The sequence below is a fragment of the Alphaproteobacteria bacterium LSUCC0684 genome (genome assembly GCA_041228335.1).
Lineage (GTDB): Bacteria > Pseudomonadota > Alphaproteobacteria > Puniceispirillales > UBA1172.
This window is the reverse complement of the sequence record CP166130.1, coordinates 1,435,406-1,550,748: the sequence shown is the minus strand read 5'-3', so window position 1 is coordinate 1,550,748 and position 115,343 is coordinate 1,435,406. Positions and strand designations below refer to the sequence as shown.

Sequence of the window (115,343 nt, the reverse complement as noted above, 5' to 3'; positions counted from 1 at the left end):
AATTCCTCATGAAGGACGCCTATTCCTTTGCCCTTGATGCCGAAACCGCCCGGGCAGAATACAACAAGATGTTCATCTCCTATCTGTTGACCTTCCAGCGTCTCGGGCTGACGGCCATCCCCATGGAAGCCGATACCGGGCCGATCGGCGGCGACATGAGCCATGAATTCATCATCCTTGCCGAAACAGGGGAAAGCGAGGTCTTCTGCCATCGGGACTGGATCGGCCGCAGCCTTGATGCCGGTGATGTCGATTACGAGGCGGATCTCCAGCCCCTTGTCGACGGGTTTACCAATCTCTATGCCGCGACCGATGAAAAGCACGATGCCGCCACGTCAGGTGTTGCCGCCGAAGATCTCATCACCACCCGCGGGATCGAAGTCGGCCATATCTTTTATTTCGGCACCAAATATTCCGCGCCGATGGGGGCCTCGGTGGCCGATGAAACCGGTGCCATGCGTGATGTTCATATGGGATCTTACGGGATTGGCGTCTCGCGTCTCGTTGGCGCGATCATCGAAGCCTGCCATGACGACGCCGGCATCATCTGGCCTGAGAGCGTGGCCCCGTTCGATATTGCCATCGTCAACCTGAAGCCCGGCGATGCGAGCTGCGATGCCATGGCCGGTGATCTCTACGACAAACTGATGGCCGCGGGCCGGGATGTGCTTCTTGATGATACCGCCGATCGTCCCGGCGCCAAAATGGCCAGCATGGATCTCATCGGTATTCCCCATCAGGTGATAATTGGCCCGCGAATTGCAGCCGAAGGTCAGGTGGAATGGAAGCAGCGCCGTTCCGGTGAGACCCGGAAGGTCACCCCGGAAGAGGCGCTAAATGCTCTTCTGGCCATGTAATTAATGCCCTTATGCTGAGGTAGACGGCGTGTTCGGATTATTCACCCAAGTTGAGCGGCTTCTGGCAATGCGCTACATGCGCTCGCGCCGGTCGGAAGGGTTCATTTCCGTCATTGCCTGGTTCTCGCTTCTCGGCATCGCCCTCGGGGTTGCTACGCTGATCATCGTCATGTCCGTGATGAACGGGTTCAGGGCTGAGCTGATCGGCCGGATTCTCGGGCTCAACGGGCATCTTGCGGTCTACTCGACCGATGGCCGCGGGATCAGGGATTATGATGCGCTTTCGGTCCGCATCGCCGGCATCCCCGGTATCATCGCCGTGACCCCGCAGATCGAGGGTCAGGTCATGGTGGCAAGCCAGGGGCAGACGTCCGGTGCGGTGGTGCGCGGGGTCAGGTGGGCGGATCTTGCCGCCCGCAGGCCGTTATGGGATTCCCTTGATGAGAAGACAATCGAGCGGTTCCGCGAAGGTGAGCAGCTTCTTCTCGGTCATCGTCTTGCGCGCAGCCTTGGCGTCAAGCAGGGGGACAGCATCACGCTGGTGGGCGCCCGGGGCAGGTCGACGCCGTTTGGCACCCTGCCGCAGCGCCGCACCTTCAAGATCGCCGGGGTGTTCGATGTCGGGATGTTTGAATACGACAAGGGGTTTGTCTTCATGCCGCTGGCCTCCGCCCAGGCGTTTTTCGGCAGTGACCAGCGGGTCACGGGGCTTGAGATCTACGCCGCCGATCTGGCCCGCACCGATGGCATAAGAATAAATCTTGAACAGACCACGCCCAAGGAGCTTCAGGTGAACGACTGGCGGGATCGCAACCGGAGTTTCATCAATGCGCTGGTGGTGGAACGCAACGTGATGTTCCTGATCCTGACGCTGATCATTCTGGTGGCGGCGTTCAATATCATCTCGTCCATGATCATGCTGGTCCGTTCCAAGAACAGCGATATTGCGGTTCTGCGGGCAATGGGGGCAACCGGAGGCGGGATCATGCGGGTGTTTTTCATGACCGGGGCGAGTATCGGGGTTGTCGGCACCACGGCAGGAACCGTGCTCGGGCTTGGTTTCTGCTGGAATATAGAGCGGATTCGCGCCCTTCTTGAAAGCCTGACCGGCACCGAGCTTTTCGCCGCCGAGATTTATTTTCTCTCAACCCTGCCCGCCAAGGTGGACCCGAATGAGGTGCTGATGATCGTGCTGATGGCGCTTGGTCTTTCCTTTCTTGCCAGCGTCTATCCGGCCTGGCGGGCGTCGCGGATCGCCCCGGCGGAGGCCTTGAGATATGAATAAAGCCGTGACCGACAATGCGCGCAGCAGCGCGCTGGTGCTGAACGGGATCGAAAAATCCTTTGCCCAGGGTGCGCAAGGCGGGTCTATGGGGAAAAACCGGCTGCATGTGCTCAATGGGGCCAGTCTGGCGATTCAGCCGGGTGAGATGGTTGCTCTGGTCGGCCCCAGCGGTTCCGGCAAATCGACGCTTCTCAATATTGCCGGCCTTCTTGAAAATCCCGACAGCGGCACGGTGATGGTGGACGGCAAGGCCACCGCGCGCCTCAGGGAAAGGGAGCGCGCCGCCCTGAGGCGACAGAAGATCGGTTTCGTCTTTCAGTTTCACCGCCTTCTGCCGGAATTCTCGGCCTTTGAAAACATCCTCATCCCGCAGATGCTGGCCGGGTTGTCGCGACGGGAGGCCTCGATGAGGGCAGAGCAGCTTCTCGCGCTGGTCGGGCTTGCGGAGCGGCGTGACCATCGCCCGGGCCAGCTTTCCGGCGGGGAGCAGCAGCGTGTCGCCATCGCAAGAGCGGTGTCGAATGCGCCGAGCGTTCTGCTTGCTGATGAGCCCACCGGCAATCTTGACCCGGAAACCGCCCGGGAAGTGTTCCGGCATCTGGCCGCCATCATCCGGCAGACGAAAACCGCGGCACTCATCGTCACCCATAATACCGAACTTGCCGCCAGCATGGACAGGGTGCTGATGATTCGTGGCGGCGCCCTTTCCGAGCATCGCTGATCGGGACAGGATTTCCGGCGCAAGGCCAGCATAATCAACAGGATTTCAAGCGTCAGGCAACGCGGTCTTGCCAGCATGCACCGGTGATGGCCATTATGGGGCATGTCCGAGTCACCACTCTTTATCCATCTTCGCACCCATTCCGCCTATTCGCTGGCCGAAGGCATGTTTCAGGTCGGTGATCTGGTCAAGGCTGTCCGCAACCTGGGTCAGCCTGCCGTTGCCATCACCGATACGTTCAACACTTTCGGGGCGCTGGAGTTTTCGGATCTCGCCGCCGATGCCGGGATCCAGCCGATTATAGGCGCCCAGGTCAATCTCGCCGATGACACCGGCGAGGGGGAGGTGGTGGTGCTGGTTCAGCATGACACCGGCTGGGCCAATCTCAGCTATCTTGTCTCCCGGGCCCTGATGGAGGACCCGAACGAGCCCCGAATTGATCTCGGCACGTTGACGGGGCGAAGCGACGGGCTGATCCTGCTCACCGGCGGGGCCCAGCGTGGTTTTGTTGCGGGCGCGCTCGCCGATGGCCAGCTGCCGCTCGCCCGGGCACGTCTCGATGCGCTTGCCCGTCTTTTCCCGAACCGTCTCTATATTGAGCTTCAGCGCCACGGCACGTCGCGTGAAACCGCGGCCGAGCCTCGTCTTCTCGATCTTGCCTATGAGCTTGATCTGCCGCTTGTGGCCACCAATGACTGTTATTTCGCCACCGCCGGTGCTGCCGCCGCCCATGAAGTGCTCCTCTGCATCTCCCAGAGCACGACGCTTGCCGATGACAGCCGCCGCCGCGAAACCGACATGCATTATCTCAAGAGCGCAGGTGAAATGGCGCTGGCTTTTGCGGATCTGCCCGAGGCCATTGCCAATACGGCGGTGATTGCAAGGCGATGTGCGTTTCGGGTCCCGAAGATGGCGCCGATCCTGCCGGCCTTTCCGGTGCCCGAAGGCATGAGTGAAGAAGATTTCCTGCGGGAGCAGGCCCGTTCGGGGCTGGAGCAGCGGTTTGACCTGCCTGCCTTTGCCGATATCCGGGATGACGCCGGGCAGAAAAAGATCTACGCCGACCGGCTGGAAATGGAGCTTGATATCATCATCCAGATGGGTTTTGCCGGATATTTTCTCATCGTTGCCGATTTTATCGGCTGGGCCAAGGAGCAGGGGATTCCCGTCGGCCCGGGGCGGGGTTCCGGCGCCGGCTCGCTGGTGGCCTATGCTCTCCTGATCACCGATCTCGACCCGATACGATGGGGATTGCTCTTTGAGCGGTTTCTCAACCCCGAGCGTGTTTCCATGCCGGATTTCGACGTTGATTTCTGCCAGGATCGCCGCGATGAAGTCATCAACTATGTGCAGCAGAAATACGGCACCGACCGGGTGGCGCAGATCATCACCTTCGGATCTCTTCAGGCCCGCGCCGCCTTGCGGGATGTGGGGCGGACAATGGGCATGCCCTATGGCCAGGTGGACCGGATCGCCAAACTCGTCCCCAGCAATCCGGCTGATCCGGTGACCCTCGACAAGGCGCTCGAAACCGAGGAAGATCTGCGCCGTGAACGTGACAATGATGAGCAGGTGGCCGAACTGATCCGGGTTTCCTGCCAGCTTGAAGGTCTTTATCGCCATGCCTCGACCCATGCCGCCGGGCTGGTGATCGGGGATCGCCCGCTCTCGGAACTGGTGCCGCTTTATCGTGATCCGCGATCGGATATGCCGGTGACCCAGTTCAACATGAAATGGGTGGAAAAGGCCGGGCTGGTGAAATTTGACTTCCTCGGCCTGAAGACGCTGACCGTCCTGCAGCAGACGCTGAACCTGCTGGCCCGGCGCGGAATTGCCATGACCCTTGATGATATTCCGCTTGAGGATCAGGCGACGTTTGAGATGCTTTCAAGAGGGGATACCGTCGGCGTGTTCCAGCTGGAATCAAGCGGTATGCGGGATGTCTTGCGCGGGCTCAAGCCGGACCGTTTTGAAGATATCATCGCCGTGGTGGCGCTCTATCGCCCGGGGCCGATGGAAAATATCCCCAAATACGTGGCGCGCAAACACGGCCGTGAGGAGGTGCAGTACATGCATCCGGGGCTTGAGCCCATTCTCGGCGAAACCTACGGTATCATGATCTATCAGGAACAGGTGCAGCAGGCGGCCCAGCACCTTGCCGGCTATACGCTTGGCGGCGCCGATATTCTCCGCCGCGCCATGGGGAAGAAAATCAAGGCGGAAATGGATGCCCAGCGCGACACATTTGTCGCCGGTGCGGCGAAAAACGACATCGACGCCCGGCTTTCCGGTGAGATTTTTGACCAGATCAGCGCCTTTGCCGGCTACGGGTTCAACAAATCCCATGCCGCCGCCTATGCGCTGATTGCCTGGCAGACGGCCTGGTTCAAGGCGCATTACCCGGCCGAGTTTCTGGCCGCGTCAATGACGCTGGATGCGGGCAATACCGACAAGCTTTCGGTTTTCCGGCAGGATTGCCAGACAAGGGGAATCACGATCCTGCCGCCGGATGTCAATGCCTCCGAAGCCCGGTTCCTCGTTGAGGAGCATGAGGGCGGGCTTGGCATCCGCTACGCGCTTGGCGCCATAAGAAACGTCGGCATGGAAGCGATGAGGCAGCTGGTTGCGCTCCGCCATGAAGACGGCCCCTTTACCAGTCTCGATGATTTCGCCGCCCGTCTTGCCGGTATCATGGGCAGCCGGGCGCTTGAAAATCTCATCAAGGCGGGAGCGCTTGACCGCCTGGCCGGCAACAGGGCGCAGCTCCTGGCCGGGTTGCCGGCGATCCTCGCCCATGGCTCGGCGATCCGGCGGGAAAGGGAATCGGCGCAGGAAAACCTTTTTGGTGGCACCGTCGATGCCCGGCTCAGCATCGCCCTGCCGAAGGTGCCGGAGGCAGGCAGCAAGATCAGGCTTGAAAATGAATTTGCCGCCCTTGGGCTTTATATCTCGGCCCATCCCCTTGATGATTACGCTGAGCGTCTCGCCGCCATGGATATCACCCCGTCCGCCCTGCTTGAGGAGGTGGTGCAGCAACGCGGCAGCGGTTGCCGGGTGCGGCTGGCCGGGGTGATCACCGGCAAGCAGATACGCACCTCCTCCCGTGGCAATCGATTTGCCTTCCTGCAGCTCACCGATCAGTCCGGTGTCTTCGAGGTCACGGTTTTTTCCGATCTTCTGGCCCTGATCCGTGATCATCTGGACAGCGAGGTGCCGATGCTGGTCAAGGCGGATGCCCGTCTTGAGGAAGGCGGCGTCCGCCTCATCGGCCAGCAGATCACGCCGCTTGATGATATCGCCTTCATTGAGAGCGCAGGTCTTGAGGTCCGCGTCGCCAACGCCGCCGCGCTGGAAGGGATCAGGGATGGGTTGAAACGCGACGGCACCGGGACGGCACAGCTCAAACTGGCCATCCTTGCAGATCAAAGCGATGTCGTGATTAATCTTCCCGGAAGATTTCGCCTCTCCAGCGAGTTCAGGCAGATGCTGAAGATCTTGCCCGGTATCACGTCGGTTCGGGAATTGTCCTGACCGGCCGGGGCAGGTGCCGTCTAGGCCGTCTTTTTTCCCGGAAAACTCAAGATAAGGGCTTGCTTTCCGGAGATGCGGCAGGTAAAAGACCGCATACCCGGGAGGTTCCCGGGAATTCACACATGAAGGACGGTGCTGTCGGCAAATTCCGATAGGCGAGTAGCAAGGCACCTTCCGGTGGAGCGAAACGCTCCCATCCCTTCATGGAGGCTCAACCGGAGAAAAGGAGTATCCTCATGCCTCTTCCAAGTTTTACCATGCGCCAGCTGCTTGAAGCAGGTGTTCATTTCGGTCACCATACCCGTCGCTGGAATCCGAAAATGGAGCCGTATATTTTCGGCACAAGGAACAACATTCACATTCTCGATCTTCAGCAGACCGTCCCGATGCTCTATCAGGCGCTGGATATTGTCAGCCAGACCGCCGCGCGCGGTGGCCGGATTCTTTTTGTCGGCACCAAGCCTGCGGCGTCGGAAACAATCGCCCAGGCGGCGCGTTCCTGCGGTCAGTATTTCGTTAATCACCGCTGGCTTGGCGGGATGATGACGAACTGGAACACGGTGTCCCAGTCCATTCGCCGCCTGCGTGATCTCGAACACCGCCTTGGCAGCGATGAAGTCCATGCCCTGACCAAGAAAGAAGCTCTCCAGCTGTCCCGTGAACAGGAAAAACTGGAAAAGACTCTTGGCGGGATCAAGGAAATGGGTGGTCTTCCCGATCTGCTCTTCATCATCGATACCAACAAGGAAGCGATTGCCGTTGCCGAAGCCAACACCCTTGGCATTCCGGTCGTCGCCATCGTTGACAGCAACGCCAATCCCGACGGCGTTGATTTCCTGGTGCCGGGCAATGACGATGCCTTGCGGGCCATCTCGCTCTATTGCGATCTTGTTGCCGGCGCCGTTCTTGACGGCCTCAAGGCAGAAATGATCCGCGAAGGCGTGGACATCGGCGCCGAGGAAGCACCAGTCGAAGACGCTGTTGCCGCTGATTCCGCCGAAGCACCTGCCGAAGAGCCGGTGGAAGCAGCGCCAGCCGCCGAAGCACCTGCCGCGGAAGCCCCGGCCGAAGACGCCCAGCCGCAGGCCTGATCTTCAATTCCCGGCCCCGGCCGGGAATTGGTTTCCTGACTGAAAAAGAAGAAAACTACCAACCCTTAAGGATAGAGTTATGACAATTACCGCATCACTGGTGAAAGACCTGAGAACTGCGACAGGCGCGGGGATGATGGATTGCAAGAAGGCCCTGACGGAGACAAATGGCGATCTGGATGCCGCCATTGACTGGCTGCGCAAGAAGGGTCTTTCGGCCGCGGCCAAGAAAGCCAGCCGTGTTGCCAGCGAAGGCCTGGTCGGGGTATCGAGCACCGGCACGGTCGGCACCTTGATCGAGGTCAATTCCGAAACCGACTTCGTTGCCCGCAACGAGGATTTCCAGGGTTTTGTGAAAACCCTTGCCGGGCTTGCCGCCTCGGCCAATGATATTGATGAACTTGCGGCCATGGATTACCCCTCGACGGGGCGCAATGTCGGCGACGAGCTCACCGACAAGATCGCGACGATCGGGGAGAATATGGCCCTCCGACGGATGGTCAAGCTTAGCGTGGGTGAAGGTGCGGTCGTGACCTATGTGCATAACGCCGTCACCGATGGTCTTGGCAAGATCGGGGTTCTTGTTGCGCTTGAATCCTCGGCTTCTGCTGATGCGCTGAGCGCCCTTGGCAAGCAGCTGGCCATGCATGTTGCCGCCGCCGCTCCCGCCAGCCTCAGCGCCGATGATCTTGATCCGGAAATGGTGGCGCGTGAACGCCAGATCCTCGTTGACCAGGCGATCCAGTCCGGCAAGCCTGCCGATATCGCCGAGAAGATGGTCGAAGGCCGCATGAAGAAATTCATGAAAGAGGTAGTGCTGCTGGAACAGACCTTCGTCATCGACGGGGAAACCGAAGTCAGCAAGGTGATCGAAAATGCCGCAAAGGAAGCTGGCGCACCGATTACCATGACCGGTTTTGCCCGCTTCAACCTCGGTGAGGGGATCGAAAAGGAAGAAAGTGATTTTGCCGCTGAAGTTGCCGCGCAGCTTGGCAACTAGCCTCGATCACTGAAAATTTTTCAGCATACACGGGAATCTTCGTGTATGCTGGCAGCAATTGAACAAGCTGGAGTGCCGATCATGGGAACAGAAGGATCTGAAACCGTAGCATCGCGTAAATCTGCTTCCAGTGATTTCCATTATCAACGTGTCTTGCTCAAGATTTCCGGTGAATCCCTGATGGGAAAACTGCCCTACGGGATTGATCCGGAAATGGTTGCCCGCATCGCAGGTGAAGTCAAAAGCGTGACCGAGCAGGGGATCGAAGTCTGCCTGGTGATTGGCGGCGGGAATATTTTCCGTGGTATTTCCGGTGCCGCTTCCGGCATGGAACGTGCCACCGGCGATTACATGGGCATGCTGGCAACGGTGATGAACGCGCTGGCCATGCAGAATGCCCTTGAAGATATCGATGTCTATACTCGTGTTCTCTCGGCCCTGCCGATCTCGGCTGTATGCGAGCCCTATATCCGCCGCCGGGCAAAGCGCCATATGGAAAAGGGGCGGGTGGTGATTTTTGCCGCCGGGACAGGCAATCCCTTCTTCACCACCGACACCGCCGCGGCGCTCAGGGCAACGGAAATGAATTGCGACGCAATCCTGAAGGGAACCCGTGTTGACGGGGTATATTCCGCTGATCCGGAAAAGGATCCTGCGGCCGAACGCTACGATCGCCTGACTTTTCTTGACGTCTTGTCGCGCGACCTTGCGGTGATGGATGCGTCGGCGATTTCGCTGGCCCGGGAAAACGATATCCCTATCCTCGTTTTTTCCATCGAAACCCATGGCGGGTTTGAAAACGTGTTGAAGCACCAGGGCAGGTTCACGGTGATTACGAATGAGACCGCATAAAGCATAAAGGAGACCCACATGACCTTTGATCTTTCTGATACAGGCCGGCGCATGGATGGTGCTGTTGCGGCATTGGAACATGATTTTCAGGGCCTGCGCACCGGTCGTGCCTCGATTGCGATGCTTGATCCGGTCAATGTCGATGCCTATGGCTCGAAAATGCCGATCAACCAGTTGGGGAACATCTCTGCCCCCGAGCCCCGGATGCTCACCGTGCAGGTATGGGATCAGGGCATGGTTTCGGCGGTGGAAAAAGCCATCCGGGAAAGTGATCTCGGGCTTAACCCGCAGACCGAAGGCAACCTTATTCGCCTGCCTATTCCCGACCTTTCGGCCGAACGCCGGGTGGAACTTGCCAAAGTTGCGGGCAAATACGCCGAACAGGCACGGATCGCCATCCGAAATGTTCGCCGCGATGCGATTGAGGATGTGCGCAAACTCGAAAAGGATGGCGAGTTCGGCGAAGATGAGCGCCACGGGCTTGAAGGCAAGATCCAGAAACTGACCGATGATGCCGTCGCCCGGGTTGACAACATGCTTGCCAGCAAGGAAAAAGACATCAAGACTGTGTGAGGATTAGGGTATTGCACGAAGGTTCAGGCATCCCGCAGCATATCGCTGTTATCATGGACGGAAACCGCCGCTGGGCGCGGATGCGCTCCATGCCGGCGGCGTTTGGACATGACAATGGCTCCTCGGTGATTGAGGGCATTGCCCGCCATGCCTACGATGCAGGCGTTGAATGGCTTACCCTTTTTGCCTTTTCAACGGAAAACTGGCGCCGCTCACCCATTGAGGTCCGGGGCATCATGTCGGTTCTGGAAAGGTATCTTAAAACAAAAATTCACACCCTGATGCAGAACAATATCCGCCTTCGGGTTATCGGCGATTTGAGCCTGTTTCCGGTGAGCATCACGCAAATGCTTGAAAATGCGGTTCTTGAGACCGGCGGCAATGACGGACTTAATCTCACCGTGGCCCTTGGATATGGCGGTCATGCCGATATCACCATGGCGGCCCGGCGGCTGGCTGAACTGGCCCGGGATGGTAAGATTGATCCCGCGATGATCGACGCGGATATGCTGAAGGGGCATCTCGATACAAAGGATCTGCCGCCGGTGGATCTCCTTATCCGGACGGGGCATGAACAGCGGGTGTCCAATTTCCTGCTCTGGGATCTCGCTTACGCGGAATTTGCCTTCACCGATACGCTATGGCCTGATTTCACCCCGGATCATCTTTCCGCGATCCTTGCGGATTATGCCCGCCGCTGCCGCCGATTCGGTGGTGATGATGCCGATGAGACGCCGCCGCCGGCAAAGGCCATGTCGAGTTAGACTGATGGCAGATGAAAGCCCCGGGCGTGCGGCAAAATCCGATCTTGGACGTCGATTTGTAACCGCGGTTTTTCTGCTTCCCGTCATTGCCGTCATCTATCATGGCGGCGCGATTGCCCTTGCGCTTGTCATCGGATTTGGCCTGATCATGGCCGCCGAAGCCGTGCAGGTAACAGGAAGAGGGCTGGCGACACTATCTGGCCTTGTTCAGATTATCCTCTGCCTTGCGCCTGCCGCTGCCTTCATCTGGTCGGGCAGTCACGCCTCCGCGCTTCTGTTTCTTGCCGGGGCGGGCCTTTTCAGTCTCGCCACCAGCCGGTCTCTTCCGTTCATGCTGGTTGCAGGCGGGATCGCGGCGTCTATCTTCGCGCTGACGGGTATTATCCGTCATCCTCTCGGGGGTGACTGGCTTTTGCTGATGATTGCCGTGGTCGTTGCGGCCGACAGCGCTGCCTATTTCATCGGCCGGGCAGTTGGCGGGCCGAAACTTGCCCCGGTTATCAGTCCGTCCAAAACCTGGAGCGGGGCGATCGCCGGTCTTGCGGGGGGGGGATTGGCAGGCGTCGGGATGGGGATGCTGCTGGGGTTTCCGCCGTTGAGCGCAGGGTTGATGGGGCTTGTGATGGCAGATCTTTCAATAGGCGGAGATCTGCTCGAATCCTGGTTCAAGCGTCGCTACAAGGTCAAGGATTCAGGCCGTATCCTTCCCGGCCATGGCGGGCTGCTCGACCGTTTTGACGGCTACCTTCTGGCGGCACCGTTTCTCTATATTGTCCTGGCCGCAGGAGGCCTCAATGGCTGAAGAAAGGCGAACTCTGGCCCTTTTGGGCGCCACCGGATCAATTGGCACAAGCACCCTGAAACTTGTTGATCAGTTTCCTGAACGCTTCCGGATTACCGTGCTCACCGCTGGCAGCGATGTGGCGAAACTCTGCGGCCTTGCCCGGCGATATTTACCGCAACATGTGGCGATAGCCGATCAAGAGGGCTATGCACCTCTTGCCGAAGCGCTTGCCGGCACAGGCATTGAGGTTCATGCCGGCCCGGATGCGGTGGCTGATCTTGCCGCACGTCCTGCGGATGTGACGGTTTCCGCCATTATGGGGCTGGCCGGTCTTGCGCCGACGCTGGCAGCGGTCCGGCGTTCTGGCATTGTTGCTATCGCCAACAAGGAATCGCTGGTAACGGCAGGGTCTCTCCTTTTGGCCGAGGCAGCGCGTTCCGGCGCCACGATCCTGCCTGTCGATTCCGAACATAACGCCGTCTATCAGGCCTGGGTTGATCCTTCGGCCGCCCATGTGGAAAGCATCACCCTGACGGCCTCCGGCGGGCCGTTCTGGGAAAGTGACCTTGATACCATGCGCTCCGCCACCCCGTTTGAGGCCGTGGCCCATCCCAACTGGTCGATGGGGGCGAAGATTTCGGTCGATTCGGCAACCATGATGAACAAGGGGCTTGAGGTGCTGGAAGCCGCCGTGCTTTTCGGCCTGCCCGAAGACCGCGTTCGGGTCTATATCCACCGACATTCGATCATCCACGGCATGGTGACCTATCGCGACGGCTCGCATCTCGCCCAGTTTGGCCCGGCGGATATGCGGGTGCCGATTTCCTATGCCCTGGCCTGGCCGGAACGTCTTGACTGGAACAGCACGCCATTTGATCTTGCAGGCCTGCCCCCGCTTGAATTTGAACATCCCGATAATGATCGTTTTCCCTGTCTTGAAATGGCGCGGGAGGCGTCCCGCCGGGGCGGTCTTTCTCCGGCCGTACTGAATGCCGCCAATGAAGAGGCGGTGTCTTTTTTTCTCAACGGGCAGATCGGTTTTCTTGATATCGCCGAGCTGAATGGTCACATGATGGACACAGTAAACGCCAGGGGCGAGCCTACCATGCAATCAATCCTTGAAATTGACCGGCTAACACGTCAGGCTTCTAGGGATTGGCTGGAACGCCACGGACACAACTAGGATCGGAAAAACGAAAAATGGGTATAGGCTACAGTTTCCTGACCTTCCTCATCGTTCTGACGCCGGTAGTATTTTTTCATGAACTGGGTCATTTCTGGGCGGCACGGCGATCCGGCGTGGTTGTCGAGGTATTTTCTGTGGGCTTCGGGCCCGAAATTTTTGGCTTCACGGACCGGCACGGCACAAGGTGGAAATTTGCAGCCCTTCCCCTTGGTGGATATGTCCGCATGGCAGGGGATATGGATGCCTCGAGCACGCCGTCGCCGGATGCCGACAATATCGAAGGCAGTTTCCAGTCTGCCAGCCTCGGGGCAAAAGCCTTCATTGTCGCCATGGGGCCGATTGCCAATTTCATCCTCGGGATAGTGATCATTGCGATGATGTATATCAGTATCGGCAAGGTGACCATCCCCAATGTGATCGGTGAAATTCAGCCCGGCGGGGCCGCCGAACAGGCTGGCCTGATGACCGGTGATGTGGTTACCGAAGTCAACGGCTACAGGGTCAGGGATTTCAAGGAATTGAGAGCTTTTGTCTTTGAAAGTCCCGGCAAGCCGATAGAGATGCTGGTGGAACGCCGGGGCACGAAAATGCTCCTCACGGTTATTCCTGAGATTGTGGAAGATCGCTGCCTGATGACCGATTACGGCCGGCTCGGCGTTGTATCCTCGGGGGGTGAGCTCAAGATATACGGGCCGGGCGAAGCGCTGGTTCTGGCGACATATGACAGTTTCAATATGGCCTTTACCATGCTTCGGGGTATAGGCCGGCTTGTCAGCGGCAACGCCAACAAGGGGGAATTGGGCGGGCCGGTCAAGATTGCGGAGATTTCAGGTCACGCGGCGAGCAGGGGCTTTGCCAGTCTTGCCCTGTTCACGGCGGTGATTTCGATCAATCTCGGTCTGGTCAATCTCTTGCCGGTACCGGCGCTGGATGGTGGCCATCTCATGTTCTTCGGTATCCAGAAACTCATGGGCAGGCCGATGGATCAGCGCATGCAGGAGATGATCATGCGCGCCGGAATGGCGTTTCTCATCACCATGATCATCGTGGTGACATTTTTCGATATTCTTGGGAATATCGGCTCGGAATGTTAAAGGCCTTTAATGCACCCTTGAACATCGGTATAGTGTTCCCGAACGCGGATGGGGATCTGTTATGAAGAAACTGGCTTTTCTTTTTGTCATCATGGCTGTTATCGGATGGACCGGTCTTTCTTCGGAGACGTATGCCCAGAACAATCCGGCGCCTGTAGCAAAGATCAATGTTGAGGGGGCCCAGCGGATTGATCCTGAAACCGTGCTCGCCTACGCTGCTGTCCGCGTCGGGGAAAGCCTTTCAGACAGAGAGCTGAATTCCATTCTCAGCCGGCTTTACGACACCGAACTTTTCAATGATGTCATGATTGATTTTTCAGAAGGTATCCTGACCATCACGGTGGATGAAAACCCGATCATCAATCGCATCTCCCTTGAGGGCAATGACGTGCTCAAGGACGAACAATTGCTTGAGATCATCAATATCAAGCCCCGCCGCGTCTACACCGATAAACTCGCACTCGATACCAAGAACACGCTGATGGAGGTATATAGGCAGTCCGGCCGCTATGCCGCGATCATCAACCCCAAGATCATCGAGTTGCCGGATAAACGCGTCGATCTGGTCTTTGAGATTGACGAAGGGCCGCTCATCAAGATCAAGGCGATCAAGTTCATCGGCAATGAACGTTTCAGCGACCGGGCACTCAAAAGCGTGATCCAGTCGCGTGAGACCAAATGGTATATCTTTTTCACCGCCAACGACAAATATGATCCCGGGCGTCTCCGGCTCGACACCCAGAATCTCCGCCAGTTCTACCTGGAAAACGGGTATGCCGAAATTGACATTGTCCGGGCGACAGGGGAATTGCTGCCCGACCGGAGCGGCTTTGTGCTGACCTTCCAGATCAGTGAGGGCGATCAATATGCCGTGGCTGAGGTAGCGATCAACTCGGAGATTGAAGGGCTTGAGGGCTCGGCCCTTGAAGAATACATCACTCTTGAACGTGGGGAGATCTACGATACCCGCGTCATGGAAGAGACATTGGGCGAGATTACCAATGCGCTGGGAACTCTGGGTTACGCTTTTGTCAACGTGGCGCCGCAATTCGATCTCGACAATGAGGCAAAAACGCTGGACGTGATGATCAATATCGCCTCCAGTCAGCGCAATTACGTCGAAGAGATCAGCATCAAGGGGAATGACCGCACGCTAGACAGCGTCATCCGGCGTGAGTTCGAACTGGTTGAAGGCGACAGTTTCAATCAGCTGAAACTGACGCAATCGGAGAGGAACGTCCGCAACCTTGGATATTTCTCGAAAGTGAGCGTCAACGTCCAGCCGGGAAGCAGCGAAGAGCAGTCGATCGTTGAGATGAATGTGGAAGAAACCGCGACCGGAACCTTTGCCATCGGCTTTGGATATTCGACCTTTGATCAGGGATCTCTCTCTCTCGGCATCAACGAGAACAATTTCCTCGGCACAGGCAAGGGCGCACGCGCCAGCCTCAGCGTCTCCGGGAAGAAAACAAACTTTCGCGCCGGCATAACCGAGCCGCATCTGTTTGATCGCAATCTCCTCGGCAGTTTTGACATTTTCAAGGATGAAAGCGAGGTTTCCGACGTCACCACCGAAAAAGGCGGGTTTGATTTCGGCTTCGGCTTTTCGGCGGCAGGCAATTATCGCCATCGCGTTGGCTATCTTCTGGCTGAAACAAAAACACGAACATCATCAACCACCAGCGCTTCGACCAGTGGGGATGAAGGCACGCTACTTGTCTCCGAAGTCTCCTACACCATCTCCAAGGATACCCGGGACAACCGCATCGACCCCCGGAAAGGATATCTTCTCAGGGCAACGCAGAGTCTCGCCGGTCTTGGCGGTGATGTGACCTATGCCAGCACCGTTCTCCGCGGCCAGTATCTCAAGCCTCTTCTTTTCGGCACCTATGTGATCGGCGTGGATGGGGAAACCGGCTTTATTGACGGGCTTGGCGAGAAAGTTACGCGGTCCAACCGCTTCCAGATCGGTGGCCGCAAGCTTCGCGGTTTCGGCGGCTCCGGGATCGGGCCTCGTGACACCGGCGATGATACGGCGGTGGGCGGCAACAACTATTACATCGCCAGCCTGAACCTGACCTCCGATGCCGGGTTTGACAAGGATCTTGGCCTCCGCTGGACGGTCTTTACGGATATCGGCAGCCTCTGGGGGACGGATTATCCGGCAAATGTCCGCGGGGCGAATGACAGCAGCATGCGCAGCTCGCTGGGCTACGGCCTCCTCTGGGATACCGCCATCGGCCCGATGTCGTTTATCTGGGCCTTCCCGCTTGAAAAGAAAAGCTACGACAAGACCAAGGTCTTCCAGTTCAGCTTCGGTGGACGGTTCTAGGGTGAAGGTGATCAAGGCATATCGAGGTCTGGCACTTGTTCTGGGGATGCTGTGCGTTGCCCTGTCTTCGGCGGCATCCGCCCAGGTTGACCCGCAGCAGGCCCCGTCCGGCATCGCCGTTGTCGACATGAAGCAGGTATTGCAGCAGTCCGATGCCATGGTCAGGATCAGGGCCGTGCTGGATGAGCAGAATGCGCTCTTTCAGGCACAGGTCTCGAAAGAAGAGCTCGAATTACGTGAAGCGGAAAAGAAGCTCAACGAAGATCGCGAGAATTTGAGTGAAGCGGAATTCAACACACGACTTTCCGAATTTGAACAACGGGTGGTCCGGATACAGCAATCCATCCAGATCCAGAAGGACAGTTTTGAAAGATCCATCGTCGAAGCCCAGGAAAAACTGGAACAGGAACTGATCAAGATCATTTCCGAAATCGCCCAGGAGCGCGGGCTTGCCGTTGTCCTCCAGCGGCAGGTTGCGGTGATCTACGATACCAGTCTTGATATTTCCGATTCAGCGCTGGCCCGGCTCAATGAGCGGACAAAAAACCTCGTCATCACCCGCACAACCCCCAAGGTACCGCAATGACCGGGAGCACATCACCGCAACTCGATCCCATCAGCGTTGCCGCCGCCGTCGATCTTGTCCGGGGTGAGCTGATCCACGGCTCGGCGGAGGCGATGATTGACGGCATCGCCGCGGCAGCAGAAGCCGGGGCAGGCGATATCTGCTTCCTTGCCCGTGAAAGCCTGATTGAACATATCTCCGATACACAGCTGATCTGCCTTACCCTGCCTGATCTTGCGCATCGACTGCCGCCCCGGGTCATCACCATTGCCGTGCCGGACCCGAAATCATCCCTTGGGCTGGTCATGCGTGCGATGATCCCCGAAGAAGCCCTTGCCCCCGGTATTCATCCTTCGGCCGTCGTGGCAGATACCGCGCATATAGGCGAGGGGGCCTGCATCAGTGCCCATGCGGTGATCGACGCTGGCGTCACCCTCGGCGAAGGCACGGTGATCGGGGCCGGGGTGCATATCGGCCGGGGTTGCGTGATCGGTGCGCATACCGCCATCGATTCAAACACCACCATCATGGATGCCAGGATTGGCGCGCATTGCCATATCGGCCCCAATACGGTCATCGGCTTTACCGGGTTCGGGATCACCAGGCAGGAAGGAAATGTTGTCATTCCCCATATCGGCCGGGTCATGATCGGCGATCGCTGCCATATCGGCGCCTCGGTGACGATTGACCGGGGCTTCATCGAAGATACGGTGCTCGGGGATAATGTCATGGTGGATAACCAGACACATATCGCGCATAACGTTGAAATCGGCGACGGCACGATCATCTGCGGGCAGACAGGTCTTGCCGGCGGAGTCCGGATCGGGCGCAACAACGTGATCGGCGCCCAGGCCGGCATGGCGGATCATGTCCGTATCGGCGACGGCAATATGCTGGCCGGACGCACCGGCATCACAAGGGATTTTGGCAGCGGGCAGGTGCTGGGCGGGTTTCCGGCTGTTCCGGCGGCTGAATTTCGCCGTCAGGTGGCGGCGCTGCGGCGGCTGGCCCGGGGCAAGGCCGGCCCCCGTGATGGCAGCAAGACAGGCAATGATTCAAGCAAAGGAGATTAGGGCATGGCTGACACATCAATCGTACTTGATCACCCCGACATACTGGAGTTGATCCCGCATCGTCACCCCTTTCTTTTGATCGACCGGGTGGATGAAATCGTCCCCCATGAAAAGGCAAGGGGGATCAAGGCCATCACCAGTACAGAGCCGCATCTGGCCGGGCATTTCCCGGGCCATCCCATCATGCCGGGGGTGCTGATTGTCGAGGCCATGGCCCAGACAGCCGGGGTGCTCATCGCCTATAGCAACAAAGACGACACCCAGGGCAAGCATGTCTATTTCACCACCCTCGACAAGGTCAAGTTCAGGTCACCGGCCCGCCCGGGCGACACCCTTTATCTCGAGGTGACGAATACCGCCAGCAAGGGGATGCTCTTCAAGTTCGAAGGCAAGGCTACCATCGACGGGCGTGCCGTGGCCAGCGCCGAGTTTTCCGCCATGATTGTTGAGCCGGGGCGCTGAGATGAGCCGGATTCACCCCACCGCGCTCATTGCCGAGGGCGCTGATATCGCCGATGATGTCGTCATCGGCCCATATTGTCTGGTCGGCGAGCATGTTACCATCGGCGCCGGGTGCCATCTGCACAGCCATGTCGTCCTTGACGGCCATACCAGCATCGGCAAAGGCAATGAGATCTATCCATTTGCCGTTCTTGGCAAGGCGCCCCAGCATACCCTCTATAAAGGTGAGCCGAGCGTGCTTGAGATCGGCAACAACAACGTGATCCGGGAGAATGTCACCATGCATCCGGGGACGGCGCTCGACAACATGGTGACCCGGATCGGCGATAACAATCTCTTCTTTGTCGGCTGCCACATTGCCCATGATTGCGTGCTCGGCAACAATATCATCATCACCAATGATGCGATGCTCGGCGGCCATGTGCATATCGATGACTACGCCTATATAGGGGGCAACAGCGCGATCAAGCAATATGTCCGCATCGGCAAGCATGCCATGATTTCCGGGATGACCGGCGTCACCGCCGATGTGATCCCCTACGGTTCGGTTTTCGGCCCCCGGGCGGTACTGACCGGGCTTAATCTGATCGGCCTGAAACGTCGTGGATACAGCAAGGATCAGGTTACGCTGATCCGCCGTGCCTACCGGCTTCTTTTCGCCCAGGAAGGCACGTTCAACGAGCGGATCGACGAAGTCGATCGTCTTTACGGCGATGATGCGGAAGTCAACGCGATCCTCACGTTCATCAGGGAAGGCGGCGATAAACCGCTCTGCCATCCGGAACGGTAGACGGAATGACCGTTGCAGCGCCAACTCTGGGGATAATTGCAGCGGCCGGGACCTTGCCGAAACTGGTGGCGGAAGCGGCTCTGGCCCGGGGGCAGGAGGTGTTTGTGATAGCCCTCCGCGGTGTGGCGGATGCCGATTATAGCGCTTTTCGCCACGAGGAAATACGCGTCGGCGCGTTTGATACCATCCTCAAGGCCCTGAAGAAAGAAGGCTGCCGGCAGGTGATCATGACGGGCAAATTTGTCCGCCCCGGGCTCGCGTCGGTGATCCCTGATCTGCGGTCTTCCCGGCTGGTGATGAAACTTCTTGCATCAGGGGATAACGCTGCGCTTGAAATGATCAGGGATGAATTTGCCAAAGAAGGCATGGAAGTCATTGATATAAAAACCATTCTTTCCGATGTCATGGCAGGCGAAGGGTTGATCGCGGGCGCCGAGCCCGATGATGCGGCGTTAAACAGCATCCGGACAGGGCAGCAAGTCCTTGCCGCGCTGGGGCCGTTTGATGTCGGGCAGGCGGTGGTGGTTCAGGGCAGCCGCGTTCTTGCCATTGAGGCCGCCGAAGGCACGGATGCCATGCTCGATCGATGCGCGGCGCTGGTTGATCCCGATCTTGGCCCTGCTGTTCTCGTCAAGATGCGCAAGCCCGATCAGGATGGCCGGCTGGACCCGCCCGTGATAGGTGCAACAACCCTCATGCGTGCGGCCGATGCTGGGATATCGATCATCGCCGTTGAAAGAGGCGGGGTGCTCATCGCCGAAGAAGATGAGGTCCGCACCATTGCCGCCGCAAGAGGGATGACGATTGCGGGCATCGCGCCGACATGAAGGATGTATCGGTTTTCATACTGGCGGGGGAAAGCTCCGGCGACCAGCTGGGGGCGGCGATCCTCGACGGGGTTGATGCGATTGATCTTCCGGTGCGTGCCTGGGGGATTGGCGGCGCGGCCATGATGGCGAAAGGCTTTGACAGCCTCTATCCCATGGATGAGCTGACCGTCATGGGGCTTGGGGAGGCGGTGAAATCCCTGCCGCGCCTGTCGCGGCTTGCCGACCGTCTTATTGATCTGATCCTTGCTGAACGTCCTGATCTTGTCCTCACCATCGACAATAAGGGCTTTTCTCTTCGCTTTGCCCGCCGGCTCCGCAAAAGAATGGCGGCCTTGGGTTGGTCTGCGCCGGTTGTTCATCTGGTGGCGCCGACGGTCTGGGCCTGGGGGGGGTGGCGTGCGGCCACGGTCGCAAGATCGGTTGATCAGCTTTTATGTCTCTTTCCGTTTGAGATGCCGTATTTTGCCGATCATGGCCTCCGCGTCACTTGCGTCGGGCATCCGGCGGCTGATCGGGTCCTGCCGGATCGCAATTCGGCGCGGGCCGAACTCGGGATTGAATCTCAAACCCCGCTTCTGCTTCTCCTGCCCGGGAGCCGGCAGAAGGAGATTGAGGCGCTTCTTCCTGATATGCTCGCGGCAGGTGAACGCTTGCATGCCGATCTGCCCCGGTGCCAGGTCCTTGTGCCGGCGGCGGCATCGGTCCTTCCGCGGATTGAGGAGATGGCCCGGGGGCATCCGGGTGTTCAGGTCATCCCGGGCAAACAGTTGCCCCTCGCGCTTGCCGCCGCGGATTTCGGGCTCATGTGTTCGGGCACGGTGACGCTTGAAGCTGCCCTTGCCGGGCTTCCCGGTGCCGTCTATTACCGCGGTGATGCGCTCGCCCATCTGCTTCAGCCGCTGTTTGTCCGGCGCGACAGGATCGTCCTTCCCAATGCGATCCTGGGGCAGGACGTCTATCCGCTCTACCTAGGCAGGGAGTTTGACCCGGCGTCGATGGCGGCGGCGGCCCTCAAGGGGCTGGGCGGGGCAGATACAAGGTCTGATGCCGAAATGTTATCCCGCCGCCTGATGTCGGAGATCAAGGCAGGTCCGGAAGGGTTCGGGATTACCGCCGCATTGGCGCTTGCCGCGGCGCTCGGCCGCTGATCATCTTTTGTCGATGGGGATATATTTGCGTTCCGCCGGGCCGGTGTAAAGCTGGCGAGGGCGTCCGATCCGCTGCAGCGGGTCTTCGATCATCTCTTTCCACTGCGAAACCCAGCCAACGGTGCGGGCCACGGCGAAGAGGACGGTGAACATCGAGGTCGGGAAACCCATCGCCTTGAGGATGATTCCGGAATAGAAATCAACATTGGGATAGAGTTTCTTCTCGATGAAATACGTATCCTTGAGGGCGATATCCTCCAGCTCCATGGCAAGGTCGAGCAGCGGCTCATTGGTAATACCGAGCTTGCCCAGAACCTCATGGCAGGAATCCCGCATCACCTTGGCGCGGGGGTCGAAATTCTTGTAGACCCGGTGGCCGAACCCGAAGAGCCGGAAAGGATCATCCTTGTCGCGGGCTTTCTTGATATATTCGGGGATGCGGCTGCGGTCACCGATTTCGGCAAGCATGTTGAGCACCGCCTCATTCGCGCCGCCATGGGCCGGTCCCCAGAGCGCGGCAATGCCGGCGGCGATACAGGCAAAGGGATTGGCCCCGGATGATCCGGCAAGGCGGACGGTTGAGGTTGAAGCGTTCTGCTCATGATCCGCGTGCAGGATCAGGATCTTGTTCATGGCATCAGCCAGCACCGGATCAACCTTGTATGGCTCGGTCGGGACGGCAAAGCACATATGCAGGAAATTTTCGGCGTAATTCAGATCGTTGCGCGGGTAGTTGAACGGCTGGCCAAGGGAATATTTGAACGCCATTGCCGCCAGTGTCGGCATTTTGGCGATCAGCCGGCGGGAAGCAATCATCCGCTGCAACGGATCGTTGATATCGGTTGAATCGTGATAGAAGGCGGAAAGGGCACCTGTAACCCCGCAGAGAATGGCCATGGGATGGGCATCCCGGCGGAATCCGCGGAAGAAGGTCATGATCTGTTCATGCACCATGGTGTGATGCGTGATCGCGTAATCGAATTCTTTCTTCTGTTCGCGTGTCGGTAGCTCACCGCTGAGAAGAAGATACGCAACTTCGAGAAAATCGCTCTTCTCCGCCAGCTCGTCGATCGAATATCCCCCATGCATGAGCTGGCCTTCTTCACCATTGATATAGGTCAGCCCGGATTTGCAGGATCCGGTCATCCCGAATCCAGGGTCAAAGGTGAAGAGCCCGGTGTCAGCGTAGATGCTGCGAATATCCACCACCGATGGCCCGATCGTACCATCCAGCACGGGCAGATCAACCGATGTACCTGTCCGGTTATCGGTAATGGTGACGGTGTTTTTCGCTGATATGTCGGACGTCATGTCAATCCCATGGTGTTGAAGATTACTTGGCAAGCTGGAGATGCGCCTAATCTATACTTCGTTTCCCGATCTTTTGCAAATCGCACGGATACGCTGGCGGAGTTCCTCGGCCCCGAGAACCACGGAAATCAGGATGATATCAGGGGTTTGTTTCATTCCCGTGACAGCCGCGCGCAGCCCGGGGCCGATATCCCTCATTTTCATCTCATTGGCGGCCAGCCAGTCACCAAGCCAGGTTTTGAACCCCTCCATATCCCCCAGATCATCGGGCAGGGCATCGGCCAGCGCGAGAAGTCTGGCAGAGACCTCCCCGGTGAGGAGGGCAGCCGCTTCAGGCTCGAGATCGGGCGCCCCGTTGCGGGTGGCGAACCCTGCCATGGCAGGCAGATCCCCTAGGAGCTGCGCGCGCTCGGCAAAGGCAGGCGCGAGTGCTGAAAGCCTTTGGTAGATATCTGGTTCCGCGTCTTTTCCGTCGAGGATCAGCTCGATCTGCCTTGAAAGAGGCAGGGCCCTGATATAATGGGCGTTGATCGCGGTCAGTTTGTCCATATCGAAGCGGGCGGCGGCGCGGCCGATTTTTCCGAGATCAAACCACGCGATCGCCTGCTCGCGGGAGATGATTTCCTCATCACCATGGCTCCAGCCAAGCCGCAGGAGGTAGTTGCACATCGCCTCGGGCAGAAACCCCATATCCCGGTAGGCGGTAGCGGAAAGCGCCCCATGCCGCTTGGAAAGCTTCGCCCCGTCTGATCCGTGGATCAGCGGAATATGCGCATAGGTCGGCACATCCCACCCCATGGCCTCGATGATTTTAAGCTGCCGGAAGGCGTTGTTGAGGTGGTCATCACCCCGGATAACATGGGTCACCCCCATATCGTGATCATCCACCACCACCGCCAGCATATAGGTGGGGGACCCATCCGCCCGCAGCATCACCAGATCATCAAGGGTGTTGTTGCTGACGGTGACATCGCCCTGCACGGCATCCGCGATGGTGGTCGCGCCGTCAAGCGGCATCCTCAGGCGCACCGTAAAGGGCCTGTCTGGAGCGGTTTCCGGGTCTTTGTCGCGCCAGGGGCTGATAATACGGGTGCCGCTGGCCCGGGCCTCTTCGCGCATGGCGGCAAGTTCATCCTGGGTAAGATAACATCGATAGGCGTGGCCGGCGTCAAGAAGAGCCCGGGCAACCTCGATATGGCGGTCAGCGCGCGCGGACTGGCTGACCGCCTCGCCATCGCCCTCAAGCCCAAGCCAGGCAAGACCCTCATGAATGGCGGCCACGGCATCGCTGGTGGAACGCTCGCGGTCGGTATCCTCGATCCTGAGTTTGTATTCACCGCCGTGATGGCGCGCGTAGAGATAATTGAAAAGTGCCGTTCTGGCACCACCGATATGCAGATACCCCGTTGGCGATGGGGCAAAACGCGTGATCACGCTCATGGAATCTTAACCTTTTTAGGGCATGCTGAATGTCTTCTGGTTTAGCATGAACGGGCATATGGTATCAAAGGCAAATCCATCCGCACAAACTGTGCCGGCGAGCATTTCCTGCGCATTGGGCATGATCCTGGGTATTCTGCTTGCAAAACCTGGGCTGTCTTTCCCCGTGAGTCTTGCCTTGATTCTGATGGGGGCAGGGATTTTCGTGATCATGCTGCGCCCGATATCGCCTCGTGCGGCGGCGTTCATGCCCATCCTGCGTGTCCTGATCTTCGTCTTTCTTGGTGCCGGGATATCGGGCCTGCATGGAGAGAAGGAGAAAATACCTCCCGTCAGTCCGGGGGAGTATCACCTTGAAGGTGAGGTTATCATGGCCGAAGTCCTGCGCGGTGACCGGCAACGCATCCGGTTCAGGCCCTCAGGTCTGATGCCGCCGGATCTGCCCCGGGGTGATCTTCGCCTCATCGTTCCCGCTGATCTGGCAGGCCTGCCCCCCGGCGCGAGGCTGTGGCTCAAGGCGCGGCTTCAACCTCTCTTGCCGAAACTTCTTCCGGGCGGGTTTGATTTCACGGCCCACGCGCGGGCGCAAGGATATGTCGGGACCGGATTTGTTCAGGAAATTGACCGCCGCGAACAAAAAGGGTCAGCGCTTTTCCCGCGCCTCCGGCACGCCTTTCAGGAGCGACTCAACGCCGTGATGGACCCGGCCGAAGCAGGGGTTGCCTCGGCATTGCTGGTGGGGCTTCGCGGCGGGATCAGCCCCGATCTGCGCGAAACCTTCCGGGCGTCGGGCCTGTCGCATCTTCTGGCAATTTCAGGTCTTCACATGGTGCTGTTCTGTGGCGGGGTGCTGGTGGCGGTGCGGGCAGGTCTGGCGCTCATGCCGGTCTGGTCCAGCCGCTTTCCCAGCCTCAAGATCGCCGCGGTCACCGCCCTGCCTTTCGGGGCGATCTATCTGCTGATGGCCGGGGCACCGGTCAGCGCCGTGCGAGCCTTCGGGATGATGGCGATGATGATCTTCGCCCTCCTGATCAATCGCCGCAGCGTCACCCTTCATCATGTCGCCCTTGTGGCCATGCTCATCCTTGCGGTGGATCCGGCAAGCCTCTATGAGCCCGCATTTCAGATGTCGTTTGCGGCGGTGTTCGCGCTGGTGGGCGGGTGGACGCATCTGCATCGCTATTCGATTGGGCGCCCGGAGCCCGGCCTGCTTCGCGTGGTAACGAAGCCGCTCTTCTATATCGGCGGCGTGATGATGGCATCGCTGCTTGCCTCGCTGGCGTCAGCGCCGTTTGTGCTGCATCATTTCGGGGTGACAACAGCCTGGTCTCTTTTGGGGAATATTCTTGGCATGCCGCTGATGGCGTTCATCATCATGCCGGCGGGGGCGGCTGCGCTTCTGCTCGCGCCTCTTGGGCTTGATGCTCTTCCGCTCGAGGTCATGGGCCTCGGCATCCGCGCGCTCGTCCATACAGCTCAATACGCCGAAGGCCTGCCGTATTCACGTCTGTCGGTGACCCCGGCAACCGGGCTTGTTCTTGTTCTCTACACTTTTTCGATGGTTGCTCTCATTGCCGGAACCGTATCAGAACGGCTGGTGGCGTTGCCAGCCCTTGTCTTGACCTTTGTCATCTGGGTCTTCACGCCGGCGCCGGATATCGCCTTTACCTCCATTTACGGGCGGCCCCATGCGATCGTCATGACGGAGGCGAGATCGGCGCTCACCAGCCGCAAATCCATGGGCCGCTTTGCCCAAAGCGTGATGCTGCGTCCCTTCCCCCTGGCCGAAGCGCAATATGCACCGGAAAGTGATCAATCGACCTGCCAGTTCGGCTATTGCCTGATCCCGACAAGCCATGACACGACAACAGCGGTCATCTGGCGTCAGCAGGGTTTTGCCGAAGCCTGCGATGCGGCGGATATTGTTATCTCACATGTGCGGGCAGAAAGGGGCAGCTGTGATCATGCCCGGATCATCGTCACCCCGACGGAGCTTGAGCGCGATGGCGGCATCCTTATCCGGATTGAACAGAACGGGCTGATTGTCCGCAAGGTCAATACCGGCGGATGAGCCCGGCAAGCCGGCCCTGAATACGCACCCGGTCAGGCCCGAAGATCCGGGTTTCATAGGCGGGATTGGCGGCTTCAAGGGCGATGCTTTCACCTTTGCGGCGGAGGCGCTTGAGCGTGGCTTCCTCCTGATCGATCAGCGCGACGACGATATCACCGCTCTGGGCCATGTCCCGGCGTTCGATAATAACCACGTCACCATCGAGAATCCCGGCCTCGATCATGGAATCGCCTTCGACTTCAAGCGCATAGTATTCCCCGTTTCCGTGGATGGAAGAAGGGATGGAGATATGCTCGGTCGGATCACTGATGGCGGCGATCGGGGTGCCCGCGGCGATCTTGCCGAGAAGCGGGATATCCCTGCCCGCATCGGGCCTCTCCTCGGTAACGGGCGGCACCGGCGAAGACGCATGCAACGCGGCAGGTATTGCCGAGCCATCGGGGTATTTCAGCACTTCGATGGCGCGGGCGCGATTGGGCAGGCGGCGGATATAGCCACGTTCCTCCAGCCCGGTGAGAAGACGGTGGATCCCGGATTTGCTCTTGAGATCAAGCAGCTCGCAAAGCTCCTCGAAACTTGGCGGAACATCATGGGTGCTGAAATGCTCGATCAGCACGGTCAGCATGGTCTTCTGCTTCTGGGTCAGCATGGCCCTCTCCCGGTATATCTGCGGTGGCCTGATGGAAAACCCCCTCGATTTTCAAACCTTTCGATTTTCAAAACCCCCTCGATTTTCAAACCGGCTCGATTTTCACATCATGATCATGTTTTGTTCTACCTTTATTCTCGCCAGAAGGCAAGACCCGGGGTGAGGGTTTCACGAAAAAGTGATGGGCGTCAGATTCCCGCCGGTACCGGCAGGATAGGTACGATGCTGCCCCGCGGCGCGGCGGGGGCATGGATCGGCCGCATGATGAGGGCATCGGCGCGGGCAAAGACGGCGAGCATGCCGGAATCCTGTTTCAAGAAGGCTTCGGCATGGTTCCGGCCATGGTCATCGTGACGGATTCGGGCGCGGAGAAAATCCTGCCTCTCATCGCCTGCCGGAAGGTCGTGATCAAGGACGGCGTGCTGGTATTTCGGCATGGGATCACGTCCGAGCATGGCGTTGAGGGCGGCGGCCACGAAGATCATGCCGCAGACGCCGGTGGAAACGGGGTTGCCGGGCAGGCCGATAAGGGGCGTCTTTTTCGCGCCGTCCCCGATGGTGCCGAACAGAAGCGGCTTTCCCGGGCGCATGGCGATGCGCCAGAAATCAAGGTCACGATCGGTCTGCATCCGGTTGGCGATACCGTCATGCTTGCCCACCGAGGCGCCGCCGCTGGTGACGATCAGGTCAGCCGCCGATGCCTCCTTGAGGGCATCTTCAAGCGCATCAGGGTCATCCCGGACAATCCGGGACGGCAGCGGCTCGCCCCCCAGCACGCGGATCAGGTTTTCAAGAAATATCCCGTTGCTTGAGACGATCTGGCTGTCTTTCGGTATTATCCCGGGTTCCACCAGTTCATCCCCGGTGCTGAGGATGGCGATACGGGGGCGTTTTCGTACCTCCGCGCTGCCATATCCCGCCGCACCGATCAGCGCCACGTTCCGGGCCGTGATCAGCTGGCCTTTTTCAAAAAGGATATCCCCGCTTGTAAAATCATTTCCGGTCTTTCGGATAAATCTTCCCTTCGCCGGGGCTTCGCGGATGGTGATGGTCTCTCCCTCGGCCTCGGTGTCTTCCTGCAGGATGATCGTGTCACTGCCCTGAGGGCAATGCGCGCCCGTGAAAATCCGCACGCATTCCCCGGCGCCGATCGTACCAGCAAAAGGATGCCCGGCGGCACTTTCTCCGATCAGGCGCAGCCGGGCGGGCAGGCCCCCGAGATCATCGGCCCGGGCCGCGTATCCATCCATGGCTGAGACATCCGCCGGGGGGTGACTTACCCGTGCGGGCAGGGGGGTGGCAAGACAGCGGCCATGGAGCCCGGCAATCGCCACGGTTTCGCCTGGCATGGAGGGAACGGCGCCCGCAATCCTGGCAATCGCCTCGGTTACCGGGAGCAGCGGCGGTCTAGCGGTCATCGACGTTGAAATCCCCGGATTTGCCGCCGGATTTGTGCCTGAGCCGGATATCACGGATCACCATCCCCCGGTCGACGGCCTTGCACATGTCATAGACGGTGAGGGCGGCCACCGAAACCGCCGTGAGCGCTTCCATCTCAACCCCGGTCTGGCCGCTGACGCGACATTCGGCGGTGATCTCAAGCCCGTCCTCGGCAAGGGTGATATCCACTGATACATGGGTGAGTCCGATCGGATGGCAGAGCGGGATCAGGTCATGGGTTTTCTTCGCCCCCATGATGCCGGCAAGCTGGGCGATCTGGATCACGTCCCCTTTCTTGTGCCCGCGATTCCGGATCAGGGTGAGCGTTTCGGGCAGCATCGTGATGGCGCCGCTGGCAACGGCCCGGCGGCTGGTGACGTCTTTTTCGGAGACATCCACCATATGCGGGTCACCATCGGCGTTGAAATGGGTCAATCCGGTCATGCGCATGGCCTTTCTGCAGGGATGGGGTTGGCCAGGATGGCGCGGGTTGCGGCCTCGACATCCTCCGCGCGCATCAGCGACTCGCCGATCAGGAAGCATCGCGCCCCGGCCCCGGCCATGCGCGCCAGATCAGCCGGTGAATTGAGCCCGCTTTCCGCCACCGCGATCCGGTCCTCAGGGAAAGCCCGCAGCATGTCTTCCCCGGTGGCAAGGTCGGTTGCCATTGTCCTGAGGTTGCGGTTGTTCACGCCAAGGAGGGGAGAGGCAAGGCCCCGCGCCCGCTCAAGCTCGTCGCGGTCGTGAATTTCAACCAGCACATCCATGCCGAGCGACATGGCGGCATCTTCAAGCTCACGCGCCAGCGTATCGGAAACGGCGGCCATGATGATCAGGATGGCATCGGCCCCATGGGCGCGGGCTTCGGTCACCTGGACAGGATCGATCATGAAATCCTTGCGCAGGACAGGCAGTTTCGTCGCCGTTCTTGCCGCCACCATAAAGTCCATGTCACCTTGAAAATATTTTCGGTCGGTCAGCACGGAAAGGCAGGTTGCGCCGCCGTTTTCATAGGCCCGGGCAAGTGACGGCGGGTCGAAATCTTCCCGGATCACGCCTTTGGAAGGTGAGGCTTTCTTGACTTCGGCAATCAGCCCGTAGCCCTGATCCGAGGCGTTGCGCAGCGCCGTGATGAACCCGCGTGGCGGGGATTGATCCCTCGCCATGGCGTTGAGGTCCGCCGCCACCGCGCTCGCCTTGAGGGACGCGACTTCATCTTCCTTGGTCGAGATGATCGTCGCCAGCACATCTGCCATGATCACGCCTCCCCGTTGGTAATGGCCACCAGCGCGTCCAGCGCGGCAAGGGCATGGCCGTCGCTGATCGCAGCCCGGGCGCGTTCCGCGCCTTCCCTGAGGCTTGCGGCATGGCCCCCGCCCATGAGCGCCGCCGCCGCATTGAGGATCACGATATCCTGATACGCCCCGCCTTTATTCTCCAGCACCTGGCGCAGGGCGGCGGCGTTTTCATCTGGCGTGCCGCCGATCAGCGCCGCCGGATCTGCATCGGCAATCCCGATATCCTCGGGGGAGATCGTCATCTCCTCAATGGCCCCATCCTTGAGCAGGGCGGCATGGGTGGGGCCGGTGGTGGTGACTTCATCCAGCCCGTCCGAGCCATGGACCACCAGCGCATGGGTGGTGCCGAGATTGGCGAGAGCTTCGGCAAAGGGACGTATCCATTTGCGGTCAAACACCCCGACCAGAATCCGCCGCACCAGCGCCGGGTTGGAAAGCGGCCCGAGCATGTTGAAGATCGTCCGGTAGCCGAGTTCCGCCCGGATCGGGCCGACATGCCGCATGGCGCTGTGGTGGCGCGGCGCCATCAGAAAAGCTACCTTTGCCGTATCCAGCGCTTTCTGGACAAGCGCCATGTCGCAGTCAAGATTGATGCCGAGCGACAGGAGAACATCAGCCGCCCCGCTCTTGGAGGAAACCGCGCGGTTGCCATGTTTGGCGACCGGCACCCCGCATCCGGCCAGCACAAAGGCGGCGGCGGTGGAAATATTCCAGGTACCGATACCGTCGCCGCCGGTGCCGACGATATCCATGGCGGTATCGGGGGCGGAAATCGTGATCGCGCGGCGGCGCAGCACGCTGGCCCCGGCGGCGATATCATCCGGTGTTTCGCCCCGCATCTTGAGCGCGGTCATGAAAGCGGCCATCTGCGCCGGTGAGGCATTTCCCTCAAGGATGATGTCAAAACATGTCTCAACCTCATCCCTTGAAAGGGTTTCGCCATCGGCAAGACGTTTGACCAGCGGTTTCAGAATGTCGGTCATCACGAAAATCCTGTTCGACTTGAATACCCGCAACTATAGGAGCCGAGCCCCTGCCTGACAATCCCTGCCCGTAAAATCATGCGGCTTGAACTCCCCGGTCTTGTATCCGGGGCCTCAGAGGCGTCAGGCGTGGATATGTTCGGGGTAGCGCTCATGGAGGTTGAGGATCTGGGCCTCGAGTTTCAGCAGACGATCTTCATCGCGCGGGACAAGCCCGCTCAGATCAAGGAAATTCGCCAGCATCCGGTAGCCATTGACCGTTGCGATCGATTCCGGATGGAAGAGCAGCCCATGGAGCGGCAGCTCGCGGTGCTGCATGCCCATGATCAGCCCGGCGGAGGTTTCGGCCGTGATCTCAAAGCAATCCGGCAGGCTGTCCCGGTCAATCACCAGCGAATGATACCGCGTCACCGCCACCGGATCAGGGCATCCCGCCATCAGCCCCTTGCCCTCATGGCGGATGAGCGAAAGTTTGCCATGCACCGGTGGATCGACACGGCTGAGGGTGGCGCCATAAGCCACGCCGATGGACTGGAATCCGAGGCAGACCCCCATGATCGGGATACGGCCGGCGGCGGCCTTGATCAGCTCGAGGCAGATACCGGCCTCAAGCGGCGTGCAGGGGCCAGGGGAAATCACGATGGCATCTGGTTTCAGCGCCAGCACCTCCTCGACGGTGACGGCATCATTGCGGCGTGTCTCGACCTCTGCCCCGAGATCGGACAGAAAATGCCACAGATTCCAGGTGAAACTGTCGTAATTATCGATCAGAAGGATCATGCGCCCCGCCCGAGTTGATCTTGTCCCATCACACATAGACCAATCCCCATCCCGGCACAAGACCGCTGGCGTTCTCCCCGCCATCTGCTTTCCGCTTTCCGTGCCATGATTGTTCAATCCTTCCCCGCCATCTGCTTTCCGGGGCACGCAATGATCTTTCAATCCTTCCCCGCCATCTGCTTTCCGCTTTCCGAGCCATGACTGTTCAATCCCTCCCGGCCATCTGCTTTCCGGGGCACGCAATGATCTTTCAATCCCTCCCCGCCATCTGCTTTCCGCTTTCCGCGCCATGACTGTTCAATCCTTCCCTTCCATCTGCTTTCCGCTTTCCGAGCCATGACTGTTCAATCCTTCCCTGCCGTGATCATTTAATCCCTCCCCACCATGATCTTTCAGGGTGAAGCCCCATCTCCTGCCTTGAGCCATCGCCGCGCAAATCCGGCCTTGAGCAGGCGTTCCCCCGCGGTTTGCATACGGTAAAATAATACCACATATTTATCTCGTTGTTTTTGCTTTAATAATTAAGGGGAAAACGGAAAAACGCTATTGACCCATCGGTTCGGGATGCGTATATATCCACTCCAGTGATTAACCAACACCGATGGGGTTCTTTCATGTCCCAACAGAAAACCTTTACCGCAACGCCGGCTGATATTGAAAAGGCCTGGTTTGTTGTGGATGCCGAAGGGCTTGTTCTGGGCCGTCTGGCTTCGATCATTGCCAACCGGCTGCGCGGCAAGCACAAGCCGTCCTATACACCGCACATGGATTGCGGCGACAACATCATCGTGGTGAACGCGGAAAAAGTCCTGCTCAAGGGCAACAAGCGCAACACCAAGACCTATTACTGGCATACCGGCTATCCGGGCGGGATCAAGTCTCGCACCGCGGACAAGATCCTTGATGGCCAGCACCCTGAGCGGGTGATCATCAAGGCGGTTGAGCGGATGGTCCCGCGTGGACCTCTTGGCCGCCGCTGCATGAAGCAGCTGCATGTCTATGCCGGCGACAGCCATCCCCACGAAGCCCAGCAGCCCGTCTCGCTTGACGTGGCCGCGATGAACCCGAAGAACACCGCGAGGTAGTCCCATGGCAAACGAAACAGAAACTCAAGAACACCTTGCCGAAGGAAACGTTGCCGAAGGCTTGGCCGCGCTGGGCGCGCTGAAGGACGGGGCGGTTGAAACTGACACCGCCGCACCGGTTGAACCCAGGATTGACAGCCTCGGCCGTTCCTATGCAACCGGCCGCCGGAAAGACGCCTCCGCCCGGGTATGGGTCAAGCGCGGCACCGGCAAGATGTCGGTCAACGGCCGTGACGTGGCGGAATATTTCGCCCGTCCGGTGCTGCAGATGCTGCTGGCCCAGCCGTTTGAAACCGCTGGCCGCACCGGTGAGTTTGACGTCATTGCCACGGTAAAGGGTGGCGGGCTTTCAGGCCAGGCAGGTGCCGTGCGCCATGGCATTTCCCATGCCCTCATCCGGTTTGAGCCTGGTCTGCGGCCGGTGCTCAAGGCAGGCGGGTTCCTGACGCGTGACAGCCGCGTGGTCGAGCGGAAGAAATACGGCCGCCGCAAGGCCCGCCGGAGCTTCCAGTTCTCAAAGCGTTAATCTCAAACGCCAAGCATTTACCCAAAGGGGCTGCGCGCGATCGAAGCCCCTTTTTTTTGATGCTGGACAGGGGGGGGCTGCGCGCTATCGCCGCCCCTTTTTTATCTTGGACAGGGGGGCTGCGCGCGATCGAAGCCCCTTTTTTTTGATGCTGGACAGGGGGGGCTGCGCGCTATCGCCGCCCCTTTTTTATCTTGGACAGGGGGGGCTGCGCGTCATCGCCGCCCCTTTATTCATGCGGGTATGGCAGCTTCAGCGTCCCATTCACCCCCGCCAAAGCGTTTTTCCCGAAACGAACCCATTTTCCCGGCAGCGCCTTCTCTGCCGCGCCTCAAAAGCCTCATCTTGATTGAAAATACCGCCCGCCCGATGTAGCGTTTCGGGATGGATCATCCGCCGCCTCATATCACCATCAGGCCTGCTCAGGCGCAGGATCAGCCAGATCTTGAACGCATCGCGGCGGCGGCCTATCGGCAGTATATTCCCGTGATGGGAAGGAAACCCGCGCCGATGCTGGCGGATTACGGCCATCACCTTGCCCGTGATACGGTCTTTGTCGCCGAAGCGGGTGGGGACGTGCTCGGCTATGCCATCCTGATATCGAAGAAAACCGGCTGGTGGCTGGAGAATATCGCCGTTGCTCCCGATCATGCCGGCCAGGGGATCGGCCGGTTGCTCCTCGACCATCTGGAGGATTGTCTTGCCGGGCGTGCCGGGTATTATCAGCTTTACACCAATCGCCTCATGGCGCGGAATATCGGCTGGTATCGGCGCATGGGGTTTGAGGAAACACACCGCCGCACCGAAGACGGGTATGAGCGGGTATTTTTCAGAAAATCCCTTGCCCGAACCTAGACAAGCTCCCTCAGTCGTTTTTTTGCCCGTCTCCGCGCTTCGGCGGTGCCGTCGTTGAAGGAGCCGAACCATTTGTCCCACGGCATGTCCACCGAGCCGTAATTGCATTCGAAATACCGGTGATGCAGCTGGTGATGGAAATGCCCGATGGCCAGCCGCCGCGTGTTGCGCACCAGGAGGGCGTCAAAACCGGTATGGCCGAAAATCGCCGACAGCGCGAGCATGTAGAAATGGAAGATCACGTGCATGGGATGCGTCGGGACGATGAAATGGATCAGGGTTGAGGAAAAATAGAAAAGATGCTCGACCGGATGCATCGAGATACCCGAAAACGGCCCCACATTGACATTGCGATGATGCAGGGCGTGAAACTTCTCAGAAAGAGGCTTGAGATGAAGCAGGCGATGCACGAAATAGAAATGCAGCGAAATCCAGATTGAGATCAGGGGCAGGGCGGCAATCGTCCAGACCGGGGCTTCGCTGAAACGGACGATGCGGATATGTCCTGACCCCATGGCCCAGAACAGGATCGCTTCATAAGCGGTCCAGATCGCAACACCGCTCACCAGCGTGTAGAACATGTTGTCATGGAGCTGATTGCCGAAGAGAAACCTCTCCCCCCGGGAAAGAAACGGCGCCACGTATCTGAGCTCGGCTGCCTGCGCCCGGCGATGGTAGAAATAATAATGCAGCACGCCGGCAACGAGGGCCGTGACCATGAGATTGCGAAGCCAGATGCCGCCGATCCACCGCCAGTCCGGCACGGCGGCGGTGTCAGGAGACGGGCTGAACCAGAGATAGGCCACGCAAGCCAGGAGAATGAAGATCGTGGATTCCGAGAGCGTCAGCCAGCCATCGCGATAATAGATGGCCGCATCCTTCCAGCGGATGGGCCAGGAAAAAAGGGGGTTGTTGTCGATCGGCAGATCAGGGTGATAGTTCCACTCGGCTTTTGCCGTCTTTTGGCTCTTGGACATGGCACGCTGCTCCAGGAAACCAGTGTCTTCGGAAAAGCCTGCACATATATCTCGCGCCTGATCAAGCAATAATTTACCATGGCAGGCAAAAGAGGGGAAAAGGGACAGGGGAAAGTGAAAACCATCGGCATCATCGGCGGCATGAGCTGGCAGAGCACCGTCATCTACTATCAGCAGATCAACGAAGCTGTCCAGCACCGGCTTGGCGGCCATCATTCGGCGCAGATCATCCTTTATTCGGTGGATTTCGCCCGGATTGTGGCGCACCAGCATCAGGGCGACTGGGATGGCGCCACCGAAATTCTTGTCCGGGCGGCGACAAGCCTCCGCGATGGCGGGGCGGAACTGCTCATCATCGCCACCAACACCATGCATCTGATGGCCGATGCGGTCATCGCCGCGAGCGGCCTGCCGCTTGTTCATATTGCCGATGCCACCGCCGCGGCCATGATATCGAGCGGGGTGAGGCGGCCGCTCCTCCTGGCCACGGCCTTCACGATGGAAGAGGAATTCTACAAGGGCAGGCTGAAGACGCGCCATGGTCTTGATCCGGTCATCCCGTCACCTGAAGACCGGGCCGACGTGCATCGCATCATCTATGATGAACTCTGCCAGGGGAAGATCATGCCTCCCTCAAGGGCCGCCATGCAGGCGATCATTTCAAGGCACGCTGCGGAATGCGACAGCGTTATCCTCGGCTGCACCGAAATCACGATGCTGATCCGCCAGCAGGATACCGATCTGCCGGTTTTTGATACAACACGGCTTCATGCCGAAGCCGCCGTCGCCCACGCGCTTGATGATGAATCAGAAGGAACAGCCACATGACATCTGATAAAAACACCCGTCTTGCCGGGTCATGCCATTGCGGGCAGGTGGTGTTCACGGTGCCGGGGGATACCGATTTTTCCGCCGGACGGCGATGCGACTGCTCGCTCTGCCGCCGCCGCTGGGCGGTCATGGCATCGGTGCCGAAGGATGAGCTCAAGGTGGTGTCGGGGGAGAAAAACCTTGGCTGCTATACCTGGAATACGGGTGTTGCCCGTCATTATTTCTGCCGGATCTGCGGGATATATACCCATCACCTCCGCCGCAGCGACCCGAACGAATACGGGATCAACATCACCTGCTTTGATCATGTCGACATGAAAGCCCATGACGGCGCGGCAATCAATGACGGCGTCAATCATCCATCGGATGCAGGTAAGGAAAAATCCGGTGCTGATCCGGGCTGAAATTTCCCCTTCGGCATTGAACAGATACATCGTTCTACGGTATGAGTGAAGATATGAGGAAGGATAGGAAAACCATGAAGATTGCCATTGCCGGTCTCGGAACGGTTGGGGCGGAAACGGCCCGCCAGTTGCTCACTTATTCGGATCATCTTTCAAAAGGCGCCGGCCAGCCGCTTGAACTTGTGGCGGTGTCGGCCCGGGATGCGTCGCGGGATCGCGGGTTTTCCATGGCAGGTATTGCGTTTGAGCCTGATCCGGTGGCGCTCGCCGCCCGGGATGATGTGGATTGCGTGGTTGAGCTGATCGGCGGTGAAGATGGCCCGGCGCTTGCGCTTGTTGAGGCGTCGATCACCAATGGCAAGGCCGTTGTCACTGCCAATAAGGCGCTGTTGTCACGGCATGGGCATCGCCTTGCCATGATGGCGGAAACCCGCGGGGTGTCTGTTGGCGCGGAAGCTTCGGTTGCCGGCGGGATTCCCTGCCTCAAGATGATACGCGAAGGGCTTTCGGGGAACCGGATCAGCCGTGTCTCCGGCATCCTCAACGGAACCTGCAACTATATCCTCTCCACCATGGCGGATACGGGCCGCGAATTTGAAGATGTGCTGGCCGAAGCCCAGGCCCTCGGCTATGCCGAAGCTGACCCGGGCTTTGATATCGACGGGATTGATGCGGCGCATAAACTCTCGCTTCTTGCGGCGCTGGCCTTCGGCTCGGTGCCTGCTTTTGAGGCTATTGCGGTGGCCGGGATAAGGTCGGTCAACGCGCTGGACATCGCTTGCGCGGATAATCTGGGATACGTGATACGTCTGCTTGGCATCGCCGAGAAGGTGGATGGCAGCATTTTCTTGAGCGTCCAGCCGACGCTGGTGCCGAAATCTTCCCAGCTTGCCAAGGTGACCGGCCCGCTCAACGCCGTCTCGATTGACGCAAGGCCGATCGGCAACGTCACCGCGGTCGGCCCGGGCGCAGGCGCAGGCGCCACCGCTTCGGCGGTTCTTGCGGATATTATCGATACCGCCCGTGGCCGGGTATCGCCCTTCTTCGGGATAGATGCGGCATCGCTCGCGCCCTGCCCGGCACCGAATAACAGCGGCAGGCAGAACAGGTTTTATATCCGTCTTGCGGTCTATGATCGCCCCGGCGTGCTGGCGGATGTCACCGCCGTCTTGCGTGATCATGACATGTCGGTGGAATCGCTCCTGCAGCAGGGGCGTTCCGATGAAGGGGAGAACGGGTCCGTGCCGGTGGTGATCACCACCCATGAGACTGATCTCAAGGCGATGGAAGCTGCGCTTGCGGGCATGAAGACGCTGGATTGCGTGCTCGAAGATCCTGCGGTGATGGTGATCGCCGATACCAGTGATGACGGCTGAGCGGTCCGCATCAGGAGCCTTGTGGGAAACCGTTCCGGCAGACCCGAGAATAGCGATGGGCATTGCCGAGGAGACCGGCATGCCTCTTGCGCTGGCGCTGGTGCTGGCCGGGCGCGGGATCACCCGTGAGGATGCCCTTGCCTGGCTTGATCCGAAAATAAGAGATCTGATGCCTGATCCTTCGGTGTTCACGGGCATGGACGCGATGGTTGACCGGCTCGCGAAAGCAGTCAAGGCAAGGGAGAAGATCGGCATTTTCGGGGATTATGACGTTGACGGGGCCTCGTCGGCGGCGATACTTGCCCTTGTCTTTCGGTCCCTCGGCCTTGAGGTCGGCATTCATATCCCGGACAGGTTTGCCGAAGGGTATGGCCCCAATCTGCCCGCCCTTCTTGAGCTCAAAAAACAAGGCTGTCAGCTCATCATCACCGTCGATTGCGGCATCACCGCCCATGGGCCGATTGCAGCAGCGCAGCAGGCCGGTCTTGATGTGCTGATAATAGATCATCATATTGCCGGCCCGGAACTGCCCGCCGCGCTCGCCGTGGTCAATCCGAACCGGCTCGAAGACAGCGGCGCCTTTGGGTATCTATGCGCCGCCGGCGTGGCCTTCATGGTGATGGCGGGGCTGGTGCGGCGGCTTCGCCAGGATGGCGTCTTCACCCATGATCGCCCGGAACCCGCCCTCATGGAGTGCCTTGATCTGGTGGCGCTGGCAACCATCGCCGATGTCGTGCCGCTCAAGGGACTTAATCGGGCATTTGTCCGCGCCGGCCTCAAGGTAATGGCACGGCGGGACCGGCCCGGACTTGCGGCGCTGGCCGATACGGCCCGGTTGGATGCGCCGCCGGATGTGTATGCGCTTGGGTTCATCCTGGGCCCGCGAATCAATGCCGGTGGCCGGATCGGGGATTCAAGCCTCGGGGTCAGCCTGCTCACCTCGTCGGATGAAGCCGAGGCGCTGGTCATGGCAGAGGAACTCGATGCGCTGAATTCACGCCGCCGGGAGATCGAAGAGGAGGTCACCACCACCGCCGCCGCCATGCTGGAGCGGGACGAGGGACGTATCTTTCTTCTCGCCCATGCAGAGGGGTGGAATCAGGGCGTGGTCGGCATTTCCGCAGGCCGGATACGGGAAAGGTTTGGTCGGCCCGCCGCGGTGATGAGCGTTGTGACCGGCGCGGATGGCCGCCGTATCGGCAAGGCGTCGGCGCGGTCCATGGCGCCGTTTCGGCTTGGCGCTGCGATCATGGCCGCAAGCCAGAAAGGCTTGCTGATCGCCGGTGGCGGGCATGATATGGCGGCGGGATTTACGCTTGATATGGAACATCTCCCGGCATTTCAGGAATTCATGGAAGCGCGGGCAAGAGCTGATTTTGGCGCCGAAGGCCCGGTTATCTCGCATCTGGTCGATGCCCCGATCGGGGCCGGGCATTGCTCGCTTGAACTGCTTGACTGGCTTGATCAGGCCGGGCCCTTCGGCAGCGGATTTCCCGAACCACGCTTCTGTCTTGATCATGTCCGGGTTGAAGGCTTCCGCACCATGGGCCGGGGCAAGACACATCTTGCCATGCGCCTTATGGATGCAACCGGTCAGGTTGACGCCGTCGCTTTCCGCGTGGCGGGAACACCTCTTGCGGCGGCGCTGCAATCGGCAACCGATGGCCGGCCGATGCAGGTGCTGGGCCGGGTTTCACGCAATCGATATCAGGGCCAGGTGAAGGTGCAGTTTCTCATCGAGGATGCAAGGGAGCTTCAATCTGCTGCCGCCGGAAGGTGAAACCGTCAATAATATTGGTCTTCCTGCATAATCATGCTTGATTTCGCCCAAGCAATTGGCTATTCAATGGCACGCCTTGATGACCCGTTCGTCTAGAGGCCTAGGACACCGGCCTTTCACGCCGGCAACACGGGTTCGAATCCCGTACGGGTCGCCACACCGCCCTGACCGGAACCCGGATCAGGCTGGAAAAGCAAAAGAAACCGCATCATCTGATGCGGTCTTTTTTTGGGGTTTTGGCGGGATCAGACAGTCTCGGTAGCGCCGCCCGAATCCAGCCAGGATTGATATCCCCCTGCGATATGGGCGCAGTCAGTGATCCCTTTTGCCTTGGCAATGCCGATCGCCAGCGTCGATCTTTCGCCAACAGCGCAGTAGAATACGATAGGCTTGCCGGATTGCTGCAGCATCGGCAGATGCTGATCGACATAGCTGAATGGCGCATGCACCGAGCCGGGGATGATGCCGGATTTCTCCCGCTCGCCTTTTTCGCGCAGGTCCACGATCAGATATCCCTCGGCACCCTCTTTCAGCCTTTTGGCATCGAGCGTGGGGACTTCACGTTGCCGGTCAAGGGTGATGCCCATTTTCTGGTTTTCCGGCACCGCCACATCCATCATCTTCGGGTTGGGAAGATTGAGATTGTTCATCAACTCGATATATTCCTCGCGGCTTGAAACCTGCAGCCTCGGGTTGTTGGCGCGTTCTTCGGCAATGGTTGAAACCATATCGCCCTTGTAGTCATGCGCGGGATAGACCAGCATGTTGTCCGGCAGTTTCAGAAGCCTGTTGAAGATCGAGTCATATTGATGCGCCGCATCACCATTCTGAAAATCGGTGCGGCCGGTGCCGCGGATCAGAAGTGTGTCGCCGGTGAACACCCGGTCATCCATCGAAAAGGAATAGCTGTCATCGGTATGGCCCGGGGTATACATGGCGGTGAGTTCAATGCCCTCGATCCGGACCTTTTCTCCATCCGCGACCCGCATGGAAACAACATCAACCGAAGATTGCTCGCCCATCACGGTGATGCAGTTGGTGGTGTCACGCAAGACCCCCATGGCGGTGACGTGATCAGCATGGACATGCGTATCAACGACTTTGACGAGCCGCAGATCAAGCTCTTCGAGAAGTTTGAGATAACGCTCCGTTTTTTCGAAAACAGGATCGATCAGCAGCGCCTCGCCACCAGCCCGGCTGGCAATCAGGTAGGTGTAGGTGGAAGACGTCGTATCAAAAAGCTGTCGGAAAATCATCGGATCAAATTCTCATCGGTTGCGGTCAATCGCGAGTATAAAGTCAGATGAGCCGGTCAGTCCAGTCCATCGAGAAATCGCCGACTGTCATGTCGGATGATTTCGATTTTGCCTGCATCCATCCGGTCCAGCGTCCGGTACGGCATTCCCATCCGGGGGTTGTTCTTCAGCCTGCCGCGGTTGCGGATCAGAAAATCCCAGTAAAGGTAGTTGAACGGGCAGGCATCCGGGCCGCTCTTGGCGGCAACCTTGTATCGGCAGCGTCGGCAATAGGTGGACATTCTGTTGATATAGGCGCCGCTTGCGGCATAGGGTTTGCTGGCTAGATACCCGTCATCAGCATAGAGGGTCATGCCGCTGACATTGGGCAGTTCAACCCATTCATAGGCATCGGCATAGACAGCCAGATACCAGGCATTGACTTCGGCAGGGTCTATCCCCGCCAGCAAGGCAAAATTTCCCAGCACCATGAGCCGCTGGATATGATGCGCATAGGCGTTGTCCCGGGTTTCGGTAACGCATTGCTGAAGGCACCGCATGTCGGTATCAGCCGTCCAGTAGAAATCAGGCAGGGGGCGATGGGCGCCAAGGGCATTGGCGCTCGCGTATTGCGGCATGTTGAGCCAGTAGATTCCGCGCACATATTCGCGCCAGCCAAGGATCTGGCGTATAAATCCTTCAACCGCGTTAAGCGGGGCTTTTCCTTCATGCCAGGCCTGTTCCGCACGCCGGATCACTTCAAGGGGGAGCAGAAGACCGGCATTCAGGTAAAGCCCGATATGCGCGTGATACATCCAGGGCTCGCCATCTACCATCGCATCCTGCCAGGTGCCGAAATGCGGCAGACGTTCCTCAATGAATAGATCAACCGCCTTGAGCGCATCCTTCCGGCAAACCGCATATCCAAACCCGTCGAGATGCCCGAAATGGTGGCTGAACTTCTGGCGGACCAGATCAAGCACGTCCCGTGTTATGGCATCAGGTTCGACCCTGAACGTGGCCGGAGGCTTCACCCCTTCCCGGGGCGGTTGCCGGTTTTCCTGATCGAAATTCCATTGGCCGCCTTCGGGGTCCTCGCCATTCATCAGTATCTGATGCTGGCGGCGGGCCTGACGGTAGAAGAACTCCATCCGCAGGGATTTTCGGCCCTCTGCCCAGGATGAAAACGCCTGAATGGTGGTAAGAAATCGCGTATCAGGGCGGAGCTCGACCGAAAGGCCAAAGACATCTTCCCAGGTGCCGAATTCCTCACGAAGCCGGAACTCGCCTGGTTCGGTCAGGATAAGCCGCGAAGGGTTGATGCGATGAACAGCTCGTTCAACCTCACCGCGCAGGCTGCCGGTATTTTCCGGATCATCAAACTTTACATAGACGACATTCACGCCATCCTGCCGAAGCTCTTCGGCAAAATGCCGCATGGCCGAAAAAATGAACGCTATCTTCTTCTGGTGATGGTTGACATATCCGGCCTCTTCCGCGACTTCGGCCATCAGCACCGTGTCACCCATCTTGAGGTCTGCAAGCGATGCAAGGGAAGTGCTCAACTGGTCGCCCAGCACAAGACGCAAATTGCCCATCAGGTCGAACGCCCGATTGATAAATTCAAAATGGTGGATTTAAAAGGCATTAATCATCCATCGGGGGATTGGGTGGTCTCAGTAACTGTTTGGGGGAGGAACTGAGACCACCACCGGGGGAGATTATTACCCATAAAATGTATCTGATCTACGCTTGATCAACCCCTGATGTGAAAAAAATCAGGAATTTTTTATCACCCCTCTGGCACGCCGAAATTCGGCGATATTCCGGCTGCCCGTCAGAAACAGACAGATGCGCATCTGCAGTTGCCAGTTTTCCAGTCCCTGCCCAAGTTTTTCAGGCGTCAGGCGAGTTTTCTCATCCTCGGCGAGGGTGAGGAAATGGCCGGCGGCAGCAACCATATCCGCCCCTAGCCAGAGTGCTCTTGCCGCATCCAGTCCATGCCGTATTCCGCCCGAGGCAATGAGCCCGAGATCAGGCAGGTGCGAGCGTATCTGAACGATGGCATCAAGGGTGGGAATTCCCCAGTCAAGGAAGGGGGTAAAGATGTCTTCATCGCCATTTCTGCGTTGGGTTTCAATGCGGGTCCAGTTCGTTCCTCCAAGTCCAGCTGCATCAACATAACGGACGCCTGCCGCCATCAGCCTTGCGGCAACGGAAGCTGATATCCCGGCCCCCACTTCCTTTACGATGACAGGGCAGGGCAGGGTATCGCACAAGGCAGCAATCGCCTCTTCAACGCCGCGCCAGTCGTGATCGCCTTCAGGCTGGGCAATTTCCTGCAAGGGGTTTAGATGAATTGCCATAGCGTTTGCCTCGATGGCATCAACAGCGCGTCTGGCAAGGTCAATCCCGCCCGGACGGGCAAGTTGAACACCGCCAAGATTGCCAATAATCGGAATATTTGGCGCATTGGCGCGCAGCCCTGACTGATCACGGCCTGCTTCGAGGCTGGCACGCTGTGATCCCACGGCAAGTGCAATGCCGATCTCATTTGCCGCCTCGGCAAGTAGGCAGTTGATGGCATCAGCACGGTCGGTTCCGCCGGTCATGGCGCCGATCATCAAGGGCATGGATAGCCGGTGGCCCAGAAACCGGCAGGTCAGATCAATCTCGTTGAAATGACATTCGGGCATGGCATTGTGTTCGAGCTGCACCCGGTCAAGATCATGGGAGATGCCAGACCTTGACTGGGGGGCGCGGGCAAGATCAAGGTGGATATCCTTACGGTCAGCGGTTCTGGTCATGATCAGGGGTTTCCGTAACTAAGTCTCTCATCTTGGGGCGAAAGACCGCATCGATCAAGATCATATGGGGAAAGGTCAGCGCGGCAAGACCAATGAAGATGACCTGAAAAGCGGCGGCATCAACGGCCATGCGCTCTGCCAGATAGAAATACGCTAAGGCCCCCCCAATCCAGGTGACCGATGTAAATAGAGCCGTCAGCCGAAACGGTGAAACGGCCGGATCATGGGCGCGAAGCTTGAGGAAAATCCGCCGCACATGTCGCGGGGTATGAACTCCGGCAAAATAGATGGCGAAACCCGCAAGCGGAGGCAGGGCCCATACACACATCAGAAGCCCGATAAATTCGAGGAACCGAAGCCTCATTGAAGGAATGCGTATGGCAATGCCAGCGTAAATCAGCCCCGCTACAGTTATCACCATAGCAAGGGGATAGAGATAAGACCGGATCACCACGGCATCCGGACCTGAAAGATAGGAGAAAAGCTCACTGGTGATATTTGGGTGAAAAAGCGGGATTGCCACCACCACGATCCCGCCATGACAGAGTATCTGCACCAAGCGATGCAAGGGATGTATTGTATCGGTATCCCCGTTGCCGAAATGCACAAGGCTGATCAATAAAAACAGCGCCAGCGCCAGCACGGGAAAACCAAGCCAGAACATCACCACCAGACCGGCCAGCGCGATATAGCCGAGAATAAATGCTCCCATCCTGGGCCAGTTGCGGCCATAGCCGAGCGCCAGCGCCACCGCGCCATCCATCGCGCCATGGGGCAGGCCGATGGCAACCACCGCAAGAAGGCTGATCACATTGACCATGCCGAGGGTTTCGATCAGGCCGGGGCTAACCATGGCGATGCCTTCCCACGCCTGCCAGGGCAAGGATAAATGGCCATTTCGGCATCGCCAGTATCACTTTAAGGCGAATACTCCATGTTGCTTCACCAGCCATGAAAAGTGCCATGGCATCTCCGTTCAAGGCTTTGCCAATGGCCAGAAAGAGGCGTGGGGCAATGCCTGGAAATCGTCTGAGGACTCGCAGGAATATGCGATCCATCCAGAGATCAACAGGTTGATGCGGGAGTGTTGAGGCGTGAATCTCCCCGCCGGTGATGCAGGCACGAATGGCGTCTGCCTGTTTCTGGATAAAGGCAAAGGCATAACCGCTCGATGGCCGGATGGCCCCGCCATTGCCGCCTATGGAGGGCAGTTCCGGATCTCTCGGGGCAAAAACCCCCATGGGAATCACACCTTTTTCCCGCCGCAGAATTCGATATTGCCCTGATGCAAGGATCTCTCGGCAATATCGGTCAATCGCGTTTTCATAGAAGGTGTTTTCTTCTAGAGTTGGGGTAAACATGGTGGATTCCACGAGCGCTCGATGCGCCGAATAGGGCAGGATATAGATAAAATGCACGCCGCGGGACTGATCACATCGAAAATCCATGAGCACAGCCGTGCTTTCATCAAAACAGGGATGTTCGGTCTCGATTTCCCAGCCCAGAAAATGCTGGAGCATGATCCCCTCTGGTAAGGGGGGTGGGCGACTGTCGTAAACCGCATCCACCGTGATCTCACCATCATCAGTTTCAAGCACGAAGGTTGAATCTGTCCTGCGAACAGCATGCACATGGTAGGGATGGATCTCTGCCCCGGATTTCATGGATTTAAGCCGGCAATCCGTAAGCCATGCCTTACTTTCAATTGCGGCATAGGCGAACCGTTCCGCCCTTTGATCTGCTGTTCCGGTTTCGGTGATGATCTGCCATCGGTGCCAATGTTTCCGTGCCATGTGAAAGGCATCATCCATGCCTTGCGTATGCCAGAACCCCCAGCTGTGATCGGCGCGATCGCGGGGTTTCTGCGAGTCGACAATAATAAGATCCAGCATCTCCATGCCGGCAAGTCGGCGGGCTAGGCTGAGACCAGCTCCACCCCCGCCAAGTATTCCAACCCTGATCCTATCCCCGGGCATGGGGAAGGCCTTCAAGGCCATGATGCAGACGGTCATCATGGGGGAGTACGGCCTTTGATCTGTACCGCATGAGCGGTAAGGCGGCGATGCTCGAACATGCCTTTGTTGCCGTGGATGTCACCTGCCTTCCGTCCTGCCAGTTATAACCTTGACGAGCGAGCTGGAGCCCGATCTGACGGTAAGCCCGGGCAGCAATGAGGATGGCGATATGCGCTCTCATGGGAAGATAGCTGAGCCCCATGATCCCGCTTTCGTAATAGGTTTCCGCAAGTGACAGGGTGCGCATGACACCTTCGGCAACCTGTTTGATGATCATGGCGTCGGCTTCTTGTGTGGCGAGGACGATTTCGCGTGGAGTTATTCCGCCAACCCAGTCCCCGGGCAGATAACGACGTCCCATATGGGCATCCTCAAGCACATCCCGGGCAATATTGGTAAGCTGCATGGCAATCCCGAGATCGATGGCAAACGCCGTTGCTTCGGGGCTGTCGCAGTCGAGGATACGGCACATCAGGATCCCGACAGTACCGGCCACATGATAGCTGTATCTTGCCAGATCTTCTCTTGTACCGAGCAGGACTGTTTCCTGATCCATCAGAAGTCCATCAATGAGAGCGATAAGCACATCTTCAGGCAAATTTTTAACATGTATGAAAGGGCGGAATTCAAGCAGGGCAGGATCAAGGGCGGTTGTATTTCCCAACAGGCTGTCACGGATGGACATCAACCGTCTTGCTCCGTTGGGCAGATCGCCGTCAGCAAGATCATCAAGCAGGCGGCAGAAAGCATAGAGCCTCGCGGCGTCCTGCCCCATACCCTGACCAAGAAACCGCCTTGCCCAATGGAAGGTGCGGCCTTCCTGGCGGAGGGTCATTTCTGCCTCTAGGATCATGGCTTCGGTCATTGTTTCCTCACATCAGCCTCTGATCATTGCTATCAAGCCATCAATTCTTCACGCCACCCGATGCGTTGCCTCATCTTCTGCCACCAGTGCCTCAACAACCTTGGCAGAACAGAGAACTCCAGGCATCCCCGCGCCAGGGTGGGCCCCGGCGGCGGCAAAATACAGATTAGGAATATCCGGGTCACGATTATGGTAGCGAAACCAGGCCGATTGCGAAAAGATGGGTGCAATCGAAAACCCGGTGCCGTGCATGGCCCGATAATCCTTTTTGAAATCCTCGGGTGTCATCCAGAATTCTTCACACATCGCTTCGGAAAGGCCCGGCATGATGGTGCGTTCAAGGGCGTCGGTTATCCGGGTCTTGAGACGTTCACCTTCAATATTCCAGTCAACCTTGCCAAGAAGATTGGGCACCGGGCAGAGCACATAGAAACTGTCACAACCCTCCGGGGCGAAACTTTTATCGGTCGCTGTTGGGCGATGGAGGTAGAGCGAAAAATCATCGGCAAGAATTTTCCGATCAAAAATATCCTTGAGCAGCTCTCTATATCTCGGCCCCATCCAGATAGTGTGATGAGCTATATCCGGGTAGGATTTGCGGGTGCCAAAGAAAAGCACGTAAAGCCCCATGGAATAATGGGTCATGCGTTCAGGAAGAGTCTTTTTGGGACGGTTGTGGCCCTCAGGCATCATCTGGGCATAGACAGTCGGCGGATCGCCATTGCAGATAACCCGGTCTGCTTCAAACACATCTCCGTTGGTCGCAACTGCGCCATTGGCGAGGCCGTTCTGAAGGGTGATGTGTTCAATATCAACACCAAGCCTGACATCAATCCCCTGCCGTTCCATCAAATTCATCAATTCGGCCACCAGTTTGCCAGTTCCTCCCATGGCGAACCAGACGCCCCAGCGTCGTTCAAGATAATGGATCAGGGTATAGATCGAGGTTGTCGAAAATGGATTGCCCCCCACAAGAAGTGGATGGATCGAAAAAGCCTGGCGAAGTAGCGGGTGGCGGATATGACTGTTCACCATCTGGGCAACGGTCATGTAGCTTCTGAGCTTGAGCAGAGCCGGTATCTGCTGAACCATCGTGAAGAAACGGGTAAACGGACGCGCGGCGAGCCGTTCAAAGCCGATTTCAAAGATATCCTTTGATGCTTTCAGCAGGCGCTCATATCCTTTCTTGTCTTCAGGCGAAAACCGTTCGATTTCGGTCATCGTGTCTTCAACGCTTGCCCGATAATCGAAAGTCTCACCAGTATTGAAAACAAACCTGTACCAGGGATCAAGAGGTCGAAACTCGACGTGATCTTCCCGCTTCTCACCAAAAAGTTCGAAGAGTTCATCAAAAAGAAATGGAGCTGTCACGACGGTCGGACCAGCATCATGCCGGAAACCGCCACGTTCAAATACCTGGGCGCGTCCGCCAATGGCGTTCATCCTGTCCACCAGCGTGACATCATACCCCCGGGCCCGCATCCTCAGGGCTGATGCAATACCGCCAAACCCCGCGCCGATCACCAGAACTTTCTGGCCGTTGGTCCGGTAGCTATCGGGCTTTTTCATGGTATTCGTATCCCTCAGGGGAAAGTTATTCAGCGGCGTGTTCCAGCGAAAGCGAACAAATCGATGTTAGCAGTTTTTGAATAGGCTGGACAATATGGCTCAACTCATGGGGGACAAAGGTTGCCTTGTTTTCCGCATCCCGCAGGATACCATTCATCAACTCGGTGGTTACCTTAATTGCCGAAGATTGAAGCAGCTGGTGATACCACATTGCTACCTGGCCTTGATCTCCTGATAACAGCCAGGAGTCAAATTCCCGGGCTTCTTTTCCAACCAGAAGGTTTCGAAAGGTCACGATGACCCCGTTTGGTGCCCGGCGGGCAAGATCTGACGCGGGATTGATAGCGCCATCGGTCCCGAGGATGTTAAGAATATCATTCGCCACCTGGTAAGCGGTGCCAACGGCGTTAAAATACTGGGTGATCGGTTCAACAATATCGTCCCGACCAGCAAGGAGAGCCATTCCTTCCACCGGAGCGATGAAAAGCGGGGCTGTCTTGCCCCTGATAATCTGTCGATAACATCTCCAGTCAGGGTAGCCTGTTGTTTCAAATTCCATGGCCTGACCGGTAGTGGTGTCTTTCATATGATGGGAGAGTGTTGCAACAAGTTTAGGGTTGCTTCCTGCAATCGCGGCTTTTGCAGCAAATTCAAAGGATAGTGCAATCAACCAGTCACCGAGAGCGAGGGCAGTATCACGACCAAAGGCAGCCCAGATCGAAGGCCTGCCACGGCGTGCGGTGTCACCATCGGAAATATCATCATGGATCAGTGAAGCATTGTGCAAAACTTCAATTGCTGCAGCCCAGTTCATGCAGGCTTCGGGCTGAATGCCAAACGCTTTGCCGGTGGAGAGAGCAAGTCCGGCGCGCAGCATTTTTCCTGGATCTTCAAAATGGTGGTGCGCGGCCTGGCCAAGCGGTTCATCTGCATCAGGCAGTGAATTCAGAATAAGGGTGCGGATATTTGAAAGGGGGTCTGCGTTTTGGGTTGCCGCAGGGTTAAGCCTGGTCACCTCGAGGGCATTAAAAGCAAGATCATCCATAATTTCCCCCTTAAGCTCTTTTCATTGTCGTGGGAGAGTTCGGGCAACCCTGATGGATTGCCCGAAACTTGATGTTTAGGCCTTTTCTGATTCAGACACGGCAACGCTCCAGATGATCACACCAAAGGCGATCTTGTTGAGAACGTCGGCGAGGTTGTAGATCACGTTCAGGCTTTCCATGCTGGCGCTGGCAGTCATGTATCCGAAGAAATAGCCAAGCGGATAAATCGCCCAGCCGATGGTTACAATCCAACGCATGGTGTTGAAAGCAGACTGAACGGAAGCTGGTGCAGAACCAGCATTCAGCTTGCCTGCTTCACCGGCAAAGATTTCATAAAGAACGTAAATCCAGCCTGCCATCCCGATGATGAAGCCGAGGGTGATGTTGATATATCCGGCTTCGCCGAGATATCCACCAACCAGCATCACCATGGTACCAATGATCAGGCGCCAGAAAACGCCGGATGACACGTTGGTAATCGCCCGCAGGATCAGGTAGAATTCAACCATCAGCAATGGAACGGTAATCAGCCAGTCAATATAACGATACACGGTTGGTGTGTCGCCTGTCGCCACCCATACATCACGCATGTAGAAGTAGTGAACAGCAGCAACCATGGTGACCATACCCGACACGACAAGAGACGTCTTCCACTTGGCGGAAACACGCTGTGTTTCCAGGAAGAAGAAAGCCGTGGAGGCAATCAGGGCCATGGAGATAAGCCAGAAGGAAATTCCGACAAAATCATCCTGCTGCAGGTTTTGAGCTGCATTGGCTACCATGGGCATAAAAGAGAATGCTGCTGCAGGGATAGCCAGTTTAGTGACTTTATTCAGCATCTTCATTGTAGATACTCCTCAACGTTGAGTTTATTTACGATGAATGGAAAAAATTCATTCACCTTGGAGGTCAAAATATGTCGGAAATGGGGCGGGGCAATTATTTAGATTAATTTTTTATAAGTATGTTTATGTAAAATATTGTTTTTTATATGAAATAATTTTGTTAGATTAATAATAATTTTTAAATTTCAATCATACAGGAATGAAAGATGGATACAGTACTTGTGGGTGGTGTCGGTATTCTTGTGCTGATGTTTGTTGCTTGGAAAGCGTATGACAGGATTGAAAGCACTGACATTTCCCCAACTACAAAGCGTCTGTTAAGTTATGCGCTGATCCTTGTGGTCATCGTTGCGGTTGGATTTGTGATCAACTGGCATCGAAGCAACTGGATGGCATCGCTATAGTTAAGCATGGCAGTCCTTGGGCTTGGCTTGCCGGGGTATGGGATCAATGCTATAGCAAATTCTTAATCGATAAACCCAATTTACAGGCATGGCATGACAAAAACAGCTTTTCTTTTCCCGGGGCAGGGGTCGCAAGCAGTCGGAATGGGGAAAGCGCTTCTTGAGGCGTTTCCCGTTGCGCGCTCGGTAATGGAAGAAGTCGATGCAGCGCTTGGTGGCGGGTTGGGTAAGGTCATGAAAGAAGGCCCTGAAGACACGCTTCGCATGACTCGCAATGCGCAGCCTGCGTTGATGACAACAGCACTCATGGTTACACGAGTAATTGAAGAGCAATTAGGCAAATCTATTGATCAACTCGGTGATGCCGTAGCCGGCCACTCGCTCGGGGAATACGCAGCTCTTGCGGCGGCTGGTACGTTTGATATAGCAACTGCAGCAAAACTTCTCCGTCTCAGAGGGGATTCCATGCAGAATGCAGTGCCAGTGGGAGAGGGCGCAATGGCCGCTCTCCTTGGCGCTGATCGTGAACAGGTAGAGACCATTATCAATCATAAAAACTGGAATGCGCTAGATATGGCCAATGACAATGCTCCAGGGCAGGTGGTTATCAGTGGCGCAGTTGCTGATGTGGATGAGGCGCTGGAACTCGCTAAAGAAATGGGTATCCGCCGTGCCATCAAACTGCCGGTAAGTGCTCCTTTTCATTGCCGCTTGATGGCGCCTGCCGCTGATGCCATGGCAACGGCGCTGGCCGGGGTGACGATGCATCCGCCCAGCCTGCCGTTGTTTTGCAATGTTACTGCAGCACCGGAGACGGACCCTTCTATTCTCCGTGAGAATCTTATCACCCAGGTTACGGGGCTTGTTCGCTGGCATGAGACATTGATTAACATGGCTCAATCTGGCATCGAGCGATTTATTGAGATTGGCACCGGAAAGGTTCTGACCGGGTTGGTAAAGCGAACTTTGCCTGATGCGACCGCGTTGAATGTGGAAACACCGGAAGATATCAAGGCTTTTGCCGAGCTTATGGGCTAGGCAGGCAAAACCACTCATTAAAGGGGGATTCGCATGTTTGAACTGAACGGACATACCGCACTTGTCACTGGCGCAAGTGGCGGGATTGGTGCCGAAGTTGCCGAAGCTCTTCATCGTCAGGGCGCGACAGTTGTGCTCACTGGCACGCGTCAGGCGGTGCTTGATGATGTTGCATCACGCCTTGATGGCCGCTGCGAAGTGCTTGTTGCAAATCTCTCTGATGCCGATGATGTGTCTGGACTTGTCGCAAGGGCAGGTGATGCTACCGGCGCGCCGATCGATATTTTGGTCAATAACGCCGGTATTACCCGGGATAATCTGCTGATGCGGATGAAAGACGAAGACTGGGATGCCGTCATGAACGTAAATCTCAAGGCAGCGATGATGCTTTCGAGGTCAGCGTTGCGCGGTATGATGAAGGCACGGTGGGGGCGGATCATCCAGATGTCTTCCATCGTTGGGTATACGGGCAATCCGGGGCAGGCTAATTACGCTGCCGCCAAAGCCGGACTGACAGGGTTTACAAAAGCCTTGGCCGCCGAAGTTGCCTCCCGCGGGGTGACGGCCAATATCGTTGCTCCAGGCTTTATTCGCACGCCTATGACGGATGCCCTCAGCGAAGATCAGAAAGCTTCGCTCATGGGAGGAATACCAGCCGCCAGACTGGGTGAGGCTAATGAAGTTGCCGCGGCAGTCGCCTTTCTTGCCAGTGAAGAAGCCGGGTATCTCACCGGCGCCACTCTTCATATTAATGGCGGGATGGCAATGCTCTAGAATCCCTCTGTCAGGTGAAGAGGAGAGGATCAATTCTTCACGATGGCAATGATGTCATTATCGTGTAAAATACACGTAATCGAAGGCTAGCCTTTCGGGAAAATATTTGTTATCTAAACGCTTCATTATCACGGCGCAAACCGCGCTAAACTTATAATTCCAACCCGTTGCAAGGGGAGACCACGATGAGTGACATTGCAGATCGCGTCAAAAAGATTGTTGTTGAGCACCTCGGTGTTGAAGATTCCAAGGTGGTAGAGGGCGCAAGCTTTATCGACGATCTCGGTGCAGATAGCCTGGATACAGTAGAACTGGTTATGGCTTTTGAAGAAGAATTCGGGTGCGAAATCCCCGATGATGCCGCGGAAAAGATCCAGACGGTCAAAGACGCCGTTGATTTCATCAGCGCCAACGGTTCCTAACCTTTTTCCACCTCAGGACTAGCATTGACCATGAGACGTGTTGTCGTCACCGGAATGGGAATAGTCAGCCCTTTAGGTGCCGGACTTGATCATAACTGGAATGCCCTGCTTGATGGACAGCACGGGTTCCGTAAGATCGATAGTTTTGAGGTGGAGGACCTGCCCTGCCAGATTGCCGCGATGATACCTCGTGGCGACGGCACTGGCGGAACACTTAACGCCGATGACTGGGTTGAACCCAAGGATCAGCGTAAAATCGACCCTTTTATTCTCTATGGTCTCATCGCATCCATCATGGCAGTTGAGCACTCTGGCTGGGTTGCTGATGATGAAGAAAAGCAGCACCGCACCGGCGTGATGATTGGCTCAGGGATTGGCGGCTTGCAGACAATTTATGAAACCGGACGATTGATGGATGAACGCGGGCCGCGCCGGATCAGTCCTTTCTTTATTCCATCCTCGCTGATTAACCTCATCTCCGGCCAGGTTTCGATCAAATTCGGTTTCAAAGGCCCTAATCATTCTGTTGTTACGGCATGTTCAACCGGATGTCATGCGATAGGTGATGCTGCAAGGCTTATCAAATACGGTGATGCGGATGTGATGGTTGCTGGTGGCGCGGAAGCTGCAATCTGCCGCCTCGGCGTGGCCGGTTTTGCCGCCGCAAGGGCGCTCTCTACCGGTTTCAACGATAATCCTGCGGCTGCTTCCCGCCCTTGGGACAAGGGACGTGACGGTTTTGTCATGGGTGAGGGGGCTGGCGTCGTTGTTCTTGAAGAATATGAACATGCCAAGGCAAGGGGCGCTACGATTTATGGTGAGATCAAGGGATATGGTCTTTCCGGCGATGCCCACCATATCACTGCTCCAGCCGATGATGGCGATGGCGGCTTTCGCGCCATGCAGGCGGCCTTAAGGGATTCCGGCCTTGCCCCTCAGGATATGGATTATGTCAATGCTCACGGAACCTCAACCCCGCTTGGTGATGTTATTGAGGCAGGAGCAATAAAACGTCTATTCGGTTCGGCGGTCAAGAACATGTCAATGTCATCTACCAAGAGCGCAACCGGGCATCTTCTGGGCGCCGCCGGTGCAATCGAGGCGATTTTCTCGATTATGGCAAGCTACACAGATACCGTACCTCCGACAAGAAATCTTGATGATCCGGCAGATGAAGTGGCGGATCTCGATCTTGTTCCGCATAAATCAAAAAAGAAAACCGTGCGCAACGTGATGTCCAATTCCTTTGGCTTCGGCGGCACCAATGCCAGCCTGATCGTGGGCAAGGTCGAGTGATCGGACCGGCCCTCCATGGGTGGCTGGACCTGAACCATGGATGATAATACGGACAAGACAACCAAAGAAACCCGCCCTAGACAATATTTTGGGGTGCTTTCGGCGTTGCTTCTCATTGTTGCCGCAGGGGCAGGTGCCCTCATCATATGGTTTTTCTCTGAATTACATCGCCCTGGAGTGATGAAAGATAGCGAAATCATCCTCGTTCCTGAAGGGGCGGGAAGGGTCGTGATCAGTGCCCTGCTGGAACGGGCAGGTATTCCGCACAACCGATGGGTGATGCGGATCGAAGAGCGTCGTCGTGACAAGCAGTATCGTCCGAAGGCAGGCGAGTTTATATTGCCGCCGGGTGCCAGTCTTTCTGAGGCCATGGATATCATTCACGAAGGCAAGGCGATCCAGCACAGTTTTGTTATCCCGGAGGGCTGGACCAGCGTTGAGGTTACATCTGCATTGCAGGATGACGCAAGATTTTCAGGAAATATCACCCCGGAAATCAGGGAAGGTGAACTTCTGCCTGAAACTTATTTCTTCACCCGTGGAACGGATCGAAATGTATTTGTTGAACGTATCCGGAAGGCAAGGGAAATAGCCTTTGCCGAAGCCTGGGCTGAGCGCGCTGAAGATCTGCCCTATACCAGTCTTGATGAGGCGATTATCCTGGCTTCAATCATAGAAAAGGAAACTGGCCTTGTCGAAGAGCGCGGTAAGGTTGCGTCAGTTTTTGTCAATCGACTTCGGGCCGGGATGAGATTGCAATCTGACCCGACCGTGCTTTACGGGCTTTTTCGCTCAGGGAGGATAGTGGAACGGCTTACCCGCGATCATCTCAAGGATCCTAGTCCCTGGAATACCTATATGCAAAATGGTCTGCCTCCAACACCGATTTGCAATCCGGGACTTGATAGTCTAAACGCGGCGCTGAACCCTGAAGAAACACCTTTTTTCTATTTTGTTGCTGATGGCAAAGGTGGTCATGCTTTTGCCCGCACGCTGGCCGAACATAACCGCAATGTCCGGGCTTGGCGTGCCTTGAGGCAATCTGAAGGAAATTAGAGTAAGGTAAGCCATGCCCTGAGTGACTTCTGAGTTGAGGCCTCCAGGTCTTGCGGCTAGTATGTGGCGTGTATTAAACAAAGGACCAGGTGATGACCGGCGTGTATTCAGACCCATCTTATATCCATGGAATTTCACGGCGTGGTCTGATGCTTGTTCTATCGTCTCCTTCCGGTGCCGGAAAGTCATCAATATCTCGCCGATTGCTTGAAGAAGATGACAATCTATATCTGTCTATATCCGCAACATCTAGAAAGCGCCGTCCGGGGGAAGTGGAAGGAGTTGATTACAGCTTTGTTTCCACGGAAGATTTTCAACTGATGATCAATCAGAACAGGTTTCTTGAATACGCCAAGGTATTTGATCATTACTACGGTACACCAAGAGCACAGGTTGAAGACAAGATGAGTCAGGGTAAGGATGTGCTATTTGATATAGACTGGCAGGGAACCCAGCAACTCAAAGCCCGGGCACGTGATGATCTGGTTTCGGTATTTATTCTCCCTCCATCGATTGGTGAACTTGAAAACCGCCTCAACAAGCGCGGTCAGGATGCGCCGGAAGTCGTCGCAAGGCGAATGAGCAAAGCCGCAGATGAAATGTCACATTATCCAGAATATGATTACATCATTGTCAATATTGATCTGGAAACATCGGTCCGGCAGGTGAAATCCATTCTCATGGCCGAACGGTTGCGTCGGGATCGCCAGACAGGGCTTACTGGATTTGTCAAAAGCCTGCGTGAGGGGCACTAGGCCCGAACTTTACGCAACGCTTCTGCAATGCGGCAAAAATCCTCTACCTGAAGAGTTTCAGCACGGACATCTCCAGCAATGCCAACCTGCTCCAGGAGATCAATACCGCCAATCGGTTTGGATGAGGCACGAAGCATTTTGCGGCGCTGACCAAAAAGCACGCGGGTGACTTCTTCGAGAATATTGACTTCTGCCGGGGCAAGAGGAACCGGGCGCGGGATCAGTTGTACGACGCTCGATGTCACTTTTGGCGGTGGCACGAAAGCTTCAGGCGGAATGTCAAAAAGACGCTTAACATGGCACCGCCACTGCGCCATCACCGAAAGCCGACCATAGGCATCTTCACCAGGTCCCGCTGCAAGGCGCTGGCCCACCTCACGCTGGAACATCAATGTCATGGAGGTCAGGCTTTCACCCTGGCCTAGCCAGTTTAAAAGCAGTCCCGTTGCTATATTATAGGGCAAGTTAGCGACAATCTGGCGTGATTTGTTTCGGGGTCCAAGACTGGCAACATCAAGCTTGAGCGCATCTTCCTCGATGATTTCAAGACGGCCTTCAGCCGCATCCACCAACGGCTTTAATGCCGCAATCGCCCGGCGGTCCTTTTCAATCGCAATTACATGTTCCGCACCTGCCAGCAGGAGTGCTCTGGTAAGGCCGCCCGGCCCTGGGCCAACCTCTATCACCGTGCCATCAAGCGTTGGCGCGGCCCTCGCTATCCGCCCTGTCAGATTGAGATCAAGAAGAAAATTCTGTCCAAGGCTTTTTTTGGCATCGAGCCCTGCCTTCCGGATAACCTCCCGCAATGGAGGCAGATGGTTTATTTTTTCAATAACTGGGTCAGGCATGGCGGCCCTGCCGGTTGCGCGCCATTTCAAAAGCAAGGTTGATCGCTGCCATCAATGAGACCGGGCTTGTTGTAAACTTTCCTGCCTGGTCAAGTGCAGTCCCGTGATCCGGGCTGGTGCGAATGTAACTGAGTCCGAGGGTTGTATTGACCCCGCCGTGAAAATCAAGGGTTTTGATCGGGACTAAGGCCTGATCGTGATACATGGCAATAACGGCGTCGTAATCCTGCCGCCGATCTTCGTGAAAGAGTGTATCGGCCGAAAATGGACCGCTGACCAGAATTCCCATATCTGTCAGTTTTTTTAGTGCCGGGATGATTACATCGATTTCTTCACGGCCAAGAGTGCCGTCTTCTCCAGCATGCGGATTAAGTCCGGTCACGGCAATGCGTGGGGTCTGCAGGTTGAAATCTCGCCTCAACGCCGTATCCAGGGTTGTTGCCGTCTCAATGATTTTTGTCTCTGTAATAGCTGAAGAGACGTCTTTGAGGGGGATATGGATCGTAAGGGGCACAACTTTAAGCATCGGCGAGACCAGCATCATCACTGGCCGAGATTGGGGTCCATCAATTTCGGCAAGATATTCGGTATGGCCCGGGCTTTTAAATCCGGCTGCGTAAAGAGTTGATTTCTGGATGGGATTTGTGACAAGGCCAAGAACACGGCCATCCCGTGCAAGTTCAGCACCTACGGTTATGCTGTCAATAACGGCCTGGGCATTTGCTGCCGAAGGCAAGCCAGGGATTGGGGCTTCTGGCCATGTCATCGGAATGACACCGAGCGTCCGGTCAGGCAGGTTTGACGTGGCCTCAACGGATTCGACAACCTTTAGATCAATAGGCTTGCCTAAATCGTCAGCAAGACGAGCAAGACGGTCCGGATCATCACGGGTGAGTAACTGGCCGATACCCGTCTGAATAGACTTAATAAGGATTTCGCCCCCGATACCAGAAGGCTCCCCCGGGGTGATAAATACCCGGCCGGATGACATCATCCCCTTTCCTTGTATTCGATTACGGCCTGGCGGCGCAGTCGGGAAAGATATCGCGACGACAGGACCGAGAAATGTCGGTTCTGGATAGATGCTTCGATCTCTTCAATCGTAGGCAGAACAAGCGTCGGCAAGGTTTTCTCGCAGATAGCAAAGACAACCACCCCTTCGCTGAAACGAATAGGTTGTGTCCATTGCCCCGCATCAAGCGGTGCTAGAATGGAACGTAGCCTCGGTGCAACATCCGTCAGTTTGAATGTGCCAAGATCGAATGCGGAAGTAGATCCATATTGTTGATGAATCTGGCTGATTTCATCGCAATTTGACCTTCCAGCAAGATCATTCGTGATCTTGACTGAAACACTATTTACTGTCCCCTCGTCAGCATTTTGAGGTAGGGGGTGAAGTAGGCGTCCAACACGGATCTGGGCTTCCAGAGGATCTGCCTTTCCGTCTCGACGAATGGCATTGACGCGGAAGATGGCAACAGCACCATCTATTTCAACGGGCTGGGAAATGGATCCGGTTTCCATATTGTCGACAGTTTCGCGAACAGGATCAGGCAGGCGGTCTAAAAGACTCCAGCCAAGTTTTCCTCCGTTCTGGCTACTGCCGGCAATAGAAAATTGCTGGGCAATCCGGCCAAAATCAGCCCCTTCTTTCAAGGCGTTATGAATCTGTGACGCAAGGTTGAGTGTTTCAGCATAATTTCTGTTTGGCTCTGGCACGAGGACAATCTCATCAAGATTGATTTGCGGTTTTCTCGAATTAGCCTTGATGCGTTCCAATTCTTCGATTGCTTCATTGCGTGCGCCGGCAAACTGATCTGCAAAACGTGACTGCAAGGTTGAGGCCCAGAGCACATCCGCCATGAATTTTTTTGCCGCCACATCCCGGCTTATGCCAAGCTGTTCCAGGACAGTATCAGGATTCTCGCCGTTCTGGGAAAAAGACATGTTCACGAGGTCATTTGCCCGCTGAAGTGCCGATGCCTCGACATCCCCTCCGAATTTCAACCCTTCGCTGATCTTGATCACATCATCGATCAGCATCTGCAGGACATCCTTATCAATCTGTTCCCGCATTTCGGGCGTATCATTTATGCCTGTTGTCTTGACCAGAAAATGGCGTCTTTCTTCAAAATCAATGTTGGTGATCGGTTTGCCATCAACCACGGCAATAACCTGAACGGAAGCTGAATTTGCCATGGCAGGAACAACCATAACACTCAAGATCGAAAAGAGCGCACAGACAACTCGATGCAATGTTGAAAAGGTTGTTCTAGTCATGATCATTGAATTCCTTTGGGGTATTTCCTGAATGTAGTCTCAGAAATCCTCAATGCCAATGGCAAGTAAGACAAATTATTCATCCGCACGAAATAATAGACCAGTGCCTAGACTGATCATGATCACCCCGGGAGCGCTCCCGGCAAGGACTGGCGGCAGTCGACCGGAGGAGCCAAGAACATAGAGAAAGTCCTTCACAAAATAGAAGGTAAGCCCCAGCCCCAAGGTAAATACCACCAGATGTATCCAGCCCTGCCGGTTGCTGTAGGCTAGCGCAAACCTGCCAGCAATCATGATCATTCCTACAAGAACAAACGGCATAAACATCAGATAATAAAGATATGATGAATGCCCGAGACTCGAAAGCCCGGCCTTCTCCAGTACGGAAATATAGCTCCAGAGCTCAAAAAACGGGATAGTTTCCGGACGTTTGTTTGAGTGATTAAGATCACGTTCCCGCAATGAGGTTTCCAATTGGGTGATGTCGGATGAATTGATGACTCCATCTGCTCCCATTTTTTTGCCGCCTTCAAGCAGCCAGAAGCCATCTTTAAGGAACAGATGGTCAGGGTAATAACGGGTAATCAATTTGTCGTCCTGGCCGAACGTATACACAACTGGCGCAATAATCTCCATGGTTGCGCTGTCTATTGCTTCTCCATGGATAATGACAGGAAAGTCGGTCTGCTGATCGCGGAACCATATACCTTCCGTTGAAACACTAAGATTACGCCCCTTGCTTCCGAAAAGTTCATCTTCAAGGGCTAGATACCGCTTTTTGGTGGCTGAAGCGATAGGGTCAATGACCACGAGAGCAAATATGGAGAAAAGGAATACAAATGTGATTGGTGCAACCATGAATTTTAGAAGCGATAGTCCACTTGTTCGCGCAATAACCACTTCATTGGTAGACCTGAGTTTATGGAAGCTGAAAATGCTTCCGATCAGGACTCCAAACGGAATGAGATCGGGCAGTGTTGATGGGATTTTCATTGCTTCCATCAGAAGAATGGCCGAGTTTTCCACCTGTGATTTGTTTGAAACTCTCCGGAAAAGTTCGGCCGTGTCGATGAGGGCAACAATCGACATAATGACCCCTAGGGAAAGCATGATGCGAGTGAAGATATGCCAGCTCAGATAGCGAAAAAGGGTTAATGAGATATGACTGCCAATCATGCTTCAGCCACTTTCGTTATGCGGCTACGTTCCCGCATCATCATCATACCGCCAAGACCTGGTAAAATCGAAAAAGCGTAAATCAAGGGGAACATTTCTGGATGAGTCACCGTGAGGCCCCGTGACATGATCACCCCGACCAGGGTTCCTATAGCCGTCAGCATACCAAATGATACATATTTCCAGCTTCCAACACGGCTATACCGACGACTTAGGATGGCGGTGGCCCCAAGGATCAACATCGTCATCCCCAAAAGCGGAGACGCCAGGCGATAATGCCCTTCTGCACGCATTTCTCTCAGGTATTTCGGACTCCTGTCATTATTGAGAAGCAAGTCCGAAATCGGCATCTCATTATAATCAAGCACACGCTGTTTCTGGCTCTCTAACTCGTTGGTCAGACTGAGTGAATATTCCTCGAAATTCAGCATGGTGGCGCGCGTTTCACCGCTGGTATATTGTGAGCGTGTCCCATTATAGAAAATCAGCTTTGGCGAGGTTGGATTAGTATCAATCATCCCACGTTCCGCGACGATCTCGGTGATCTTGTTCTTCGATCTTTTGTCATGAACAAAAATGGTGTTGAAATTTACCTGACCTTCGCGTTCCTTGACAAAGACGGTGAGACCTTCGGCGAGATCGGTGAATACCCCTTCCTGCAAAACAACGATAGGTGCCGAGGTGCGGATTGAATTAATCTGGGTTTTATAGCTTGAAAAGGTGAAAGGTAGGATGAAGATAGAATTCACATAGAGAAAAACCGTTACCATGAAACCGAGAAAAAGAGGTCCCCGCATGATGAAATAATTGTTAAGGCCCGCCGCCTGCATAGCGGTGATCTCGCGATCCTGCTGAAGCCGGTTAAGCACGATAATCGTGGCAATCAAGGTACTGATAGGCAGGATGATCATCTGCCAGAGCGGTATCGACAAAAGGGTCAGAATGATAAACTGGGACAAATCAGCCCCTTTATTGACCAGCAGTTCAATCAGCCTTAGTGCCTGGGATAGCCAAACAATCCCAATTAAAGTAATCACGGTGATTGCAAGCCATACCAGAATCTGTTTCACGATATAGCGATGAAGTTCCATCCGGTTATGATGCCTGTCCTAAAGTTGCCATGCAAAAATGCATGATTTGACATTTTTATCAACAAAATAGAGGTGATGAGCAAGCTTTTCCACCTCAAGTCTTGATATTCTCTTTCCCGATCCCAATACTACAATCAAAGAAATTTTTCACCATGCCTTTCTCCGAGGCGAAATTGAGGATAATCCATGACCGCTTCCCTGTCTCTCCGGTTTGACAACCTTCCAGAGCCATCTCACTTTCCGGCCATTGTTCTTGTAAGCAAGAAAGATGGAGAGGATGGAGATATTTCCCTGTCTTCATCAGCACTGAGGCTGGATGATGTTATCGGTGGAGTGCTTAAACGAGCAATGGCCGAAGCCGAATTTAAGGCGGGTGCAGGATCAAGTCTGATTGTTCGAGCAAAAGAAGGAACAATCCTGCTGGTCGGTACGGAAGCGCAAAAGAATGCTGGCAAGGAAGCAGAAGATCTTGGTGGCCACATATTTGCCGCACTGGGTAAAGCACAGATTTCCAATGCCACGCTTGTCCTTGATGAAGGTGAGGCGGATTGGGTTGCCGAAGTCGCACATGGGGCGATGCTGGCTTCCTACACGTTTAGTCACTATTTTACCAAGGGGGAGAAGGCCACGCCCAAACAGTTCAGCTTGACGGTGGCTTCAACTCATGCGGATAAGGCTGAAGCTGAGTTTGGTCGTTTACAACAGAGAGCAGAAGGGGTTTTTCTTGCCCGTGACCTTGTTACCGAACCTGCCAATATTCTTTATCCGGCCAGTTTTGCCGACCGCTGCCTTGCTCTTCGTGATCAGGGTGTGGAGGTAGAAATCCTCGATGAAGACGCCATGCGGAAAGAAGGAATGCATTTGCTGCTCTCCGTTGGTCAGGGGAGTCGCCGCGAATCCCGGATGGTGGTGATGCGCTGGAATGGCGGCGCAAATGATGAAAAACCGGTTGCACTGGTGGGTAAAGGGGTCTGCTTTGATACCGGCGGCATTTCCATTAAGCCTGCTGCCGGGATGGAAGACATGAAGTGGGATATGGGTGGTGCCGCGGCGGTTACGGGCACGATGCGTGCAATAAGCGGCATGAAGCTTGAACGGAATGTTGTTGGTCTTATCGGACTTGTTGAAAACATGCCGGATGGAGAGGCAACGCGTCCGGGTGATGTTGTAACCTCCATGTCGGGACAGACAGTTGAAATCATCAATACCGATGCCGAAGGCAGACTGGTCCTCGCTGATGTTCTGACTTATGCCTTGCGTCATTTCGAGCCGGAAAAAATGGTCAATCTTGCAACACTTACCGGGGCGATTATCGTGTCGCTTGGCAAGGAACATGCGGGGCTGTTCAGCAATGATGATGAAATGGCGGATACACTCATCAAAGCCGGACTTGATACAGGTGAGAAAGCCTGGAGAATGCCGCTGGGAGAAGAGTATAATAAACTTCTCAAATCGCACATTGCTGACATGAAGAATATCGGTGGCCGCTGGGGTGGATCAATTACCGCCGCCTGTTTTCTTGAACGTTTTGTCGAAGGCGTACCGTGGGCACATATCGATATCGCCGGCATGGCCTGGTCGGAAAAATCACGCCCTACCGTCCCTACAGGCGGGACGGGCTATGGCGTCCGGTTGTTGACACGCTGGATAGAGAACGGCGCCTGATCCTGAGATGGCGGCAGTAGCATTCTATCATCTGACAAGGCATGGTGCTGATGAAGCTCTGCCGCCGTTGCTGGCCAAGACCATGGCTGCCGAAAAAAGAGCTGTTGTTTGCTGTGATGAGGCACGACTTGGCCAGTTTTCCACCGCAATATGGTCACGTCAGCCTGAAAGCTGGCTGCCTCATGGCGTAACTGGCAGAGATGATGAAGATGCCGCCATCTGTCCGATCTGGCTGACAGGGGATATCAGCTCAAACCCGAACAACGCCACCTTTTTCTTCCTCATTGATGGCCGAATGCCGCAATTGCCAGATGAGGCGGAACGTGTCTTCATTCTCTTTGACGGGCATCTGGATACGGCGGTGGCTGAAGCCCGAACCCAGTGGAAAGCTCTTGGCGATGCTGGCCATGATCTCAGCTACTGGCAGCAGGAAGAGACCGGCCGCTGGACCCAGAGTGCTTGAACCCCGGATGAATTTTGGTTCATGATGGCTCGCGGTGACCTCTTTCTTTCATATGAGGCTTGCCAAGGGGCACCCGCCTCTCTATAAGGCGGGCAGGACAGCAGGGCAGACCTGCATCACCCCAATTTCAAAGGATATGACATGGCTCTCGAACGTACCTTTTCCATTATCAAGCCGGATGCGACTCGCCGCAATATCACTGGCCAGGTTGCCGCTCGCCTTGAAGAAGGTGGCCTCCGCATAGTTGCCCAAAAGCGCATCAACATGACCCGTGATCAGGCGGAAGGCTTTTACGCAGTTCACAAAGAACGGCCTTTTTTCAATGATCTTGTCGCATTCATGACATCGGGGCCAGTGGTTGTGCAGGTGCTGGAAGGTGAGAACGCCGTTGCCCGCAACCGTGAAATCATGGGCGCAACAAATCCGGCAGATGCTGCCGAAGGCACAATCCGTAAAGATTTTGCGGAAAGCATCGAGGCAAATTCCGTTCATGGGTCAGACAGTCTTGAAAATGCTGCGATTGAAATCAACTTTTTCTTCGATGAAGATGAAATCACCGGCTAGGCAATCTACCCTGAAAGAAAAGAAAAAGGGCCGTTGAACGGCCCTTTTTTCATAGCTGGTGTTGAAGCTTAAAGTAAAAAGATAGCCATCAATACCAGAACAGTGGCAATGGCAATGACAGAGATCTTGGAAAAGGTCATGAACCCTTTATAGGTGTTGAGGTGCTGACGAGCATGACTGTCAAAATTGGTTGTGTCCATCGGGGTCCCCCAAGTTGTTATCAGCGTGTATTTTGCGTAAAATATTTATGGACTAATCAGCAGGCCATTTCAAGGGAAAGGGAAGTCCTTCAATTCGCCCTTTTATAGCACCAGGATTGAGCTTGTATCTTCCTTCATGCTTGCTGAGCAGGCCAGCCGCAATCGCCCCGACAACCAGTGGGTAGAGGCGGTGTTCTTCGGCAAGAACACGATCTGCAAGTGTGCGGCTAGTATCATTCTCAAGCACTTCCACCCGACGTTGGCCCAGGACCGGACCTTCATCCATTCCCGGAGTAACAAGATGGACGCTGCACCCATGTTCGCGATCACCATCTGCAAGAGCTTTCTCATGGGTGTCAAGCCCTTTGTGTTTGGGTAATAAAGACGGGTGAATATTGATCAGCCTGCCGTCAAACCGGGCACAGAATTCGGCAGAGACGAGACGCATAAATCCAGCAAGACAAATCAGTTCTGCCCCATGGGATTCCAGCTTAGCAATTAGCCGAGACTCATGATTTTTTCGGTTTTCATCATTAAGCCTTGGGATATTGGCTGTTGCGATGCCGCGGGCAGCGGCAATATCAAGGCCGGGGGCGTCGCCATCGGCAAGAACTACCGCAACTTCAATGTCGGTTTCATCCTGCGCGGCATAATCGAGCAGAGCCAGCATATTACTCCCGCGCCCCGAAATCAGTATTCCCAGACGAAGCGGCATTTCAGCCCCAGGTATCCAGCCCGATCAGATGAACGCGGCCATTCCCTGCATCGTCAACCAGTTGACCGGCGATCCAGGCGTCATGCCCTGCCGAGCGAATGGCCTCGATAGCATCTTCCGCATCTGCCGCGTCAACATAAATCAACATGCCGATCCCGGAATTGAAGACACGCGCCATTTCCACACCCGGAACAGATCCTTCAGCCATGAGCCACTGGAAAAGGGAAGGTAACTCCCATGTGCCCAGATCAAGCTCAAGGGCAAGGTCTTTTCTGAAAGCTCGAGGCGGATTTTCAATCAACCCGCCACCAGTGATATGCGCAAGTCCATGGATCCGATCAACCCCACCAAGTCTTGTCATCACGTCCCTGATGGCTTTCACATAAATAGATGTAGGCTGAAGCATCGCCTCACCCAGCGTTTTGTCCAGGGCAAATGGTGCGACGTCAGCCCAGTCAAGGCCAGTGCGGTCTACAATCTTGCGGATCAGGGAAAAGCCATTGGCATGTGCGCCGCTTGAAGCAATAGCGATGGCCACATCACCCTTCTGGGTGCGGGCAGGGTCAATCATCTGCCCTCGTTCCATCGCGCCAACGCAGAAACCTGCGAGGTCATAACCGCCGTCCGGGTAGACTCCTGGCATTTCTGCTGTCTCTCCCCCGATCAGCGCGCAGTCTGCCATCACGCATCCATCGGCAATTCCTGCAACAACGTCAGCAGCAATGCGCCGATCCAGTTTGCCGGTGGCATAATAATCAAGGAAAAAAAGCGGCATCGCTCCTTGTGCCAGCACATCATTAACGCACATGGCCACAAGATCAATCCCGAGGCTTCGGTGATGTCCTGAGGCGCGGGCAACTTCGAGTTTCGTGCCCACACCATCGGTAGCCGCCACCAGTACCGGATCGCTGAAGCCCGCAGCTTTGAGATCAAACATGGCTCCAAAACCGCCGAGCGTTGCATCGGCGCCTGGTCTTGCCGTCCGACGTGTATCTGCACCTATATCGTCGATAAGAGCATCACCTTCATCAATATTTACCCCTGCAGAGCTATAGGTGAGGGGGATATCTTTGTTGTTTTCCTTGCTTATGGTAGCCTCCATCTGGACAGTCCTGATCTTATCTTTATAAAGGTATCCGGAGTTTCATCATGTCGTATTTCTACCGTTATACGCTGATTCTGGCACTTTGCGTCAGTGTTTTCCTTGGCCGTGCGGAGAATGCCATGGCTGAGACACGCTGCGCTGCGCCAGCCTTTCTTGTTAAGGGCGTTCAAGTCGAAGCTTTATCCGACTCCGGGAATGCCGCCCGCACAATAGCGATGAAGCAGGGGGTTGAAAAATCCTGGCGTCAGCTTACGTCAAGACTCCTGCTTGATTGGCAGTCTGGTCCGGATGAGATCAGCCCTGAAGACGTGAGCAACCTGATCGATTATACAAGACTTGTTCGTGAGACCGTGTTACCCAAGCGATATATCGCGGAATTTGATTACTGCTACGACCGTGATCTGGTTCGGGCTCATTTTGCTGAGAAATCACAGCTTCATGCCGAACTTGTATCAGGACGTATGCTTGTGCTTCCGGTCTGGAATATCCCAGGACAGCCGCGAATCTGGCGTCAGCCCAATCACTGGCTTGAAGCCTGGAGAGAAGAGCTCTCCGGTCATGATGGGCTTGTCACCTTGTCGCTGCCGGAAAATCTTGCGACCGAGCGTGCCGTAGAAGCCGGAGCTATCGCAAGAGGGGAGGCGAAGATGATTGCCGCGGCAGCTCGCCTTGAGAAGGCCGAGCGTGTCATCATTACCACGGTCACTCCAGGTATTGCACAAAGTGAGGATGGCCAATCGTTGAATATGAACGCGACCGCCCGCATATATAACCGCAATGGCAAGCTTGAGTCCGAATTTTACTCTCTTAATGATATGCTACTTCCCGCCAACAAGGCTGAAAAAACCTTGAGATGGCTTTCCAGCGAAATGATCCGAAATATCGAAGACGTGTGGCGCAAGACAAATGTTATTGCACATGAACCTGTTGCTTCAGTTGCTATTTTCGTTCCCGCAAGTGATGTTAAAATCTGGGCTGATGCACTCCAGACCATTGAGGGACTTGCCCCTGTGCATAGTATTGCCGTGATGCATGTTGCCGCGGATGGTGGGCTTTTGCGGGTTAATCTTAACAGTTCGATGCGATCACTTACCTATGCCCTTGAATCTGCCGGGCTAATGCTTGGGCCCGGCCCTGATCCTGCAGGCAATGAAAGGCTTAACCTTCTGCCATTGGACCAGTAGAATACCCCGATGAATAGAACGCAATTTACGATTGACTTCATGTCAACACCAAGCTTTGAGCGCGAAGATTTCGTGTTGGGGGGATGCAATGCTCTTGCTGCAGACTGGATCGACCGGTGGCCGGATTGGCCGGGACGCATATCAGGGGTGTTTCTGCTTGGTCCAGCGGATGCAGGAAAATCTCACCTTGCGGCCATCTGGATGAAAGAGAGTGGAGCAAAACTGCTCAACGCCCTTACTTCTGCTGATCTTGAAGAGCTTGGGCCCAGACCGCATCTGGTGCTGGATCATCCACTTCCGGGAAATGACTGGCCTGAAGATGTTCTTTTTCATCTCCTCAACAGGATTGCAGAAGGAGGCAGTCTCCTTGTTCTTTCACGGGTGCCGGTGGCTGAAATGGCTTGGGTCCTGGCTGATGTGTCTTCGCGCCTCGCTGGTCTGGTGGCGGCTGAAATCACGCCCCCGGATGATACTCTTCTGATGGCGCTTGTCCAGAAACATGCAGATGATCTTGGTCTTGCTCTTGACGGGGAGGTAGCCCGCTATATCGTTGAACGGATGGAACGCAGTTTCTCCGCGGCAAAGGCAATCATTGCAGCAATTAATGCTCTCGCTCTTGCCCGTAAGAAAAAAGCCACGATTTCAATGGCACGAGAAGTGCTGGATCAGCATCAACCTCGACTACTTTAGAAAATAGAAAGGATTAATTATGGATCTTGGAATTGGCGGACGCTTGGCTATTGTTTGTGCTTCCAGCAAGGGGCTTGGGCTTGGCTGTGCTGAAGAACTGGCGGCAAACGGCGTCAATCTGATCATGAATGCACGCAGTGCGGATGTATTGAATGCGTCAGCAGATAGGCTAAGGGATACCTATGGTGTAAATGTCAAGGCAATTGCTGCGGATATCACCACCGAAGAAGGCCGTGCTGCAGTACTTGGCGCGGCGGATAAGACCGTTGATATTCTGGTCAATAACGCAGGCGGACCGCCTCCTGGTGATTTTCGTGACTGGGAGCGTGAGGACTGGATCAGTGCGCTGAACGCCAACATGCTGACCCCAATTGAGCTTATCAAGGCAGTTATTGACCCGATGATTGATCAGCGGTTTGGCCGTATTGTCAACATCACGTCGGGATCCGTGAAAAATCCCATCCCCCAGCTTGGTATGTCCAATGGCGCTCGTGCTGGTTTAACGGGGTTCTGCGCCGGTATCGCGCGTCAGGTGGCGCGACATAACGTTACCATCAACAATCTTCTGCCAGGCCAGTTCAATACGGATCGGATCAGCAGCCTTTTTCAGGCTCGGGCTGAAAAGGAAGGTCGATCTGTCGAGGAGATTCGTGCTTCAGCAGAAGCCGCAAATCCCTGCGGCAGGATTGGGGAAATCAATGAATTTGGGCAGGCTTGCGCGTTTCTGTGTAGCGCCCATGCTGGGTATGTGGTGGGGCAGAATCTCCTCATTGACGGAGGGGCATTCAATTCCAGCCTCTGACGGAGTTGGGGCAGAGCCTTTCTTGTCGGGAATATCCATATCTGGTATAAAAATTTCATATTTCAGCGAGCATGCGATGAACACGATCAATCCAGCAGGTATGGACATATCTACCCTGACATCAGTGTCGGATGGAACGATGCCTATCCCCCCAATCGGGATGGAAGATCAGCATCATCTTATCAATCGGGAGATCTCGTGGCTGGCATTCAATGAGCGGGTGCTGGCAGAATCCGAAAGCCCGCGTCACCCACTTCTTGAAAGATTGCGTTTTCTTGCCATCTCCGCCAATAACCTTGATGAGTTCATGATGGTGCGTGTGGCCGGCCTGAAGCAACAGGTGGCGCGCGGCATGCTCGAAAATGATCAGAGTCTTTCTTCGCCGCAGGATGTGCTGGAGGCGATTTCCTCTCGTGTCTCCCTGCTTCTGGCACGCCAGCAGGCCATTCTTCCTGATCTTCTCTCGCTACTTGCGAGGGAAGGGGTGGCGGTTGTAGGGCGGGATGAGCTGAATGATGCCGATCGCCATTTCCTTGCAGAATATTTCAACGCCGAAATTCTTCCCGTAATCGCCCCGATGGCCATTGATCCAGCGCATCCATTCCCGTTTATTGCCAACCGCGGTTTTGGGGCGTTTCTAGGTCTTGAAAACAAGAAAGGGCGTTTTATGCAGGCGTTGATCCTGATATCGCCCAAGCTCAAAAGGTTTGTTCATCTGCCCGGGCAGGACGACAGGTTTATCGCGCTGGAAGATGTAATCATCCTGAATCTTGCGTCGATCTTCCCGGGTCATACCCTTACCAACCACGTGATGTTCCGGGTGTTGCGGGATAGCGAACTTGAGGTTGATGAAGAAGCCGAAGATCTGGTTGCGACGTTTGAAACAGCGTTAAAAGCCAGGCGGCGTGGCAATGTGATCGCACTTGAGCTTTCATCCACCACCGATCGTACACCTTTTGTCAGCAGCCTTCTTGAAGCCATGATGGTTGATGAAGCGGATGTCGCGCATGTTGGCGGCATGATTGGCTTGAATGATCTGGAACAGCTCTGTGGTTATGGCCCGGATCAGTTGAGGTTTCCTGCCTATACCCCGCGTTTTCCCGAACGTATCAGGGATTTTGGCGGAGACTGCTTTGCGGCCATCAGGTCCAAGGATATCTTGGTCCATCATCCCTATGAAAGCTTTGATGTCGTTCTGCAGTTTCTTCGTCAGGCCGCTGAAGACCCAAAGGTTGTTTCCATCCGTCAGACGCTCTATCGCACGCTACCGGATTCGCCAATTGTCCGGGCATTGATCTCGGCGGCCGAGCAAGGCAAATCCGTGACAGCGATGGTGGAGATCAAGGCTCGTTTTGATGAAGAAGTGAATATCAGGCTTGCCCGTGACCTTGAACGTGCCGGCGTCCAGGTTGTGTTCGGATTTGTAGATTTGAAGACCCACGCCAAACTCTCTCTTGTGGTGCGGCAGGAAGATGGAGTCTTGCGTTCATATGCCCATTGCGGCACCGGGAATTATCATCCGGTAACAGCGAAAATCTATACCGATCTGTCCTTTTTCACGTCAGAGCCTGAAATCTGCTCAGATATTGTACGGATTTTCAATTTCATGACCAGCTATGTCAAACCCGAGAATCTAAACAAAGTCGGGTACGCACCGGTCACGGCACGAAAGATATTTACCGAAGCGGTCGATCGTGAAATCGAAGCGGCCAGAGCGGGTGAGCCTTCCGGCATCTGGATCAAGGTGAATTCGCTGGTTGATACGGCCTGCATAGATAAGCTTTACGAAGCATCCCGAGCAGGCGTGCCGATTGATTGTGTTGTCCGCGGGATTTGCTGTCTGCGCCCGGGTGTGCCGGGTTTGTCGGAAAATATCCGGGTGACTTCGCTTATCGGGCGTTTCCTCGAGCATGCCCGAATCTACGTCTTTGCAAATGGCAAACCGCTGCCGTCCGGTCAGGCAAAGGTATATATTTCCTCGGCAGATCTGATGCCTCGAAACCTCAATCGGCGAGTGGAAATCATGATGCCGATTGAAAACCCGACCGTGCACCGCCAGATCATCGATCAGGTAATGACCGCCAACCTTAACGATACACTGAACAGTTGGCAACTTGCCGCGGATGGCAGCTATCACCGTGTTGCCGGCCATAGCGAGGAAGAATTTTCAGCCCATCACTTCTTCATGACCAATCCCAGTCTTTCGGGGCGTGGCTCAGCACTGAAGAAGTCCAAAAACACTTCCCGCAGGGTGCAAATAGACTCCTGAAATGGTTGCTGTCTTGGACAATCTCCGTAGTCTCTCCCCGGAAGAAATTATCAGCGATAAGCGAATTGCACTGATTGATATCGGGTCTAACTCGATCCGTCTCGTGATTTATCGTGCCGGTGGCCGGTTGCCGCATCCACAGTTCAATGAGCGTGAGGTTTGCCGTCTTGGTGAAGGCGTGAATGAACATGGTGTACTGGCGAAGGACCGGATAGATCATGCGATGGAAACCCTGTCCCGTTTTGCCATGATCTTCAGAAACAGCGAGGTTGAACGGCTGGAGGTTTTTGCAACAGAAGCGGTGCGACGCGCGTCCAACAAAATGGATTTCCTTGCACCGGCTGAATCCCTGCTGGGTGTTCCCATCCGTATTCTCAAAGGTTCGGAAGAGGCGATGCTGTCGGCCAAAGGCGTACTGAGCGGCTTCGTTGAGGTTAATGGTGTCGTCGGGGATATCGGTGGCGGTAGCCTTGAAATGCTGAACATTGTTCCGGGACAAGATCTCCGTGAAGCAAAGAACGGCAGCCTCCAGCTTGGCCACCTTCTTGATCTTCCTGAAAAAGTGATTCATGCCGAACTGGTGAAACTGGGTTGGCTGGCCGAAGAGAAGGGCGGGACGTTCTATGCGGTTGGAGGTGTCTGGAGAGCGCTCGCAACCGCCTATGCCTCTCTTCGCAAAAACCGCGTTGATATTGTCCATGGGCTTTGTCTGGAAGCGGATCAATTGCTCTCACTCATGGAAAAGGTTGATGCCGCGGAAGGTATCATAAAGGGGATTCCACCAGCCAGATATGGCAGCATGCGTCAGGGTAACCGCGTCATGAGATCCATCATCAAGGTGATGAAGCCGGAGAAGATCATCTTCTCCAGTTATGGATTGCGAGAGGGGATTCTCTTTGATCAACTGGACAGTGCCATCGCTGGGATCGACCCGTTGATTGCAGGTGTGGCGGAATATGGCAGCATGTCCTACCGGTTTGAAAATCTTGGGCCTGTTCTTGCATCATCGCTAGACCCGTTACTGGTTGATCTGCCGCCGACCCTGGGCCGTCTGGCGAGGGCCAGCTGCTATCTTGCTGATCTCTGCTGGCTTGAGCATCCCGACTACAGAGGCATCCTTGCCATTGATAAAATGCTCGGGCTTTCAGTGGTTGGCATCGAGCATTCCGAACGTGTCTGGATGGCCGCCGTTCTCTATATCCGCTATACAGGCAAATTCCCGAAAAGATCACTGTTCAAGGGCATGTTAAGCAGGAAAGAACGAAAATCCGCGCGGTTTATCGGCCTCACCTTGCGAATGATGATGACCATAAGTGGCGGTATACCGGCGATTATCAGAAAGATCGGGATAGTTTCGAGACAAAAGACGATAAGCATTGCTTTTCCTGTCGCAACAATGGGCAAACAATCCATGCTTTATGCAAGACGTGTTGAGGCAATGCAGGAATATTCAACAAGGAAAATCGAGATTATCCCACGGGAAGAAGATTAGCCCTTTTCAACGTCATGCATGTTGATGCGGCTTCCATTTGAAGACAATGCCAGGCGTCCGCTTCTGACGGCTTCGGCATGTTTGCCAAAAATCTCATATCGCCAACCCGTCATAGCCTTGATGCCATCACTCTTCCCAAGGGCGATCATTTCAAGGTCGCTCGCACTCGCGATAAGTCTTGGCGCGACTTCGGCGTCATCCGAAATATGCTTGAGCAAGACTCGCAGAAGATCTACCACCGCCTGGGGAGGCTTGGCTTTTGTCATGGGTTCAATAACCGGCCATGTCTCTTTGGGGGCAGATGCCGCCTTGCCCAGGGTGGTGAGCACAGGTTGGACCAGCTTGCCACCAGCCCCGCCAGGAAACCCCCGGATACGGTTAATAGCTGCCGCGGATGAAGGATTGGCAAGCGCCAGCGCCATTAAAGTGTCATCCTTGATCAGTCGGGTTTTGGGGATGTTGCGCTCCTGTGCCTCTGTTTCTCGCCAGGCTGCAAGATATTTGAGCCGGTTCAGTACGGCAGGTTTGATGCCTTTGTTTTTGATGCGCTTCCATGCTTTTTCGGGATCGGTGCGATAGAGCAAGGGGTCAGTGGTCGCATCCATTTCTTCGGTCAGCCAGAATTCTCTTTTTGCTTTTCGGATGTGGTTGACCATGAGGGGGAAGATTTCCTCAAGAAAGATAACGTCGTCGAGCGCATAGCGAATCTGCTTTTCCGAAAGCGGTCTCAAGGCCCAGTCTGTAAAACGAGAGGCCTTGTCTATGGTCTTGCCCAGCATGCCCTTAACCAGCCGGTCATACCCCACCTGGTCACCAAAGCCGCAAACCATGGCCGCAATCTGGGTGTCGTATATCGGGGTGGGGAGATCTCCCATCAGGTTGAGAAAGATTTCAAGATCCTGCCTGCCAGCGTGGAAAACCTTGATCACGGAAGGCATGCGCATCAACTCAAAGAGCGGGGAGAGATCAAGATCATCCGCCAACGGGTCAATCGCGGCGGCTTCTTCGGCCGAGGCGACCTGTATGAGGCAAAGCCGGGCAAAATAGGTTGTCTCGCGCATGAATTCCGTATCCACCGCAACATGATCGTGATGCTTCAGGCGGCGGCATAATGCCTCAAGTTCCTTGTTGCTGTGAATGAGTGTGGGAGACAAATCCATGGATATCCTGTTTTGTGCGGTGATGATAAGGGAAGACATAAATGCCGAAACCGCTTGCGCAACCATCTTTTTGAGACACATTATATGTATTGACCATTAAAACAACCGAAAACACGAGGTAAGGCATGTGCGGCTATCGTCAGATTATCTATGTCATGGGGCTTCTGACATCGTTTATCATCACTGGCGGAAACGCTATGGCTGGTGGGTTTTCGCCTCATTTTGCCGTCTATGATCTTGATCTGAAATCCTCCACGTCATCATCAAATGTAAAGACAATCGACGGCCGTACATCCTATCGGCTGGAACGGTCCTGTGACGGTTGGACTGCGGTGGAGGACTATGCCATCTCTTTTGGTATAGGTGACAGTGGCCGTATTTCCAATTTCATTTCACATTACGAGACCTGGGAAAGCTATTCAGGCACAGCCTTCTCCTTCAACGTGGTCGAGAATTCCACCATCACGGGAGAAAACTCTTACGAAGGCTTCGCCAATATCAGCGATGGCATGGCAGAGGCTTTTTTTCTTGATAGCGAAGAAGGCAGCCAGGAATTGCCGGAAAACACTGTCTTTCCAGTAAAACATATGCAGGATCTTCTGTCATTAGCTCGCAAGGGCAAGAAAGTACATCAGTCGACGCTCTTCCTTGGCGGAGATCAGGAAGACGCGATCTATTTTGTAAGCACGATTATCGGCAACAGGAAAGAGGTCACTCCGGATGAATTGCTCGGCAGTCTTGGCCAGGACAGTTACTGGCCGCTTCGCATTGCGTATTTCAACCCTGATGCAGCTGATGCTGAACCGGATTATGAAATTCAGTTCGACATGCAGGAAAACGGGATTATTCGTTCCTATTCGGTTGATTACGGGGATTTCGTGATGCGGGCTCGACTCAATTCCATTGAACCGGTTACGGAAAAGGGCTGCTAGGTTGGTTTATTCTCAATAGTCAGCCGGCGACCACGCATGATCTTGCCCTCACCATGACGGGTTCTGACCCTGTCCATCGCCTCTTCCAGCCGCAAGCGCCGGGAACGGTCTGGATCACCCAGATCCGTGGTTTCTGCTTTGGCGCTGTCGCTTAACATTTCAACTCCAACCCCAATGAGACGCCATTTCTTCTGCGGGCTGATTTCACGGTTGAGCAGAAACATCGCGGCATGGAAAAGCTGATCCGCCATCTGCGATGGCGTTACAAGGGTGGTTGAACGCGTGATGGTGCGGAAGTCATGGGATTTGAGTTTCAGCACCACCCGGCGTCCGGCCATGGATTTTTTCTTCAATCGCGCTGATACCTTCTCGGTCAGTTTTTCGAGCCAGGCGGCAAGGATCTCCGCATCACTGATGTCATCTTCAAAGGTTGTTTCGGATGAAATGCTTTTTGGCGGGCTGTCCGGGATTACCTTTCTCGGGTCGATACCGCGGGCACGCTGCTGCAGAGATGGCCCATGCTCGCCTGCCTCCTCCAGGATGACGCGCGGGTCTGCCGCCGCCAGTTCACCACAGGTTTCTATACCCCTTGCCTTGAGCCGCTGAACCAGCGCTCTCCCCGCACCATAGAGAATTGAAACAGGTCTCGGGGCCAGCCATTCGGCGGCATCATTCGCGCCAATCACATGAAATCCACGCGGCTTGTCCTGATCAGAGGCAATCTTGGCCATGGATTTATTGGCGGCAAGACCGATTGAAACAGAAACCCCGACATAGGTTTCGATGCGTTTTGCAAGTTTGATCAGGCTAAGGGCCGGAGGTTGGCCATGCAACTGCTCGGTGCCGGATAGATCGAGGAAGGCCTCATCAATCGAAAGAGGTTCGACCAACGGGGTCAACTCCAGCATCAGGTCGCGGATTTTCAGCCCTGCGTCACGGTATGCATCCATCCGCGGTGGTATCACAACCGCATCAGGGCATAAGGATAGAGCCTTGAACATCGGCATGGCTGAACGAACTCCGTTTATCCGTGCCACGTAGCAGGCCGCGGCGACAACGCCCCGCTTGCCTCCACCGACTATCACGGGTTTGTGATACAGGTCAGGGTTATCGCGCTTTTCAATGCTGGCGTAAAAGGCATCGCAATCCACATGGGCAATATTCAGCCGCATAAGCTCAGGATGCTGGACGATGCGTGAGGACTGGCAGGATGGGCAGGTTGAAATCGGCGGAGATGTTCCCGCCGAACAGCAGTCCCGGCAGATGAAATCCTCATGCGTCATCAGACCAGAGCCATGCTGCACCGCGGACGCCACTGGAATCACCGTGGAGAGGTTTCAACAGAGGTGTGTTGACATCACGGCCGAAAACAAAAGCCGGCCATTTCAGCGGCACATTGGTGTAGAGTCGGTCAAGATTGGAAAGTCCCCCGCCAAGCACGATGGCATCCGGATCAAGGATCGTGATGATCTGGGCCAGTGCCCGTCCCAGCCTGTCTTCAAGAACCTGGAGGACGCTTTCAGCCACAAGATCGATGCCGGTACGAGAAGCCATCTCATCGACAGGCATCGCCACACCGCTCCGTTTGGCGTAATCTTCACCCACCGCTGTTCCGGAAATGAAGGTTTCAACACATCCTTGCTGGCCACACCAGCAATCATGGCCTTCATATTCCCCGGCAAGAGGCCAGGGAAGGGGGGTATGGCCCCATTCGCCGGCTATGGCGTTTGCGCCGGTCAGCAGCCGTCCACCGGTCACGATACCGCCGCCGCAACCCGTCCCCAGAATGACGCCGAACACCGTTTCATATCCTGCTGCCGCCCCATCGATTGCCTCCGAGAGCGCGAAACAGTTGGCATCATTTTCAAGACGGAAAGAGCGCCCTGTCCGGGCTTCGCAGTCGGCGCGGAGATTCTGGCCGTTCAACAAGACGGTATTGGCACCGCGCACCAGCCCGGTTTCGGGCGATATGCTGCCGGGAATACCCATCCCGACCGGGCCGTCATGCCCGGTTTCCTTGCGAGCAAGGGAGGTGACAAATTCGATGGTATTAAGGACGGCGCTGTAGCTGGTCTTGTCGGTGGCAATGCGGTAGCGCCAGATCATGTCGCCGTCATTGTTCATGACGGCGGCTTCGGTTTTGGTTCCCCCGAGATCTATGCCAAGCCGCATGTCTTATCCTTTACGAATAAGACCAAAACTTACTTGATTTTTGCCTCACGAAAAAGCACATGCTTGCGGGCTTTGGGATCATATTTCTTCAGCTCAAGCTTTTCGGGCTTGGTGCGAGGGTTCTTTTTGGTCACGTAAAAATAGCCGGTGTCGGCGGTGCTCAGCAGTTTAATCTGAAGGGTTGCTGGCTTGGCCATAGCAATGCTCCTCGTTTGCGCGGATATGCGAGTTAACTCAGGCGCGGAAAATCGCCCATCGGGAGCGGAAAGTCAAGTCTTTATCGCCGATGCTTCCGGCGGTTTTTCATGGTGCTGGATTTCCTGCCGCGCGATGTCTTTTTTCGCCGTATCAGGCCTTTGCCTCCAGCCAAGGCTTGGCCATCTTCTGCCCAGGCGAGGGTAACGCTGGCCTTGAGCGGGGCGACGTCCTCAATCAGGACGTCGATTTTCTGCCCCGTACGGATGGTAAGCCCTGAGCGCTGTCCCTTGATCGTTCCCTCAAATGGGTTCGTTTCGTAAAAATCACTTGGCAGACGCGAAAACGGCAGAAGTCCCTCACTTCCATAAGGCTCAAGCGCGACAAATGCGCCGAAACCGGTGACGCTGGTAACGTGGCCACGGGTGATGGTCCCGCGCTGTTCGATCATGAGCTGGGCGGCAAAACGGTCGGTTGTCCGTCGTTCCGCTGCCGCCGCCCGGCGTTCGGTTTCCGAAATATCGGCGGCGATGATCCCGGCTTCATCCGGGTCTGGTGATGCGATGGGTTTACCCTGCTCGACCAGATGGATAAGGCTGCGATGCACCATCAGGTCAGCGTAACGCCGGATGGGGGAGGTGAAATGCGCGTACCGCCGCAAGGCAAGCCCGAAATGCCCGGGATTGGTGATACGGTATTCCGCCTGCGACTGGCACCGAAGCACCGTTTCATTGAGCAGGACAAGACCGGCTTCATCGCCGCGTGCCCGCGCCTTTTCAAGAAGGGTGTTGAAAATCTCCGGCCGAATGACCTGCCCTTTGGCAAAGCTCAGCCCCATTGCTTTTGCGGTTTCACGCAAGCCCTCCACTTTGGCGGGGTCAGGAGGTTCATGGGCCCTGTAAACGCAGAGGGCTTTTGCCCGTTCAAGGGTTTCGGCCGCCGCAACATTGGCGAGGATCATGAACTCTTCGATCAGTTTCTGGCTCGGAGACTGATGCCGACGTGATACGCCCACCGCCTTGCCGTCCGTATCGAAGATGATTCTCTTTTCCGGCAGGTCAATCTCAAGCGCGCCGCGCTCCTTCCGCTTTAGGGCAAGCGCTTCATAGGCCCCGAAGAGATTGTCGAGGCAGGTGGTCGAAAGACCGGCGGGAGTTTCGGTATCCTTGCCGGTTCTGTATTCTTCCATCCAGTCATAGGTTAGGCGGGCATGGGACCGCATGAGACCGCGAAAGAAGCGATGCTCGCTCATCTGTCCCCTGTCATCGATCACCATTTCCACCGCAAGGCAGGCCCTGTCTTCCCCAGGGACAAGGGAGCAAAGACCGTTGGAGAGAGCTTCGGGAAGCATCGGCAGCACCATGTCCGGCAGGTAGACGGAATTTCCCCGTGCCCGGGCTTCGAGGTCAAGCGCGCTTCCTGCGGCGACGTAATGGGCCACATCGGCTATGGCCACGGTCAATTTCCAGCCACCATCATCGGTTGGCAGGGCATGCACGGCGTCGTCAAAGTCTTTTGCATCAGTGCCATCGATGGTGACAAGCGGCAGGTCGCGCAAATCCTCCCGGTTGCCAAGTTCAGGTTTTCGTGCAGCCTCCGCTTCGGCGATGGCGGCGTCGGGAAAGATGTGCCGCAACTCAAATTCGGCAATAGCAAGGGCTGAGAAGGCACCGGACTGATCGGCCGGACCAAGATTGCGGATCACCCGGGCGGTCTTTGGCCCATATCCTGAAGAGCGCAGGATTTCCGCCTCGACCAGATCCCCTGCAGCGTAGCTGATCTGTGTATCCGGCGCTATCAGCTGGAGCGGTGATTTTCCACCGCGTTCCACCGGCTCAAGCCCGTAACCTTTGCCATCCTTGAAAACATGGCCAAATAGCTTGGATTGATGGCGATCAAGACGGCGGATGATCTGCGCTTGATAGGAACCTTGATCAAGGCGTGTCATCCGTGCCAGCACACGATCCCCGACAGCGATGCTGCGGCCTTTCCTGCGATCCGCGACAATCAGGATTTGTGGCGCGGGTATTGGAGCATGTTCAAGAGGTTCGGCAAGAGCATCGCCATCATCGGTGATGCGGGTAATGGTCAGCACCATGACCGGCGGCAGATTTTCAGGGCTGCCCAGACGGCGGCCTTCAAGACGGTCTATCTGGCCGTTTTCAGCCAGTTGCCGTAACCGCCGCCGCAATGCGGCACGGCCATCAGCGCGAATGCCGAACTCCCTTGCCACGTCTTTTACCTTGGGCGGGGAAGGCTGGCTTTTTATATAGTCAATGAGGTCCTGATCATCGGGAAGGTCCTGATCATCCGGCCGGAAAGAACGGGGCTTGCCGAGGTCATCTTTGCCGGAACTCATCAGGAGGGCTGCGCCGATGACTTCCGGGAAGAGCCTGAGGCGGTGCGTTTGGCTCTGGTACCGGCAGTTTTACGGGAGGCGGATTTCCGGGCGGGTGCCTTTTTGCTCCTGGGTCTGGCCGGGCCCTTGGCCTTTTTGATCTCAATCAACCTGAGCGCTTCATCCGGGGTGATTGTCTCTGGATCCATGGTCTTCGGGATGGTGGCCCGGATTCCATCTTGCTCAACATAGGGGCCAAATCGCCCGGATTTGACCATGATCTCTCCGCCCTCGCCATGCACGCCAAGCTTACGCCCGGCGGACTTGCCTGAGGTTTCAATCAGCTCAACGGCGTGATTGAGGCCGATATTCAGCACGGTATCATCGGCTGGCAGGCTGACATAGGCGCCGCCGAACCTGAGATAGGGGCCATAGCGCCCGATCCCGGCGGTGATCATCTCGCCGCTGGACGGGTGAAGGCCGATATCACGTGGCAGGGCAAGCAAGGCCAGTGCCTGATCAAGCACCATTGTCATGGCGTCGATATCCTTAGGCACGCTGGAGCGTTTCGGTTTCTTCACCTCCGGTCCGCCAAGCTGGACATAGATGCCGTAAGGTCCCTTTTTAAGCATGACATCAAGGCCGGAAGCAGGGTCAATGCCGAGATGTTTTTCCCCGTCGGCAAGATCGGTGCCGGCATCATTGGTGCTGTCTTCGCCGATCTGGCGCGTGTATTTGCAATCCGGATAGTTGGAGCAGCCGATAAACGCCCCGAACCGGCCGAGTTGAAGCCCGAGTTTGCCGTCGCCGCAATGCTGGCACTGCCGCATCGGTGCGCCGTCCTCGCCCAAGGGAAAGAAATGCTGTTCGAGCAGCATATCAACCTTTTCAAGAACATCGCCGCGACTGAGGTCCGTCATACCGTCAAGCTGGGCCTTGAAATCCTTCCAGAAATTTGCAAGCAGGGCTTTCCAGTCCAGCTTGCCATCGGAGACACGATCAAGGTCTTCCTCAAGCCTTGCGGTGAAGCCGTATTCGACGTAGCGGGCAAAGAAACTGTCAAGAAAGGCAGAGACAATCCTTCCCCGGTCTTCGGGCACAAACCGGCCCCGGTCCTTGATGACGTAATTCCGGTCCTGAAGTACCGAAAGTATGCTGGCATATGTTGATGGACGGCCGATTCCCAACTCTTCCATCCGCTTGACCAGGCTTGCATCAGTAAAGCGAGGCGGCGGCTGGGTGAAATGCTGTTCCGGCTTGATATCGATCGTGTTCAGCATCTCGCCGCTGGCAAGAGGCGGAAGCAGGGCGTTATCCGCCTTTTCATCCTGGCCCTGGACGGTATCATCCCGGTCTTCCCTGTATACGGAAAGAAAGCCATCAAAGACGATGACGGAGCCTGAAGCGCGTAACACCACCTTGCCATCGCCATCGATGATATCCGCTCCGGTCTGGTCAAGTTCAGCCGATTCCATCTGGCTTGCGATGGTGCGCTTCCAGATCAGCTCATAAAGCCGCCGTTGATCCCCATCGAGATACTGGCTGATGTCTTCGGGGCGGCGGGTGATCGCGGTTGGCCTGATCGCTTCATGTGCTTCCTGGGCATTGGCGGCCTTGGATTTGTATACCCGCGGCGTTGATGGAAGGTAGCGGCCCCCCTTATACGCGCCAATCGCGTTGCGGATATCGCTGATCGCTTCCTGGCCAAGTTGTACGCCATCGGTTCGCATATAGGTGATCAGCCCGGTTGTCTCGCTGCCGATATTGATGCCTTCATAAAGTTTTTGGGCAACACGCATCGTGCGGCTGGCGGAAAAGCCGAGTTTGCGGCTGGCTTCCTGTTGCAGGGTCGAGGTGGTGAAGGGCGGCTGGGGATGACGTTTGATACGCTTGGTTTCAATCTTGCCCACTTCAAGGCTTGATGCCCGGATGACATCGGCCGCATGGGTGGCGGCGGCTTCGTTCCCGAGGCTGAGTTTGCCAAGTTTTTCTCCCTCAAGATGAGTCAATCTCGCGGTGAATTTCTGGCCATTCTCCTTTTCAAGATGGACCTCGACGGTCCAGTATTCATCTGCCTTGAAGATTTCGATTTCAGCTTCGCGCTCGCAAATCAGTTTCAGGGCAACAGATTGCACGCGTCCGGCTGATCTTGCGCCCGGCAGTTTGCGCCAGAGGATCGGGGAGATACCGAACCCCACCAGATAGTCAAGAGCACGGCGGGCAAGATAGGCCTCCACCAGTTCGGCATTGACCTGGCGGGGTTTTGCCATGGCATCGAGAATGGCGGATTTGGTGATTTCATTGAAAACGACACGCTCCACCGGTGCCCCGTTAAGAGCTTTCTTCTGGGTCAGGACCTCCTGAACATGCCATGAGATCGCCTCCCCCTCGCGATCGGGGTCGGTCGCAAGGATGAGTTTTGTCGCTCCTTTGAGCGCGGCGCTGATCTCGCTGACCGGGACGTTGCTGCGGCTCGACAATTCCCATTTCATGGCAAAATCATTTTCAGGATCAACCGATCCATCCTTGGCGGGCAAATCGCGGATATGACCCACCGAGGCGATGACTTTATAGTCGCTGCCGAGATATTTATTGATTGTCTTGGCCTTGGCTGGCGATTCAACAACTACAACCTTCATGGTACCTTGGTCCTGCTATGTGCGACTGCGCAATGGCTGCAGATACTAGTGATTACAGTAACTTAGTTCTTTTCGTAGGTGAGCGTAACGCGGTTTCCATAGAGCCGGGTGACGACCCCGGCAAGCTCCATTTCCAGCAACGCCACGTTTACCACCGAAGCTGACAAATGACATCGCCGGATCAATTCGTCAACCTCGATGGGGTCAAAACTTAAAAACTTTCGCAATTCTGCATGGGCATGGGTTAGATCTTCGGGAGAGATGGAACGGCTGGGTTCAGCCGCCTCGATAACAGATTTCGGATCAGGTGCGTGCATATCATAGTCTTGCACGACCTCCAGGATATCATCGATATTACGAATGAGAACGGCGCCATCACGAATCAAATCATTGCACCCGTAAGAGCGGGGATCAAGCGGTATTCCGGGCACGGCCAGCACCTCACGGCCGCGATCGCTCGCTTCCTGGGCGGTAATAAGCGAGCCTGATTTGAGCCCGGCTTCAACCACCAGGGTGGCCAGACTCAATGACGCAATGATCCGGTTGCGGATCGGAAAATGACGGGCCAGCGGTTGCATGCCAAAGGGCATTTCCGATATCACCACGCCTTCGGCGCAGACACGCTGATAGAGTTTTTCGTTTTCCCTCGGGTAGATCTGATCCACCCCGCCACCAAGAACCGCGATCGTACCGCCAGCAAGCCCGCCCAGATGCGCGGCGGCATCAATGCCGCGGGCAAGCCCGGATGCAACGACAAATCCATGCTCTCCGAGTTCTGTTGCAATCTGCTCACAAAAGGTCATGGCATTGGCAGAGGAGTTGCGCGACCCGACAATAGATACAGCCGGACGATGCAGAAGCGGCGTGTGGCCAATCACCGAAAGACATCCCGGCGCATCATCGAACGCATCCAGGCTGGCGGGGTAGCTGTCTTCACCACGGACAATCATCCAGCCGCCAATCTTCTCAAGGCTGGCCATCTCATCTTCGATCATGGTCTTGGTGGTCAGCCTGACCCGGACATTGCTACGGCGTGTCAACTCCGGCAGTCTGTCAATTGCTTCAAGGGCGCTACCATAGCGCTTGATCAATGTCAGGAAAGTTATGGGCCCGATGGTGTTGCTGCGAATTAGACGCAGACGAGCAATCTTTTCCGCAATCTTCATACCGGACAGTATAAAGATAATGTCTTAAAATATCGTTAACGGATTAAGAGTGAAATCAACGGCCGATTTTTGGCTCTGTTCCAGCCAGCAGACGGCTGATATTCGCCCGATGCCGAATGATGGAAAGGATGGCAATTATGAGGGCAGCAATGGCCAGCGGAAGTCGCGCGGTATCATCGGCAAGAAGAAATAGAAAAACAGGGGCGGCAAGATAGGATACAATCGCCGCCGCTGAAGAAATCCGTGTGATGGCGGCGGTGGCAATCCAGCAGGCTATCATTGCCAGGCCGGACAGCGGATGCATAGCAACAACCACGCCGATGCCGGTGGCAACGCCTTTGCCCCCCTTGAATCTGAGCCAGACGGGAAAACAGTGGCCGACAACGCTGAGCACCGCAGCTATGGCAACCAGCGTTGAGGATCCGGTGGTCTGGCCGGTGATGAGAACGGCGACGGCACCTTTGCCGATATCGAGGATCAGGGTAGCAGCAGTGGCGGATTTGCTGCCGGTGCGAAGAACATTGGTTGCACCGATATTGCCGCTACCGATCTGGCGGAGGTCACCGAGCCCCATCAGGCGGGCGATGATGAGGCCGAAGGGCAGGGAGCAGAGAAGATAGGCCCCGAGCGCAACAAGACCAATAGACAAGAGATCAGGTTCCATGGGGGGGATCTGCCTTGAATGCCATCTTGCCGTCTATCCATGTGCTGATCACTTTGCCCTGAACAGGGTGGCCTTCAAACGGGGTGGATTTGGAGAGCGAACGGAAGGCGCCCCCCCTGATCTGCCAGCCTCTTTCAGGTGCAAACAGCACCATATCGGCGGTGGCGCCAGGGGCAAGACTGCCACCGGGCAGGTCAAGCAGGACAGCCGGTGCAGTCGAAATCAGCTCCATCGCCCTCAAGAGTGGCAGATGTCCATCTGTATAAAGGCCAAGCACAAGAGCAAGCAGGGTTTCAAGACCGGAACTGCCCCGGGCGGCAATACCGAAGGGCAGAAGCTTGGAATCCCTGTCCTGGGGCGCGTGATCGCTGGCGATACAGTCAATCGTGCCATCGATGATGCCGGCGAGCACGGCCTGCCTGTCGGTATCGCCTCTTAATGGCGGGGAGAGTTGAAAGCGGGTGTCGTATTGAAGGGCGGCAACATCGTTCAACAGGTAATAAGGCGGGGCGGTATCGCAGGTGACACTGATCCCCTCCGCCTTGGCCCGGCGCACCAGATCAACCCCGCGGGCGGTGGAAACATGCGCGATGTGGTAGCGGGCACCTGTCAGCCTGGCAAGAGTGATATCCCGCGCGATCATGACCTCTTCGGCTTCGGCCGGAATTCCACGCAGCCCGAGACGTGTCGAGTTTTCCCCTTCATTCATCTCCCCGCCCGCGGCCAGAGACATGTCTTCAGCATGCTGGATGACGGGTTTGTCCAGCATTGCGGCGTAATCCATGATCCGGCGCATGACCAGGCTGTCGGCAATAGGGATGATGCCATTGGTAAAGCCTACGGCGCCGGCTTCGGCCAGCAATCCCAGTTCCGCCATATGTTCGTTGTCCAGATTGCGTGTTGCCGCCCCATAGGCGAAGATCCGCGGGGTGGCCCTCTTTTCGTTGCGATCGTGGCGAACAAGCGCGGCGAGACTGTCTGGGTCATCCAGCACCGGTGCTGTGTTTGGCAGGCAGACCATGGTGGTGATCCCGCCTGCGATGGCCGCTTCGGTCAGGCTCTGCCGACTTTCCTGATAGGCATGACCGGGATTGCGTGATTGCACGCGCATATCCACCAGTCCTGGTGCAAGAACGGCATTTTCTGCAGTGATGATGGTGGCATCGGATGGGGGCGGGCCTATCTTCGCAGGGTCATCGACGGCGGCAATTCTGCCATCCTCGATTAGAACCGAAGCGGTTTTATCCCAGCCCGTAGATGGATCAACAAGGTGGATATGGTCAAAAAAGGTCCGGCTCATCAACCTGTTCCTTCCTGACGTCTGGCGGCGACAGCTTCGAGGCAGGCCATGCGGACGGCAACACCCATATCCACCTGCATCGTGATCAGGCTGCGCTCAACATCATCGGCGAGAGCGCTGTCAATCTCAACGCCCCTGTTCATGGGGCCGGGATGCATGATCAGGGCATTTGGCGCCGCTTCACTTAGTTTAGCTGCATCAAGCCCGAAAAGATGGAAGAATTCACGTTGCGACGGGGTCTCGGTTCCCTGCATGCGTTCTGTCTGCAAGCGCAGCAGCATGACGATATCAACCCCTTCGATCCCCTCCATCAGGTCATGGTGGCATTCAACGCCCATATTGCTGATACCGGCCGGCAGTAGCGTCGACGGACTGACAAGACGAATTTCCGCCCCAAGGGTGGAAAGAAGATGGATATTGGACCGGGCCACCCGACTGTTGGCGATATCACCGCAGATGGCGATTTTAAGCCCGGTGATCTGCCCGAGTCTGCGCTTGATGGTCAGGGCATCAAGCAGGGCCTGGGTGGGATGTTCGTGACGGCCGTCGCCTGCGTTCACCACCGCGGCATCGACATGGCGGGAAAGCATCAGGCTGGCGCCGGAATTATGATGCCGCATGACCAGTATATCAGGATGCATGGCATTGAGGGTCACCGCCGTATCGAGGAGGCTTTCACCTTTCTTGATGGATGACGTGGAAACCGGCACATTGACCACCGAAGCGCCGATCTTGCGCGCCGCCAGATCAAAACTGACACGGGTACGCGTGGAATTTTCAAAAAACAGGTTGAAGACGGTAATCCCCTTCAAATGCGTGAGGATTTCACGGCTGGGCAATTCCGCAAACTGGTTCGCCCGGTCAATCAAGCCTTCGATCACCGGTCGGGACATGCCTTCGATGCCCAGCAGATGCTGCTGGTCGAGTCTGGCAAATGCTTCAGGGTTACGGGCGGCGCTCGCCAGCCCTTCATTTCCGGCTTTATCGTGGGTATCGGCCTTGCTGTCTGCCGATGTGCGCTGACCTGACATGGCTTGCTTATATATCGGGTGAGGCTATCGCGTCCAGTGCTGATTGCAGGATCCAGCCTGCCGCCAGTGCATCGCGCTTAAGATGGCGCTTCTGGCGGGTCATGTCAGCGCTGAGCATGGCAGATTCGACGGCGGCGGTGGAAAGGCGTTCATCCTGAAACGCAACAGGCATGTCGCGCAGGCGAAGCATGGCATGGGTGAAGTCACGGATGGAATCACATCGGGGACCTTCGCTTCCATCCATGTTTTTCGGCCAGCCGATGACCATGCCGCCGATGGTTTCTTCCCGGTCAATAAGGGCGAAGAGTTTTTCCATATCCGGGGTGAATTTCTGCCGCCACAGGATCGAATGCGGGGTCGCGATCGTCCAACTGGCATCACAGGTGGCAAGGCCGATGGTTTTCTTGCCAACGTCAAGGCCGATGAGCCGCTTGCCGGATGGTACAAGTGCCCTGATCTCGTCTATCTTGCATACAGGCATAACCGATGCTATTACCCCTCTGGTTACATACTCCCCATTCATAGAGCAAATGGCCATGTCTGTCGACAAATCCACCGTTTCCCGAATTGCCCGTCTCGCCCGTATCGATATCGGCGACGACCGGCTTGAGCCGATGGCCCAGGAGCTGAACGGCATCCTTTCCTGGATCGAGCAGCTGAACGAAGTCAATACCGATGATGTCGAACCGCTTTCCAGTGTCACCGGTCACGCCCTGCCGATGCGGGACGATCAGGTGACCGATGGCAATATCCAAGAAGATGTTGTTGCCAATGCGCCGGAAACCATGTCCGGCTTCTTTGTTGTCCCAAAGGTGGTGGAATGAGCACCTGTCTTGATCTTACGGCAGCCCAGGCCATAAAGGCACTGGCTGCAAAGGAAATTTCAGCAACCGAACTGACGGCAGCCTATCTCGATGCGGCCGCCGAGACCGAAGGCCTCAACGCTTATACCGAGGTTACGGCGGATAAGGCCCGGGCCATGGCAAGGGCAAGCGATGAGCGTATTGCCGCCGGCGAGGCCCGTCCGCTTGAAGGGATACCGGTCGGCGTCAAGGATCTCTTCTGCACCGAAGGGGTTGAGACAACGGCCTGCTCAAACATCCTCAACGGCTATAAGCCGGTATACGAATCCACGGTGACGCAAAATCTCTGGAATGACGGCGCCGTGATGCTGGGGAAGCTGAACTGTGATGAATTTGCCATGGGTTCAGCAAATGAAACCAGCGCCCGTGGGCCGGTTATCTCGCCCTGGAAAGTTTCCGGTGACGATAACGCCTACGCCCCTGGCGGCTCTTCAGGTGGCTCGGCGGCGTCAGTTGCGGCGCGCTCATCGCTGATGGCAACGGGCACGGATACCGGCGGTTCCATCCGCCAGCCTGCGGCGTTCTGCGGGGTGGTTGGCGTTAAGCCTACCTATGGACGCTGTTCACGCCGCGGCATTGTGGCCTTTGCCTCCTCTCTTGATCAGGCAGGGCCGATCTGCCGGACGGTGGAAGACGCCGCCCTTATGCTCCAGTCCATGGCAAGTCATGATCCGGGGGATTCCACCTCGGTCGCCGACCCCATGCCGGATCTGCTCAAGGAGATTGAAGACGGGGTCAAGGGGCTGAAGATCGGTATCCCTGCCGAATATACGATGGATGGCATGGACAGCGCGATCGTATCGCTCTGGGAAGAGGGGCGGAAATGGCTTGAGGATGCCGGGGCTACTTGTGTCGAGGTTTCCCTGCCGCATACCAAATATGCTCTGCCAGCCTATTATATCGTGGCACCGGCAGAAGCCTCCTCCAATCTGGCGCGTTACGACGGGGTGCGCTACGGCGCCCGGGTTGAGGGCAAATCCCTTGACGAGATGTATGCCGCCACCCGTGCTGCAGGTTTCGGGGATGAGGTCACAAGACGAATTCTGATCGGTACCTATGTTCTTTCGGCTGGCTATTATGATGCTTATTATCTCAAGGCCCAGAAGACACGGCGTCTAATTCAGCAGGATTTTATCTCAGCCTTTGATGCGGTTGATCTTCTGTTGACGCCCGCAACGCCTTCGGCGGCGTTCCCGATCGGCCAGAAAATCACTGATCCGGTGACGATGTATCTCAACGATGTATTCACCGTTCCAGCAAGTCTGGCCGGGGTTCCGGCGATGTCGGTACCGTCGGGGCTTGCCGTGAACGGCTTGCCGCTGGGCCTGCAACTGATCGCGCCCTCCTTCCGTGAGGACGTGCTTATCCGGGCAGGGCGGGCCGTTGAGAAAGCGGCTGGGTTTACCGCCCTCGCAACCGAGGCCGCAGGAGGCAGGTCATGACGGAAAACTCGAAACTGGTCAAAGGCCGTAGCGGCCTCTGGGAAGTCGTCATCGGCCTTGAAGTCCACGCCCAGGTCTCCAGCAACTCGAAGCTCTTTTCCGGGTCCTCGGCGTCGTTCGGGGCCGGGCCTAACGAACATGTCTCGCTGGTGGACGCAGCGATGCCGGGGATGCTTCCGGTGATCAACCGTTTTTGCGTCGAGCAGGCGGTCCGTACCGGCCTCGGCATTAATGCCGAGGTCAATCTCGTCAGTGTTTTTGATCGCAAGAACTATTTCTATGCCGATCTTCCCCAAGGGTATCAGATCAGCCAGTACAAGCAGCCGATTATCGGTGAAGGCAGTATCACCATCGATCTTAAAGATGGGACAACGCGCACGATCGGGATCGAACGGCTTCACCTCGAACAGGATGCAGGCAAATCCCTGCATGACCAGCATCCGAGCAAATCCTATATCGATCTCAACCGGTCCGGGGTGGCGCTCATGGAAATTGTCTCCCGTCCGGATATGAGATCCGCCGAGGAAGCCGCCGCCTATGTCAGCAAACTTCGCTCAATCCTCCGTTTTCTTGGCACTTGCGACGGGAATATGGAAGAAGGCTCGCTTCGGGCGGATTGCAACGTGTCGGTCCGAAGGCCAGGTGAGCCTTTCGGCACCCGTACCGAGACAAAGAACCTCAATTCCATCCGGTTTATTGCCCAGGCGATCAATAGCGAGGTTGCCCGCCAGATCGAAATTCTCGAAGACGGCGGGGCAATCGATCAGGAAACCCGGCTGTTTGACACCAGCACGGGCATGACCCGCGCCATGCGCTCAAAGGAAGATGCCCATGATTATCGCTATTTCCCTGATCCGGATCTCCTGCCGCTCGTTCTGGATGAAGCCTGGGTTGCGGAAATCCGCTCAAGCCTGCCGGAGTTGCCCGACGCCCTCAAGGCGCGGCTGATCAGCCAGTACGGACTCACCCCCTATGATGCGACCGTGATCAGCGAGGATCGGGAAACCGCGGCATTCTATGAGGCGGTTGCCAAGGGACGTGATGCCAAGCTCGCGGCAAACTGGATGACGGTGGAACTTTTCGGTGCCCTCAACAAGTTGGGTAAAACCCTTGAGGAAAGCCCGGTTTCGCCGGATCAGCTCGGGATATTGGTGGGCCTGATCAGCGATGGCACAATCTCAGGCCGGATCGCCAAGGATGTGTTCGCTGATATGGTTGAAACCGGTGCAGACCCCGAAAAGATCATCGGAGAAAAGGGGCTGCGACAGGTTTCCGATACCGGGGCGATCGAGGCCATGATCGATACCGTGCTGGCCGAGAATATGGACAAGGTTGAGGAATATCGCGGCGGCAAGGATAAACTGTTCGGTTTCTTTGTCGGTCAGGTGATGAAAGCTTCCAAAGGGCAGGCCAATCCCGGCATGGTCAACCAGTTGCTAAAGACAAAACTCGACGGCTAGGAAAAGAGCCGCCGGATTACCTCACCAAGACCTTCGATACTGGGCAGAACGGCATCCGTTTCGGGGATGTATTCAGGTTTTTGCATTGTGCCATTGGCGATGGTGATAAAGCCCTTGTATCCGGCATTATTGGCCGCGGCCCAATCCGTTGCGGTATCACCGATCATCACGGCTTCAGCGGGCTTGCATCCGCAGCGGCGGCAACATTCAAGTAGCCCGCCGGCTTCGGGCTTGCGGCCAAAGCCGCTATCGGCGCAGATGATCGCATCAAAGAGATTGCGGATTCCCATGTCATCAAGGTTGATATGGGCGCTGTCGGTATTGTCGTTGGTTGCCAGCGCCAGCGCATAGCCTTGATCTTTCAGTTCCATCAATGCCTTTCGGACATTGCCTTTGGCGACAGTCTTGCCGCGGACGGTTTCCTGGCTGATACGGAGGATGTCGGCACGATAGCGGGCGTGATCATCAAAAACAGGTATCAGGCCCGGCTCCATTCCTGCCCAGATATCGCGCATTTCGGCAAAAGTTCCGGCGGCAAAAGCCCCGTTCTCAACGATGCTGCCGGTATTAGTGCCGGGGGTGATATTCACCCCCACCGCCGCCAGCAGCGCATCCCTGTCCGCCTTGCCGTCAAGTCTATTCACCAGATATTCCGCCATGGCAACAACCACCGGCATCCAGGTGCGTTCAAGATCAAGCAGAACACCGTCCTTATCAAAGACAATGAGGCGGATGGAGGGCTGTGCCATGGTGATTACTTCTCTCAGGATGGTGAAGATGTGGTCAGATGATGGGGCATCTTGCCAGCATGTCAGCCTGCGGGCAAGCCCGTGGAGGCAAGGCAAAGGGCAGGCCTTTCCACCAATCATGAAAAGACACAATTTTGGCATTTGACAGAGGCGACGCTTAACGGTAGGAAGAAGTCATGCATACGCCGTGGGGCTTTGCCCATTGACCCACTTTTCGCGGAGGGGTGGCCGAGTGGCTGAAGGCGGCGGTTTGCTAAATCGTTAAAGGAAGAAATTCCTTTCGGGGGTTCGAATCCCTTCCCCTCCGCCATTTCCTTATTAAAATGTCTTATAATCAAATAGTTAATAAGCATTTGTGCAATCGATATTACCCGCAGGTCAGTTTGTGTTTACTGAAATTGTTCCGAAATGAATGGCGTTGTCGCTTATTAGGGAAAACTGTTACATAAATCAAACTCTTGACGTGGTTTACCTTGCGGCTTAGAAAAGAGAATGACGTCACTTGCCTTCGACACCCATAAGTTTGTGAAAGATCTGGCCAAGGCCGGGATGGACACCGCACTGGCTGAGGTGCTGGCCAACCATTACGCCAGCCTGCTAGATGATCGCCTCGCGACCAAAGTGGATCTTACCCATCTGGGAGAGGACCTGCGCAAGGATATGGCGACAATGGAAGAGAGCCTCCGCAAGGATATGGCCACAATGGAAGAGAGCCTCCGCAAGGATATGGCCATAATGGAAGAGAGCCTCCGCAAGGATATGGCTGTGATGGAGGAGAGGTTACGCAAAGATATGGCCGCGATGGAGGAGAGGCTTTCAAGCAAGATCAATATTACTGTTATGGCCGCTCAGTTAACGGGCGTAGTGGCAACCTGCGCCATTATGGGTTTTATGCTGACAGTCATGACCTGAGGCGCATATGTTCAGATAGTTTCAGAAACTAAATAAGAATCTCCTGAATAGGCCTGGATCAGGCAGGCCCAAGATTCTCGACAAGCCTTGCCCTGATCTCGTCCGGCCAAGGGCGGGAGGTCATGGTGGCAAGTTCGACATGAACCAGTTTTGGGCGGGCATCGAAGGCCTGCCTGCCCTCGACGGTCCCGAGCACCTCTAGGCTGAGGCTGCTCCGCCCCACTTCAAGCACCCTGACTTCAAGGTCAAGCCAGTCCCCCAGCCGTACCGGCGAAGTGAAATCCACCGTAATCGTGACCGTAGGCACGCCGCTGCCATCAGGGCCATGCATCCGGGCCCAGTGCCAGCCCAGCCGGGTTTCAAAAAAATCCTCAACGGCACCGCTAATCATGTCAAAGAATCGAGGGTGATAAACTATTCCTGCCACATCGCAATGCTGAAACATGATCCGGGTCCGGGTGATGAAGGCATCCATTTGATCAAGCTCCTGTGGCGGATTGGCCGGGTGAATTGCCCCAAGTTTAGGTCATGATCGCAGGCCGCGTCATCAATAAGATTGCAGGATGAGGAAATTTCGCCGATCATCCTTGTTCTATCTGGGGAGAGGTCATGAAAACACTGATCACCAAAAGCCACGGATCATGGATTGAAATCCGTCTGAACAGACCGGAACGGCTCAATGCCTTTACCAAGCCGATGATGGCGGAACTGCATGCTGCACTGGTCGCGGCTGGAGATGATACGTCCTGCCGCGCGGTGATGATCACCGGTGAGGGACGTGCCTTCAGCGCAGGTCAGGATTTGAACGAAGTCGACGATATCCGTGAACTTGATCTCAAGGCCACTCTGGAAAATCATTTCAATCCACTTGTCGAATTGATCCGGGCACTTCAAAAACCTGTGGTTGCCGCGGTCAATGGTGTTGCCGCGGGGGCAGGCGCGAATATCGCGCTGTCCTGCGATATCGTGCTGGCCTCGGAGGACGCGCAGTTCATGGAAGTCTTCAGCCGGATCGGACTGATCCCGGATGCGGGCGGGACATGGCTCTTGCGTGAAAGACTTGGGGAGATGCGGGCAAAGGCACTGGCCTTTACGGCAGCGCCGATCTCCGCCCGGCAGGCGCTGGACTGGGGGCTTGCCTGGGAGATCTATGAAAGCGAGGGATTCGCCGATGCTGCCCGCGATTTCACGGGCAGGCTGGCATCGGGCCCGACACATGCCTATGCTCTTGCCAAGACAGCCATCCAGGAGGCGGCGACAAACACCATGGAAGACCAGCTCAAGCGTGAAGCGGAACTTCAGCATCAAGCCGGGCAATCCCCTGATCACCTTGAGGGCGTTGCGGCTTTCAGGGAAAAGCGCCCGGCCTCTTTCACCGGTGCGCCCTCATCTGGGAAAGAGTGATCCGATGCGCTGGAAAAAAATGGTCACCATGGTCGAAGCCCATGCCGAGGGGGAAATTGGCCGGATTGTCACCGGCGGCGTCCCGTCTCTTCCCGGGAAAAGCATTCTCGAGACCCTGAACTGGCTTAACGGGGACGGCGAGAAGCTACGTCGGTTTCTTGTCTTTGAGCCGCGCGGCTATGCGCAGATGAGCACCTGCCTGCTTCTGCCGGCCAAGTATCCGGAGGCCGATATCGGCTTTGTCATCATGCAGGCCGACAAGACTCATGCCATGTCGGGCTCCAACACCATCTGCCTCAGCACCGTGTTGCTGGAATGTGGTCATATTCCGATGACTGAACCCATCAGCCGCTTCACCCTTGATACCGCATCAGGTCTTGTGGACGTGGAGGCGGAATGTGCCGATGGTGCCTGCAAGGCGGTCAAGCTGCGTCTCGCCGGGTGCTATGCTGATCAACTCGACGCCGAGCTTGAGGTGGAGGGCATCGGGCCGGTCCGGGTTGATATTGCGTTTGGCGGTATTTTCTATGCGCTGGTGGACGCAGCCTCAATCGGCCTTGAAATCAGGCCGGAGAACGCGCGCCGACTTGTTTCGGCAGGAAGTGCCATCCACCGGGCGGTAAATTCCCGGCTCAAGATTGCTCACCCGGACTATCCCGGACTTGAGGGCATCTCCTATGTCATGTTCACCGCAAGGGAGGTGAATGGCGATCTGCGCGGGGCGACGATCATGCCGCCGGGCCGGGTGGATCGTTCCCCTTGCGGCACCGGCAATGCCGCCCGGCTTGCGGTCATGGCGGCCCGCGGCGAAGCTGGCCCGGGGGATGAATTTATCGCGCGATCGATCATCGACAGCCGTTTTGATGTGCGTATCGCCGATATCAGGGAAAGAGACGGCCATCCGATGATTATCCCTGAAATTCGTGGCCGTGGTTGGATTTATGGTATGCACCAGATCGGGCTTGATCCGGACGATCCCTACCCGGAGGGGTTCCAGTTGACGGATTGCTGGGGGGATGCCCATGATCTTTTGCGTTGAACGGTTTTTCGTGCCGATACGTTTCTGGCAAAAGGCAATAGACAAAGGTCGGCTTGCCTGACAAGGTGATCCTGGGTTCCATGAATCAATCTGAAAAATGCTTCACTCTTTTTTTGAAAGGCAACCTTTATGAGACTATGCTCCGCTCCAGCCTCTCCCTTTGGACGCGTGGTGAAAATTGCTGCCCATGTCCTCGGGGTCATGGACCAGATCACCGTTGTCCCTACGGAAACAACCGATCCGGATGATCCGGTCCGCAAGCTCAATCCTCTTGGCAAGATACCTGTTCTGATCGCGGGGGATCAGGCGCTCTATGACAGCCGCGTTATTCTCGAATATCTTGATCATCACGCGGGTGGCGGCAAGATCATCCCGGCTGATCCGGCACGGCGGTTTGATGTGCTCACCCGTAACGCCAGGATTAACGGTATTCTTGATGCGGCGATCCTTGTTGTTTACGAAAGCCGTTTTCGCCCCGAAGAGATGCGTCTTGAAAGCTTTGTTGAATATCAGCGAGATAAAATCCGCCGGTCTCTTGATGCTGTTGCCAAGGATACCCCTGCCTATGCGAATGGCGCCATGCCGGATATCGCGGAAATGGGGCTTGCCTGCGTGCTTGACTATCTTGATTTCCGCAAACAGCTCAACTGGCGTGACCATTGCCCGGAGATGGAAAAATGGATCACCGCCTTTGCCGCGGCGACGCCTGGCTACCACGACACGCTGCCGCCGGAAATCGACATGGCGCCCTGGCGTAAGCGATAGAACCGAGGGCTGGAACATTCATCAGCCTCAACCATCCGGGCGATGCGCAACGCATCGCCCGTCTTCTGTTGAGAACATATCGCATGACCGATGGCGATCTTTTGTGAAAACAGCCCTGCCGAAAGGGTATGGCTTTACTGTTTAGGATAAGTGTTTTTTTTGCCTGTCGCTGATATCCACGGTGGTGGAGGATTGGTGTATGGCTTCCCTTGGGCGATTGTTGTTGGCGCTGGCAGAAAATGACAGTCATGATATCGGCATGATCTCGCAACTTGGCGAGTCACGCTGGATCATCGGCGATGATCAGCATTTTCCGGTTCATATTGAAACCTTGATCCCGAAAAAAAACTTTCTGCTTTATGCAACCGGGACTCGCGCCGAAGGTGAGCCTGTTCTCGTCCCGATGATGGAGACCTTCTTCCGTGAGGGGTTATCTGGCCATTCTCTGGGCTGCTACGGGATCAGTGTCGGCCCGGTGACCCTGACCACCTACCAGCGCATCAGCATGAACAGCTCATTCAGCCTGGGTAAACTTGTCACCAGCATTATCTGCCACCGGATGCTGATGGAGTGCTACCTCAATGCGGATTTAGATTTCCCCGATGATGGCTGGCCTGCTGAAACGGCGGTGTTCAGCGAAGCTGCTATTCTTCCCCACCGGCATTAATCCGTCTCTTCCGGCTGGATTTTCTCCGCCGTCATGCTTACATAAACCTCTGATACGAAAAGCAAGCAGGGAGGCTTTGATGGCTGCCTTTGATTTTGATCTGATTACCATCGGCGCCGGTTCCGGCGGGGTTCGGGCAAGTCGCATAGCCGCCCAGCATGGCGCGAAAGTGGCGGTCATTGAAGAGGACAGGCCGGGCGGGACATGTGTTCTGAGGGGGTGCGTGCCCAAGAAGCTTCTTGTCTATGGCGCCCAGTTCTCCGCCGAGCTCGAGGACGCGATCGGTTTTGGCTGGCAGGAGGTCGATACGGCCCATGACTGGGGCCAGTTGATCAAAACCAAGAACAAGGAGCTTGACAGGCTGGCCGGTATCTACCAGTCGCTTCTGGACAATGCGGGTGTCACCACGATTGCCGGACGCGGTGTTGTCACCGGCCCGCACAGCGTTGCGGTGGAGGGACGCGAGATTACGGCCGAAATCATTTTGATCGCTGTTGGTGGCTGGCCCTTTCTGCCGGATGTGCCCGGGCTTGCCGAGCACGCGATTACCTCAAACGAGGCGCTTGATCTCAGCCACCGGCCCGATGAGGTTGTCATCTATGGCAGCGGGTTTATTGCGGCTGAATTTGCCGGTATCTTCAACGGGTTTGGTGCAAGGACGCATCTTGTGTACCGCGCCGAGGAACCGCTGCGGGGGTTTGATCCGGATATCCGCCATGCTTTTGCCACTGCTGCCGCTGAGCGCGGGATCATTCTTCATCCCGGCAAGACGATCACCTCGGTTGAAGGCGATAACGACAATAAGACCGTAACCTTGAGCGATGGTAGCCGTCTTCAGGCGGATACGGTCATGGCGGCGACGGGACGGAAACCCAATACACGCGGCCTCGGGCTTGAAGACATTGGTGTTGCGATGACAAAGCATGGGTCAATCCGGGTCGATGCCGAAAGCCGCACCACCGTGCCGTCTATCTTTGCCATCGGTGATGTCACGAACCGGATCAACCTCACACCGGTTGCGATTGCCGAAGGACATGCCTTTGCGGACACTCTTTACGGCAATGCGCCGCGGGTGGTTGACCATCGCAACGTGGCGTCGGCCGTGTTTTCGATGCCTCCTGTGGGGACCGTCGGGATGACCGAGGAGGATGCCATTGCGGCTTCAATTCCAATCACGGTGTATGAGGCATCTTTCCGGGCGATGAAAAACACCATCTCCGGCCGCGACGAAAAAACCTACATGAAAATGATTGTCGCAAAAGAGGATATGAAAGTCCTTGGCGTGCATATGCTGGGCCCGGATGCACCGGAAATCATTCAGGGAATGGCCATTGCCATCAAGGCTGGTGCCACCAAGGCTGATTTTGACGCGACAATCGGGATACATCCAACGGCGGCAGAGGAATTCGTTACCATGCGTACGCCGCGGGAATAATCATTGCCAATGGCGGCGTGTACCTGATACATAAAGACAACATCACTGGGAAGGCGAATATTTATGGACTGGTCATCATCATCCTGGCGGGAACGGCCAATCGTTCAGGTGCCGGAATATCCTGACGCCGCTGCACTTGCGAAGGTTGAAAGCGATCTTGGCCAGATGCCGCCGCTTGTCTTTGCCGGCGAAATCCAGGAATTGAGGGAAAAACTGGGGCAGGTTGCCCTTGGTCAGGCGTTTCTGCTGCAAGGGGGAGACTGCGCGGAAAGTTTTGAGGAATTTTCAGCCAATCATATCCGCGATACCTTCAAGGTGCTGATGCAGATGGCCGTGGTCCTGACCTTCGGTGCCTCCATGCCGGTGGTTAAGATCGCGCGTATGGCAGGGCAGTTTGCCAAGCCGAGATCAGCGCCGACCGAAACCATTGACGGGGTCGAGTTGCCTAGCTATCGCGGCGATATGGTCAACGCAATCGGGTTTACCGCCGAAGACCGTGTGCCTGATCCCGAACGGCTGAAAAAGGTTTATCATCAATCCGCGGCGACGCTCAACCTGATCCGGGCATTTGCCTCAGGCGGTCTTGCTGATCTTGAAAAGGTGCATTCCTGGAATCTTGATTATATCACCGGACCGGGTCAGACCTCCCGCTATGAAGAACTGGCCGCACGGATTGACGAATGCCTTTCCTTCATGCGCGCCTGCGGTGTCTCAAGCGTGACCAGCAGATCGCTGAGGGAAACGCATCTCTATACAAGCCATGAAGCGCTGCTGCTCAATTACGAAGAGGCGTTCACGAGACAGGACACCATCACCCCTGAAGGCGCGAAACTTGCCACTTCGGCCCATATGCTGTGGATCGGGGACCGGACTCGCCAGCTCGATGGCGCGCATGTCGAATACATGCGCGGTATCGCCAACCCGATCGGGATGAAATGCGGCCCGTCGCTGGACCCCGATGAGTTGCTGAAACTGATCGATGTGCTCAATCCGAAGAATATCCCCGGCAAGCTCACCCTTATTACCCGCATGGGGGCTGGCAAGGTTCGTGAAGGGCTTGCACCGCTGCTAAAGAAGGTCAAGGCAGAAGGCCGTCATGTGGTCTGGTGCTGTGATCCGATGCATGGCAATACGGTCAAATCTTCAACCGGATACAAGACACGGCGTGTTGATGACGTGATGGAAGAGGTGCGCGGCTTTTTTGAAACGCATGATGCGATCGGCACCTATCCGGGCGGGGTTCATTTTGAAATGACCGGCGCCGATGTGACCGAATGCGTCGGCGGCAATGTGGCCGAAGTGACCGAAGAAGATCTTTCCGATCGCTATCATACATTCTGTGATCCGAGGCTGAATGCCAATCAGTCGCTCGAGCTTGCGTTTCTCATTGCTGATCTGCTCAAGATGCGCCGTGACAACGGCTCAAGGGGCTAGAGTACGGCAGGCGAAAGCACAAAGGTTGTTGCCATGGCTGAGATACCTTTCCCCGGACCGAAAGCTGAAGATCAACCTCGCCTGACTGACAGTTACTTCCTGCGGACGAAGGCGGTGGTCGGGCGCAAGGGGGATTGCGACGTCACCTATGCGGTCTTTATGCGGCGGCCTGTTCTTTCGGCCCCGCGGCTTGCCCTCGACTGGCTTGAGGGGATGCTGGCCCAGCGAGGCGTGAAATACCGTCTTGATCTGAAGCATCCCGAAGGCAGCTGGGTCGGAGCGGGTGATCCCATCCTTTACATTACCGGCCCGCTCACCGCCATGGTCGATCTTGAGACGATCTTTCTGCAGCGGATCGGGGCCGCTTCGGTTGCCGCCTATAACGCTCATGCAATGTGCGCGGCCCTGCCGGAGGTGTCGTTCCTCGCCATGGATGCGCGGCATTGCGCCGGAACCGAAATGGCGGAGATGATGGCTTATGGTGCCTCGGTCGGGTCGGCCGTTGCCCAGAAACAGAAGGGGGCCTGCGGTTTTGTCGGCTGTGCCACCGATCATACGGCACATTTCTTCAATACCGACAAGGGCAGGGGAACGATGCCCCATGCGCTGATCGGCTATGCCGGCTCAACGGTGGAGGCGGCGCGTATCTATGATGAAACCTTCCCGGATGAACCGTTGACCGTTCTGGTGGATTATTTCGGCCGCGAGATCACCGACAGTCTCGAAGTGGCTCGTGCTTTTCCCGAACGTGCAGCGGCCGGTACCCTGGCCCTTCGTCTCGACACCCATGGCGGCCGGTATGCTGAAGATCTCGATGTGCAGCAATCCTATGCGGTGCTTGAACGCAATTCCCCATCTTCAATTCGTGGATATCGCAGCGACGCCGAACTCAAGCATCTGATCGGCACCGGCGTGTCGGCAGCGGCGACTTGGCATCTGAGGGAACAACTTGACGCTGCCGGATTTCCTGATGTCAAGATCGTGTGCTCAAGCGGTTTTGATCCGGAAAAATGCCGGGTTTTTGCGCTCGCTGAGGCGCCCGTCAATCTCATCGGCACCGGCTCGTATCTGCCGGAAAAATGGTCCGAGACCTATGCTACTGCAGATATTATTTCCTATGATGGGGTCTACCGGGTCAAAACAGGTCGAGAATTCCTGATCCCGTCCTAATCTGGCCCTGGATCTTGGCTCAGTCGCTTTCCACGCCGGTAACCTTCATGATGACGCCACGGGAATTTGCCTGCCTGATCTTCTTCACTTCCGCGTATTCAGGGTCATTGTAGAAGTTTTGAAGCGCCTCCATGCTGCCGAATTCGATGACGACAACACGGTCATGGTCGATCTGGCCCTCCGCCACGGTCATGTCGCCGCCGCGAATGAGGTATCTGCCGCCATATTTCGCCACCAGGCGGGAGGTGTTTTCCATATAGGGTTTATACGCATCCGGGTCGGTGACGGTGATGGTGCCGACGAGATATCCTTTTGCCATGATGGATTTTCCTGTATTGAATACCTGTTGATGATTAAAGCCTTGCATGGAAACATCGCCGCCGCAACATGGATGACGGTTTCCTTTGATAATTCCCCATAAAGAGGATACATAACGGCTATGACCGATACGCTTCTCTTTGCCATGGCCCAACTGAATTCCACGGTTGGCGATATTACGGGAAATGCCCGCAAACTGCTCGATGCCCGCAAGACGGCCATGGCGCAGGGTGCGGATATCATCGTTGCGCCGGAAGTCTATCTCAGCGGCTATCAGGTGGATGATCTTGTTCAGGTCGAAGGCTTTCTTGAAAAGGTCGAGGAAACAGTGGGGATGCTCGCCGCCGCCACAAGTGATGGCGGCCCCGGGATCATCGTCGGGGCGCCACGCCGTGATGAAAAGGGCTTCATCCGGAATTCGGTTTATGTGCTTGATGGCGGTGAGATCATCGGTGTTCGTGACAAGGCAAGATTGCCGCGGACAGGTGTTTTCGATGATCCACGGAATTTCATTCCAGGCGAAATGCCTGGCCCGGTGATGGTCCGTGGCGTGCGGCTTGGTCTGCCCGTCTGTGAGGATATGTGGCATGCGGATCTCGTTGAATGTCTTGAGGAATCCGGCGCCGAGATGCTGATCTCCTGCAACGGGTCACCTTTTGAGGAAGGCAAGATCGATGACCGCATGATGGCGGCAGTGGCAAGGGTCAGCGAAAGCGGGTTGCCGCTCATCTATGTCAATCTGGTGGGCGGTCAGGATGATCAGGTCTTTGACGGGGCATCTTTTGCCATCAACCCGGGCGGCAGGATCGCCGCTTACCTGCCGTGTTTTACGGAATCCGTCACCTTGATCGAGGCTCGTAAAGGCGCCGATGGCTGGCGTCTGGAAGGGCCTGTCCACAAACCTGATGAGGGCAATCTCGCCATCTGGCGCTGCCTCATGCTCGGGATCAGGGATTACGTGGAAAAGAACGGGTTTGAGCGTGTCATTCTCGGTCTTTCCGGCGGTATCGACAGCGCGCTTGTGGCGGTGCTTGCGGTCGATGCGCTCGGGGCTGACCGGGTGGATGCCGTGATGATGCCATCACCCTATACAAGCCAGATCAGCCTTGATGATGCCGCGCTGCTTGCGGCAAATCTTGGTATCCGCCTTGATAATATCGATATCAATCCCGCCATGGTCGCCATTGATGCAATGCTTGAAGCTCCGTTTGCCGCAGGTGATGCCAGTCTTGCCCGGGAAAATCTCCAGTCCCGGCTGCGCGGGCTTGCCTTGATGAGCATCTCGAACACGACGGGGCAGCTGCTGCTCAGCACCGGAAACAAATCCGAATATGCCACCGGCTACGCTACGCTTTATGGTGATATGTGCGGCGGCTATGCGCCGCTTATCGATGTCTGGAAAACAAGGGTGTTTGATCTCTGCCGGTTTCGCAATTCCGTTCAGCCCCGCGGGGCGCTGGGGCCAAAAGGCGAAGTTATCCCCGAACGGATCATCACGCGTCCACCTTCAGCCGAGCTCCGCCCGGATCAGAAAGACAGCGACAGTCTGCCGGATTATGAGATGCTTGATGCCATCATGAAAGGTCTTGTTGAAAAGCAGTCCTCGGTGGATCAACTGATCGGCGAAGGTTTCAACGAGGATGATGTAAGGCGATGTGCCCGGATGCTGATGCGGGCTGAATATAAACGCCGTCAGGCCGCGCCCGGCCCCAAAGTGACGCGTCGCGCCTTTACCCGCGATCGACGCTTTCCGATTACCAACCGTTACCCTCTTGCCGGAGAAGGCAGATGACCCGAACTCTTGTCCGTTTCGCCCCGAGCCCGACAGGCAACCTCCATGTTGGCAATATGCGAACTGCGCTGGTGAATTTTCTTTTTGCCCGGGCGACCGGCGGCGATTTCATGCTTCGGATTGATGATACCGATGATGAGAGATCAACCCCGGAATACGAAGCCTCGATCCGGGCTGATCTCAAATGGTTGGGGATGGAGTGGGACAGGGAGGATCGGCAGTCGTCACGGCTTTCCCATTATGCCGATGCGCTTGAATATCTGCTTTCCACGGGCCGGGCCTATAAATGTTTTGAAACCCAGGAAGAGCTCTCGCTCAAGCGCAAATCCCAGCTGGCGGCCGGGCGTCCACCGGTCTATGACCGGGCGGCGCTTTCGCTCAGCCCCGAAGACATTGCCCGCCGTGAAGCCGCCGGCGAGAAGCCGCATTACCGGTTCAGGCTCGACGACACAACCGTGATGTGGAATGATCTTGTTCGAGGGGAAGTCAGCGTGCCTACCTCGTCCTTGTCGGATCCGGTGATCCTGCGGGCAGATGGACGGGTGATCTATACCCTTGCATCGGTGGTGGATGATCGCGATCACGGCGTTACCCATATCCTCAGGGGTGAAGATCACACCACGAATTCCGCCGCCCAGATCCAGCTGTTCGAGGCACTTGGCGCAACGCCCCCTGAAATGGGGCATTTCGCGCTATTGGCCGGGGCCGATGGAGAGGGGCTTTCGAAACGCCTTGGCTCGCTTTCGATTGGCAGTCTGCGTGAAGACGGGATTGAGGCCATGGCCATTGCCAGCCTGCTGGCGCGGATCGGAACCGCTGACCCCGTTGAGGCTCGCCAATCGATGCAGGAGCTTATTGAAGGTTTTGATATAAGCAGGTTTGGCCGCGCCACCCCGCGTTTTGATCCGGCAGAACTTAAACTCGTCAATAGCCGTGTGTTGAATGGCATGCCTTTTACGTCGGTTGAAAAGAGGCTTGAGGCTCTGGGTGTTGGCGGTGGCGCTGGCTTCTGGGAGGCGGTGCGCGGAAATATCGACCGTCTCGAAGATACGGCCAGGCTCTTTCATATGGCGACAGAGCCGCTCAAACCTCAGCTTGAAGACGGAGATCTCCTGGCGGCGGCGATATCTGCCCTGCCGGAGGGTGAGCCTGATGGAACCACCTGGGGTATCTGGACAAAGGCCATAACGGAAGCCACAGGCAAAAAGGGAAAGGCACTTTTCATGCCCTTGCGGCTGGCGCTGACCGGGCAGGCATCGGGGCCTGAACTTGCCGGTCTTCTGCCGGTCATGGGACGGGCACGTATCCTCGCACGGCTCAATGGAGAGACAGCCTGATGGCGGTGTTTCATGTTCATAATACGCTGAACCGGGGCAAGGAGAGATTTACGCCGCTTGACCCTGCAAATATCCGGCTCTATGCCTGCGGGCCGACGGTTTACGACCGGATTCATGTCGGCAATGCCCGTCCGCTGGTTGTGTTTGATCTGCTGGTTCGTCTTCTTCGCCGTCTTTATCCGAAAGTGACCTATGCACGAAACATTACCGATGTCGACGACAAGATCAACGCCCGGGCCAGCGAGGAAGGTATCACCATCCGTGAGTTGACGGCTCGCACCATCGAAGCGTTCCATGATGATTGCACCGCGCTCGGCGTGCTGGCCCCTGACATCGAGCCGAGAGCAACAGATCATATCCCGCAGATGATCACGATGATCGAACGACTGATTGAGGCCGGCCATGCCTATGAAGCTGAAGGTCATGTGCTGTTCCATGTCAGCAGTATGGAAAACTATGGCCGGCTTTCCCGGCGTTCAAGGGACGAGTTGGTTGCTGGCGCACGGGTGGAGATCGCCCCGTTCAAGAAAGATGCGGCGGATTTTGTCCTGTGGAAACCTTCAACGGCAGATCAGCCCGGATGGGACAGCCCCTGGGGCAGAGGCAGGCCGGGATGGCATATCGAATGTTCGGCCATGAGCGCGGCCTATCTCGGCGAAACGTTTGATATCCACGCCGGGGGACTTGATCTGATCTTTCCCCATCACGAAAACGAGATGGCGCAATCCTGCTGCGCCCATGGCACCGATACCATGGCCAGTGTCTGGATGCATAACGGATATGTCACTGTCGATGGTGAGAAGATGTCCAAATCGCTTGGCAATTTCACCACGGTTGCCGATGTTCTTGCCCGTTTTCCCGGGGAGGCGGTGCGCTACGCGCTTCTGACAGCGCAATACCGCGCGCCGCTTGATTTTTCCATGACCGGCGTTGAGGAAGCCAAAGCCGCGCTGGATTCACTTTATCGCGCGGTGGGCGACGCTGAGGCAGGGGACATCGACGATGAAGTCATGGCGGCGCTTGCAGATGATCTCAACACCCCTGTTGCGCTGGCCCGGCTCCATGAACTTGCGCGGCAGGCCAATAAAGGCGATCAAGCAGCTGCCGGCAACCTCCGGGCAACGGCCGAAATGATGGGGCTTCTTGCCAGCGATGCCGATACCTGGTTCCGGGGCGGTGATGCGGATGCGCAAGATATCGAGGCCGCGATATCAGCCCGCGCCACGGCAAAGAAGGAACGGAATTTTGCTGAAGCTGACCGTATTCGTGATGATCTGGCGGCACGTGGCATTCTTCTTGAAGATACAGCTGATGGAACGATATGGCGGCGCGGATAGCCCTTGGTTTTGACAATCCGCCAAACTCGGCTTAAGACAGGTGACATAATACTCAAGGTTAAAGGGAGACAATCATGACCGGTGAGCGCATATGGCTTTTTGACACCACGCTTCGCGATGGGTGCCAGGCGCGCGGTATTGATTTTTCCGTGGCCGACAAGATTGCCATTGCCAAGGCCCTTGATGATATGGGGATAGATTATATCGAAGGTGGCTGGCCGGGCGCCAACCCCACGGATAATGAGTTTTTCAAGGATTTTCCAAAAGGCAGGAAATCCCGCTCTGTGGCTTTTGGGATGACACGACGAGGTGGCCGCAGTGCCTCAAACGATCCCGGGCTGGTGGCGGTGATTGACGCAGAAACCGACGGCACATGTCTTGTCGGCAAGACCTGGGATTTTCACGTTGAAACCGCGCTTGAGGTTTCGCTTGAAGAGAACCTCTCCATGATCACGGATTCTATCGCCGCCGTGCGTGAGCGTGGACGTGAAGCGATGTTCGATTGCGAACATTTCTTTGATGGCTACAAGAACAACCCCGACTATGCCATTGCCTGCGCAAAGGCTGCGTTTGAAGGGGGGGCGGAATGGATCGTTCTCTGCGATACGAATGGCGGCGCGATGCCAGAAGATATCCATGCCGGTGTTTCGGCCGTCAAGGAGGTGCTGCCCGAAGCCAGGATCGGCATCCATACCCATAATGACTCCGGCCTTGCGGTGGCCAATTCCATCACCGCGATCAAAGCAGGTGCACGGCAGGTGCAGGGCACGATCAACGGTATCGGGGAGCGTTGCGGCAACGCCAACCTGATCACCCTTATTCCGACGCTGATGCTCAAATACGGGTATGAGACAGGTGTTTCCAGAGAACGTCTTGGCAAACTCAAATCCCTTTCCCGGATGATGGACAGCCGGATCAACCGTCTGCCGAACCCGCACGCGCCCTATGTCGGCGATGCGGCGTTTGCGCATAAGGGCGGCTTGCACGCATCCGCGGCATTAAAGGACCCGAGGACGTATGAACATATTCCTCCGGAAACCGTGGGCAATGCCCGTGAATATATTGTTTCCGACCAGTCCGGAAAGGCGAATTTTCTGGCCAGGTTTGAAGAGCTCGGGATCACCGTTGACAAGAAGGATCGCCGCCTTGATGCCCTGATCGCCGATGTGAAGGAAAAGGAATATAACGGCTGGGCTTTCGATACGGCTGAAGCCAGTATGGAACTTCTGGTGCGGCGGGCGCTTGGCGAAGTGCCTGAATATTTCGTCATTGAACGTTTTCGTGTCATGGATGAACGCCGCTTTAACGCCAAAGGCAAACTGGTGGTGGAATCCGAAGCCACCACCACGATTTTTGTTTCCGGCAGGCAATATCACGAAGCGTCCATCGGCAACGGGCCGGTCAATGCGGTGGATACGGCCATCCGCAAGGCGCTGGTGACGGCCTACCCTGAACTTGCGGGCGTGAAACTCGTAGATTACAAGGTCCGGATCCTTTCAGGAGACAAGGCCGATGGCGGCACCGGCGCCGTCACAAGGGTGCTGATCGAATGTCAGGACAAGGAAGGCCTCAGCTGGATCTCGGTTGGGGTGTCGACCAATATCATCGATGCGTCGGTGATGGCGCTGGCTGATGCCATGACATGGAAACTCTTCCGGTCTGGTGCTGTTGTCCAGCCCAAAGCCTGATCATGGCCGGAACCAACCGAAAGGCTGTCGAAACCGACGGGCCATGGGCTGATCTTCTGCCCGGCGTGATCCTTGTCGAACCCCAGATGGGGGAAAATATCGGCGCCGCGGCCCGGGCGATGAAGAACTGCGGGCTTTCGCGTCTTCATCTGGTCAGTCCGCGGGATGGCTGGCCCAATCCAGCCGCTGATGCCATGGCATCGGGGGGGATCGATATACTGAATTCGGCGTCGCTTGCTGATAACACAGCCGAAGCTGCGGCTTCTTATACGATGATCGCCGCCACGACAGCACGTCGCCGCGGCATGGCAAAAGAGTGCCTCACCCCACCCGAAGCCGCCGAGCGTCTGGCGGTGCATGCGAGATCAGGGGGGAAGACGGCGCTTCTTTTCGGGCCGGAGCGTGCCGGTCTCGACAACGCCGATGTGGCACTGGCGGATTTCATCATCACGGTGCCGCTAAATCCGGTATTCTCTTCGCTAAATCTTGCGCAGGCGGTACTGCTGATGGGGTGGGAGTGCCGCAAGGCCGCCGCATCTGTCCTTGATATGCCTCTCCTGACCGAAGAGGACGGGGCGCCGGAGCCGGCAACCGTCGAAGAGCGGGAGTTTTTCTTTCGTGTGCTGGAAGAGGGTCTTGACGAAGGCGGGTTTTTTACCAGTTCCGATATGCGGCCGGTGGTGATGCGGAACATCACCGCAATGTTCCAGCGCAGCACGCTTTCGATGCAGGATATCCGGACACTGCACGGCATGGTCAAGGCCCTGCGCCAGTCAACACCCCGCAAGGGTTGACATTATCCGTCTTTTCTGCAAAAAAGCGCCATTCCTGGGAAAGTGGACAACAGGAGATTTCGCTGTTGTCCCGGCCATGTGGCACTACCGGGGCAACAATGGCCAACGCGCCTCAAAATAACGGAGTATATCAATGGCTGCAAAGTCAGACCACAAGCGTCACCATTCCAAGCATAAAATTGATCGCCGTCTTGGCGTTAACCTCTGGGGACGTGCGAAATCCCCTGTCAACGCCCGTGAATACGGTCCGGGTCAGCATGGCCAGCGCCGCCGCAAGCCTACGGATTTCGGCGTGCAGCTGATGGCCAAGCAGAAGCTCAAAGGGTATTACGGCAATATCGGTGAAAAGCAGTTCAAGAAATATTATCAGGAGGCTGTCCGTCGCCGCGGTGATACCGGCCAGAACCTGATCGGGATTCTGGAATGCCGTCTTGATGCCCTTGTCTACCGGATGAAATTTGCACCAACCGTTTTTGCCGCACGCCAGCTGGTCAACCATGGCCATGTCCTGGTCAATGGTCGCCGCTGCAATATTCCATCAGCCATGATGAAAGTCGGGGATGTAATCCAGCTCAAGGAAAAATCACGCACTATTCCTGCGGTGATGGAAGGCGCAGCCTCGGCTGAACGCGATATCCCTGAATACCTGACCGTTGATGAAGGCAGTTTCAAAGGTTCGATGAACCGCGTGCCGGAACTGGCCGATGTGCCCTATCCTGTACAGATGGAACCGAACCTCGTGGTCGAATTCTATTCACGCTAATTCACGTCTTCAGGACAATAAAGGGGCGGCCAGGTGCCGCCCTTTTTTCTTGGCGGGATCACCTGCCGGGGAGTCTGATCTTGTTGCCGAGGATCAGCAGGCCGATGGCAATTACCCCGAAGCCAAGCATTTCATGAGATTTGACCCATTGCCCGAGTGCCAGCGCATCAAGGAGAAGCGAGAACGGGGGGATGATGATCGTGACCAGCATGGTGTTGCCAGCGCCGGCCTCTTTCAGCAACGCAAAATAGAGGATATAGGCAAGGCTTGTGCATAATACCGCGTAGACTAGAAAGGAGACAAAAATCGGCGCGGGCATCAGGGTAAAGGGAATACCCTCAACCCACAGGGCGATGACAAACATCCAGCCCGAAGAGGTGATCAGCATCGCTGTCGCAGTGACCTCCGCATCATGGCCACGAAGCTTGAGTTTCCCCCAGATACTGGCAAGAACATAACTCGTGGAAGATAGCAGAATGCAGAACTGTCCGATATTGGCGAGCGAAAGATCACCCAGCGTATCTATGCCCATGGCAAGCGCTACCCCGACAACGCCAAGCGTTACCCCCAAAAGCCGCGCCCCTGTAATCTTCTCATCTGCAAGAAATATCCCGGAGATCACCACGGCAATGAACGCGGTGGTGGAATTGAGGATGGAGGCAAGGCCGCCGGTGATGTATTGCTGGCCGAAAACAATGGCGGAAAACGGCAGGGCATTGTTCAGAAACCCCATAACGATAAAACTGCCCCAGTTCCGGAAATCTCCCGGCAATCTCTTGCCGCGAAGCCAGAGCAGGATCAACATGGCAAGCGCCGCCAGTCCCACCCGGTGAAAGACGATGGTAAAGGGGAGAAAATGTTCCAGCAGAATTTCAGTTATGAAGAAGGTTCCGCTCCACAACAGGCCGAGCAGGCTCATCAATATCCAGGTGCGGAGAGACATGTTCAGCTTCCTTGACTTCATTCCGAGATTAGCCTCTAATCATCAGGCGCGGCAATAGACTATAATCGGGAAGGTGATCATCATGGCAGCAATTAAAATCGTGCCCCTTGAGGCCTCGCATTACGAGGCGTGGTATCAGCTCTATCAGGGTTATGCGGATCATTACCAGGTTGAACTTGCCGAAAGCTCGGCCCTGACAACCTGGTCCTGGTTGCTGGACCCGGCCCATCCGCTCACAGGGCTAGTCGCGGTGAGGGACGGGGTTCCGATTGGCCTTGCCCATTTCCGGGCGATGCCAAGCCCGCTCAGAGGCAGGGAGATCGGCTTTCTGGATGATCTCTTCGTTGACCCGGGCGAGCGCGGCTCGGGCATAGCGTCAATGCTGCTCGAAACTCTCCGTCAGGAAGCGGCCGCAAAAGGCTGGCCGGTCATTCGGTGGATAACCCGTGATGATAACTATCGTGCCAGAACTGTTTATGACCGGCATGCAGTCAAAACGGACTGGAACACCTATGAGATGATGCCTGATCAGGCCTGAAGCGGTTGCGGATTCACATCGATGCCGCGGCTGTTCATCAATTCGATCAGCTCGCCGGTTTCATACATTTCCCGGATGATATCGCAACCGCCGACAAATTCCCCCTTGATATAAAGCTGGGGGATGGTCGGCCAGTTGGTGTAGCTCTTGATACCCTCTCGAACCGCGTCATCTTCAAGAACATTCACGCCCTTGAATTTGACCCCGAGATGAGAAAGCACCCCGACAACGGCGGCGGAGAAACCACATTGCGGGAAGACGGGCGTCCCTTTCATGAAAAGCACGACATCCTGGCTTGAGATTTCATTTTCGATAAGGCTTTTTGTCTGGGCGTCCATGGCTCAATCCTCTTCCGATGGGGTTGTCTGGAGCGCAAGGGCATGCAATTCACCGCCCATACGCCCCCCTAGCGCGTTATATACGATCTGATGCTGCTGTATGCGTGTCTTGCCCCTGAATTCTGCAGAAACAACATGGCAGGCGTAGTGATCTGCATCACCGCGAAGATCCGTGATCGTCACGGTGCTGTCGGGCAGGGCTTCCTTGATCAGCCGTTCGATTTCTCTTGCTTCCATGGCCATGGGCCAACGTCTCCTCTGGGTTTTCTTTCTTGAGGCGTTTTATCCTGTTACTTCGTCTCACGACCTCCGGCCATGAGCACGGGGAGCCAGGATTCACTGATATCAATCAATTCTTCTATAGAGATACTATCACCGGTGCTGAATTTCAATGCACCATCATCGCTGGTGCGGCCGATACGGCATGCGGGAATACCGGCATCCCCGGCTGCGGCAAGCATGGCGTCACCATCACGGGATGCGAGGATATATCGCCCCTTATCTTCGCCGAAACACCAGCCATGCACGGTTTTGCCACCCGGAAGATCGATTTCCGCGCCATATGTTCCACCTGCGGCCATCGCCATTTCAGCTATTGTCACCAGCAGGCCGCCATCGCTGATATCATGGGCGGCGGCAACCTTGCCATCCAGTATCTGTTGCCGCACAAAACTGCCATGGCGACGTTCATCCTCGCAATTGACCGGTGGCGGGGCGGCTTCAGGATTTTCAAAAAAGAGATCAGCGTAAACCGAGCATCCAAGCCAGCCGTCATCTTGCGCCGATGTCTGGCCAATAACCAAAAGATCAAGACCGGATGCCGGAAAAGCGATGCGGGCCGCGTCATGGATATCATCGATACGGCCCACCATCCCCACAACCGGTGCCGGATTGATGGCCTTGCCTTCGGTTTCGTTATAGAGTGAGACATTGCCCGAAACGACAGGCGTATCAAGAACCCTGGCAGCTTTGCCCATCCCGGTTACGGCACCGACAATCTGGCCCATGATTTCAGGCTTTTCGGGATTGCCGAAATTAAGGTTGTTCGTGATGGCCAGCGGCAGGGCGCCGGTTGCGCTGATATTCCGATAGGCTTCGGCTACTGCCTGCATGCCGCCGCATTCGGGATCAGCCTTCACGTAACGCGGGGTGCAGTCGGTTGTGATGGCCATGCCCCTTGTCGAGCCATGAACCCGCACCAGTGCCGCATCACCTCCGGAAGATGCCACGGTATCGGCCATGACGTCGCAGTCATACTGCTCCCAGATCCAGCGCCGTGACGCCAGATGATGTGATCCGATCATGCCGCGAAGCGCATCGCTAGGGGCAAGCGCAGGGACGTTGGCGCTTTCAAGCCGCCCAAGGGCAGGGGATGCCTGGTGCGCACGGTCGTATTCCGGGGCGTCGTCCACCAGAGGGGAGAGCGGAATATCAGCGGCGATATCGCCATCTTTGCGCAGCACCAGCCTTCCGGTTTCGGTCACCGTGCCGATGGTTGCAAAATCAAGATCCCATTTTTCGAGAATGGCTCTCGCCGCTTCGGTCGCATCAGGTTTGAGAACGGCAAGCATGCGTTCCTGGGATTCCGAAAGCATGATTTCATAGGAAGTCATGCCGTCTTCACGCACCGGTACAAGATCAAGATCAATATCCATTCCTAGCCCGCCTTTGGCGGCCATTTCCACCGAAGAAGACGTCAGCCCGGCAGCACCCATATCCTGAATGGCGATCACCGCATCCGATGCCATCAGTTCGAGGCTTGCTTCCATCAGCAGTTTACCCGCAAAAGGATCCCCGACCTGGACAGTCGGACGTTTGGAGGCAGCATCATCGCTGAATTCCGTTGATGCCATTGTTGCACCGTGGATGCCGTCCCGTCCGGTCTTGGCGCCGATATAGATGACAGGATTTCCGGCCCCCGAAGCTGCGGAGTAGAATATCCGGTCCGCCCGTGCAAGCCCGACAGCCATGGCGTTGACAAGAATATTCCCGTTATAGGATTTGTCGAAGTTGACTTCACCACCAACAGTCGGGATGCCGATACAGTTGCCATAGCCGCCTATTCCGGCCACGACACCGCCGGTCAGATACCGTGTCAGCGGATGGTCCGGGGCGCCAAACCGGAGAGCGTTGAGCAGGGCGACAGGCCGCGCTCCCATGGTGAAGACATCGCGAAGAATGCCGCCAACACCTGTCGCCGCTCCCTGATAGGGTTCGATATAGGAAGGATGGTTATGGCTTTCGATCTTGAAGACAGCGGCCCAGCCGTCTCCGATATCGACGACACCAGCGTTTTCGCCTGGTCCCTGAATGACGCAATCGCCGGTTGTCGGCAGGGTCTTGAGCCATTTTTTCGAGGATTTATAGGAACAGTGCTCTGACCACATGGCGGAAAAAATGCCAAGTTCGGTCATGTTCGGGATGCGTCCTATGGCGGTGCAGATCCGGTCAAATTCCTCGGTCGAGAGCCCCATTTCGGCAGCGTGTTCTTGTGTCATGATCGGGTGAGGTGATGTCATCACTGGCAGGCCTCAAAAATTCTGGTCAGCATGGTCCGGCCATCGGCGCCGCCAACTTCGGCACTCATCCGACGCTCCGGGTGAGGCATAAGCCCGAGCACCTTGCCGTTTTCTGACGTGATGCCGGCGATATCAAGGGCTGAGCCATTTGGGTTGTAATCCCCCTTGCTTCCGGCAGGTGCGTAGGTAAAGGCGATCTGGCCGTTATCTTCAATCCGGCGCAAGGTCTCCTCATCGGCGAAGAACTGGCCTTCGTTATGGGCCACGGGAATGACGAGTTCAGCCCCGTCTTTCAACTCACCCATGATCGGCTTGTCGGACTGGTGAACGCGCAGCACCGTATCACGGCAGACAAATTTCAGCCCCTTGTTCCGGATCAATGCCCCCGGAAGCAGACCTGTTTCAATCAGTATCTGGAATCCATTGCAGATACCCATCACCATACCGCCCCTCAGCGCATGTTCATAGACGCTTTCCATCGCCGCCGAGCGGGCCGCAATCGCCCCGCATCTCAGGTAGTCGCCAAAGGAAAACCCGCCCGGAACCAGAACCAGATCAGGTTTGCCGATCTCACTGTCCTTATGCCAGATTACCCGTGGCTGATGCCCGGTGATGCTGGCGGCGGCGGTAATGATATCGCGGTCGCAATTCGATCCCGGAAACGTGATGACGACAATATCCATGGGTCAGCCGATATCCTCATCAGCCTCGATATGGCAGGTGATCTCGTAATCCTCGATCACGGTGTTGACGAGGAGGGTTTCACACATCTTGGCGGTTTTCTGTCGGGCGCGGGCTTCATCCTCTTCATCCAGATCAAGCACAATCTGCTTGCCGGTGCTGACGCCGCGAACATCCTGATAACCGAGATTGGCAAGTGAGCTTTCAATGGCCCGGCCTTCCGGGTCAAGCACCCCGGGCTTGAGCGTGATGGTAACGGTAACCAGCATGTGTCAGTCCTCTTTTTCTTCTAGCGGCGAGAGATCAAGGCCAAAGCGCGCCGCGATGTCCTGATAGGCTTCAATGAGGCCACCCAGATCCTGGCGAAAGCGGTCCTTATCTTTCTTCTCCCCGGTTTCCATATCCCACAGGCGGCAGTTGTCGGGGCTGATTTCATCAGCCAGCAAGATCGATCCATCTTCCCCGAGACGGCCGAATTCAAGCTTGAAATCAATCAGGCGGATACCGATATCACGAAAAATCTCACCAAGGATGGTATTTACCTTGGCGGTCAGGCCCGTGATGATCTCAAGCTCCTGCGATGAAGCGATCCCGAAGGCAAGGATATGCTCACGGCTTAAAATCGGATCATTAAGGGCATCTTCCTTTAAATAGAATTCGATCAGGGGGGCAGGAAGCGCGTCGCCATCCTTGATCCTGATATTTTCCCCGCCCAGTCTTTTGACGAGTGATCCCGCCGCAATATTCCGCACAACGACTTCAATCGGAATAATCGATACCTCGCGAACAAGCTGCTCACGACGATTGACCCGGCGGATGAAATGGGTGGGAACCCCGGCCGCCCCAACCTTGCCCATGATAAATTCCGAGATGATATTGTTCAGCACGCCCTTGCCGGCAATCACGTCATGCTTGACGGCGTTGAACGCGGTTGCGTCATCCTTGAAATACTGGATCAATGTGCCCGGCTCAGGCCCGGAGAAGAGTGTCTTGGCCTTGCCGTCATAAAGTTGTTCGCGCTGCGCCATTGGACCTGGTCAGACAGAGATATGGTGAATAGAAAGATTCTACATGCAATATATAGAACTCTTTTACCTGACTGTAAACGCTGATAAGCAGGGCTTATTGAGCAAAAACACGCTCAAAAATCATGTCGATACGGGCAAAATGCTGCTCAAGATCAAAGAGGGCATCGAGGTCATCTTCGCTCAAGGCGGCCCGGATGCCCGGATCAGCCTTAAGGCGATCAAGGTATGAGCCGCCATTATGCCATGTATCCATGGCGTTGACCTGCACCAGTTTATATGCGTCCTCGCGGCTGACACCTTTTTGGGTCAGCGCCAGCAACACCTGCTGGGAATGCACAAGCCCGCCAAGTGCATCGAGATTGCTCTGCATCGCTTCGGGATAGACCACCAGATTCTTGATGACCGAAGCCAGCCGATGAATGGCGAAGTCGAGGGCAATGGTGGCATCAGGCGCAAACACTCTTTCAACCGACGAATGAGAGATATCACGCTCATGCCAGAGGGCGACGTTTTCCAGCGCCGGGGTAACGGCTGCCCGCACAACTCTGGCAAGGCCGGTGAGGTTTTCGGTCAGCACCGGATTGCGCTTGTGCGGCATGGCCGATGAGCCTTTCTGCCCCGGGGAGAAAAATTCCTCGGCCTCGCGGACTTCGGTCCGCTGCAGGTGACGTATCTCCACCGCCAGCCGTTCGATTGAGGAGGCCACCACGCCGAGGGTGGAAAAATACATGGCATGCCGGTCGCGGGGGATGACCTGGGTGGAATGTGTTTCGGGTATCAGCCCCATGCGTTCGGCAACATGACTTTCAACCAGCGGATCAATATGGGCGTATGTCCCGACGGCGCCGGAGATCTTGCAGGTGGCGATTTCTTCCCTTGCCGCGATGAGCCGCTTCTTGGCACGGGCAAATTCGGCATGGAATCCGGCAAGTTTCAGCCCGAAACTGACGGGTTCGGCGTGTATCCCGTGGCTGCGGCCGATGGTCGGGGTGTATTTATGTTCTTCGGCCCTGGTCTTGAGCGCATCGAGCAAGAGGTCAATACCATCAATGAGCAGATTGGTTGCGCGGCTGAGCTGAACGGCAAGGGTAGTGTCGAGCACGTCCGATGAGGTCATTCCCTGATGGATGAAACGAGCTTCCGGGCCGACAAATCCGGCGACGCTTGTCAGAAAGGCTATGACATCATGCTTGGTTTCACGCTCAATCCGGTCAATTTCCTCGATGTCGAAATTCGCCTTCTCGCGGATGATCGCCGCGGCCTCTTCCGGGATGACGCCAAGCCTGGCCTGGGCATCACAGGCATGGACTTCAATTTCAAGCCAGATCCGGAAACGGCTTTCATCGGACCATATCTGCTGCATCTGTTGTCGGGAGTAGCGTGGGATCATTATTCATTCCATCTGATGTTGGGTTTGCATCTGTTCCATAACATCTCAGACAGGGTTTTTCCACTCATTGTCATAAAAGTCCCATGGTTTTGAAACTCGAACAGCTGTTCGGGCTGATGATCAAATGATCATGGAGAAGGATATCCACATTCCTCAAGGCATCCCTGATCGTCCGCGTCATTTCAATATCCTGTTTGGACGGGGTTGTGTCACCGGAAGGATGATTGTGAACAAGGATAATAGATACGGCTTTCCTCAGCACTGCCTCCCGCACGACTTCACGGGTATACACATTCACCCGGTTGACTGTTCCTGCGGCAAGAATATCCGAGCAGATCAACCGGTTGCGGGAATCGAGATACAAAACCGCTATCTTTTCCTCACGATCAAAGCCGATTTCATTGCGGCAATACTGCACCACCATCTGCCATGATGACAAAACGTTGCTGTCGATCAGCGCTTCATGCAGCATGTCCCTGGTCAGCCGTTGCAGCAGTTTGAAGAAAACGACGACATTCTCGCCAATACCCGGAATTTCAAGCAGGCCTTCCTGTTCTGCATAAATGAGATGCTGAACGGTCTTGTGCTGTGCCAGCAATGTCTTGGCCAGAGATTTGGTGTCTTTTCGCGGGATGCAGTAATGCAACAGCATTTCAATGACTTGATAGTCATAGAGGCTGGACGTGCCACCCTTCATGACCTTCTTGCGTAACCGCTCGCGGTGACCTTTATGCAGGTCTGCTCCGGTGTCTGCTGATCCCTGCATTTCCGTCATCTCTTCTGCTGTTGATGAAGACAAGGGCCGGAACAAGGACAGGGCCAGAACTGATTGCCTAACTTTAGGCAAAGAGCAGGTTGCTGGCAACGGGCTTTTCCCATCGCCTGAAATCGAAAGGGGCTACGGCCGGAAGAATCCGGCCAGATCAATTACCGGAATAGGGAGGTTTTGTCAGGCCTCCAGGGGAAAGCGTGAATATTTCCACGCCATCCGAAGTCACGCCAACCGAATGCTCAAACTGGGCGGAAAGGCCGCGGTCCCGCGTGACTGCAGTCCAGCCGTCGGCGAGTAGTTTGACCTGCCAGGTGCCGGTATTGATCATCGGTTCAATGGTGAAGATCATCCCTTCTTCGAGAACCATGCCTTCACCGGGTTCACCGTAATGCAGCACCGTGGGGGAGGCATGGAAGGTGCGGCCTAGGCCGTGGCCGGTAAAATCCCGTACCACTGAAAATCGTGCCGCTTCGGCGAATTGCTGAATAGCGTGGCCGATATCACCAAGCGTATTGCCTGGTTTGACCGCGCGTATCCCCCGCATCATGGATTCGTAGGTGACCTCGGTCAGCCGTCTTGCCTTGACCGAGGGCGTGCCAACCCAGTACATGCGGCTGGTATCACCATACCAGCCATCGAGGATGACCGTCACATCGATGTTGAGGATATCGCCATCATGCAGCACCTTTTCCGAAGGGATGCCGTGGCATACAACATGATTGACCGAAATGCAGGTCGCCTTGGGAAACCCTT

Annotated in this window: 111 protein-coding genes and 2 tRNA genes (2 of these 113 running past the window's edge); 63 read left to right on the top strand and 50 right to left on the bottom strand. The window is 56.1% G+C overall.

Annotated elements, in window-relative coordinates; translation table 11 throughout:
- The 19 genes from proS to lpxB form a co-directional block, all read left to right on the top strand.
- Positions 1 to 857, top strand: partial view of a proline--tRNA ligase gene (gene proS / locus AB8880_07375; GenBank protein ID XDZ64748.1) — the 3' portion only. It extends 460 nt beyond the left edge of the window; 857 of the gene's 1,317 nt are visible here — the last part of the coding sequence; the start codon falls outside the window, past its left edge; it ends in the stop codon at positions 855 to 857.
- A gap of 67 nt (positions 858 to 924) precedes the next feature.
- Positions 925 to 2,142, top strand: a complete 1,218-nt coding sequence (locus AB8880_07370) for a lipoprotein-releasing ABC transporter permease subunit (protein ID XDZ67044.1) — start codon at positions 925 to 927, stop codon at positions 2,140 to 2,142.
- Positions 2,135 to 2,863 (top strand): ABC transporter ATP-binding protein, encoded by a 729-nt coding sequence (locus tag AB8880_07365; protein ID XDZ64747.1) that lies wholly within the window; start codon positions 2,135 to 2,137, stop codon positions 2,861 to 2,863. Before AB8880_07370 ends, AB8880_07365 begins: the two co-directional genes overlap by 8 nt.
- A 102-nt stretch (positions 2,864 to 2,965) precedes the next feature.
- Positions 2,966 to 6,394 carry a DNA polymerase III subunit alpha gene (gene dnaE, locus AB8880_07360; GenBank protein ID XDZ64746.1) on the top strand — a complete coding sequence of 1,143 codons (3,429 nt, stop codon included), beginning with the start codon at positions 2,966 to 2,968 and terminating at the stop codon, positions 6,392 to 6,394.
- 236 nt (positions 6,395 to 6,630) lie between these two features.
- A complete protein-coding gene (rpsB, locus tag AB8880_07355) occupies positions 6,631 to 7,485 on the top strand; it encodes a 30S ribosomal protein S2 (GenBank protein ID XDZ64745.1) in 855 nt (284 codons plus the stop codon).
- Between the two features lie 79 nt (positions 7,486 to 7,564).
- On the top strand, positions 7,565 to 8,485 hold the full coding sequence (gene tsf / locus AB8880_07350; GenBank protein ID XDZ64744.1) for a translation elongation factor Ts: 921 nt from the start codon (positions 7,565 to 7,567) through the stop codon (positions 8,483 to 8,485).
- A 180-nt stretch (positions 8,486 to 8,665) separates the two neighbouring features.
- Complete coding sequence (gene pyrH, locus AB8880_07345; GenBank protein XDZ67043.1) at positions 8,666 to 9,337, top strand: UMP kinase; 672 nt, start codon at positions 8,666 to 8,668, stop codon at positions 9,335 to 9,337.
- A gap of 18 nt (positions 9,338 to 9,355) precedes the next feature.
- On the top strand, positions 9,356 to 9,910 hold the full coding sequence (gene frr / locus AB8880_07340; GenBank protein ID XDZ64743.1) for a ribosome recycling factor: 555 nt from the start codon (positions 9,356 to 9,358) through the stop codon (positions 9,908 to 9,910).
- Positions 9,911 to 9,921: 11 nt separating this feature from the next.
- Positions 9,922 to 10,674 (top strand): polyprenyl diphosphate synthase, encoded by a 753-nt coding sequence (gene uppS / locus AB8880_07335; protein XDZ64742.1) that lies wholly within the window; start codon positions 9,922 to 9,924, stop codon positions 10,672 to 10,674.
- 4 nt (positions 10,675 to 10,678) lie between these two features.
- Positions 10,679 to 11,476: a phosphatidate cytidylyltransferase gene (locus AB8880_07330; GenBank protein XDZ64741.1), complete on the top strand. Its 798-nt coding sequence runs from the start codon at positions 10,679 to 10,681 to the stop codon at positions 11,474 to 11,476.
- Positions 11,469 to 12,641 (top strand): 1-deoxy-D-xylulose-5-phosphate reductoisomerase, encoded by a 1,173-nt coding sequence (gene dxr / locus AB8880_07325; GenBank protein XDZ64740.1) that lies wholly within the window; start codon positions 11,469 to 11,471, stop codon positions 12,639 to 12,641. The genes AB8880_07330 and dxr overlap by 8 nt, the downstream gene beginning before the upstream one ends.
- Positions 12,642 to 12,658: 17 nt before the next feature.
- On the top strand, positions 12,659 to 13,738 hold the full coding sequence (gene rseP / locus AB8880_07320; protein ID XDZ64739.1) for an RIP metalloprotease RseP: 1,080 nt from the start codon (positions 12,659 to 12,661) through the stop codon (positions 13,736 to 13,738).
- 61 nt (positions 13,739 to 13,799) lie between these two features.
- Positions 13,800 to 16,070, top strand: coding sequence for an outer membrane protein assembly factor BamA (bamA, locus tag AB8880_07315; protein XDZ64738.1), 2,271 nt, complete (start codon positions 13,800 to 13,802; stop codon positions 16,068 to 16,070).
- 1 nt (position 16,071) lies between these two features.
- A complete protein-coding gene (locus tag AB8880_07310) occupies positions 16,072 to 16,656 on the top strand; it encodes an OmpH family outer membrane protein (protein XDZ64737.1) in 585 nt (194 codons plus the stop codon).
- On the top strand, positions 16,653 to 17,708 hold the full coding sequence (gene lpxD, locus AB8880_07305; GenBank protein XDZ64736.1) for a UDP-3-O-(3-hydroxymyristoyl)glucosamine N-acyltransferase: 1,056 nt from the start codon (positions 16,653 to 16,655) through the stop codon (positions 17,706 to 17,708). Before AB8880_07310 ends, lpxD begins: the two co-directional genes overlap by 4 nt.
- Positions 17,709 to 17,711: 3 nt before the next feature.
- Positions 17,712 to 18,170: a 3-hydroxyacyl-ACP dehydratase FabZ gene (fabZ, locus tag AB8880_07300; protein XDZ64735.1), complete on the top strand. Its 459-nt coding sequence runs from the start codon at positions 17,712 to 17,714 to the stop codon at positions 18,168 to 18,170.
- A gap of 1 nt (position 18,171) precedes the next feature.
- Positions 18,172 to 18,960 (top strand): acyl-ACP--UDP-N-acetylglucosamine O-acyltransferase, encoded by a 789-nt coding sequence (lpxA, locus tag AB8880_07295; GenBank protein ID XDZ64734.1) that lies wholly within the window; start codon positions 18,172 to 18,174, stop codon positions 18,958 to 18,960.
- Positions 18,961 to 18,965: 5 nt separating this feature from the next.
- A complete protein-coding gene (locus tag AB8880_07290) occupies positions 18,966 to 19,787 on the top strand; it encodes an LpxI family protein (protein XDZ64733.1) in 822 nt (273 codons plus the stop codon).
- Positions 19,784 to 20,938, top strand: a complete 1,155-nt coding sequence (lpxB, locus tag AB8880_07285; GenBank protein ID XDZ64732.1) for a lipid-A-disaccharide synthase — start codon at positions 19,784 to 19,786, stop codon at positions 20,936 to 20,938. Before AB8880_07290 ends, lpxB begins: the two co-directional genes overlap by 4 nt.
- Here lpxB and gltA read toward each other — a convergent pair whose 3' ends face one another.
- Together gltA and gltX (AB8880_07275) are read right to left on the bottom strand one after the other, a co-directional pair.
- Entirely contained in the window at positions 20,939 to 22,249 is a 1,311-nt protein-coding gene (gltA, locus tag AB8880_07280) for a citrate synthase (protein ID XDZ64731.1), read from the bottom strand.
- A 51-nt stretch (positions 22,250 to 22,300) separates the two neighbouring features.
- Positions 22,301 to 23,689, bottom strand: coding sequence for a glutamate--tRNA ligase (gene gltX, locus AB8880_07275; GenBank protein XDZ64730.1), 1,389 nt, complete (start codon positions 23,687 to 23,689; stop codon positions 22,301 to 22,303).
- A 166-nt stretch (positions 23,690 to 23,855) separates the two neighbouring features.
- On the opposite strand from gltX (AB8880_07275), the gene AB8880_07270 reads away from it, so the two are divergent.
- Positions 23,856 to 25,760, top strand: a complete 1,905-nt coding sequence (locus tag AB8880_07270) for a ComEC/Rec2 family competence protein (protein ID XDZ64729.1) — start codon at positions 23,856 to 23,858, stop codon at positions 25,758 to 25,760.
- On the opposite strand, the gene lexA is transcribed toward AB8880_07270, so the two are convergent.
- From lexA to AB8880_07240, 6 genes are all read right to left on the bottom strand, one after another.
- The gene (lexA, locus tag AB8880_07265; GenBank protein ID XDZ64728.1) at positions 25,744 to 26,409 is read right to left on the bottom strand and encodes a transcriptional repressor LexA; all 666 of its coding nucleotides are present in this window, start codon (positions 26,407 to 26,409) and stop codon (positions 25,744 to 25,746) included. The genes AB8880_07270 and lexA overlap by 17 nt on opposite strands.
- Positions 26,410 to 26,597: 188 nt before the next feature.
- Positions 26,598 to 27,827, bottom strand: coding sequence for a gephyrin-like molybdotransferase Glp (gene glp, locus AB8880_07260; GenBank protein XDZ64727.1), 1,230 nt, complete (start codon positions 27,825 to 27,827; stop codon positions 26,598 to 26,600).
- The gene (gene moaC, locus AB8880_07255) at positions 27,817 to 28,293 is read right to left on the bottom strand and encodes a cyclic pyranopterin monophosphate synthase MoaC (GenBank protein XDZ64726.1); all 477 of its coding nucleotides are present in this window, start codon (positions 28,291 to 28,293) and stop codon (positions 27,817 to 27,819) included. The genes glp and moaC overlap by 11 nt, the downstream gene beginning before the upstream one ends.
- Positions 28,290 to 29,105 carry an indole-3-glycerol phosphate synthase TrpC gene (trpC, locus tag AB8880_07250; protein XDZ64725.1) on the bottom strand — a complete coding sequence of 272 codons (816 nt, stop codon included), beginning with the start codon at positions 29,103 to 29,105 and terminating at the stop codon, positions 28,290 to 28,292. The genes moaC and trpC overlap by 4 nt, the downstream gene beginning before the upstream one ends.
- Positions 29,106 to 29,107: 2 nt before the next feature.
- Positions 29,108 to 30,130 carry an anthranilate phosphoribosyltransferase gene (gene trpD, locus AB8880_07245; protein ID XDZ64724.1) on the bottom strand — a complete coding sequence of 341 codons (1,023 nt, stop codon included), beginning with the start codon at positions 30,128 to 30,130 and terminating at the stop codon, positions 29,108 to 29,110.
- Between the two features lie 123 nt (positions 30,131 to 30,253).
- Positions 30,254 to 30,910: an aminodeoxychorismate/anthranilate synthase component II gene (locus AB8880_07240; protein XDZ67042.1), complete on the bottom strand. Its 657-nt coding sequence runs from the start codon at positions 30,908 to 30,910 to the stop codon at positions 30,254 to 30,256.
- A gap of 614 nt (positions 30,911 to 31,524) precedes the next feature.
- Here AB8880_07240 and rplM point away from each other — a divergent pair.
- The 3 genes from rplM to AB8880_07225 all read left to right on the top strand — a co-directional run bounded on the left by rplM (position 31,525) and on the right by AB8880_07225 (position 33,376).
- Positions 31,525 to 31,995 (top strand): 50S ribosomal protein L13, encoded by a 471-nt coding sequence (gene rplM / locus AB8880_07235; protein ID XDZ64723.1) that lies wholly within the window; start codon positions 31,525 to 31,527, stop codon positions 31,993 to 31,995.
- Between the two features lie 61 nt (positions 31,996 to 32,056).
- Positions 32,057 to 32,521: a 30S ribosomal protein S9 gene (gene rpsI / locus AB8880_07230; protein XDZ67041.1), complete on the top strand. Its 465-nt coding sequence runs from the start codon at positions 32,057 to 32,059 to the stop codon at positions 32,519 to 32,521.
- 384 nt (positions 32,522 to 32,905) lie between these two features.
- Entirely contained in the window at positions 32,906 to 33,376 is a 471-nt protein-coding gene (locus tag AB8880_07225) for a GNAT family N-acetyltransferase (protein ID XDZ64722.1), read from the top strand.
- Here AB8880_07225 and AB8880_07220 read toward each other — a convergent pair.
- A complete protein-coding gene (locus tag AB8880_07220) occupies positions 33,373 to 34,353 on the bottom strand; it encodes a sterol desaturase family protein (protein ID XDZ64721.1) in 981 nt (326 codons plus the stop codon). The genes AB8880_07225 and AB8880_07220 overlap by 4 nt on opposite strands.
- A gap of 114 nt (positions 34,354 to 34,467) precedes the next feature.
- Here AB8880_07220 and AB8880_07215 point away from each other — a divergent pair, with 114 nt between their 5' ends.
- The 5 genes from AB8880_07215 to AB8880_07195 all read left to right on the top strand — a co-directional run bounded on the left by AB8880_07215 (position 34,468) and on the right by AB8880_07195 (position 38,901).
- Entirely contained in the window at positions 34,468 to 35,181 is a 714-nt protein-coding gene (locus tag AB8880_07215; protein ID XDZ67040.1) for an aspartate/glutamate racemase family protein, read from the top strand.
- On the top strand, positions 35,178 to 35,588 hold the full coding sequence (locus AB8880_07210; GenBank protein XDZ64720.1) for a GFA family protein: 411 nt from the start codon (positions 35,178 to 35,180) through the stop codon (positions 35,586 to 35,588). The genes AB8880_07215 and AB8880_07210 overlap by 4 nt, the downstream gene beginning before the upstream one ends.
- A 74-nt stretch (positions 35,589 to 35,662) precedes the next feature.
- Positions 35,663 to 36,964, top strand: coding sequence for a homoserine dehydrogenase (locus AB8880_07205; protein ID XDZ64719.1), 1,302 nt, complete (start codon positions 35,663 to 35,665; stop codon positions 36,962 to 36,964).
- A complete protein-coding gene (gene recJ, locus AB8880_07200) occupies positions 36,954 to 38,744 on the top strand; it encodes a single-stranded-DNA-specific exonuclease RecJ (GenBank protein ID XDZ64718.1) in 1,791 nt (596 codons plus the stop codon). The genes AB8880_07205 and recJ overlap by 11 nt, the downstream gene beginning before the upstream one ends.
- 81 nt (positions 38,745 to 38,825) lie before the next feature.
- Positions 38,826 to 38,901 (top strand) — tRNA-Glu (locus AB8880_07195).
- Positions 38,902 to 38,989: 88 nt separating this feature from the next.
- On the opposite strand, the gene AB8880_07190 is transcribed toward AB8880_07195, so the two are convergent.
- The 9 genes from AB8880_07190 to AB8880_07150 form a co-directional block, all read right to left on the bottom strand.
- Positions 38,990 to 40,000, bottom strand: coding sequence for an MBL fold metallo-hydrolase (locus AB8880_07190; protein ID XDZ64717.1), 1,011 nt, complete (start codon positions 39,998 to 40,000; stop codon positions 38,990 to 38,992).
- A 56-nt stretch (positions 40,001 to 40,056) separates the two neighbouring features.
- The gene (locus AB8880_07185; protein XDZ64716.1) at positions 40,057 to 41,577 is read right to left on the bottom strand and encodes a cryptochrome/photolyase family protein; all 1,521 of its coding nucleotides are present in this window, start codon (positions 41,575 to 41,577) and stop codon (positions 40,057 to 40,059) included.
- 180 nt (positions 41,578 to 41,757) lie between these two features.
- On the bottom strand, positions 41,758 to 42,786 hold the full coding sequence (fni, locus tag AB8880_07180; protein XDZ64715.1) for a type 2 isopentenyl-diphosphate Delta-isomerase: 1,029 nt from the start codon (positions 42,784 to 42,786) through the stop codon (positions 41,758 to 41,760).
- Positions 42,770 to 43,639, bottom strand: a complete 870-nt coding sequence (locus tag AB8880_07175; protein ID XDZ64714.1) for a Brp/Blh family beta-carotene 15,15'-dioxygenase — start codon at positions 43,637 to 43,639, stop codon at positions 42,770 to 42,772. Before AB8880_07175 ends, fni begins: the two co-directional genes overlap by 17 nt.
- Positions 43,632 to 44,762, bottom strand: coding sequence for a lycopene cyclase family protein (locus AB8880_07170; protein XDZ64713.1), 1,131 nt, complete (start codon positions 44,760 to 44,762; stop codon positions 43,632 to 43,634). The genes AB8880_07175 and AB8880_07170 overlap by 8 nt, the downstream gene beginning before the upstream one ends.
- Positions 44,749 to 45,666: a phytoene/squalene synthase family protein gene (locus AB8880_07165; protein ID XDZ64712.1), complete on the bottom strand. Its 918-nt coding sequence runs from the start codon at positions 45,664 to 45,666 to the stop codon at positions 44,749 to 44,751. Before AB8880_07165 ends, AB8880_07170 begins: the two co-directional genes overlap by 14 nt.
- A gap of 48 nt (positions 45,667 to 45,714) precedes the next feature.
- A complete protein-coding gene (crtI, locus tag AB8880_07160; protein ID XDZ64711.1) occupies positions 45,715 to 47,235 on the bottom strand; it encodes a phytoene desaturase family protein in 1,521 nt (506 codons plus the stop codon).
- Between the two features lie 25 nt (positions 47,236 to 47,260).
- A complete protein-coding gene (locus tag AB8880_07155) occupies positions 47,261 to 48,280 on the bottom strand; it encodes a polyprenyl synthetase family protein (protein XDZ64710.1) in 1,020 nt (339 codons plus the stop codon).
- Between the two features lie 75 nt (positions 48,281 to 48,355).
- Positions 48,356 to 49,126: a bacteriorhodopsin-like gene (locus AB8880_07150; GenBank protein ID XDZ64709.1), complete on the bottom strand. Its 771-nt coding sequence runs from the start codon at positions 49,124 to 49,126 to the stop codon at positions 48,356 to 48,358.
- A gap of 206 nt (positions 49,127 to 49,332) precedes the next feature.
- Between AB8880_07150 and AB8880_07145 the strand changes: the two genes are divergently transcribed.
- The 7 genes from AB8880_07145 to gmk all read left to right on the top strand — a co-directional run bounded on the left by AB8880_07145 (position 49,333) and on the right by gmk (position 54,871).
- Positions 49,333 to 49,530 (top strand): hypothetical protein, encoded by a 198-nt coding sequence (locus AB8880_07145; GenBank protein ID XDZ64708.1) that lies wholly within the window; start codon positions 49,333 to 49,335, stop codon positions 49,528 to 49,530.
- 93 nt (positions 49,531 to 49,623) lie between these two features.
- On the top strand, positions 49,624 to 50,568 hold the full coding sequence (gene fabD / locus AB8880_07140; protein ID XDZ64707.1) for an ACP S-malonyltransferase: 945 nt from the start codon (positions 49,624 to 49,626) through the stop codon (positions 50,566 to 50,568).
- A gap of 33 nt (positions 50,569 to 50,601) precedes the next feature.
- Positions 50,602 to 51,342 carry a 3-oxoacyl-[acyl-carrier-protein] reductase gene (gene fabG / locus AB8880_07135; GenBank protein XDZ64706.1) on the top strand — a complete coding sequence of 247 codons (741 nt, stop codon included), beginning with the start codon at positions 50,602 to 50,604 and terminating at the stop codon, positions 51,340 to 51,342.
- Positions 51,343 to 51,527: 185 nt separating this feature from the next.
- Entirely contained in the window at positions 51,528 to 51,764 is a 237-nt protein-coding gene (locus AB8880_07130) for an acyl carrier protein (protein XDZ64705.1), read from the top strand.
- Between the two features lie 30 nt (positions 51,765 to 51,794).
- Complete coding sequence (gene fabF / locus AB8880_07125) at positions 51,795 to 53,060, top strand: beta-ketoacyl-ACP synthase II (protein XDZ64704.1); 1,266 nt, start codon at positions 51,795 to 51,797, stop codon at positions 53,058 to 53,060.
- A gap of 36 nt (positions 53,061 to 53,096) precedes the next feature.
- A complete protein-coding gene (gene mltG, locus AB8880_07120; GenBank protein ID XDZ64703.1) occupies positions 53,097 to 54,116 on the top strand; it encodes an endolytic transglycosylase MltG in 1,020 nt (339 codons plus the stop codon).
- A 149-nt stretch (positions 54,117 to 54,265) separates the two neighbouring features.
- Positions 54,266 to 54,871, top strand: coding sequence for a guanylate kinase (gene gmk / locus AB8880_07115; GenBank protein ID XDZ64702.1), 606 nt, complete (start codon positions 54,266 to 54,268; stop codon positions 54,869 to 54,871).
- On the opposite strand, the gene rsmA is transcribed toward gmk, so the two are convergent.
- The 5 genes from rsmA to AB8880_07090 form a co-directional block, all read right to left on the bottom strand.
- A complete protein-coding gene (gene rsmA, locus AB8880_07110; GenBank protein ID XDZ64701.1) occupies positions 54,868 to 55,719 on the bottom strand; it encodes a 16S rRNA (adenine(1518)-N(6)/adenine(1519)-N(6))-dimethyltransferase RsmA in 852 nt (283 codons plus the stop codon). The genes gmk and rsmA overlap by 4 nt on opposite strands.
- Complete coding sequence (pdxA, locus tag AB8880_07105) at positions 55,712 to 56,713, bottom strand: 4-hydroxythreonine-4-phosphate dehydrogenase PdxA (protein ID XDZ64700.1); 1,002 nt, start codon at positions 56,711 to 56,713, stop codon at positions 55,712 to 55,714. Before pdxA ends, rsmA begins: the two co-directional genes overlap by 8 nt.
- Complete coding sequence (locus AB8880_07100; protein ID XDZ64699.1) at positions 56,710 to 57,999, bottom strand: peptidylprolyl isomerase; 1,290 nt, start codon at positions 57,997 to 57,999, stop codon at positions 56,710 to 56,712. Before AB8880_07100 ends, pdxA begins: the two co-directional genes overlap by 4 nt.
- Positions 58,000 to 58,074: 75 nt before the next feature.
- The gene (locus tag AB8880_07095; GenBank protein XDZ64698.1) at positions 58,075 to 59,088 is read right to left on the bottom strand and encodes an LptF/LptG family permease; all 1,014 of its coding nucleotides are present in this window, start codon (positions 59,086 to 59,088) and stop codon (positions 58,075 to 58,077) included.
- An 83-nt stretch (positions 59,089 to 59,171) separates the two neighbouring features.
- The gene (locus AB8880_07090) at positions 59,172 to 60,266 is read right to left on the bottom strand and encodes an LptF/LptG family permease (protein ID XDZ64697.1); all 1,095 of its coding nucleotides are present in this window, start codon (positions 60,264 to 60,266) and stop codon (positions 59,172 to 59,174) included.
- A gap of 186 nt (positions 60,267 to 60,452) precedes the next feature.
- Between AB8880_07090 and AB8880_07085 the strand changes: the two genes are divergently transcribed.
- The 3 genes from AB8880_07085 to ndk all read left to right on the top strand — a co-directional run bounded on the left by AB8880_07085 (position 60,453) and on the right by ndk (position 62,958).
- On the top strand, positions 60,453 to 61,931 hold the full coding sequence (locus AB8880_07085; GenBank protein XDZ64696.1) for a leucyl aminopeptidase: 1,479 nt from the start codon (positions 60,453 to 60,455) through the stop codon (positions 61,929 to 61,931).
- Positions 61,932 to 61,938: 7 nt separating this feature from the next.
- Positions 61,939 to 62,394, top strand: coding sequence for a DNA polymerase III subunit chi (locus AB8880_07080; GenBank protein XDZ64695.1), 456 nt, complete (start codon positions 61,939 to 61,941; stop codon positions 62,392 to 62,394).
- Between the two features lie 141 nt (positions 62,395 to 62,535).
- A complete protein-coding gene (ndk, locus tag AB8880_07075; GenBank protein ID XDZ64694.1) occupies positions 62,536 to 62,958 on the top strand; it encodes a nucleoside-diphosphate kinase in 423 nt (140 codons plus the stop codon).
- Between the two features lie 68 nt (positions 62,959 to 63,026).
- Here ndk and AB8880_07070 read toward each other — a convergent pair whose 3' ends face one another.
- From AB8880_07070 to purM, 3 genes are read right to left on the bottom strand one after another with little or no spacing between them, the layout of a single operon-like run.
- A complete protein-coding gene (locus tag AB8880_07070) occupies positions 63,027 to 63,158 on the bottom strand; it encodes an aa3-type cytochrome c oxidase subunit IV (GenBank protein ID XDZ64693.1) in 132 nt (43 codons plus the stop codon).
- A gap of 52 nt (positions 63,159 to 63,210) precedes the next feature.
- Positions 63,211 to 63,873, bottom strand: coding sequence for a phosphoribosylglycinamide formyltransferase (purN, locus tag AB8880_07065; GenBank protein XDZ64692.1), 663 nt, complete (start codon positions 63,871 to 63,873; stop codon positions 63,211 to 63,213).
- A gap of 1 nt (position 63,874) precedes the next feature.
- The gene (gene purM, locus AB8880_07060; GenBank protein XDZ64691.1) at positions 63,875 to 64,975 is read right to left on the bottom strand and encodes a phosphoribosylformylglycinamidine cyclo-ligase; all 1,101 of its coding nucleotides are present in this window, start codon (positions 64,973 to 64,975) and stop codon (positions 63,875 to 63,877) included.
- 47 nt (positions 64,976 to 65,022) lie between these two features.
- Here purM and AB8880_07055 point away from each other — a divergent pair, with 47 nt between their 5' ends.
- The 5 genes from AB8880_07055 to AB8880_07035 all read left to right on the top strand — a co-directional run bounded on the left by AB8880_07055 (position 65,023) and on the right by AB8880_07035 (position 71,415).
- Entirely contained in the window at positions 65,023 to 66,162 is a 1,140-nt protein-coding gene (locus AB8880_07055; protein XDZ64690.1) for a hypothetical protein, read from the top strand.
- Positions 66,163 to 66,171: 9 nt separating this feature from the next.
- A complete protein-coding gene (locus AB8880_07050) occupies positions 66,172 to 66,852 on the top strand; it encodes a DnaA/Hda family protein (GenBank protein XDZ64689.1) in 681 nt (226 codons plus the stop codon).
- Between the two features lie 19 nt (positions 66,853 to 66,871).
- Positions 66,872 to 67,654 (top strand): SDR family oxidoreductase, encoded by a 783-nt coding sequence (locus AB8880_07045; GenBank protein XDZ64688.1) that lies wholly within the window; start codon positions 66,872 to 66,874, stop codon positions 67,652 to 67,654.
- A 139-nt stretch (positions 67,655 to 67,793) separates the two neighbouring features.
- On the top strand, positions 67,794 to 69,923 hold the full coding sequence (locus AB8880_07040; GenBank protein ID XDZ64687.1) for an RNA degradosome polyphosphate kinase: 2,130 nt from the start codon (positions 67,794 to 67,796) through the stop codon (positions 69,921 to 69,923).
- A 13-nt stretch (positions 69,924 to 69,936) separates the two neighbouring features.
- On the top strand, positions 69,937 to 71,415 hold the full coding sequence (locus AB8880_07035) for a hypothetical protein (GenBank protein XDZ64686.1): 1,479 nt from the start codon (positions 69,937 to 69,939) through the stop codon (positions 71,413 to 71,415).
- Here AB8880_07035 and rnd read toward each other — a convergent pair.
- Entirely contained in the window at positions 71,412 to 72,575 is a 1,164-nt protein-coding gene (rnd, locus tag AB8880_07030; protein XDZ64685.1) for a ribonuclease D, read from the bottom strand. The two genes, AB8880_07035 and rnd, sit on opposite strands and share 4 nt — an antisense overlap.
- Before the next feature lie 125 nt (positions 72,576 to 72,700).
- On the opposite strand from rnd, the gene AB8880_07025 reads away from it, so the two are divergent.
- Positions 72,701 to 73,507 carry a DUF1849 family protein gene (locus AB8880_07025; protein ID XDZ64684.1) on the top strand — a complete coding sequence of 269 codons (807 nt, stop codon included), beginning with the start codon at positions 72,701 to 72,703 and terminating at the stop codon, positions 73,505 to 73,507.
- Here the strand turns inward: AB8880_07025 and AB8880_07020 are convergent.
- The 10 genes from AB8880_07020 to ruvX form a co-directional block, all read right to left on the bottom strand.
- Entirely contained in the window at positions 73,504 to 74,790 is a 1,287-nt protein-coding gene (locus tag AB8880_07020) for a DNA polymerase IV (GenBank protein ID XDZ64683.1), read from the bottom strand. The two genes, AB8880_07025 and AB8880_07020, sit on opposite strands and share 4 nt — an antisense overlap.
- Entirely contained in the window at positions 74,780 to 75,679 is a 900-nt protein-coding gene (locus tag AB8880_07015; GenBank protein ID XDZ64682.1) for an ROK family protein, read from the bottom strand. Before AB8880_07015 ends, AB8880_07020 begins: the two co-directional genes overlap by 11 nt.
- A 29-nt stretch (positions 75,680 to 75,708) precedes the next feature.
- Complete coding sequence (gene rpmG, locus AB8880_07010) at positions 75,709 to 75,876, bottom strand: 50S ribosomal protein L33 (GenBank protein ID XDZ64681.1); 168 nt, start codon at positions 75,874 to 75,876, stop codon at positions 75,709 to 75,711.
- Positions 75,877 to 75,956: 80 nt separating this feature from the next.
- On the bottom strand, positions 75,957 to 78,233 hold the full coding sequence (rnr, locus tag AB8880_07005; protein XDZ64680.1) for a ribonuclease R: 2,277 nt from the start codon (positions 78,231 to 78,233) through the stop codon (positions 75,957 to 75,959).
- The gene (topA, locus tag AB8880_07000) at positions 78,233 to 80,851 is read right to left on the bottom strand and encodes a type I DNA topoisomerase (GenBank protein ID XDZ64679.1); all 2,619 of its coding nucleotides are present in this window, start codon (positions 80,849 to 80,851) and stop codon (positions 78,233 to 78,235) included. Before topA ends, rnr begins: the two co-directional genes overlap by 1 nt.
- Before the next feature lie 62 nt (positions 80,852 to 80,913).
- Positions 80,914 to 82,017 (bottom strand): DNA-processing protein DprA, encoded by a 1,104-nt coding sequence (dprA, locus tag AB8880_06995; GenBank protein XDZ64678.1) that lies wholly within the window; start codon positions 82,015 to 82,017, stop codon positions 80,914 to 80,916.
- 55 nt (positions 82,018 to 82,072) lie between these two features.
- A complete protein-coding gene (gene plsY, locus AB8880_06990; protein ID XDZ67039.1) occupies positions 82,073 to 82,690 on the bottom strand; it encodes a glycerol-3-phosphate 1-O-acyltransferase PlsY in 618 nt (205 codons plus the stop codon).
- On the bottom strand, positions 82,671 to 83,981 hold the full coding sequence (locus AB8880_06985; protein XDZ64677.1) for a dihydroorotase family protein: 1,311 nt from the start codon (positions 83,979 to 83,981) through the stop codon (positions 82,671 to 82,673). Before AB8880_06985 ends, plsY begins: the two co-directional genes overlap by 20 nt.
- Entirely contained in the window at positions 83,981 to 84,874 is an 894-nt protein-coding gene (locus AB8880_06980) for an aspartate carbamoyltransferase catalytic subunit (protein ID XDZ67038.1), read from the bottom strand. The genes AB8880_06985 and AB8880_06980 overlap by 1 nt, the downstream gene beginning before the upstream one ends.
- A 145-nt stretch (positions 84,875 to 85,019) precedes the next feature.
- Positions 85,020 to 85,493, bottom strand: coding sequence for a Holliday junction resolvase RuvX (gene ruvX, locus AB8880_06975; protein XDZ64676.1), 474 nt, complete (start codon positions 85,491 to 85,493; stop codon positions 85,020 to 85,022).
- Positions 85,494 to 85,548: 55 nt separating this feature from the next.
- Here ruvX and gatC point away from each other — a divergent pair, with 55 nt between their 5' ends.
- The 3 genes from gatC to gatB are packed head-to-tail and all read left to right on the top strand — an operon-like array spanning position 85,549 to position 88,777.
- Positions 85,549 to 85,836 carry an Asp-tRNA(Asn)/Glu-tRNA(Gln) amidotransferase subunit GatC gene (gene gatC / locus AB8880_06970; GenBank protein XDZ64675.1) on the top strand — a complete coding sequence of 96 codons (288 nt, stop codon included), beginning with the start codon at positions 85,549 to 85,551 and terminating at the stop codon, positions 85,834 to 85,836.
- Positions 85,833 to 87,317, top strand: coding sequence for an Asp-tRNA(Asn)/Glu-tRNA(Gln) amidotransferase subunit GatA (gatA, locus tag AB8880_06965; protein XDZ64674.1), 1,485 nt, complete (start codon positions 85,833 to 85,835; stop codon positions 87,315 to 87,317). Before gatC ends, gatA begins: the two co-directional genes overlap by 4 nt.
- Positions 87,314 to 88,777 carry an Asp-tRNA(Asn)/Glu-tRNA(Gln) amidotransferase subunit GatB gene (gene gatB / locus AB8880_06960; protein XDZ64673.1) on the top strand — a complete coding sequence of 488 codons (1,464 nt, stop codon included), beginning with the start codon at positions 87,314 to 87,316 and terminating at the stop codon, positions 88,775 to 88,777. The genes gatA and gatB overlap by 4 nt, the downstream gene beginning before the upstream one ends.
- On the opposite strand, the gene AB8880_06955 is transcribed toward gatB, so the two are convergent.
- Positions 88,774 to 89,526 carry an HAD family hydrolase gene (locus AB8880_06955; GenBank protein ID XDZ64672.1) on the bottom strand — a complete coding sequence of 251 codons (753 nt, stop codon included), beginning with the start codon at positions 89,524 to 89,526 and terminating at the stop codon, positions 88,774 to 88,776. The genes gatB and AB8880_06955 overlap by 4 nt on opposite strands.
- A 218-nt stretch (positions 89,527 to 89,744) precedes the next feature.
- On the opposite strand from AB8880_06955, the gene AB8880_06950 reads away from it, so the two are divergent.
- Both AB8880_06950 and AB8880_06945 read left to right on the top strand, forming a co-directional pair.
- Positions 89,745 to 89,836, top strand: a tRNA-Ser gene (locus AB8880_06950).
- A gap of 182 nt (positions 89,837 to 90,018) precedes the next feature.
- The gene (locus AB8880_06945; protein ID XDZ64671.1) at positions 90,019 to 90,438 is read left to right on the top strand and encodes a hypothetical protein; all 420 of its coding nucleotides are present in this window, start codon (positions 90,019 to 90,021) and stop codon (positions 90,436 to 90,438) included.
- A 58-nt stretch (positions 90,439 to 90,496) separates the two neighbouring features.
- Here the strand turns inward: AB8880_06945 and AB8880_06940 are convergent, their stop codons facing one another.
- Entirely contained in the window at positions 90,497 to 90,913 is a 417-nt protein-coding gene (locus AB8880_06940; GenBank protein ID XDZ64670.1) for an acyl-CoA thioesterase, read from the bottom strand.
- A 134-nt stretch (positions 90,914 to 91,047) separates the two neighbouring features.
- On the opposite strand from AB8880_06940, the gene AB8880_06935 reads away from it, so the two are divergent.
- The 7 genes from AB8880_06935 (at position 91,048) to AB8880_06905 (ending at position 98,352) form a co-directional block, all read left to right on the top strand.
- Positions 91,048 to 91,842 carry an enoyl-CoA hydratase-related protein gene (locus AB8880_06935; GenBank protein XDZ64669.1) on the top strand — a complete coding sequence of 265 codons (795 nt, stop codon included), beginning with the start codon at positions 91,048 to 91,050 and terminating at the stop codon, positions 91,840 to 91,842.
- A gap of 4 nt (positions 91,843 to 91,846) precedes the next feature.
- Entirely contained in the window at positions 91,847 to 92,881 is a 1,035-nt protein-coding gene (locus AB8880_06930) for a proline racemase family protein (protein ID XDZ64668.1), read from the top strand.
- Positions 92,882 to 93,010: 129 nt separating this feature from the next.
- A complete protein-coding gene (locus AB8880_06925) occupies positions 93,011 to 93,646 on the top strand; it encodes a glutathione S-transferase family protein (GenBank protein XDZ64667.1) in 636 nt (211 codons plus the stop codon).
- Positions 93,647 to 93,845: 199 nt separating this feature from the next.
- Positions 93,846 to 94,313: a hypothetical protein gene (locus AB8880_06920; GenBank protein ID XDZ64666.1), complete on the top strand. Its 468-nt coding sequence runs from the start codon at positions 93,846 to 93,848 to the stop codon at positions 94,311 to 94,313.
- A gap of 79 nt (positions 94,314 to 94,392) precedes the next feature.
- Positions 94,393 to 95,748, top strand: a complete 1,356-nt coding sequence (gene gor, locus AB8880_06915) for a glutathione-disulfide reductase (GenBank protein XDZ64665.1) — start codon at positions 94,393 to 94,395, stop codon at positions 95,746 to 95,748.
- Positions 95,749 to 95,811: 63 nt separating this feature from the next.
- Positions 95,812 to 97,182, top strand: a complete 1,371-nt coding sequence (locus AB8880_06910; protein XDZ64664.1) for a class II 3-deoxy-7-phosphoheptulonate synthase — start codon at positions 95,812 to 95,814, stop codon at positions 97,180 to 97,182.
- Between the two features lie 33 nt (positions 97,183 to 97,215).
- Positions 97,216 to 98,352, top strand: coding sequence for a nicotinate phosphoribosyltransferase (locus tag AB8880_06905; protein XDZ64663.1), 1,137 nt, complete (start codon positions 97,216 to 97,218; stop codon positions 98,350 to 98,352).
- A gap of 19 nt (positions 98,353 to 98,371) precedes the next feature.
- On the opposite strand, the gene AB8880_06900 is transcribed toward AB8880_06905, so the two are convergent.
- Entirely contained in the window at positions 98,372 to 98,671 is a 300-nt protein-coding gene (locus AB8880_06900; protein XDZ64662.1) for a DUF1330 domain-containing protein, read from the bottom strand.
- Positions 98,672 to 98,791: 120 nt separating this feature from the next.
- On the opposite strand from AB8880_06900, the gene AB8880_06895 reads away from it, so the two are divergent.
- From AB8880_06895 to rpsD, 6 genes are all read left to right on the top strand, one after another.
- Entirely contained in the window at positions 98,792 to 100,462 is a 1,671-nt protein-coding gene (locus tag AB8880_06895) for an NAD+ synthase (GenBank protein ID XDZ64661.1), read from the top strand.
- Complete coding sequence (gene gltX, locus AB8880_06890; protein ID XDZ64660.1) at positions 100,459 to 101,799, top strand: glutamate--tRNA ligase; 1,341 nt, start codon at positions 100,459 to 100,461, stop codon at positions 101,797 to 101,799. Before AB8880_06895 ends, gltX (AB8880_06890) begins: the two co-directional genes overlap by 4 nt.
- On the top strand, positions 101,799 to 103,136 hold the full coding sequence (gene cysS / locus AB8880_06885; GenBank protein ID XDZ64659.1) for a cysteine--tRNA ligase: 1,338 nt from the start codon (positions 101,799 to 101,801) through the stop codon (positions 103,134 to 103,136). The genes gltX (AB8880_06890) and cysS overlap by 1 nt, the downstream gene beginning before the upstream one ends.
- Before the next feature lie 74 nt (positions 103,137 to 103,210).
- Entirely contained in the window at positions 103,211 to 104,824 is a 1,614-nt protein-coding gene (gene cimA, locus AB8880_06880; GenBank protein ID XDZ64658.1) for a citramalate synthase, read from the top strand.
- A 2-nt stretch (positions 104,825 to 104,826) separates the two neighbouring features.
- Positions 104,827 to 105,618, top strand: coding sequence for an RNA methyltransferase (locus tag AB8880_06875; protein XDZ64657.1), 792 nt, complete (start codon positions 104,827 to 104,829; stop codon positions 105,616 to 105,618).
- A 133-nt stretch (positions 105,619 to 105,751) separates the two neighbouring features.
- The gene (gene rpsD, locus AB8880_06870) at positions 105,752 to 106,381 is read left to right on the top strand and encodes a 30S ribosomal protein S4 (GenBank protein ID XDZ64656.1); all 630 of its coding nucleotides are present in this window, start codon (positions 105,752 to 105,754) and stop codon (positions 106,379 to 106,381) included.
- A 58-nt stretch (positions 106,382 to 106,439) separates the two neighbouring features.
- On the opposite strand, the gene AB8880_06865 is transcribed toward rpsD, so the two are convergent.
- Positions 106,440 to 107,324 (bottom strand): DMT family transporter, encoded by an 885-nt coding sequence (locus tag AB8880_06865; protein XDZ64655.1) that lies wholly within the window; start codon positions 107,322 to 107,324, stop codon positions 106,440 to 106,442.
- 82 nt (positions 107,325 to 107,406) lie between these two features.
- Between AB8880_06865 and AB8880_06860 the strand changes: the two genes are divergently transcribed.
- The gene (locus AB8880_06860; GenBank protein ID XDZ64654.1) at positions 107,407 to 107,862 is read left to right on the top strand and encodes an N-acetyltransferase family protein; all 456 of its coding nucleotides are present in this window, start codon (positions 107,407 to 107,409) and stop codon (positions 107,860 to 107,862) included.
- Here AB8880_06860 and grxD read toward each other — a convergent pair.
- From grxD to map, 9 genes are all read right to left on the bottom strand, one after another.
- Positions 107,853 to 108,200, bottom strand: coding sequence for a Grx4 family monothiol glutaredoxin (gene grxD, locus AB8880_06855; GenBank protein ID XDZ64653.1), 348 nt, complete (start codon positions 108,198 to 108,200; stop codon positions 107,853 to 107,855). The genes AB8880_06860 and grxD overlap by 10 nt on opposite strands.
- A 3-nt stretch (positions 108,201 to 108,203) precedes the next feature.
- The gene (locus tag AB8880_06850; protein ID XDZ64652.1) at positions 108,204 to 108,443 is read right to left on the bottom strand and encodes a BolA family protein; all 240 of its coding nucleotides are present in this window, start codon (positions 108,441 to 108,443) and stop codon (positions 108,204 to 108,206) included.
- 47 nt (positions 108,444 to 108,490) lie between these two features.
- On the bottom strand, positions 108,491 to 110,719 hold the full coding sequence (gene purL / locus AB8880_06845) for a phosphoribosylformylglycinamidine synthase subunit PurL (GenBank protein ID XDZ64651.1): 2,229 nt from the start codon (positions 110,717 to 110,719) through the stop codon (positions 108,491 to 108,493).
- Positions 110,719 to 111,402, bottom strand: a complete 684-nt coding sequence (purQ, locus tag AB8880_06840) for a phosphoribosylformylglycinamidine synthase subunit PurQ (protein ID XDZ64650.1) — start codon at positions 111,400 to 111,402, stop codon at positions 110,719 to 110,721. The genes purL and purQ overlap by 1 nt, the downstream gene beginning before the upstream one ends.
- Positions 111,403 to 111,405: 3 nt before the next feature.
- Complete coding sequence (gene purS / locus AB8880_06835) at positions 111,406 to 111,669, bottom strand: phosphoribosylformylglycinamidine synthase subunit PurS (protein ID XDZ64649.1); 264 nt, start codon at positions 111,667 to 111,669, stop codon at positions 111,406 to 111,408.
- Between the two features lie 3 nt (positions 111,670 to 111,672).
- The gene (gene purC, locus AB8880_06830) at positions 111,673 to 112,428 is read right to left on the bottom strand and encodes a phosphoribosylaminoimidazolesuccinocarboxamide synthase (GenBank protein ID XDZ64648.1); all 756 of its coding nucleotides are present in this window, start codon (positions 112,426 to 112,428) and stop codon (positions 111,673 to 111,675) included.
- A 94-nt stretch (positions 112,429 to 112,522) separates the two neighbouring features.
- Positions 112,523 to 113,818, bottom strand: coding sequence for an adenylosuccinate lyase (gene purB, locus AB8880_06825; protein ID XDZ64647.1), 1,296 nt, complete (start codon positions 113,816 to 113,818; stop codon positions 112,523 to 112,525).
- Positions 113,819 to 113,888: 70 nt separating this feature from the next.
- A complete protein-coding gene (gene radC / locus AB8880_06820) occupies positions 113,889 to 114,593 on the bottom strand; it encodes a DNA repair protein RadC (protein XDZ64646.1) in 705 nt (234 codons plus the stop codon).
- A 148-nt stretch (positions 114,594 to 114,741) separates the two neighbouring features.
- Positions 114,742 to 115,343, bottom strand: the 3' portion of a protein-coding gene (map, locus tag AB8880_06815; GenBank protein ID XDZ64645.1) for a type I methionyl aminopeptidase. 145 nt of this gene lie beyond the right edge of the window; only the last 602 of its 747 coding nucleotides appear in the window; its start codon lies beyond the right edge, outside the window; it ends in the stop codon at positions 114,742 to 114,744.

Coding starts and splice junctions, on each gene's coding strand:
- AB8880_07370 (XDZ67044.1), top strand. CDS start 925: ATGCGCTACATGCGCTCGCGCCGGTCGGAAGGGTTCATTTCCGTCATT.
- AB8880_07365 (XDZ64747.1), top strand. CDS start 2,135: ATGAATAAAGCCGTGACCGACAATGCGCGCAGCAGCGCGCTGGTGCTG.
- dnaE (XDZ64746.1), top strand. CDS start 2,966: ATGTCCGAGTCACCACTCTTTATCCATCTTCGCACCCATTCCGCCTAT.
- rpsB (XDZ64745.1), top strand. CDS start 6,631: ATGCCTCTTCCAAGTTTTACCATGCGCCAGCTGCTTGAAGCAGGTGTT.
- tsf (XDZ64744.1), top strand. CDS start 7,565: ATGACAATTACCGCATCACTGGTGAAAGACCTGAGAACTGCGACAGGC.
- pyrH (XDZ67043.1), top strand. CDS start 8,666: ATGGGAAAACTGCCCTACGGGATTGATCCGGAAATGGTTGCCCGCATC.
- frr (XDZ64743.1), top strand. CDS start 9,356: ATGACCTTTGATCTTTCTGATACAGGCCGGCGCATGGATGGTGCTGTT.
- AB8880_07330 (XDZ64741.1), top strand. CDS start 10,679: ATGGCAGATGAAAGCCCCGGGCGTGCGGCAAAATCCGATCTTGGACGT.
- dxr (XDZ64740.1), top strand. CDS start 11,469: ATGGCTGAAGAAAGGCGAACTCTGGCCCTTTTGGGCGCCACCGGATCA.
- rseP (XDZ64739.1), top strand. CDS start 12,659: ATGGGTATAGGCTACAGTTTCCTGACCTTCCTCATCGTTCTGACGCCG.
- bamA (XDZ64738.1), top strand. CDS start 13,800: ATGAAGAAACTGGCTTTTCTTTTTGTCATCATGGCTGTTATCGGATGG.
- lpxD (XDZ64736.1), top strand. CDS start 16,653: ATGACCGGGAGCACATCACCGCAACTCGATCCCATCAGCGTTGCCGCC.
- fabZ (XDZ64735.1), top strand. CDS start 17,712: ATGGCTGACACATCAATCGTACTTGATCACCCCGACATACTGGAGTTG.
- lpxA (XDZ64734.1), top strand. CDS start 18,172: ATGAGCCGGATTCACCCCACCGCGCTCATTGCCGAGGGCGCTGATATC.
- AB8880_07290 (XDZ64733.1), top strand. CDS start 18,966: ATGACCGTTGCAGCGCCAACTCTGGGGATAATTGCAGCGGCCGGGACC.
- lpxB (XDZ64732.1), top strand. CDS start 19,784: ATGAAGGATGTATCGGTTTTCATACTGGCGGGGGAAAGCTCCGGCGAC.
- gltA (XDZ64731.1), bottom strand. CDS start 22,249: ATGACGTCCGACATATCAGCGAAAAACACCGTCACCATTACCGATAAC.
- gltX (XDZ64730.1), bottom strand. CDS start 23,689: ATGAGCGTGATCACGCGTTTTGCCCCATCGCCAACGGGGTATCTGCAT.
- lexA (XDZ64728.1), bottom strand. CDS start 26,409: ATGCTGACCCAGAAGCAGAAGACCATGCTGACCGTGCTGATCGAGCAT.
- glp (XDZ64727.1), bottom strand. CDS start 27,827: ATGACCGCTAGACCGCCGCTGCTCCCGGTAACCGAGGCGATTGCCAGG.
- moaC (XDZ64726.1), bottom strand. CDS start 28,293: ATGACCGGATTGACCCATTTCAACGCCGATGGTGACCCGCATATGGTG.
- trpC (XDZ64725.1), bottom strand. CDS start 29,105: ATGGCAGATGTGCTGGCGACGATCATCTCGACCAAGGAAGATGAAGTC.
- trpD (XDZ64724.1), bottom strand. CDS start 30,130: ATGACCGACATTCTGAAACCGCTGGTCAAACGTCTTGCCGATGGCGAA.
- AB8880_07240 (XDZ67042.1), bottom strand. CDS start 30,910: ATGATCCTTCTGATCGATAATTACGACAGTTTCACCTGGAATCTGTGG.
- rplM (XDZ64723.1), top strand. CDS start 31,525: ATGTCCCAACAGAAAACCTTTACCGCAACGCCGGCTGATATTGAAAAG.
- AB8880_07225 (XDZ64722.1), top strand. CDS start 32,906: ATGGATCATCCGCCGCCTCATATCACCATCAGGCCTGCTCAGGCGCAG.
- AB8880_07220 (XDZ64721.1), bottom strand. CDS start 34,353: ATGTCCAAGAGCCAAAAGACGGCAAAAGCCGAGTGGAACTATCACCCT.
- AB8880_07210 (XDZ64720.1), top strand. CDS start 35,178: ATGACATCTGATAAAAACACCCGTCTTGCCGGGTCATGCCATTGCGGG.
- AB8880_07205 (XDZ64719.1), top strand. CDS start 35,663: ATGAAGATTGCCATTGCCGGTCTCGGAACGGTTGGGGCGGAAACGGCC.
- recJ (XDZ64718.1), top strand. CDS start 36,954: ATGACGGCTGAGCGGTCCGCATCAGGAGCCTTGTGGGAAACCGTTCCG.
- AB8880_07190 (XDZ64717.1), bottom strand. CDS start 40,000: ATGATTTTCCGACAGCTTTTTGATACGACGTCTTCCACCTACACCTAC.
- AB8880_07185 (XDZ64716.1), bottom strand. CDS start 41,577: ATGGGCAATTTGCGTCTTGTGCTGGGCGACCAGTTGAGCACTTCCCTT.
- fni (XDZ64715.1), bottom strand. CDS start 42,786: ATGACCAGAACCGCTGACCGTAAGGATATCCACCTTGATCTTGCCCGC.
- AB8880_07175 (XDZ64714.1), bottom strand. CDS start 43,639: ATGGTTAGCCCCGGCCTGATCGAAACCCTCGGCATGGTCAATGTGATC.
- AB8880_07170 (XDZ64713.1), bottom strand. CDS start 44,762: ATGCCCGGGGATAGGATCAGGGTTGGAATACTTGGCGGGGGTGGAGCT.
- AB8880_07165 (XDZ64712.1), bottom strand. CDS start 45,666: ATGACCGAAGCCATGATCCTAGAGGCAGAAATGACCCTCCGCCAGGAA.
- crtI (XDZ64711.1), bottom strand. CDS start 47,235: ATGAAAAAGCCCGATAGCTACCGGACCAACGGCCAGAAAGTTCTGGTG.
- AB8880_07155 (XDZ64710.1), bottom strand. CDS start 48,280: ATGGATGATCTTGCTTTTAATGCCCTCGAGGTGACCAGGCTTAACCCT.
- AB8880_07150 (XDZ64709.1), bottom strand. CDS start 49,126: ATGAAGATGCTGAATAAAGTCACTAAACTGGCTATCCCTGCAGCAGCA.
- AB8880_07145 (XDZ64708.1), top strand. CDS start 49,333: ATGGATACAGTACTTGTGGGTGGTGTCGGTATTCTTGTGCTGATGTTT.
- fabD (XDZ64707.1), top strand. CDS start 49,624: ATGACAAAAACAGCTTTTCTTTTCCCGGGGCAGGGGTCGCAAGCAGTC.
- fabG (XDZ64706.1), top strand. CDS start 50,602: ATGTTTGAACTGAACGGACATACCGCACTTGTCACTGGCGCAAGTGGC.
- AB8880_07130 (XDZ64705.1), top strand. CDS start 51,528: ATGAGTGACATTGCAGATCGCGTCAAAAAGATTGTTGTTGAGCACCTC.
- fabF (XDZ64704.1), top strand. CDS start 51,795: ATGAGACGTGTTGTCGTCACCGGAATGGGAATAGTCAGCCCTTTAGGT.
- mltG (XDZ64703.1), top strand. CDS start 53,097: ATGGATGATAATACGGACAAGACAACCAAAGAAACCCGCCCTAGACAA.
- gmk (XDZ64702.1), top strand. CDS start 54,266: ATGCTTGTTCTATCGTCTCCTTCCGGTGCCGGAAAGTCATCAATATCT.
- rsmA (XDZ64701.1), bottom strand. CDS start 55,719: ATGCCTGACCCAGTTATTGAAAAAATAAACCATCTGCCTCCATTGCGG.
- pdxA (XDZ64700.1), bottom strand. CDS start 56,713: ATGATGTCATCCGGCCGGGTATTTATCACCCCGGGGGAGCCTTCTGGT.
- AB8880_07100 (XDZ64699.1), bottom strand. CDS start 57,999: ATGACTAGAACAACCTTTTCAACATTGCATCGAGTTGTCTGTGCGCTC.
- AB8880_07095 (XDZ64698.1), bottom strand. CDS start 59,088: ATGTCGATTGTTGCCCTCATCGACACGGCCGAACTTTTCCGGAGAGTT.
- AB8880_07090 (XDZ64697.1), bottom strand. CDS start 60,266: ATGGAACTTCATCGCTATATCGTGAAACAGATTCTGGTATGGCTTGCA.
- AB8880_07085 (XDZ64696.1), top strand. CDS start 60,453: ATGACCGCTTCCCTGTCTCTCCGGTTTGACAACCTTCCAGAGCCATCT.
- AB8880_07080 (XDZ64695.1), top strand. CDS start 61,939: ATGGCGGCAGTAGCATTCTATCATCTGACAAGGCATGGTGCTGATGAA.
- ndk (XDZ64694.1), top strand. CDS start 62,536: ATGGCTCTCGAACGTACCTTTTCCATTATCAAGCCGGATGCGACTCGC.
- AB8880_07070 (XDZ64693.1), bottom strand. CDS start 63,158: ATGGACACAACCAATTTTGACAGTCATGCTCGTCAGCACCTCAACACC.
- purN (XDZ64692.1), bottom strand. CDS start 63,873: ATGCCGCTTCGTCTGGGAATACTGATTTCGGGGCGCGGGAGTAATATG.
- purM (XDZ64691.1), bottom strand. CDS start 64,975: ATGGAGGCTACCATAAGCAAGGAAAACAACAAAGATATCCCCCTCACC.
- AB8880_07055 (XDZ64690.1), top strand. CDS start 65,023: ATGTCGTATTTCTACCGTTATACGCTGATTCTGGCACTTTGCGTCAGT.
- AB8880_07050 (XDZ64689.1), top strand. CDS start 66,172: ATGAATAGAACGCAATTTACGATTGACTTCATGTCAACACCAAGCTTT.
- AB8880_07045 (XDZ64688.1), top strand. CDS start 66,872: ATGGATCTTGGAATTGGCGGACGCTTGGCTATTGTTTGTGCTTCCAGC.
- AB8880_07040 (XDZ64687.1), top strand. CDS start 67,794: ATGCCTATCCCCCCAATCGGGATGGAAGATCAGCATCATCTTATCAAT.
- rnd (XDZ64685.1), bottom strand. CDS start 72,575: ATGGATTTGTCTCCCACACTCATTCACAGCAACAAGGAACTTGAGGCA.
- AB8880_07025 (XDZ64684.1), top strand. CDS start 72,701: ATGTGCGGCTATCGTCAGATTATCTATGTCATGGGGCTTCTGACATCG.
- AB8880_07020 (XDZ64683.1), bottom strand. CDS start 74,790: ATGACGCATGAGGATTTCATCTGCCGGGACTGCTGTTCGGCGGGAACA.
- AB8880_07015 (XDZ64682.1), bottom strand. CDS start 75,679: ATGCGGCTTGGCATAGATCTCGGGGGAACCAAAACCGAAGCCGCCGTC.
- rpmG (XDZ64681.1), bottom strand. CDS start 75,876: ATGGCCAAGCCAGCAACCCTTCAGATTAAACTGCTGAGCACCGCCGAC.
- rnr (XDZ64680.1), bottom strand. CDS start 78,233: ATGAGTTCCGGCAAAGATGACCTCGGCAAGCCCCGTTCTTTCCGGCCG.
- topA (XDZ64679.1), bottom strand. CDS start 80,851: ATGAAGGTTGTAGTTGTTGAATCGCCAGCCAAGGCCAAGACAATCAAT.
- dprA (XDZ64678.1), bottom strand. CDS start 82,017: ATGAAGATTGCGGAAAAGATTGCTCGTCTGCGTCTAATTCGCAGCAAC.
- AB8880_06985 (XDZ64677.1), bottom strand. CDS start 83,981: ATGAGCCGGACCTTTTTTGACCATATCCACCTTGTTGATCCATCTACG.
- AB8880_06980 (XDZ67038.1), bottom strand. CDS start 84,874: ATGTCCCGACCGGTGATCGAAGGCTTGATTGACCGGGCGAACCAGTTT.
- ruvX (XDZ64676.1), bottom strand. CDS start 85,493: ATGCCTGTATGCAAGATAGACGAGATCAGGGCACTTGTACCATCCGGC.
- gatC (XDZ64675.1), top strand. CDS start 85,549: ATGTCTGTCGACAAATCCACCGTTTCCCGAATTGCCCGTCTCGCCCGT.
- gatA (XDZ64674.1), top strand. CDS start 85,833: ATGAGCACCTGTCTTGATCTTACGGCAGCCCAGGCCATAAAGGCACTG.
- gatB (XDZ64673.1), top strand. CDS start 87,314: ATGACGGAAAACTCGAAACTGGTCAAAGGCCGTAGCGGCCTCTGGGAA.
- AB8880_06955 (XDZ64672.1), bottom strand. CDS start 89,526: ATGGCACAGCCCTCCATCCGCCTCATTGTCTTTGATAAGGACGGTGTT.
- AB8880_06945 (XDZ64671.1), top strand. CDS start 90,019: ATGACGTCACTTGCCTTCGACACCCATAAGTTTGTGAAAGATCTGGCC.
- AB8880_06940 (XDZ64670.1), bottom strand. CDS start 90,913: ATGGATGCCTTCATCACCCGGACCCGGATCATGTTTCAGCATTGCGAT.
- AB8880_06935 (XDZ64669.1), top strand. CDS start 91,048: ATGAAAACACTGATCACCAAAAGCCACGGATCATGGATTGAAATCCGT.
- AB8880_06930 (XDZ64668.1), top strand. CDS start 91,847: ATGCGCTGGAAAAAAATGGTCACCATGGTCGAAGCCCATGCCGAGGGG.
- AB8880_06925 (XDZ64667.1), top strand. CDS start 93,011: ATGAGACTATGCTCCGCTCCAGCCTCTCCCTTTGGACGCGTGGTGAAA.
- AB8880_06920 (XDZ64666.1), top strand. CDS start 93,846: ATGGCTTCCCTTGGGCGATTGTTGTTGGCGCTGGCAGAAAATGACAGT.
- gor (XDZ64665.1), top strand. CDS start 94,393: ATGGCTGCCTTTGATTTTGATCTGATTACCATCGGCGCCGGTTCCGGC.
- AB8880_06910 (XDZ64664.1), top strand. CDS start 95,812: ATGGACTGGTCATCATCATCCTGGCGGGAACGGCCAATCGTTCAGGTG.
- AB8880_06905 (XDZ64663.1), top strand. CDS start 97,216: ATGGCTGAGATACCTTTCCCCGGACCGAAAGCTGAAGATCAACCTCGC.
- AB8880_06900 (XDZ64662.1), bottom strand. CDS start 98,671: ATGGCAAAAGGATATCTCGTCGGCACCATCACCGTCACCGACCCGGAT.
- AB8880_06895 (XDZ64661.1), top strand. CDS start 98,792: ATGACCGATACGCTTCTCTTTGCCATGGCCCAACTGAATTCCACGGTT.
- gltX (XDZ64660.1), top strand. CDS start 100,459: ATGACCCGAACTCTTGTCCGTTTCGCCCCGAGCCCGACAGGCAACCTC.
- cysS (XDZ64659.1), top strand. CDS start 101,799: ATGGCGGTGTTTCATGTTCATAATACGCTGAACCGGGGCAAGGAGAGA.
- cimA (XDZ64658.1), top strand. CDS start 103,211: ATGACCGGTGAGCGCATATGGCTTTTTGACACCACGCTTCGCGATGGG.
- AB8880_06875 (XDZ64657.1), top strand. CDS start 104,827: ATGGCCGGAACCAACCGAAAGGCTGTCGAAACCGACGGGCCATGGGCT.
- rpsD (XDZ64656.1), top strand. CDS start 105,752: ATGGCTGCAAAGTCAGACCACAAGCGTCACCATTCCAAGCATAAAATT.
- AB8880_06865 (XDZ64655.1), bottom strand. CDS start 107,324: ATGTCTCTCCGCACCTGGATATTGATGAGCCTGCTCGGCCTGTTGTGG.
- AB8880_06860 (XDZ64654.1), top strand. CDS start 107,407: ATGGCAGCAATTAAAATCGTGCCCCTTGAGGCCTCGCATTACGAGGCG.
- grxD (XDZ64653.1), bottom strand. CDS start 108,200: ATGGACGCCCAGACAAAAAGCCTTATCGAAAATGAAATCTCAAGCCAG.
- AB8880_06850 (XDZ64652.1), bottom strand. CDS start 108,443: ATGGCCATGGAAGCAAGAGAAATCGAACGGCTGATCAAGGAAGCCCTG.
- purL (XDZ64651.1), bottom strand. CDS start 110,719: ATGACATCACCTCACCCGATCATGACACAAGAACACGCTGCCGAAATG.
- purQ (XDZ64650.1), bottom strand. CDS start 111,402: ATGGATATTGTCGTCATCACGTTTCCGGGATCGAATTGCGACCGCGAT.
- purS (XDZ64649.1), bottom strand. CDS start 111,669: ATGCTGGTTACCGTTACCATCACGCTCAAGCCCGGGGTGCTTGACCCG.
- purC (XDZ64648.1), bottom strand. CDS start 112,428: ATGGCGCAGCGCGAACAACTTTATGACGGCAAGGCCAAGACACTCTTC.
- purB (XDZ64647.1), bottom strand. CDS start 113,818: ATGATCCCACGCTACTCCCGACAACAGATGCAGCAGATATGGTCCGAT.
- radC (XDZ64646.1), bottom strand. CDS start 114,593: ATGACGGAAATGCAGGGATCAGCAGACACCGGAGCAGACCTGCATAAA.